The sequence below is a fragment of the Virgisporangium aurantiacum genome, from assembly GCF_016863635.1.
Lineage (GTDB): Bacteria > Actinomycetota > Actinomycetes > Mycobacteriales > Micromonosporaceae > Virgisporangium > Virgisporangium aurantiacum.
In genome coordinates this window covers 57,672-173,014 of sequence record NZ_BOPG01000048.1, presented here as the reverse complement: position 1 = coordinate 173,014, position 115,343 = coordinate 57,672, and the positions used below count along the sequence as shown (strand labels likewise).

The 115,343-nt window shown below is 70.7% G+C and carries 99 protein-coding genes and 3 pseudogenes (1 of these 102 only partly in view); 44 read left to right on the top strand and 58 right to left on the bottom strand.

Annotated elements, in window-relative coordinates:
• Window positions 1-272: 272 nt before the first annotated feature.
• From Vau01_RS36260 to Vau01_RS36245, 4 genes are all read left to right on the top strand, one after another.
• Window positions 273-788 (top strand): peptidylprolyl isomerase, encoded by a 516-nt coding sequence (locus Vau01_RS36260; protein WP_239152128.1) that lies wholly within the window; start codon window positions 273-275, stop codon window positions 786-788.
• A gap of 74 nt (window positions 789-862) precedes the next feature.
• A complete protein-coding gene (locus tag Vau01_RS36255; RefSeq protein WP_204002799.1) occupies window positions 863-1,774 on the top strand; it encodes a rhomboid family intramembrane serine protease in 912 nt (303 codons plus the stop codon).
• A gap of 20 nt (window positions 1,775-1,794) precedes the next feature.
• Window positions 1,795-2,250, top strand: a complete 456-nt coding sequence (locus Vau01_RS36250) for an SCP2 sterol-binding domain-containing protein (protein WP_204002785.1) — start codon at window positions 1,795-1,797, stop codon at window positions 2,248-2,250.
• A gap of 2 nt (window positions 2,251-2,252) precedes the next feature.
• Complete coding sequence (locus Vau01_RS36245) at window positions 2,253-3,461, top strand: acyl-CoA dehydrogenase family protein (protein ID WP_204002782.1); 1,209 nt, start codon at window positions 2,253-2,255, stop codon at window positions 3,459-3,461.
• A 110-nt stretch (window positions 3,462-3,571) separates the two neighbouring features.
• Here the strand turns inward: Vau01_RS36245 and Vau01_RS36240 are convergent, their stop codons facing one another.
• Window positions 3,572-3,985: a DUF6232 family protein gene (locus Vau01_RS36240; RefSeq protein ID WP_204002768.1), complete on the bottom strand. Its 414-nt coding sequence runs from the start codon at window positions 3,983-3,985 to the stop codon at window positions 3,572-3,574.
• 239 nt (window positions 3,986-4,224) lie between these two features.
• Here Vau01_RS36240 and Vau01_RS36235 point away from each other — a divergent pair, with 239 nt between their 5' ends.
• From Vau01_RS36235 to Vau01_RS36215, 6 genes and pseudogenes are all read left to right on the top strand, one after another.
• The gene (locus tag Vau01_RS36235) at window positions 4,225-5,586 is read left to right on the top strand and encodes a helix-turn-helix domain-containing protein (RefSeq protein WP_239152146.1); all 1,362 of its coding nucleotides are present in this window, start codon (window positions 4,225-4,227) and stop codon (window positions 5,584-5,586) included.
• Between the two features lie 39 nt (window positions 5,587-5,625).
• Window positions 5,626-6,213, top strand: a complete 588-nt coding sequence (locus Vau01_RS36230) for a class I SAM-dependent methyltransferase (RefSeq protein ID WP_239152145.1) — start codon at window positions 5,626-5,628, stop codon at window positions 6,211-6,213.
• Between the two features lie 46 nt (window positions 6,214-6,259).
• Window positions 6,260-7,204: a DUF8189 domain-containing protein gene (locus Vau01_RS36225; protein ID WP_204002762.1), complete on the top strand. Its 945-nt coding sequence runs from the start codon at window positions 6,260-6,262 to the stop codon at window positions 7,202-7,204.
• Window positions 7,205-7,305: 101 nt separating this feature from the next.
• A pseudogene (locus tag Vau01_RS65390) lies at window positions 7,306-7,452 on the top strand (type IV toxin-antitoxin system AbiEi family antitoxin domain-containing protein); the annotation flags it as partial.
• A gap of 27 nt (window positions 7,453-7,479) precedes the next feature.
• Window positions 7,480-8,103: a hypothetical protein gene (locus tag Vau01_RS36220; protein WP_239152127.1), complete on the top strand. Its 624-nt coding sequence runs from the start codon at window positions 7,480-7,482 to the stop codon at window positions 8,101-8,103.
• On the top strand, window positions 8,096-8,713 hold the full coding sequence (locus tag Vau01_RS36215; RefSeq protein ID WP_204002757.1) for a nucleotidyl transferase AbiEii/AbiGii toxin family protein: 618 nt from the start codon (window positions 8,096-8,098) through the stop codon (window positions 8,711-8,713). Before Vau01_RS36220 ends, Vau01_RS36215 begins: the two co-directional genes overlap by 8 nt.
• 327 nt (window positions 8,714-9,040) lie before the next feature.
• On the opposite strand, the gene purD is transcribed toward Vau01_RS36215, so the two are convergent.
• Window positions 9,041-10,306 carry a phosphoribosylamine--glycine ligase gene (purD, locus tag Vau01_RS36210; protein WP_204002754.1) on the bottom strand — a complete coding sequence of 422 codons (1,266 nt, stop codon included), beginning with the start codon at window positions 10,304-10,306 and terminating at the stop codon, window positions 9,041-9,043.
• Window positions 10,307-10,328: 22 nt separating this feature from the next.
• On the bottom strand, window positions 10,329-11,618 hold the full coding sequence (locus Vau01_RS36205; protein ID WP_204002751.1) for an adenylosuccinate synthase: 1,290 nt from the start codon (window positions 11,616-11,618) through the stop codon (window positions 10,329-10,331).
• Between the two features lie 107 nt (window positions 11,619-11,725).
• Here Vau01_RS36205 and Vau01_RS36200 point away from each other — a divergent pair, with 107 nt between their 5' ends.
• Window positions 11,726-12,571, top strand: coding sequence for a diacylglycerol kinase family protein (locus tag Vau01_RS36200; RefSeq protein WP_204002748.1), 846 nt, complete (start codon window positions 11,726-11,728; stop codon window positions 12,569-12,571).
• 1,002 nt (window positions 12,572-13,573) lie between these two features.
• Window positions 13,574-15,466: a MinD/ParA family ATP-binding protein gene (locus tag Vau01_RS65385; RefSeq protein ID WP_444546049.1), complete on the top strand. Its 1,893-nt coding sequence runs from the start codon at window positions 13,574-13,576 to the stop codon at window positions 15,464-15,466.
• Here Vau01_RS65385 and Vau01_RS36190 read toward each other — a convergent pair whose 3' ends face one another.
• Window positions 15,467-15,895 carry a DUF3151 domain-containing protein gene (locus Vau01_RS36190; RefSeq protein ID WP_204002746.1) on the bottom strand — a complete coding sequence of 143 codons (429 nt, stop codon included), beginning with the start codon at window positions 15,893-15,895 and terminating at the stop codon, window positions 15,467-15,469.
• A gap of 184 nt (window positions 15,896-16,079) precedes the next feature.
• Between Vau01_RS36190 and Vau01_RS36185 the strand changes: the two genes are divergently transcribed.
• Window positions 16,080-17,294, top strand: coding sequence for an LOG family protein (locus Vau01_RS36185; protein ID WP_204002744.1), 1,215 nt, complete (start codon window positions 16,080-16,082; stop codon window positions 17,292-17,294).
• Between the two features lie 6 nt (window positions 17,295-17,300).
• Here Vau01_RS36185 and fbaA read toward each other — a convergent pair whose 3' ends face one another.
• On the bottom strand, window positions 17,301-18,326 hold the full coding sequence (fbaA, locus tag Vau01_RS36180; protein ID WP_204002729.1) for a class II fructose-bisphosphate aldolase: 1,026 nt from the start codon (window positions 18,324-18,326) through the stop codon (window positions 17,301-17,303).
• Window positions 18,327-18,375: 49 nt separating this feature from the next.
• Here fbaA and Vau01_RS36175 point away from each other — a divergent pair, with 49 nt between their 5' ends.
• The gene (locus tag Vau01_RS36175) at window positions 18,376-18,522 is read left to right on the top strand and encodes a hypothetical protein (RefSeq protein ID WP_204002726.1); all 147 of its coding nucleotides are present in this window, start codon (window positions 18,376-18,378) and stop codon (window positions 18,520-18,522) included.
• On the opposite strand, the gene Vau01_RS36170 is transcribed toward Vau01_RS36175, so the two are convergent.
• The 3 genes from Vau01_RS36170 to Vau01_RS36160 are packed head-to-tail and all read right to left on the bottom strand — an operon-like array spanning window position 18,513 to window position 21,392.
• Complete coding sequence (locus Vau01_RS36170) at window positions 18,513-19,499, bottom strand: LCP family protein (protein WP_204002723.1); 987 nt, start codon at window positions 19,497-19,499, stop codon at window positions 18,513-18,515. The genes Vau01_RS36175 and Vau01_RS36170 overlap by 10 nt on opposite strands.
• Window positions 19,496-19,993: a SigE family RNA polymerase sigma factor gene (locus Vau01_RS36165; protein WP_204002721.1), complete on the bottom strand. Its 498-nt coding sequence runs from the start codon at window positions 19,991-19,993 to the stop codon at window positions 19,496-19,498. The genes Vau01_RS36170 and Vau01_RS36165 overlap by 4 nt, the downstream gene beginning before the upstream one ends.
• Before the next feature lie 28 nt (window positions 19,994-20,021).
• Entirely contained in the window at window positions 20,022-21,392 is a 1,371-nt protein-coding gene (locus Vau01_RS36160) for an FAD-dependent oxidoreductase (protein WP_204002719.1), read from the bottom strand.
• A gap of 124 nt (window positions 21,393-21,516) precedes the next feature.
• On the opposite strand from Vau01_RS36160, the gene Vau01_RS36155 reads away from it, so the two are divergent.
• Window positions 21,517-22,524 (top strand): TAXI family TRAP transporter solute-binding subunit, encoded by a 1,008-nt coding sequence (locus tag Vau01_RS36155; protein WP_239152126.1) that lies wholly within the window; start codon window positions 21,517-21,519, stop codon window positions 22,522-22,524.
• A 34-nt stretch (window positions 22,525-22,558) separates the two neighbouring features.
• Here Vau01_RS36155 and amrB read toward each other — a convergent pair whose 3' ends face one another.
• Together amrB and amrS are read right to left on the bottom strand one after the other, a co-directional pair.
• On the bottom strand, window positions 22,559-23,332 hold the full coding sequence (gene amrB / locus Vau01_RS36150) for an AmmeMemoRadiSam system protein B (RefSeq protein ID WP_204002717.1): 774 nt from the start codon (window positions 23,330-23,332) through the stop codon (window positions 22,559-22,561).
• Window positions 23,329-24,432 carry an AmmeMemoRadiSam system radical SAM enzyme gene (gene amrS, locus Vau01_RS36145; RefSeq protein ID WP_204002715.1) on the bottom strand — a complete coding sequence of 368 codons (1,104 nt, stop codon included), beginning with the start codon at window positions 24,430-24,432 and terminating at the stop codon, window positions 23,329-23,331. The genes amrB and amrS overlap by 4 nt, the downstream gene beginning before the upstream one ends.
• Window positions 24,433-24,466: 34 nt before the next feature.
• Between amrS and Vau01_RS36140 the strand changes: the two genes are divergently transcribed.
• Both Vau01_RS36140 and Vau01_RS36135 read left to right on the top strand, forming a co-directional pair.
• Complete coding sequence (locus Vau01_RS36140) at window positions 24,467-25,837, top strand: 3' terminal RNA ribose 2'-O-methyltransferase Hen1 (RefSeq protein WP_204002713.1); 1,371 nt, start codon at window positions 24,467-24,469, stop codon at window positions 25,835-25,837.
• Complete coding sequence (locus tag Vau01_RS36135; RefSeq protein WP_204002711.1) at window positions 25,834-28,344, top strand: polynucleotide kinase-phosphatase; 2,511 nt, start codon at window positions 25,834-25,836, stop codon at window positions 28,342-28,344. Before Vau01_RS36140 ends, Vau01_RS36135 begins: the two co-directional genes overlap by 4 nt.
• Here Vau01_RS36135 and Vau01_RS36130 read toward each other — a convergent pair whose 3' ends face one another.
• The 8 genes from Vau01_RS36130 to Vau01_RS36095 form a co-directional block, all read right to left on the bottom strand.
• Complete coding sequence (locus Vau01_RS36130; RefSeq protein WP_204002700.1) at window positions 28,345-29,109, bottom strand: DedA family protein; 765 nt, start codon at window positions 29,107-29,109, stop codon at window positions 28,345-28,347.
• Window positions 29,106-29,798 carry a class II aldolase/adducin family protein gene (locus Vau01_RS36125; RefSeq protein ID WP_204002697.1) on the bottom strand — a complete coding sequence of 231 codons (693 nt, stop codon included), beginning with the start codon at window positions 29,796-29,798 and terminating at the stop codon, window positions 29,106-29,108. Before Vau01_RS36125 ends, Vau01_RS36130 begins: the two co-directional genes overlap by 4 nt.
• A 3-nt stretch (window positions 29,799-29,801) precedes the next feature.
• On the bottom strand, window positions 29,802-30,146 hold the full coding sequence (locus Vau01_RS36120) for an ArsR/SmtB family transcription factor (protein WP_203926179.1): 345 nt from the start codon (window positions 30,144-30,146) through the stop codon (window positions 29,802-29,804).
• A gap of 94 nt (window positions 30,147-30,240) precedes the next feature.
• Window positions 30,241-30,780 carry an orotate phosphoribosyltransferase gene (pyrE, locus tag Vau01_RS36115; RefSeq protein ID WP_204002694.1) on the bottom strand — a complete coding sequence of 180 codons (540 nt, stop codon included), beginning with the start codon at window positions 30,778-30,780 and terminating at the stop codon, window positions 30,241-30,243.
• Window positions 30,781-30,962: 182 nt separating this feature from the next.
• On the bottom strand, window positions 30,963-31,817 hold the full coding sequence (locus tag Vau01_RS36110) for an SDR family NAD(P)-dependent oxidoreductase (protein WP_204002691.1): 855 nt from the start codon (window positions 31,815-31,817) through the stop codon (window positions 30,963-30,965).
• A 37-nt stretch (window positions 31,818-31,854) separates the two neighbouring features.
• Window positions 31,855-32,586, bottom strand: coding sequence for a hypothetical protein (locus Vau01_RS36105; protein ID WP_204002686.1), 732 nt, complete (start codon window positions 32,584-32,586; stop codon window positions 31,855-31,857).
• A 181-nt stretch (window positions 32,587-32,767) separates the two neighbouring features.
• A complete protein-coding gene (gene clpB / locus Vau01_RS36100; RefSeq protein WP_204002683.1) occupies window positions 32,768-35,359 on the bottom strand; it encodes an ATP-dependent chaperone ClpB in 2,592 nt (863 codons plus the stop codon).
• Window positions 35,360-35,410: 51 nt separating this feature from the next.
• Window positions 35,411-36,535 (bottom strand): WD40/YVTN/BNR-like repeat-containing protein, encoded by a 1,125-nt coding sequence (locus tag Vau01_RS36095; protein ID WP_204002658.1) that lies wholly within the window; start codon window positions 36,533-36,535, stop codon window positions 35,411-35,413.
• A gap of 159 nt (window positions 36,536-36,694) precedes the next feature.
• Here Vau01_RS36095 and Vau01_RS36090 point away from each other — a divergent pair, with 159 nt between their 5' ends.
• Complete coding sequence (locus Vau01_RS36090; RefSeq protein WP_204002655.1) at window positions 36,695-37,129, top strand: hypothetical protein; 435 nt, start codon at window positions 36,695-36,697, stop codon at window positions 37,127-37,129.
• On the opposite strand, the gene Vau01_RS36085 is transcribed toward Vau01_RS36090, so the two are convergent.
• From Vau01_RS36085 to dnaK, 4 genes are read right to left on the bottom strand one after another with little or no spacing between them, the layout of a single operon-like run.
• Complete coding sequence (locus Vau01_RS36085) at window positions 37,122-37,523, bottom strand: heat shock protein transcriptional repressor HspR (protein ID WP_275423991.1); 402 nt, start codon at window positions 37,521-37,523, stop codon at window positions 37,122-37,124. The two genes, Vau01_RS36090 and Vau01_RS36085, sit on opposite strands and share 8 nt — an antisense overlap.
• Entirely contained in the window at window positions 37,520-38,722 is a 1,203-nt protein-coding gene (gene dnaJ, locus Vau01_RS36080; protein WP_204002653.1) for a molecular chaperone DnaJ, read from the bottom strand. The genes Vau01_RS36085 and dnaJ overlap by 4 nt, the downstream gene beginning before the upstream one ends.
• 24 nt (window positions 38,723-38,746) lie before the next feature.
• Complete coding sequence (locus Vau01_RS36075; RefSeq protein WP_204002651.1) at window positions 38,747-39,466, bottom strand: nucleotide exchange factor GrpE; 720 nt, start codon at window positions 39,464-39,466, stop codon at window positions 38,747-38,749.
• Window positions 39,463-41,379 carry a molecular chaperone DnaK gene (dnaK, locus tag Vau01_RS36070; protein ID WP_204002648.1) on the bottom strand — a complete coding sequence of 639 codons (1,917 nt, stop codon included), beginning with the start codon at window positions 41,377-41,379 and terminating at the stop codon, window positions 39,463-39,465. Before dnaK ends, Vau01_RS36075 begins: the two co-directional genes overlap by 4 nt.
• A gap of 1,018 nt (window positions 41,380-42,397) precedes the next feature.
• Between dnaK and Vau01_RS36065 the strand changes: the two genes are divergently transcribed.
• The 6 genes from Vau01_RS36065 to Vau01_RS36040 are packed head-to-tail and all read left to right on the top strand — an operon-like array spanning window position 42,398 to window position 49,321.
• Window positions 42,398-44,176, top strand: coding sequence for a GTPase family protein (locus Vau01_RS36065; RefSeq protein WP_204003060.1), 1,779 nt, complete (start codon window positions 42,398-42,400; stop codon window positions 44,174-44,176).
• Window positions 44,173-45,885, top strand: a complete 1,713-nt coding sequence (locus tag Vau01_RS36060; protein ID WP_204002645.1) for a GTPase — start codon at window positions 44,173-44,175, stop codon at window positions 45,883-45,885. Before Vau01_RS36065 ends, Vau01_RS36060 begins: the two co-directional genes overlap by 4 nt.
• Complete coding sequence (locus tag Vau01_RS36055) at window positions 45,885-46,724, top strand: fructosamine kinase family protein (protein ID WP_204002638.1); 840 nt, start codon at window positions 45,885-45,887, stop codon at window positions 46,722-46,724. Before Vau01_RS36060 ends, Vau01_RS36055 begins: the two co-directional genes overlap by 1 nt.
• 20 nt (window positions 46,725-46,744) lie before the next feature.
• Window positions 46,745-47,743, top strand: coding sequence for a GTP 3',8-cyclase MoaA (moaA, locus tag Vau01_RS36050; RefSeq protein WP_204002635.1), 999 nt, complete (start codon window positions 46,745-46,747; stop codon window positions 47,741-47,743).
• On the top strand, window positions 47,740-47,985 hold the full coding sequence (locus Vau01_RS36045) for a MoaD/ThiS family protein (protein WP_204003058.1): 246 nt from the start codon (window positions 47,740-47,742) through the stop codon (window positions 47,983-47,985). The genes moaA and Vau01_RS36045 overlap by 4 nt, the downstream gene beginning before the upstream one ends.
• Before the next feature lie 4 nt (window positions 47,986-47,989).
• On the top strand, window positions 47,990-49,321 hold the full coding sequence (locus tag Vau01_RS36040) for a metallophosphoesterase (RefSeq protein ID WP_239152124.1): 1,332 nt from the start codon (window positions 47,990-47,992) through the stop codon (window positions 49,319-49,321).
• Here the strand turns inward: Vau01_RS36040 and Vau01_RS36035 are convergent.
• Window positions 49,315-49,857 (bottom strand): hypothetical protein, encoded by a 543-nt coding sequence (locus Vau01_RS36035; RefSeq protein ID WP_204002632.1) that lies wholly within the window; start codon window positions 49,855-49,857, stop codon window positions 49,315-49,317. The two genes, Vau01_RS36040 and Vau01_RS36035, sit on opposite strands and share 7 nt — an antisense overlap.
• 244 nt (window positions 49,858-50,101) lie before the next feature.
• Here Vau01_RS36035 and Vau01_RS36030 point away from each other — a divergent pair, with 244 nt between their 5' ends.
• Window positions 50,102-51,301, top strand: a complete 1,200-nt coding sequence (locus tag Vau01_RS36030) for an ATP-binding protein (RefSeq protein ID WP_204002628.1) — start codon at window positions 50,102-50,104, stop codon at window positions 51,299-51,301.
• Here Vau01_RS36030 and Vau01_RS36025 read toward each other — a convergent pair.
• A complete protein-coding gene (locus Vau01_RS36025) occupies window positions 51,298-51,927 on the bottom strand; it encodes an LppU/SCO3897 family protein (protein WP_204002624.1) in 630 nt (209 codons plus the stop codon). The two genes, Vau01_RS36030 and Vau01_RS36025, sit on opposite strands and share 4 nt — an antisense overlap.
• A 164-nt stretch (window positions 51,928-52,091) precedes the next feature.
• Between Vau01_RS36025 and Vau01_RS36020 the strand changes: the two genes are divergently transcribed.
• Window positions 52,092-52,730, top strand: a complete 639-nt coding sequence (locus Vau01_RS36020; RefSeq protein WP_204002621.1) for an A24 family peptidase — start codon at window positions 52,092-52,094, stop codon at window positions 52,728-52,730.
• Here Vau01_RS36020 and Vau01_RS36015 read toward each other — a convergent pair.
• On the bottom strand, window positions 52,674-53,813 hold the full coding sequence (locus tag Vau01_RS36015) for an aminotransferase class V-fold PLP-dependent enzyme (RefSeq protein WP_204002616.1): 1,140 nt from the start codon (window positions 53,811-53,813) through the stop codon (window positions 52,674-52,676). The two genes, Vau01_RS36020 and Vau01_RS36015, sit on opposite strands and share 57 nt — an antisense overlap.
• Window positions 53,813-56,992: a UvrD-helicase domain-containing protein gene (locus tag Vau01_RS36010; RefSeq protein ID WP_204003054.1), complete on the bottom strand. Its 3,180-nt coding sequence runs from the start codon at window positions 56,990-56,992 to the stop codon at window positions 53,813-53,815. Before Vau01_RS36010 ends, Vau01_RS36015 begins: the two co-directional genes overlap by 1 nt.
• A 71-nt stretch (window positions 56,993-57,063) precedes the next feature.
• On the opposite strand from Vau01_RS36010, the gene Vau01_RS36005 reads away from it, so the two are divergent.
• Window positions 57,064-57,750 (top strand): DUF1775 domain-containing protein, encoded by a 687-nt coding sequence (locus tag Vau01_RS36005; protein ID WP_239152123.1) that lies wholly within the window; start codon window positions 57,064-57,066, stop codon window positions 57,748-57,750.
• On the opposite strand, the gene Vau01_RS36000 is transcribed toward Vau01_RS36005, so the two are convergent.
• The 5 genes from Vau01_RS36000 to Vau01_RS35980 are packed head-to-tail and all read right to left on the bottom strand — an operon-like array spanning window position 57,747 to window position 64,991.
• Window positions 57,747-58,913 (bottom strand): VWA domain-containing protein, encoded by a 1,167-nt coding sequence (locus tag Vau01_RS36000; RefSeq protein ID WP_204002610.1) that lies wholly within the window; start codon window positions 58,911-58,913, stop codon window positions 57,747-57,749. The two genes, Vau01_RS36005 and Vau01_RS36000, sit on opposite strands and share 4 nt — an antisense overlap.
• Window positions 58,903-61,134: a DUF5682 family protein gene (locus tag Vau01_RS35995; RefSeq protein ID WP_204002607.1), complete on the bottom strand. Its 2,232-nt coding sequence runs from the start codon at window positions 61,132-61,134 to the stop codon at window positions 58,903-58,905. Before Vau01_RS35995 ends, Vau01_RS36000 begins: the two co-directional genes overlap by 11 nt.
• Window positions 61,127-62,185, bottom strand: coding sequence for an ATP-binding protein (locus tag Vau01_RS35990; RefSeq protein ID WP_204002604.1), 1,059 nt, complete (start codon window positions 62,183-62,185; stop codon window positions 61,127-61,129). The genes Vau01_RS35995 and Vau01_RS35990 overlap by 8 nt, the downstream gene beginning before the upstream one ends.
• A complete protein-coding gene (locus tag Vau01_RS35985) occupies window positions 62,182-63,705 on the bottom strand; it encodes a DUF5691 domain-containing protein (RefSeq protein ID WP_204002591.1) in 1,524 nt (507 codons plus the stop codon). The genes Vau01_RS35990 and Vau01_RS35985 overlap by 4 nt, the downstream gene beginning before the upstream one ends.
• Window positions 63,702-64,991: an SWIM zinc finger family protein gene (locus Vau01_RS35980; protein ID WP_204002588.1), complete on the bottom strand. Its 1,290-nt coding sequence runs from the start codon at window positions 64,989-64,991 to the stop codon at window positions 63,702-63,704. The genes Vau01_RS35985 and Vau01_RS35980 overlap by 4 nt, the downstream gene beginning before the upstream one ends.
• 68 nt (window positions 64,992-65,059) lie before the next feature.
• On the opposite strand from Vau01_RS35980, the gene Vau01_RS35975 reads away from it, so the two are divergent.
• The gene (locus Vau01_RS35975; protein WP_204002585.1) at window positions 65,060-65,785 is read left to right on the top strand and encodes a DoxX family membrane protein; all 726 of its coding nucleotides are present in this window, start codon (window positions 65,060-65,062) and stop codon (window positions 65,783-65,785) included.
• A gap of 66 nt (window positions 65,786-65,851) precedes the next feature.
• Here Vau01_RS35975 and Vau01_RS35970 read toward each other — a convergent pair whose 3' ends face one another.
• The 4 genes from Vau01_RS35970 to moaC are packed head-to-tail and all read right to left on the bottom strand — an operon-like array spanning window position 65,852 to window position 68,432.
• The gene (locus Vau01_RS35970; protein ID WP_204002583.1) at window positions 65,852-66,280 is read right to left on the bottom strand and encodes a molybdenum cofactor biosynthesis protein MoaE; all 429 of its coding nucleotides are present in this window, start codon (window positions 66,278-66,280) and stop codon (window positions 65,852-65,854) included.
• The gene (locus Vau01_RS35965; protein ID WP_275423989.1) at window positions 66,277-67,467 is read right to left on the bottom strand and encodes a molybdopterin molybdotransferase MoeA; all 1,191 of its coding nucleotides are present in this window, start codon (window positions 67,465-67,467) and stop codon (window positions 66,277-66,279) included. Before Vau01_RS35965 ends, Vau01_RS35970 begins: the two co-directional genes overlap by 4 nt.
• 9 nt (window positions 67,468-67,476) lie before the next feature.
• On the bottom strand, window positions 67,477-67,959 hold the full coding sequence (locus tag Vau01_RS35960) for a MogA/MoaB family molybdenum cofactor biosynthesis protein (RefSeq protein ID WP_204003050.1): 483 nt from the start codon (window positions 67,957-67,959) through the stop codon (window positions 67,477-67,479).
• The gene (gene moaC, locus Vau01_RS35955) at window positions 67,956-68,432 is read right to left on the bottom strand and encodes a cyclic pyranopterin monophosphate synthase MoaC (protein ID WP_275423988.1); all 477 of its coding nucleotides are present in this window, start codon (window positions 68,430-68,432) and stop codon (window positions 67,956-67,958) included. Before moaC ends, Vau01_RS35960 begins: the two co-directional genes overlap by 4 nt.
• A gap of 896 nt (window positions 68,433-69,328) precedes the next feature.
• On the opposite strand from moaC, the gene Vau01_RS35950 reads away from it, so the two are divergent.
• Window positions 69,329-71,488 (top strand): putative bifunctional diguanylate cyclase/phosphodiesterase, encoded by a 2,160-nt coding sequence (locus Vau01_RS35950; RefSeq protein WP_204002580.1) that lies wholly within the window; start codon window positions 69,329-69,331, stop codon window positions 71,486-71,488.
• A 21-nt stretch (window positions 71,489-71,509) separates the two neighbouring features.
• Here Vau01_RS35950 and Vau01_RS35945 read toward each other — a convergent pair whose 3' ends face one another.
• The gene (locus tag Vau01_RS35945) at window positions 71,510-74,284 is read right to left on the bottom strand and encodes a replicative DNA helicase (RefSeq protein ID WP_308440501.1); all 2,775 of its coding nucleotides are present in this window, start codon (window positions 74,282-74,284) and stop codon (window positions 71,510-71,512) included.
• Between the two features lie 632 nt (window positions 74,285-74,916).
• On the opposite strand from Vau01_RS35945, the gene Vau01_RS35940 reads away from it, so the two are divergent.
• The gene (locus Vau01_RS35940; RefSeq protein WP_204002578.1) at window positions 74,917-76,401 is read left to right on the top strand and encodes a polyadenylate binding domain-containing protein; all 1,485 of its coding nucleotides are present in this window, start codon (window positions 74,917-74,919) and stop codon (window positions 76,399-76,401) included.
• A 67-nt stretch (window positions 76,402-76,468) separates the two neighbouring features.
• Here the strand turns inward: Vau01_RS35940 and rplI are convergent, their stop codons facing one another.
• From rplI to Vau01_RS35915, 5 genes are all read right to left on the bottom strand, one after another.
• Window positions 76,469-76,918, bottom strand: coding sequence for a 50S ribosomal protein L9 (rplI, locus tag Vau01_RS35935; RefSeq protein WP_204002575.1), 450 nt, complete (start codon window positions 76,916-76,918; stop codon window positions 76,469-76,471).
• A gap of 17 nt (window positions 76,919-76,935) precedes the next feature.
• Complete coding sequence (gene rpsR, locus Vau01_RS35930; RefSeq protein ID WP_204002572.1) at window positions 76,936-77,175, bottom strand: 30S ribosomal protein S18; 240 nt, start codon at window positions 77,173-77,175, stop codon at window positions 76,936-76,938.
• A 25-nt stretch (window positions 77,176-77,200) separates the two neighbouring features.
• A complete protein-coding gene (locus Vau01_RS35925; RefSeq protein ID WP_204002567.1) occupies window positions 77,201-77,821 on the bottom strand; it encodes a single-stranded DNA-binding protein in 621 nt (206 codons plus the stop codon).
• Between the two features lie 76 nt (window positions 77,822-77,897).
• Complete coding sequence (rpsF, locus tag Vau01_RS35920) at window positions 77,898-78,191, bottom strand: 30S ribosomal protein S6 (RefSeq protein WP_204002564.1); 294 nt, start codon at window positions 78,189-78,191, stop codon at window positions 77,898-77,900.
• Between the two features lie 206 nt (window positions 78,192-78,397).
• Complete coding sequence (locus tag Vau01_RS35915) at window positions 78,398-79,162, bottom strand: RodZ family helix-turn-helix domain-containing protein (protein ID WP_204002561.1); 765 nt, start codon at window positions 79,160-79,162, stop codon at window positions 78,398-78,400.
• A gap of 176 nt (window positions 79,163-79,338) precedes the next feature.
• Between Vau01_RS35915 and Vau01_RS35910 the strand changes: the two genes are divergently transcribed.
• Both Vau01_RS35910 and Vau01_RS35905 read left to right on the top strand, forming a co-directional pair.
• Window positions 79,339-80,112 carry a deoxyribonuclease IV gene (locus tag Vau01_RS35910; protein WP_204002558.1) on the top strand — a complete coding sequence of 258 codons (774 nt, stop codon included), beginning with the start codon at window positions 79,339-79,341 and terminating at the stop codon, window positions 80,110-80,112.
• A 197-nt stretch (window positions 80,113-80,309) separates the two neighbouring features.
• Window positions 80,310-82,556: a hypothetical protein gene (locus tag Vau01_RS35905; RefSeq protein ID WP_204002556.1), complete on the top strand. Its 2,247-nt coding sequence runs from the start codon at window positions 80,310-80,312 to the stop codon at window positions 82,554-82,556.
• Between the two features lie 75 nt (window positions 82,557-82,631).
• On the opposite strand, the gene Vau01_RS35900 is transcribed toward Vau01_RS35905, so the two are convergent.
• The 3 genes from Vau01_RS35900 to Vau01_RS35890 all read right to left on the bottom strand — a co-directional run bounded on the left by Vau01_RS35900 (window position 82,632) and on the right by Vau01_RS35890 (window position 87,453).
• Window positions 82,632-84,164: a glycosyltransferase family 87 protein gene (locus tag Vau01_RS35900; protein ID WP_204002553.1), complete on the bottom strand. Its 1,533-nt coding sequence runs from the start codon at window positions 84,162-84,164 to the stop codon at window positions 82,632-82,634.
• Window positions 84,165-84,209: 45 nt separating this feature from the next.
• Window positions 84,210-86,891, bottom strand: a complete 2,682-nt coding sequence (locus Vau01_RS35895) for a transglycosylase domain-containing protein (protein WP_204002548.1) — start codon at window positions 86,889-86,891, stop codon at window positions 84,210-84,212.
• A gap of 121 nt (window positions 86,892-87,012) precedes the next feature.
• On the bottom strand, window positions 87,013-87,453 hold the full coding sequence (locus Vau01_RS35890) for a DUF5318 family protein (RefSeq protein WP_204002547.1): 441 nt from the start codon (window positions 87,451-87,453) through the stop codon (window positions 87,013-87,015).
• A gap of 154 nt (window positions 87,454-87,607) precedes the next feature.
• On the opposite strand from Vau01_RS35890, the gene Vau01_RS35885 reads away from it, so the two are divergent.
• Both Vau01_RS35885 and Vau01_RS35880 read left to right on the top strand, forming a co-directional pair.
• The gene (locus Vau01_RS35885) at window positions 87,608-88,195 is read left to right on the top strand and encodes a PadR family transcriptional regulator (protein WP_204002545.1); all 588 of its coding nucleotides are present in this window, start codon (window positions 87,608-87,610) and stop codon (window positions 88,193-88,195) included.
• A gap of 52 nt (window positions 88,196-88,247) precedes the next feature.
• On the top strand, window positions 88,248-89,327 hold the full coding sequence (locus tag Vau01_RS35880) for an inositol-3-phosphate synthase (protein ID WP_204002543.1): 1,080 nt from the start codon (window positions 88,248-88,250) through the stop codon (window positions 89,325-89,327).
• 93 nt (window positions 89,328-89,420) lie between these two features.
• Here the strand turns inward: Vau01_RS35880 and Vau01_RS35875 are convergent, their stop codons facing one another.
• Window positions 89,421-89,900, bottom strand: a complete 480-nt coding sequence (locus Vau01_RS35875; RefSeq protein WP_204002525.1) for a methylated-DNA--[protein]-cysteine S-methyltransferase — start codon at window positions 89,898-89,900, stop codon at window positions 89,421-89,423.
• 148 nt (window positions 89,901-90,048) lie between these two features.
• On the opposite strand from Vau01_RS35875, the gene Vau01_RS35870 reads away from it, so the two are divergent.
• Window positions 90,049-91,407, top strand: coding sequence for an MFS transporter (locus Vau01_RS35870; RefSeq protein WP_204002523.1), 1,359 nt, complete (start codon window positions 90,049-90,051; stop codon window positions 91,405-91,407).
• A gap of 23 nt (window positions 91,408-91,430) precedes the next feature.
• On the opposite strand, the gene Vau01_RS35865 is transcribed toward Vau01_RS35870, so the two are convergent.
• The gene (locus Vau01_RS35865; protein WP_204002521.1) at window positions 91,431-92,237 is read right to left on the bottom strand and encodes a lipocalin-like domain-containing protein; all 807 of its coding nucleotides are present in this window, start codon (window positions 92,235-92,237) and stop codon (window positions 91,431-91,433) included.
• Window positions 92,238-92,402: 165 nt separating this feature from the next.
• Here Vau01_RS35865 and Vau01_RS64770 point away from each other — a divergent pair, with 165 nt between their 5' ends.
• Window positions 92,403-93,764 (top strand): peptidylprolyl isomerase, encoded by a 1,362-nt coding sequence (locus Vau01_RS64770; protein WP_204002519.1) that lies wholly within the window; start codon window positions 92,403-92,405, stop codon window positions 93,762-93,764.
• Here the strand turns inward: Vau01_RS64770 and Vau01_RS35855 are convergent.
• Window positions 93,761-95,221, bottom strand: coding sequence for a CCA tRNA nucleotidyltransferase (locus Vau01_RS35855; protein ID WP_204002517.1), 1,461 nt, complete (start codon window positions 95,219-95,221; stop codon window positions 93,761-93,763). The genes Vau01_RS64770 and Vau01_RS35855 overlap by 4 nt on opposite strands.
• Window positions 95,222-95,341: 120 nt before the next feature.
• On the opposite strand from Vau01_RS35855, the gene murJ reads away from it, so the two are divergent.
• The 7 genes and pseudogenes from murJ (at window position 95,342) to Vau01_RS35820 (ending at window position 103,632) form a co-directional block, all read left to right on the top strand.
• Complete coding sequence (gene murJ / locus Vau01_RS35850; protein WP_204002515.1) at window positions 95,342-97,738, top strand: murein biosynthesis integral membrane protein MurJ; 2,397 nt, start codon at window positions 95,342-95,344, stop codon at window positions 97,736-97,738.
• Between the two features lie 127 nt (window positions 97,739-97,865).
• Window positions 97,866-99,392: a protein kinase domain-containing protein gene (locus Vau01_RS35845; protein ID WP_204003048.1), complete on the top strand. Its 1,527-nt coding sequence runs from the start codon at window positions 97,866-97,868 to the stop codon at window positions 99,390-99,392.
• A gap of 29 nt (window positions 99,393-99,421) precedes the next feature.
• Window positions 99,422-99,985: pseudogene (gene sigM / locus Vau01_RS35840) on the top strand (RNA polymerase sigma factor SigM); the annotation flags it as partial.
• Between the two features lie 20 nt (window positions 99,986-100,005).
• Window positions 100,006-100,941, top strand: coding sequence for an RsmA family anti-sigma factor (locus Vau01_RS35835; protein WP_204002512.1), 936 nt, complete (start codon window positions 100,006-100,008; stop codon window positions 100,939-100,941).
• 86 nt (window positions 100,942-101,027) lie between these two features.
• Complete coding sequence (trxB, locus tag Vau01_RS35830) at window positions 101,028-101,960, top strand: thioredoxin-disulfide reductase (RefSeq protein WP_204002510.1); 933 nt, start codon at window positions 101,028-101,030, stop codon at window positions 101,958-101,960.
• 9 nt (window positions 101,961-101,969) lie between these two features.
• Window positions 101,970-102,284 (top strand): thioredoxin, encoded by a 315-nt coding sequence (gene trxA, locus Vau01_RS35825; RefSeq protein ID WP_204002508.1) that lies wholly within the window; start codon window positions 101,970-101,972, stop codon window positions 102,282-102,284.
• Window positions 102,285-102,501: 217 nt separating this feature from the next.
• Window positions 102,502-103,632, top strand: a complete 1,131-nt coding sequence (locus Vau01_RS35820; RefSeq protein WP_204002506.1) for an N-acetylmuramoyl-L-alanine amidase — start codon at window positions 102,502-102,504, stop codon at window positions 103,630-103,632.
• 13 nt (window positions 103,633-103,645) lie between these two features.
• Here Vau01_RS35820 and Vau01_RS35815 read toward each other — a convergent pair whose 3' ends face one another.
• From Vau01_RS35815 to rpmH, 11 genes and pseudogenes are all read right to left on the bottom strand, one after another.
• The gene (locus Vau01_RS35815) at window positions 103,646-104,317 is read right to left on the bottom strand and encodes a GNAT family N-acetyltransferase (protein WP_204002503.1); all 672 of its coding nucleotides are present in this window, start codon (window positions 104,315-104,317) and stop codon (window positions 103,646-103,648) included.
• 128 nt (window positions 104,318-104,445) lie between these two features.
• A complete protein-coding gene (locus Vau01_RS63790; RefSeq protein ID WP_239152141.1) occupies window positions 104,446-105,459 on the bottom strand; it encodes a hypothetical protein in 1,014 nt (337 codons plus the stop codon).
• A gap of 444 nt (window positions 105,460-105,903) precedes the next feature.
• Window positions 105,904-106,995, bottom strand: a complete 1,092-nt coding sequence (locus tag Vau01_RS35805; protein ID WP_204002500.1) for a ParB/RepB/Spo0J family partition protein — start codon at window positions 106,993-106,995, stop codon at window positions 105,904-105,906.
• Window positions 106,992-108,263, bottom strand: a complete 1,272-nt coding sequence (locus tag Vau01_RS35800) for an AAA family ATPase (RefSeq protein WP_373320352.1) — start codon at window positions 108,261-108,263, stop codon at window positions 106,992-106,994. The genes Vau01_RS35805 and Vau01_RS35800 overlap by 4 nt, the downstream gene beginning before the upstream one ends.
• Window positions 108,264-109,397: 1,134 nt before the next feature.
• Window positions 109,398-109,736 carry a hypothetical protein gene (locus Vau01_RS63785; protein ID WP_239152150.1) on the bottom strand — a complete coding sequence of 113 codons (339 nt, stop codon included), beginning with the start codon at window positions 109,734-109,736 and terminating at the stop codon, window positions 109,398-109,400.
• Window positions 109,631-110,335, bottom strand: a pseudogene (gene rsmG, locus Vau01_RS63780) (16S rRNA (guanine(527)-N(7))-methyltransferase RsmG); the annotation flags it as partial. The pseudogene rsmG and the gene Vau01_RS63785, both read right to left, overlap by 106 nt.
• Before the next feature lie 170 nt (window positions 110,336-110,505).
• Window positions 110,506-111,174: a Jag family protein gene (locus Vau01_RS35790; protein ID WP_239152121.1), complete on the bottom strand. Its 669-nt coding sequence runs from the start codon at window positions 111,172-111,174 to the stop codon at window positions 110,506-110,508.
• Between the two features lie 137 nt (window positions 111,175-111,311).
• Window positions 111,312-112,394: a membrane protein insertase YidC gene (yidC, locus tag Vau01_RS35785; protein ID WP_204002495.1), complete on the bottom strand. Its 1,083-nt coding sequence runs from the start codon at window positions 112,392-112,394 to the stop codon at window positions 111,312-111,314.
• Window positions 112,391-112,648 carry a membrane protein insertion efficiency factor YidD gene (gene yidD / locus Vau01_RS35780; protein ID WP_204003031.1) on the bottom strand — a complete coding sequence of 86 codons (258 nt, stop codon included), beginning with the start codon at window positions 112,646-112,648 and terminating at the stop codon, window positions 112,391-112,393. The genes yidC and yidD overlap by 4 nt, the downstream gene beginning before the upstream one ends.
• Window positions 112,649-112,680: 32 nt before the next feature.
• Entirely contained in the window at window positions 112,681-113,097 is a 417-nt protein-coding gene (gene rnpA, locus Vau01_RS35775; RefSeq protein ID WP_204002493.1) for a ribonuclease P protein component, read from the bottom strand.
• Between the two features lie 18 nt (window positions 113,098-113,115).
• A complete protein-coding gene (gene rpmH / locus Vau01_RS35770) occupies window positions 113,116-113,253 on the bottom strand; it encodes a 50S ribosomal protein L34 (protein ID WP_204002491.1) in 138 nt (45 codons plus the stop codon).
• A 456-nt stretch (window positions 113,254-113,709) separates the two neighbouring features.
• On the opposite strand from rpmH, the gene dnaA reads away from it, so the two are divergent.
• Window positions 113,710-115,343 carry the 5' portion of a chromosomal replication initiator protein DnaA gene (dnaA, locus tag Vau01_RS35765; protein ID WP_204002480.1) on the top strand. It continues 340 nt past the right edge of the window, so only the first 1,634 of its 1,974 coding nucleotides appear in the window; it begins with the start codon at window positions 113,710-113,712; the stop codon falls past the right edge of the window.

Genomic DNA, 115,343 nt, shown 5'->3' with positions numbered 1-115,343 from the left:
TCTGGATGCGGTGCGTCTTTGCCTGACGCCGTCGAAACATCTGATCCACCTCCGTTGAACGGCGGCCTCTGGTTGGACGCCACTCCTGCTCATACCCCGGTAGCGGGCCTGCGTACCGTGCTGTCCGCTACGCGTCATATTGCCCCTTCATCCGGTTGGTCGTCGGCCAAACGGCGGATCACATGAAACCCGCTCACCCGCCCGGCGGCCGGGACGCCGAACGCGTTCGGTTACGGTGGTCTGCGGAAGACGAGAAGGAGAGGGAACCCTCGGTGACTTTCGCGACCCTGCACACGACGCTCGGACCGATCCGGGTTGAACTGTTCGACAACCACGCGCCGAAGACGGTCCGGAACTTCATCGGGCTGGCCGAAGGCACCCAGGAGTACACCGACCCGCGCACCGACACGAAGGGCTCCGGGCCGTACTACAACGGGGTGACCTTCCACCGGGTGATCGAGGGCTTCATGGCCCAGACCGGCGACCCGACCGGCACCGGCCGCGGCGGCCCCGGCTACACGTTCGCCGACGAGATCCACCCCGACCTGCAGTTCGACCGGCCGTACCTGCTCGGCATGGCCAACACCGGCCGCCCGGTCACCAACGGCGGGCAGTGGTTCATCACGTTCGGGCCGACCACCTGGCTGAACGGCAAGCACACGATCTTCGGCACGGTCGTCGACGCCGACTCCAAGCGGGTCGTCGACGCGATCGGCCAGGCCAAGACCGGCCCCGGCGACAAGCCGATCGAAGACATCGTGATCGAGCGCGTCGACATCGAGCGCTAGCAAGATCGGCGCCGACCGAAAGGTCGGCGAAAGGGCAATCCGCGAACGGCGGGCAGGTCGGTACGCTTCAGTGCATGACCGCGCCCGCCGTTCCGGTTTGCTACCGCCACCCCGGCCGCGAGACCTACGTCAGCTGCACCCGGTGTGGACGGCCGATCTGCCCCGACTGCATGACCGAGGCCGCCGTCGGCTTCCAGTGTCCCGAGTGCGTCAGCGCCGGCCGGCGCACGCAGCGCCAGCCGCGCACCGCGTTCGGCGCCACCCGGGCCGGCTACGCCGGGTACGCCACCATCACCCTCATCGCCCTGAACGTGCTGGGCCTGGTGGTCGGTGCCGTGATCGTCGGTGCGCCGGCCGTGGTCGGCAGCGGCCTGTTCACCGGCGTCACCAAGCTGCAGATGATGTTCGGCAGTTTCGCGCCGACGTACGACATCGTCGCGGGCTCCGTGCCGGCCGGTACACAGGTGGGGGAGACGTACACGGGCATCGACGACGGCGCGGTGTACCGGCTGGTCACGTCGATGTTCGTCCACTACGGCATCCTGCACCTGCTGCTGAACATGTGGGCGTTGTGGATGCTCGGCCGCAACCTCGAGGCCGCCCTCGGCCCGGTGCGGTTCGTCGCGCTCTACATGCTCTCCGGGCTCGGCGGCTCGATCGCCGGCTACCTGTTCTCGCCCGAATCGATCAGCGCCGGCGCGTCCGGTGCCATCTTCGGGCTGTTCGCGGCGCTGTTCGTGATCCTGAAGAAACTGCGGCGGGACACGTCGAGCGTCGTGCCCATCCTCGTGATCAACCTCGTGCTCACGTTCACGATTCCGAACATCTCGATCGCCGGGCACCTGGGTGGTCTCGTCACGGGCGCGATCGTGGCCGCCGGCCTCGCCTACGCGCCGCAGCAGGGCCGCACGGCGGTGCAGACCGCCACCGTCGTCGGCGTCGGGCTGATCCTCGCCATGCTGGTGGTCGTGGGCATGGTCGCCTGAGCAGCGAATACAGTTCCGGCGTGAGGGATTTCTCGAACATCGACGACTACGCCGACATCTCGCCGACGGAGTTCGCCCGCCTCGTGAAGGCGACCCCCGAGTCCGAGATCCGCGCGCTCCTCGCCGGCCACCAGCGCACGGCGATCCTCGACGGGATCTTCGCGCGGATGCCCGAGTCGTTCCGGCCGGCCCGGGCCGACGGCCTCGACGCCGTGATCCAGTGGACGATCACCGGCGGCCCGAACGGGTCCGACACGTACGAGATCCGCATCGCCGACGGCGTGTGCTCGACGTCGTCGGCGCCGAGCACCGATCATCCGAGACTGGGGATCACCGTGGGGCCGCTGGATTTCGTGAAGGTGGTCTCGGGTAACGCCAACCCCGTACTGATGTTCATGACCGGCAAGTTGAAGGCCAAGGGCGACATGGGGCTGGCCGTGAACATCCCCAACCTGTTCGAAGTACCGAAGGCGTAGGCATGTTCTCGATCGATCTGACCCCCGACCAGACCGAACTGCGCGACTGGGTGCACGGTTTCGCCGCCAACACCGTCCGGCCGGCCGCGTCCGAATGGGACGAGCGCGAGGAGACGCCGTGGCCGGTGATCCAGGAGGCGGCCAAGATCGGCCTCTACGGGTTCGACTTCCTGGCCAACTGCTATGCCGACCCCACCGGGCTCTCCCTGTGCATCGCCACCGAGGAGCTGTTCTGGGGCGACTGCGGCATCGGATTGTCGATCATGGGCACCTCGCTCGCGGTCGCCGCGATCTTCTCGGCCGGCACGCCGGAACAGCTCACCGAGTGGGTGCCGCAGTGCTTCGGTGACCCGGCCGATCCGACGGTGGCGGCGTTCTGCTCCACCGAGCCCGAGGCCGGCTCCGACGTCGCGGCGATGAAGACCCGCGCCCGCTACGACGAGGCCACCGACGAGTGGGTCATCAGCGGCCAGAAGGCGTACGCCACGAACGGCGGCATCGCGGGCGTCCACGTGGTCACGGCGTCGGTCGAGCCCGACCTCGGCTCGCGTGGCCAGGCCGCGTTCGTGGTCCCGCCCGGCACGGCCGGCCTGTCGGCGGCGCGCAAGCTGCGCAAGCTCGGCCTCCGCGCGTCGCACACGGCCGACGTCTTCCTCGACGACGTGCGCGTGCCCGGTGCGTGCCTGCTCGGCGGCAAGGAGAAACTGGACGAGCGGCTGGCGCGGGCGCGGGAAGGCACCCGGTCGACGGGCCAGGCCGCGATGCGCACGTTCGAGCTGACCCGGCCGGCGGTCGGTGCACAGGCGATCGGGCTGGCCCGGGCGGCGTACGAGTACGCGCTGGAGTACGCGAAGCAGCGGGTGCAGTTCGGTCGCCCGATCATCGAGAACCAGGCCGTCGCGTTCACGCTCGCCGACATGCGGATGGAGATCGACGCCGCGCGGCTCCTGGTCTGGCGGGCCGCCTGGATGGGCCGCAACGAGCGGAAGTTCGAGGCCGGCGAGGGCTCGATGAGCAAACTCAAGGCCGGCGAGGTCGCGGTGATGGTGACCGAACGGGCGGTGCAGCTGCTCGGCGGAGCCGGCTTCCTGCGGGAGCACCCGGTGGAACGGTGGTACCGCGACGCGAAGATCTACACGATCTTCGAGGGGACGAGCGAGATCCAGCGGCTGGTGGTGTCGCGCGCGATCTCGGGAGTTCAGGTGCGCTAGAAGCCTTGTCGGGAGCCTCACTCGTGCCCGGGCGTCGTTGCCCGGACACGAGTACCCCCGATCGGGTTCCTCTCGCGAGGCCGGTGCGCCCGGCCTGCGGGGAGACCGGGCTAGTAGCTCAGCGCCGAATAGCGCGCGTCTCGCTCGAGCGCCCGCCGCAGCGCTCGGGTGAGCTTTCCAACTTCGATCGAGTCGCGGGTCTTGATGAGCATCAGCTCCATGCCGCGGAAGTTCGCCCACAGCATCAACTCGCGCGGGTGCGTACGGCTGAGCACGAATGCCGAGCCGACCGCCAGCAGGCCGGCGAGCCCGAACGCGGCGGTCATCGCCACCGGCATGACCGCACCCATCAGGATGGCCATCGCGATCAGGGAGACTCCGCCTCCCAGCGCGCGCACCACCATCCGGTTGAACGGCCCGCGAGTTGTGCGGACCCCTTGCAGATCGCGGACCGAGTAACGGCGCCCGTCAACGCTGACGTACGAATCGGTGATCCGCACTCCACGGTGGTTGTAGAAGGTCAACATTCTTCTCACCGCCCTTCGCCAGCTACCTGGCGGATGGAACGTTCGCTGTTTGCGATGTCCCGTCAGTAGTATGACCCGGCTCACTATCCACGCGCAACACTTTTCAGTGATCACATGAGATTCTCAGTTGGGTACCTGGGAGCGGCGCGCGGAACTTCAAGTTTTTGTAAAGTTCGTCTACGCTGCAGCGACAACACGGGGGAAACACAGGACAGCGCAACAGGTCGGGCCTGGTGATGACGAACGACGACGCCCAGTCGAAGCGTCCGGGTGAAGAGTCACGCGGCGCCGCACACGAGGCTCGCCAACGGTGGGCCCATGAGGTGATCCAGGCGCTCGCCGAACGTCGGCTGTCGATCAACGCCGCGGCCCGCGAGATCGGTATCTCGCCGGGCCGCCTCCAGGCCTGGTTGCACCAGGACGTCGAGCCGTCCCCGCGGGTCATGCGCGACCTCGCCCGGGTGATCGGCCGCAGCCACACCCACCTGCTCTCGCTGCTGGAGTGGCTGCCGCCGGAGATGTCCGGCGCGCCGATGCGGCTGGAGGCCACCGAGAAGCTGAACGAGGCGATCGGCGAGGCCCGGCGCTGGCTGCGCGGCGCCACCAAGGCCGTCGGCATCCGGGGCGGCACCATGGTCGCCGGCGCGCTGCTGGAGAACAGCCGCGAGTGGGGCGCCACGGTGCGGAACAGCATGCGCGGCCAGAAGTACCCCACCCGGTACGCGGTGCGGGTCGGTGCGCATCCGGTCGACGCCGTCTCCGGCTCCCGCGGCATGCCCGACGACCCGACGGTCACCCAGGCGGACCGGCGTCGCATCGAACTCGCCGTCTTCGACACCATGCTGCGCACATCCGCTCATTGGCTCGAACCCGGGCCCGCGACCGGCGCGCACTGGGCCCGCCGGCCCGACCTGGTGATGAGCGTGCCCTCGCTGTGCGCGAGCCGGCCACGCGGCCTGCGCCCGAACCTGCTGGTGCCGCCGAGCATCGTGGTGGTCGGCATCCCGCACGCCGGCAGCCAGGAGGTCGGTGCGCTGCTCGCCGACCTGCTCGACTGGGCCTACCAGGACGTGAAGGCGCTGGCCGCCGAGCAGTTCGAGCTGGCGCCCGACACGTCGACCGAGGTGGTGGAGCGCGCCGAGGTGGCCGCCGCCCGCCGGCTCATGGAGGACCCGCTCGGCATCGCCCGCCAGACGGTGTGGTCCTACCTCGACCCGAAGCCGATCCTCCAGACGTTCCGCCAACTCGGGCCGGAGCTGCCCCTCGTGGTGCTGCTGCGGGCGCCCGACAGCCTGATCGAGCACGTCACGGGCGAGTTCGCGGAGCGCGGCGATCCCGACGTCGACCTGGTGGAGGCCGCGCAGAACCTGGTGCGCAGAACCGTGGAACCGAACCGCTCCGCCGGTAGCTATCTCATCGTCGACGTTCCGGACCTTCCGATCGGCTCCGGCAAGCCGGACGAGATCGACCTGATCTTCGACGCGTACGTCGAGATCGCGTTCAAGGCCGCCGAGTGGCTGCACGTCACCCACGACGGCCCCGCCCTGGCCACCAGCGACGGAATCCTCGGCCGCCTCTGGCGGACCGCCAACACCTGATCACGACACTTCCAACCAAGGAATCGGGGCACCACGGTGATGCACGCCGACTTCTACGACCGCGCCTATTTCGACGGGACGGGCAAGAGCAACTACTGCTCGTACAACGGCGAGTCGTCGCCGTTCGAGGCCCACGCCGACGCCGTCGCGGCGCTGCTGCGGGAGTACTCGCTCGACGGCCCGGTGCTCGACATCGGTTGTGCCAAGGGCTATCTGGTCACCGAACTGCGCCGCCGCGGCATCGACGCGCACGGCGCCGACTGGTCGCCCTACGCGATCGCCGAGGCGCCCGCCGACGTGCGGCCGTTCCTGCACCGGGCCGGCGCGCACGACCTGCCGTTCACCGACGGGCAGTTCGCGCTCGCCGTGTCGTTCGACGTCCTCGAACACATGGATCTCGGCTACGCGCGACGGGCGCTCCCCGAGATCGCGCGGGTGTCGCGGTGGCAGCTGCACCAGGCCAACACCGGGCGGCTGGACGTCTGGCGGTACGACGGTGACGCGAGTCACTGCACGCGGATGTCGCTCGAAGAATGGCAGGCCCTCGCCTCGACGCTCGAGTTGCCGCACACGATCGTCTGCGAGCCCGACCGCCGGCTGCCGTTTCTCAGCGAGGTCCAGCTTTAGATAGGCAACTAAGCTTGCCGATGGAACATGCACGAGAGGGGACATCGTGTGGAGTTCGCTCGGCGGCACGTGGATCACCGCGCCGCACGCCGTACAGGTCGGAGCCGACAAGATAGCCCTGTTCACCGTCGGCACCGACCACGTCATCCGGGTGCGCTGGCGCATCGACGGCGAGTGGGGCGGCTGGACGGTGATCCCCGGTGAGGTGATCCAGGTCCCGCACGCCGTCGCCGGCACCGGCGACTGCCTCGACATGTTCGCGATCGACCACAAGTACTCCATCCAGCACCGGCAGTGGCTCGCCGGCGAGTGGAGCGACTGGAAGTCGATGACCGGTGAGGCCGGCGGCCCCACGCTCACCGCGCCGCGGGCCGTGTGGTCCACCCCCGACCGGCTCGACATCTTCGTCCTCGGCACCAACCTCGGCATCTGGCACAAGTGGCGCGACGGCGACGACTGGACCGACGAGTGGTCGTCGCTCGGGTCGCTCTGGCTCACCCCGCCGCACGTGCTGTCGCGCGGGCCGGGCCGCATCGACGCGGTGGCGATCAACTCGGAGAGCGGCCTCGCCCACGCCCGGTACCAGGACGGCGAGTGGGGCACCTGGCAGACCGACGACGCCATCGCGATCTCGCGGCCGTTCGCCGTCGAGTCCGAGGATCTGCTGCACGTGTTCGTGCTGGGCGAGAACCGCGGCGTCTACCACTACACGTGGGACAAGGAGTGGAGCGAGCCGACGTCGCTGCAGGGCACCGTGATCTCGCCACCGCGGGCGGTCGCCCGGCCCGACGGCGGCATCGACGTGTTCGTGGTGGGCGTCGACAGTTCGATGTTCAGCCGCTCCTACCGCAACGGCGAATGGCACGACTGGAAACCGATCGGCGGCCGGGCGTTCTCGCCGCCCAGCATCCTCGCCCACGACCGCACGGTGGAACTCTTCGTGCTCGGTGCCGACAGCGCCATCTGGCACACCCAGGTCGACGTTGCATGAAGCCGGTGCTGCGAAAGTAGCAGCGGGCGCTGCAAAGTTATCGCTAGGCGCTAGTATTGCAGTCAAAGGATGACTTTCTCAGCACGCGCTTAGGCACTTAAATGGCAAACGCCCAGAAACTGGCTGAAATAGGGACGGATCAGTGGGGACTGGTCACGGCCGCCCAGGCCCGCCGGGTTGGGGTCACCCCTCAGGTGATGGCCAGGATGGCCAAAACGGGGAGCCTGGTTCGACTAGCCCACGGAGTCTATCGGCTCGCCGGTAGCCCCATCGATATGCATGAAGATCTCCGGGTCACCTGGCTCACGCTCGAGCCTGGCATGACGGCCGAGGAACGGCTTACCAACGAGGGCGTCGACATCGTCTCCCACCGGTCGGCCGCGCGTTTGCTCGACCTCGGCGATGTCGACGCCGACGTCATGGAGTTCACCGTGCCACGTCGGAAGCAAACCCGACGAACCGATGTCCGATTGCACCGGTCCAGCATCAGCACCGACGACTGGGCGCTGGTCGCCGGCCTGCCAACGGCGAAGCCTCATCGGGTCATCGCTGATCTTGCCGCAATCCGTATCGATCGAGGCCATCTGGCTACCGTGGTGCGCGATGCCGTGCTCAAGCACGATCTGGCCGTAAGTACCGCCGCTGCGATTTTGGCCCCACATGCGTGGGGCTACGGCGCCATGACCGGTGACGGGCAGGGGCTGGTGACGCTGCTGCTGCGCGAGGCCGGCATTCCCCGCAACACGGTCGACATCGTGGCTCGTGACGCTGCGATGACCATAGATCTCGTTGAAGCCGTACGCCGCGCACTGGCCGCAGACCCAACGGAAGCCGTACGGCACGCGATCCAGAATCTCACTCCGCCCGGCCCTCCCAGCACACGGAGCGACGATGGGTGAGCACTCGCTGCCCCGCAGCCCTGCCGCGTTCCGGCAAGCGGTCGACAGCCGTCTCAAGGCGCAGGTGAAGGACCTGGGCGTGCCCACGACGCTGAACCACCTGCGTCGCCGCTTCCTACACGAGCGGTTCCTTGCCCGGGTGTTCCTGGCCCCAGGCGAGCAGTGGGCGCTCAAAGGTGGCGTAGGGATGCTGGTGCGCACGCCCCCACGGGCCCGATTCAGCCAAGACATCGACCTGCTACACGTGCCCGCCGACGTCGATGCGGCGGTTGCCGAGTTGCGCCTGCTCACCCGGCAGGACACCGGCGACTTCCTTCGGTTCCAGCTTGGCGAGCCGCAGCAGGTGAGCACCGGCGACGGGTTCCGGATCAAGGTGGAGGCGTACGTTGGCACCGGCAAGTGGGACACGTTTCCGGTCGATGTGTCATGCGAGTCGCACTACATCGGCGAACTGGAACACCGTCACCACACACCAGTTCTGCCCGTCGACAAGCTGGGTTTGGCGTTGCCCGAGTTTGTTCTCTACCCGGGCGTCGACCAGGTGGCCGACAAGGTGGCCGCGATGTACGAACGGCACGGCCCGAACCAGCAGACCGCATCGAATCGCTGACGTGACCTTGCGGATCTGGTACTTCTGACGGAAATCGAGCCGCTGGACGCCGCCGTCCTGACCCGAGCCCTCGCGGTACGCGTCACGCAAGCACGTAACCCGGTGCAGTTGCCGGACCGGATGCGATCACCGGGGCCGGAATGGGAGACCGGCTACCCGGCGTTCGCCGCAAGGGAGACGCTGATCGCCGAGCGATATCACCACCTGTTTGAGGCGCTCCGATACGTCGGGGAATGTCTGGACCCCGTCCTTGGCCAGAGTGTCACCGCTGGCCGATGGACTCCGCCCGACCGGCGATGGGCATGAATCGTCGCGGTCGAGAGCGCGCTAGACGGTGATCTCGCCGCGGGCCGCGCGCAGCGCGATGTCGGGACGGACCTGCGCACCGGGCATGGTGACGCCGTCGACCAGGGCGTAGGCGGCGTGCCGGGCCGAGGCGAGGTCGGGGCCGGTCGCGGTGCAGCAGAGCACCCGGCCACCCGCCGACACCAGCGACCCGTCGGGCCGGCGTGCGGTGCCCGAGTGCAGCACGCCCGGCACCCGGTCGGCGCCGAGGATCGGGTCACCCTTCCGGGCCGAGGCCGGGTAGCCGGCAGAGGCGACCACGACCGTCACCGCCGACTCCGCCCGCCACCGCAGCGCGGGGTGCGCGGCGAGAGTGGTGGTCGCGGCGGCGTGCAGCAGGCCGGCCAGCGGCGTCTCCAGCAGAGCGAGAACGACCTGGGTCTCCGGATCGCCGAACCGGCAGTTGAACTCGATGACCCGCGGGCCAGACGGGGTCAGCGCCAGCCCGACGTACAGGAGACCGCTGAACGGGGTGCCGCGTTCGCGCATTTCCGCGAGCGTCGGCGTCACCACGGACGCGAGCACGTCGTCGACCAGGCCGGCCGGTGCCCAGGGGAGCGGCGCGTAGGCGCCCATGCCGCCGGTGTTCGGGCCGGCGTCGTCGGCGCCGATGCGCTTGAAGTCCTGCGCCGGAACCAGCGGCCGGACGGCGGTGCCGTCGGTCACCACGAACAGCGAGACCTCGGGGCCGCTCAGGTACTCCTCGACCACCACCCGCTCGCAGGACGCGGCGTGGGCCAGCGCCTCCGCGCGGTCGTCGGTGACGACCACGCCCTTGCCGGCCGCGAGACCGTCGTCCTTGACGACGTACGGGGCGCCGAACTCGTCGAGCGCGGCCGCCGCCTCGGCGGGGGTGGTACAGGTACGGGCGCACGCCGTCGGCACCCCGGCCGCGCTCATGACGTCCTTCGCGAAGGTCTTCGAACCCTCGATGGCGGCCGCGGCCATGGATGGGCCGAAACACGCGATGCCCTTGGCCCGGACCAGGTCGGCGACCCCGGCCACGAGCGGCACCTCCGGACCGACCACGACGAGGTCGGCCCGGCTCTCGACGGCGAGCCCGGCGGCGGCCTCGATGTCGGTGACGTCGAGCGGGGCCAGCACCACCGGGGCACCGCCGGCGAGGCTGACGCTCGCGATGCCGGGGTTGCCGGGGGCGCAGACCAGCGCGGTGACGGCGGGGTCGGCGGCGAGGCTGCGGGCGAGGGCGTGCTCGCGCCCGCCGGATCCGATCAGAAGTACGCGCACGGGAGCCGATCGTACGTGGCGTTTACGGCAGCAGTGCGTGCCTGATGACGTTTTCCTCCCTACCGGGACCGACGCCGACCACGCTGACCCGGGAACCGCACAGTTCCTCGATGCGCTCGATGTAGCGGCGGGCGGCGGCCGGCAGGTCGGCCTCGGTGCGCGCCTTCGAGATGTCCTCCCACCAGCCCGGCAGCTCCTCGTAGACGGGGCGGGCGTGGTGGAACGCGGTCTGCGTCATCGGCATGTCGTCGACGCGCTCGCCGTCGATCTCGTAGCCGACGCAGATCGGCACCGGGTCGAGGCCGCTGAGGACGTCGAGCTTGGTGACCACCAGGTCGGTGATGCCGTTGACGCGCACCGCGTACCGGCCGACCACCGCGTCGAACCAGCCGCAGCGCCGCTCGCGCCCGGTGGTGGTGCCGTACTCGACGCCCACCTTGCGCAGGTGCGCGCCGTTGTCGTCGAACAACTCGGTCGGGAACGGGCCGGCGCCGACCCGGGTGGTGTACGCCTTGATCACGCCGATGACCTGGTTGATGCGGGTCGGCGGCACGCCGGAGCCCACGCACGCGCCGCCCGCGGTGGGGTTCGAGCTGGTGACGAACGGATAGGTGCCGTGGTCGACGTCGAGCAGCGTCGCCTGGGCGCCCTCCAGCAGCACCGTCTCGTCGCGCTCCAGCGCCTCGGCGAGGATCCGCCGCGTGTCGGCGATGTACGGGCGCAGCCGGGTCGCATAGCCGAGGTACTCCTCGACCACGGCGTCGGCGTCGATGCCCTTGCGGTTGTAGACCTTGACCAGAATCTGGTTCTTCTCCCGCAGCACCATTTCCAGCTTCTTGCGCAGGATTCCGGTGTCGAGCAGGTCCTGCGCGCGGATGCCCGTGCGGCCGACCTTGTCGCCGTACGCCGGCCCGATGCCCCGCCCGGTGGTGCCGATGCGGGCCGAGCCGAGGTACCGCTCGACCACCCGGTCGAGCGCCCGGTGGTGCGGCATGATCAGGTGCGCGTCGGCGCTCAAGAGCAGCTTGGACGTGTCGATGCCGCGCTCGGCCAGTCCTTCGATCTCGGTGAGCAGCACCTTCGGGTCGACCACGACGCCGTTGCCGATCACCGGGACGCAGCCCGGCGTCAGCACCCCCGACGGCATGAGGTGCAGCGCGAACTTCTCGCCGTCTGGGGTGATCACGGTGTGGCCGGCGTTGTTGCCGCCCTGGTACCGAACGACGTACTGGACGCGTTCGCCCAGCAGGTCGGTAACCTTGCCCTTGCCCTCGTCGCCCCACTGAGCGCCGATGAGCACAATCGCTGGCATGTCCTTCGCCTCCCGGCCAGGGCCACCGTGGCGCCCACCTGGTGCCCGACCGGCTCCGGCCCCGGGGTGACAGGCTACAACCCACGTGATCGGGGAGGACGACAACGGTGCTTCGCGTCGTGATCCTGTCGCTTTCGGACGACGGCTGTTCGACACCGCGTGTGCCCGTCCTGGCCTGCCAGGACGCGCTACGTGCGGCCGGCGCCGAGATCGAACTGGTCAACGCCGGATCAGACGCGGAGATCGACGCGGCGCTCGCGTCCGCCTCCGGCGGGTCCCGGCTCGTCGTCGCCACGGCGGCCGACGGCCAGGTGCGCGCTGTCGTGCGTCGCCTCGTCCGGAAAAACACCCCCGCGGCCAGCAAGCGGCCGGCGGACCTGCCGGCCGACCGCACCGTGCCCGACCTCCCACCGATCGGGATCCTGCCGCTCGACCCGACCGGCCCCGACCTGGCCTCGCGCCTCGGCCTGCCGCGCGACCCGGCGCTCGTGGCGCAGGCGGTCCTCGACGGCAACGTCCGCCGCTTCGACCTGCTCCGCAACGACGGCAGCTCGCTCACGCTCGACGGTGCGCTGCTCGGCGGCGCCGACGACGAGGGCCGCGCGGTACCGTTCAAGGCACACGTGAACGTCGACGATGCCGTGCTCTCGAACGGCCGGGAACCGCTGATCGCCGCGGTGGTGGCCAACGCCGGCGGCTACTCGGCATTCGACGGCCTCCCACTCGTAATCGATCCGAAGCCTTCAGACGGGATTCTGGATGTCGCGGTGGCGCTGGCTGTCCGCCGGCGCGGCCGGGTCGAGATCGAGGTTCGTCGTGGACGCGGCCGGGCTGTGGCCGTCACACCCCGCGCCGACCTGCCGTTTCTCGACGACGGGGTGGCCGGTTCGCTGACCCGCAAGCGCACGTGGTGGATGGAGCGGGCCGCCTGGGGCGCATACGCACCGGCGTGAAGATCGAGCGTGGGTGTGCAAGGCTCTTGCCGGGGCACCGCGTGGGGGCACGGGCAGGGAGGTTTCACGGTGGAAGATCCGATCTGGCCGCCGGAAGAGCGGGCCGGCGACACGGATAGCGACCGCACCGCGCGGGTGCGACCCGGTGGGGTGGCGGAAGCCATACCCGGGCCCTTTCCGTCGACCCAGCCGCCTCCGCCCGGGCCACCCCAGGGTGGACCGCCGCCGGTACCGGCACCGCCGCCACCCGGCCAGTTCCCCGCCGAGCGGGCAACCGGCTTCCCGACCGCCGAGTACCAGCTGGCCGCGCCGGCCACGCCGGAGGGGCAACCAGTGACGCCGCCAGCACCACCTCCCGCGCCGGGACAGGCGCCGTGGGCGGCGTACGGCCAGCCGGGCGGCCAGCCACCGGCACCTCCCGCCGGCCCGCCGGGCACCGAGTACGGCCCGCCGGGCCATCCCGGCAGCCAGCCACCGGCGCCTCCCGCCGGCCCGCCGGGCACCGAGTACGGCTCGCCGCTGGGCCAGCCGGGCGGCCAACCACCGGGCCATCCTGGCGGCCAGCCGCCGGCCGGATTCCCGCCCACCGGGCCGCCGCGTGCCGAGTACGGCTCGCCGCTGGGCCAGCCGGGCGGCCAACCACCGGGCCATCCTGGCGGCCAGCCGCCGGGGCCTCCGCCCGGCCTGCCCGGGTACAACCCGCCGCCCGGGTTCGGGCCGCACGAGCACAACCAGCCGCCGGCGGCCGCGGTCTACGGACAGCCGCCGCCCGGATTCCCGCCCGCCGGGCCGCCGGGTGCCGAGTACGGCCCGCCGTTGGGCCAGCCGGCCCCGGAATCGCCGTTCGGCCAACCGCCGGGCGCTGTCCAGGGCCAGCCACCCGGCGCGCCCCCCGGACAGCCACCGGCGGAGGCCCTGTACGGCCAGCCGCCCGGCCCGCCCCCCGGACAGCCACCGGCGGAAGCGCTGTACGGCCAACCCCCCGGCGCGGCCCCCGGCCAACTGCCGGGCGGACCTCACGGCCAACTGCCGGGCGGACCTCACGGCCAGCCGCCGGAAGCTCCCTACGGCCAGCCGTCGGGCGGGCCCTTTGGGCCGCCGCCGCAGCCGGGTGGGGCCTACGGTCCGCCGGCTGGGATTTACGGTCAGCCGCCGCAACCGGGTCCGCCGCCGGCTGGGCAGTATGGTCCGCCGCCGGTGCCGGCTCCGGGTCCGGGTGCGTTCGGCCCGCCCGGTGTTCCCGGTGCGGGCGGGTATCCGCCGCCGCCGGCCATGTATGACCAGATGCCGGTGCCCGACCCTGCGCCCGCGCCCCGGTCGGGGCCGCCCGCTCCGGTTTCGGCGGCGCCGGCGTCCGGGCCGCCGCTGCCGTGGAACGCCGAGGTGGCGGCCGCAGCGCCGGTCACGGGAGCGCCCGTCACGGGAGCGCCGGTCGCCGAGTCCCTGGAGGACGACAGCCCCACGCCCTCGTCGCCGTGGGCGCAGCCGATCTACCGGCCCAACGCTGCCACCGGGCCGAACGGTGGCGGTCATCCCCATCCCGAAGCGCCGCAGGACCCCACTGCGGAGCCCTCAGCACCGGAGGCAGTGCTGATCGAGAACCAGCCGATCGAGGGCGGTGCGCCACCCGGAAACGCGCCGACCAGCCCGGGCGGGCCGGCGGACCAGCCGGTGTACTTCCCGGCCGAACAGCCGCCGGTCGAGCAGCCGCCACAGCAGCAGCCGCCACAGCAGCCGCCGCAGCAACTGGCGCCGTGGCAGTCGACCGGCGGGCCGCACGTGCCGTCCCACCCTGACCCGCAGGGGCACCAGCACCCGTTCGTGCAGGCGCCGTACCAGCAGCCGCCCTCGGCGGCGTTCCAGACGCACCCGCCGCCGCAGGCCCACCCGCACCCGGCGGCGCCGCAGCCGTCGGTGCCACCGGAGCAGCAGGCGACGCCGCGGGTCGACGAGCACGGGCAGTACATCCCCACGGCGGAGGAGTTCGCCCGGCGGCGGGAGGTGCGGCCCAGCAACCCGGTGGCGACGATGGGCATGCGGGGTGTGCTGCGCCGGTCGACCTTCGGCCTGGTGCGGCCCGGACCGGGCCGGCGGGAGCAGGAGCACCGGCATCTGATCGAGACGATCCGGCGCAACTTCGGTGGCCTCCGCCAGGTGACGGTCGTCAACCCGAAGGGCGGCGCCGGCAAGACCGTCGCCGTGCTGCTGCTCTCGATGACGTTCGGGCAGAGCCGCGGCGGCTACATCCTGGCCTGGGACAACAACGAGACCCAGGGCACGCTCGGCATGCGGGCGACGCAGGACTTCCACTCCCGCACCGTGCGCGACCTCATGCGCGACCTCGACCACTTCCAGGGCGCGCACGGCCGGGTCGGTGACCTGTCGCAGTATGTCCGCTCGCAGGGCGAGGGCATGTTCGACGTGCTCGCGTCCGACGAGTCGGCGACGGCGGGGGAGATGCTCACCGCGATGTCGTTCGGTGACCTGCGCGAGGTGGTCAGCCGGTTCTACAAGTTGATCTTCGTCGACACCGGCAACAACGTGCGGGCGGAGAACTGGCAGGCCGCGATCGACGCGACCGACCAGCTCGTCGTCACGATGTCGGCCCGCAACGACTCGGCCGAGACCGCCGCGCGGATGCTTGACCACCTCGAACAGAACGGTCGAAACCGCCTGGTGCGCCAGGCGGTGACCGTGGTGTCGATGCCCCCCAGCCGCCGCGACCTCGACATCCCCTCGATCACGAGGCACTTCTCGGCCCGGACCCGCACCGTGATGCTGGCACCGTACGAGAAGCTGATCGACTCCGGCGAACCGATCCGCTATGCCCAGCTCAGCGCCCCGACGAGGCTGGCCTGGCTACGGATCGGCGCAGCGGTGGCCGAAGGCCTCTAGCTAGCCGGTGAGGGCGTCCGCGGCGGCCGGATCCGAGTCACGAAGGAACTGGGCGCAGCGGGCGGCCTCGTCGGCCTCGCCGATGGCGGCGGCGGTGAGGGCCAGCACGTTCAGGCAACGGAGGAAGCCCTGGTTGGCGGCGTGGGCCCAGGGGACCGGCCCGTGGCCGCGCCAGCCGTTGCGACGCAGCTGGTCGAGGCCGCGGTGGTAACCGGTGCGGGCGAACGCGTAGGCGGTGACCTGGTCACCCTCGGCCAGGGCCCGCTCCGCCAGCCGACCCCACGCGGCGCTGTAGGTGGGGTGGTCGGCCGCGACGGCCTTCAACGCGGCGACGTCGTCGGGGGAGGCCAGGGCCTTCTCGAGGGCGGTTGCCGCGGCGACGTTCTCCGGCAGCAGGGTGGGCGGCCCGTCCGGAAGCAGGTTCTGCATGCCGCCATCTAACCCCGGTGTTACCGACGGGGATGGCTGAACGGCTGAGGCGTTCGTCACGCGTAGGGAGGGTGCGCCAAACCCGCTCCAAGGGCTACAAAGGAGGTCCGGAGCCTCCCCAGGACCCGGTAACGCGATGGCCCGTCACTTCGGTGGCGGGCCATCGTCTGTGAAAGGGTGATCCATGCACCATCATGACCACAGCCCCGACGAGATAGAGTCGCGCGAGGAGCTGCAGCTCCACCTCGCCGGCGACACCCTGCACGGGCTCACCGTCCAGGGACTGCACCTCGCCGAGGACCCGCCCGACTGGGCCACGGTCGACGTCACCGGCACGCTGTTCATCGCGTGCCAATTCGACTCGCTCGACACCGAACTCGAACTGATCCGCCGGGGCGCCCAGGTCATCCCGCCGCTTCCCGGCGTGCCCTATCCGACCCACCCGTCGCACCTGTACCTGCCGAGCGAGCTCAGCGCCGGGTTCGCCGAGCACGGCTTCGCCGGGATGTACGACACGGTCGTCTACCGGCACTTCGTCGAGCACGGTGGCGCGCTGCCCGGGGTCCGCGAGGCGCTGAGCCAGCGCATGCACGATCACGGCGTCGACGATGCGCTGGCCGACGCGATCGACGGCTGGGCGGCAGAAAGTAACGGGCCAGTGGTGGGGATCATGGGCGGCCACGCCGAGCCGCGCGGGTCGGCCGGGTACCGGGCGGCGGCGGCGATCGGGCGCGGCCTGGCCGAGGCCGGCTGCCTGGTGGTCACCGGCGGCGGCCCGGGGGTCATGGAGGCCGCGAACCTGGGCGCTTTTCTGGCGACGGCCACCGCAGACGATCTCAGCGACGCGATCGACGACCTGGCGAAAGACCCCGACTTCCACGATCACGACCCGTTCACCGACCGGGCGTTGCAGGTCCGCCGCGAATACTCACGCAACGAGCGCGACGGCGACCGCCGGGACTTCGCCGGCTGGGCCCGGCACGGCGGCCTGTCCGTGCCCACCTGGCTGTACGGGCACGAGCCGGCCAACCTGTTCGCGGCCCGGATCGCCAAGTACTTCTCCAACGCGATCCGCGAAGACACGATCCTGCGGCTCACCCGCGGCGGCATCGTCTTCGCACAGGGCCGCGCGGGCACCGTCCAGGAGATCTTCCAGGCCGCGACGAAGACCTTCTACGCCACCGACGGCGCGAGCGGACCCTTCGTGTTCCTGGGCAAGGATTTCTGGACGCACGAACTGCCGGTCGCCACGCTGCTGCGGCCTCTGTTTGCAGCAAGCCCACACGGCGACCTGACCCACCTGATCGAGATCACCGACGACCCGGCCGAGGCGGTGCAGATGATCCTCACCTACGCCACCCCGGCCGATGCCAAGGAGGAACAACACCTCACGCCGTGACCGGCGTTACTTCGACAGCGACGTACCCACGGAGCGCAGGTCTTCGCAGGCCTGGACGATGCGCTTGGCCATCGCGCCCTCGGCCGCCTTGCCCCAGGCCCGCGGGTCGTAGGCCTTCTTGTTGCCGACCTCGCCGTCGACCTTGAGGACGCCGTCGTAGTTGGTGAACATGTGCGCGGCCACCGGACGGGTGAACGCGTACTGCGTGTCGGTGTCGACGTTCATCTTGACCACGCCGAAGTCGAGCGCCGACCGGATCTCCTCCAGCAGCGAGCCCGACCCGCCGTGGAACACCAGCGACAGCGGCTTCTCCTGGCCGAACTTCTCGCCGACCGCCTTCTGCGCCTCGCGCAGGATCTCCGGCCGCAGCTTCACGTTGCCCGGCTTGTAGACGCCGTGCACGTTGCCGAACGTCAGGGCGGCCATGTACCGGCCCTTCTCGCCCAGCCCGAGCGCGTCGACCATCGCGAGCGCGTCGCCCGGCGTGGTGTACAGCTTCTCGTCGATGGCGCCGACGATGCCGTCCTCCTCGCCGCCCACGACGCCGACCTCGATCTCGAGCACGACGTTCGCAGCGGCCGAGAGAGCAAGCAGTTCCTCGGCGATCTGGAGGTTCTCGTCGAGCGGCACGGCGGAACCGTCCCACATGTGGGACTGGAACAGCGGCAGGCCACCGCCGGCCACCCGCTCCTTCGAGAGCGCGAGCAGCGGCCGCACGAACCCGTCGAGCTTGTTCTTGGGGCAGTGGTCGGTGTGCAGCGCGATGTTCACCGGGTACTTCTTCGCGACCTCCTGCGCGAACGCGGCGAACGCCACCGAGCCCGTCACCATGTCCTTGACGGTGGGGCCGCTGAGGTATTCGGCACCACCCGTGGACACCTGGACGATGCCGTCACTCTCCGCCTCGGCGAACCCCTGGAGGGCCGCGTTCAGCGTCTGCGAGGAGGTGACGTTGATCGCCGGGTAGGCGAACGCGCCGGCCTTGGCACGGTCGAGCATCTCGGCGTATACCTCTGGCGTGGCGATAGGCATGGTTGGGCTCCTTGCAATAACTCGGTGTCGTCAGTCGTACCGTATAGGCATGACCCAGCCCGGCGAAGACCTGCACGAGCTCGACAGCCCGGAGGTCCCCGACGACCCGGCCAGCCTGCGGCTCCCGCCCGAGGTCAACGAGGCCGACGCCTACGAGCAGAGCCAGGTGGTCGAGATCGACGACGACTACCGCTGATCGACCCGGTCGGGGTTCGCCGCCACCCACGCCGGTAGCGTCCCGTCGCGAACCGCCGTCCACAGTTCCGCGGCCGCCGGCAGCAGCTGCCCGTCCGGGGTGGCCGGTGGCGCGATCCCCGCCAACGTGTCGGGTTTCACGTCCTTCACCACGGCGAACACCCCGGCGAGCCCGGCCGGCCCGAGGTCCACGCGGATGGCCTGGCGGGCGGCGTCCAGGACGCGCACGAACCGCGACAGGTCGGCGCCGGTGAGCCTGGCGAGCAGCGCCTTCACGTACGCGCGGCCGTGCTGCTGCCGCACCGAATCGGTCGTGTGTCCCTGGCGCAGGTAGTCCATGGCCTCGTCGCCGGAGAAGCGGCGGCAGCCGGGATCGAAGATCCGTTGTGTGTGCCTGCTCACCACCCGCTTCTCCACGCACAGGTCCACGCCGCCGACGGCGTCGGTCACCGCGATCAGCCCGGCGAAGTCGACCTCGACGACACCGTCGACGGTGACGCCCGTCAGCGCCTGCACCGCGTCTCGCAACGCCGCCGCCCCACCGATCGCGAAGACGCCGTTGAGCTTGTCGGTCCGTCCCTGGAACGGGACGAAATGGTCGCGGGCGAGCGAGATCACGTACGGCGCCGAGCGGTCGGCCGGCAGGTGCGCCAGCATGATCGAGTCGGACCTGAGCAGCTCGCTGCGGTTGGTGTCCCAGGGCCGCCGGTCGGTGCCGACGAGCAGGATAGTCATCGGTTTCCCCGCGAAGGTGGAGACGGCGGAGGCGCCGAGCTGCGGAGCCGTGCGCACCGCGTCCACCCGCATGAAAGTCGCGGCGACCAGCGCGATCACCGCGACCACCGTGCACCCGACGGCGCCGCGCCGCAGCCGGCGCCGCTTCGTGGCGACGGTGTCGATCCGCCGGCGCACCGGCTCGGGCGCGGGGGCGAGGTCCTCGTGCCGCGCGAACGTCTCCCGCATCAGTTCCTCGATCATCGGCAGGCCTCTTCGTTCAGCAGGTCCGGCAGTTGGAGACGCAGGGTGGCCAGGGCCCGCGAGACGTAGCCGCGCACGGTGCCGACCGAACACCGCATGACGTCGGCGATCTCCTGGTCGCGCAGGCCCTCGTAGTAGCGCAGCACCAGGGCCGCGCGCTGCTGGCGCGGCAGCGTCGCGAGCACGGCCCAGAGCAGGTCGCGGTCCGCGGTGGTTTCGGCATGATCGGGGACGGGCGTGGGCTCGGCCGGTTCGGCGCGCAGCACGACGCGCTTCCACCAGGCGAGTCGACGCTGGTCGATATAGGTGTTCGTGATCAGACGCCGTACGTACCGGTCGGGCTGGTCGACCGCGTTGATCCGGCGCCAGCTCAACTGCACCTTGACCATCGAGTCCTGCACCAGGTCGGCGGCGCTGTCCCGGTCGCCGGTGAGCATCACGGCGAATCGCAGCAGCCCCGGCAGCCGGGCCGTCACGAACTCTTCGTAGGTCACGCCTCTATTGACGTGTGCCGGCCGCGTTTCATTGTGCGAGTTTCTCGGTGGCCTTCCGGGCGGCGATCAGGATCGGGTCCCAGACCGGCGCGTACGGCGGCGCGTAGCCGAGATCGAGGCCGGTCATCTCCTCGACGGTCATGCCGTTCCACAGCGCGATCGCCAGGCCGTCGATGCGCTTGGCCGCCTCGGTGGTGCCGACGATCTGCGCGCCGAGCAGGCGTCCGCTGATCTTCTCGGCGATCAGCTTCACGGTCATCGGCCGGGCGCCCGGCATGTAGCCGGCCCGGTTGGTCGACTCGACGCTCGCGGTGATGTAGGCGAATCCGGCTTTCTCGGCGTCGACCTCGCGCAACCCGGTGCGGGCGACCTCGAGCTCGCAGACCTTCGTGACCGCGGTGCCGATGACGCCGGGGAACGTGGCGTAGCCGCCGCCGATGTTGACGCCGGCCACCCGGCCCTGCTTGTTGGCGTGGGTACCGAGCGGGATGTGCACGGGCTCGTGCGTGAGGCGGTGGATGCTCTGCACGCAGTCGCCGGCGGCCCAGATGCCGTCGTGGCCGACCACCCGCATGCGCTGATCGGTGACGACCGCGTTGGTGGTCGCGCCGAGCGGCAGGCCGGCGTCCTTCGCGAGGGCCGTGTTCGGCCTGACGCCGAGCCCCAGCACGACGATGTCGGCCGGGTAGGTGGTGTTGTCGGTCTCGACCGCGGCGACCTTCCCGTCCTTGGTTTTCAGGGCCGTCACGGTCTCACCCGTGTGCACGACGATCCCGAGCTTCTCCATCGACGTGCGCACCAGCGCGCCCATGTCCGGGTCCACTGTGGACATCGGCTGGTCCGACTTTTCCAGCACCACCACGCCGAGCCCGTGGTTCTGCAGCGCCTCGGCCATCTCGATGCCGATGTAGCCGGCGCCGACCACCACGGCGGTCCGCGGCTTCTCCGCCTCGATGTACTCGCGGACGGCGGCGCCGTCGTCGAGCGTCTGCACGCCGAACACGCCCCGGGCGTCGACGCCCGGCCAGCCGGGCCGCACCGGCACCGCGCCGATGGCGTAGACGAGCTGGTCGAAGCCGGTGCGGGTCTCCTTGTTCCGGTCCAGGTCTCGGGCGACCACCTCGCGCTTGTCGAGGTCGATAGCGACCACCTCGTGCCGGGTGCGCACGTCGATCGCGTGCTTCTCGCGGAACGTCTGCGGGTCGCGGGCCACGAGCGCGTCGGGGCCGTCGACCACGCCGCCGATCCAGTACGGGATCCCGCAGGCCGAGTACGACGTGAAGTGACCCCGCTCGAACGCGATGATCTCCAGGTCGTCTCTGTTCCGGCGCCGCCGGGCCTGCGACGCGGCCGACATCCCCGCGGCGTCGCCGCCGATCACCACCAGCCGTTCTGCCATACCCCGAAACTACCGGCCAATTTCCCGTTTGATCGTCAGGACGCGGGAACCCGACTTCGTTGAACCCATTGGTGATCGTCGTTGGCTGGGGTTAATCTGCGCCCAACGCTCGCTAGGAGGACACGTGAGACCCCACCTGACCATCGTCGGACTACTCATCGTCGCCGTCGCGGGCTCCGCAGCCTGTGGCGGGCAACGGAACAACAACCGCCGTGACACCGGATCGGGTGACATCACCTGCGAGATCACGAACGACAGCCGGATCGGCCTCGCCACGGGTAACACCACCGGCGTCTACTACGCGATCGGGAACGCGCTGGCCGAGCAGGTCGCGTCGAAGACGGGCGGCAAGCTCCGGGTCACCGCCGCCGAGACCGGCGCGTCGGTGCAGAACATCGAACAACTCGTCGCCGACCGTTACCAGGTGGCGTTCTCGTTGTTCGACACCGCCACCGACGCGGTGAACGGCAAGGGTTCGTTCACCTCGCCGCAGAAGGTGCAGGCACTCGCCCGCATCTACGACAACTACACGCACGTCGTGGTGCGGGCCGACGCCGGGATCAACTCGGTCGCCGACATGAAGGGCAAGCGGGTCTCCACCGGCTCGCCGAAGTCGGGCACCGAGGTCATCGCGCAGCGCGTGCTGCAGGCGGCCGGCCTGAACCCGGACTCCGACGTGCAGCCGCAGCGGCTCGACCTCACCAAGACCGTCGACGGCATGAAGGCCGGCACGATCGACGCGATGTTCTTCTCCGGCGGGCTGCCGACACCGGGCATCACCGACCTGTTCACCACGTCGGCCGGCAAGGTGAAGTTCATCGACATCACCCCGCAGCAGCCGAAGATGGCCGAGGGCAACCCGGCCTACCAACGCGCGGAGATCCCTGCCACCACGTACAAGACCGCTGCCGCGGTGCCGACGATCGTGGTGCCGAACGTGCTCCTCGTCCGGGACGATCTGGACGCCAACATCGCCTGCACCCTGACAAAGGTCCTCTTCGACACCAAGTCGGAGTTGGCCAAGGCCAACGCCGCCGCCAACGGCATCTCCCTCGACACCGCCCGCAAGACCGACCCGGTAACGATCCACCGAGGCGCAAAGAAGGCGCTGGACGACCTCGGCGCGAAGTAGCCCCGCGCTGGGCTGGCGGTTGATCCGGTGACCGCTAGCCCAGCGCGAACGCGGGGTAGCCGACCACCCGGGACCGGTCGCCGCCCGCGTCGGCGGAGGTGGTGAGGGCGAGGCGGGTGGGCTTCAGTGCGTTGCGGCGGGCCCATTCCACGGTGCCACGCAGGGCGAACACGCCACAGGCGTCGCGGACGCCAATCAGGTCGGGCCGGTGGGCCTCGACGGCCCTGGCGGTGCGTTCGTCCTGGATCCGGGCCGCCTCGTCGGTCTCGTAGTGGGAGAAGTCCGTGCTGCACAGCACGATCGCGTCGGCGGCGGTTGCGGCGATGGCGTCGGCCACCTCCTCCACTGTGGACATTCCGGCGACGAACGGCAGCACCGGCACTCCCGGAACGGCGCGCTGCAGGAACGGCAACTGCACCTCCAGCGAGTGTTCCGGCGCGTGCGGTGCGTCGTCGTGCGGGAGGTCGGCGGCTCCCGGCGCGTCGAGGTCGATGGTGACGTTGCCGAGCGGCGTCGCCCACTGCGGCTTCGTGGGCACGGCGACACCCGTTACGCGGACGCGGTGCGCGGGGCCGAGCAGCACGATCCGTCCAATGTGGACGGAGTGCCGCCGGAGCCGGGCGTACACGTGTGCCGCCGTGGCGCCGGAGTACCGGTAGCCGGCGTGCGGCACCACGTAGCCGCGCGCGAGCACGTCGTCGTCGGGCACGTCGACGGCGTCGAGCAACTTGTCCACTGTGGACGCCAGTTCGGCCGGATCGGCCGGATAGAAGGCGCCCGCCACCGCGGGTGGCCGGGTCGCGGTCATCGCGCCGGTACCGCCGGAATGCGGACCGGCAGGCGGCGCGCGCCCCACGTGCCGACCGGACCGTCGAACCGGCCCGGAACCGTTGTGCCGCACCGCGTGCACGCACCCGCATCGGTGAGTTCGTACTTGTTGATGACGTACCAGTCGCGCACCACCACCGGCTCGCCGCAGCCGCCGCACGTGGTGGTCTGCCCGTTCGGATCGTGCACGTTCCCGGTATACACGTACTTCAATCCGTGGTCGAGCGCGATCCGGCGGGCCCTGGCCAGCGTCTGCGGCGGGGTGCGCGGGATGTCGCGCATCTTGAAGTCGGGGTGGAACGCCGAGAAGTGCAGCGGCACGTCGGGCCCGAGGTGCTCGGCGAACCACGTGCACTCGGCGGCCAGTTCGCTGTCGGAGTCGTTCTGGCCGGGGATCAGCAACGTGGTCACCTCGAACCACACGTCGGTGGTCTTCAGGTACTCCAACGTTTCCAGCACCATCGGGAGCTTCGCGAACGTCACCTTCTCGTAGAACGTGTCGCTGAACGCCTTCAGGTCGATGTTGGCCGCGTCGATGTGCCGGTAGAACTCCTCGCGGGGCGCGGCGTTCATGTAACCGGCGCTCACCGCCACCGCCTTGATGCCGCGCTCCCGGCAGGCGTCCGCGACGTCCATCGCGTACTCCATGAAGATCACCGGATCGTTGTAGGTGAACGCGACGCTGCGGCAGCCCAGCCGCTGAGCCTCCGCAGCGAGCGCCTCCGGCGACGCCTCGGAGGACAGCGTGTCGATCTCGCGCGACTTGGAGATGTCCCAGTTCTGGCAGAACCGGCAGGCGAGGTTGCAGCCGGCCGTGCCGAACGACAGCACCGACGAGCCGGGCAGGAAGTGGTTCAGCGGCTTCTTCTCGATCGGGTCGACGCAGAACCCGGACGACCGGCCGTAGCTGGCGAGCACGATCTGGTCGGCCGTGCGCCCGCGCACGAAGCACAGACCGCGCTGGCCCTCACGCAACCGGCAGTTCCGCGGGCACACGTCGCACTGGATCCGGCCGTCGTCGAGGGCGTGCCAGTGCTTCGTCGGCACGGTGTAAGGGTCGTCGAGATTCAAATCTGACATGACGTCCACCTCCCGTCGCTCTAACGTTACGCGCGTGCTGCTCACGATCTCGACGACTCTGAAGCCCGCGACCGATCTCGGCTTCCTGCTGGTCAAGCACCCCGACCGGGTGCACGAGTTCACCGTGAGCACCGGCCGGGCGTACGTCTGCTACCCCGAAGCCGACGAGAACCGCTGCACGGCCGCCCTGGTGCTCGACATCGACCCGGCCGCGCTGCGCACCCGGGGCCGCGAGCGCCCCGACGACTTCACGCTGGGCCGGTTCGTCAACGACCGCCCGTACGCCGCCTCCAGCCTGCTCTCGGCCGCCATCGCGCAGGTGTTCCGCAGCGCGCTGCGCGGCACCTCGAAGGATCGCCCCGACCTCGCCGCCACACCGGTGCCCCTCGAGTTGCGCCTGCCGGCGCTCCGCTGCCGCGGCGGAACCGAACTGGCGGAGGAACTCTTCGCGCCCCTGGGCTGGGCCGTCACCGCACAGCAGCTCGGCGACACCCGGTACGTCGACCTCACGCTGGCGGGCACCCAGCGGATGGCCGATGCGCTGAACCAGATCTACGTCCTCTTGCCCGTTCTCGACGACGCCAAGCACTACTGGGTCGCCCCCGACGAGGTCGACAAGCTGCTGCGGGCCGGCACCGGGTGGCTCGCCGGGCACCCGAAGCGCGCGCTGATCGCCCGGCGCTACCTCGCGCACCGGCGGTCGCTCGCAACCGAAGCTCTCGCCCGCCTCACGGATGAGGCCGACGACTCGGTCGAAGCGGTGCCCGCCGAAACGGACGAAGACGCCGAACTCCCCGAGACCGCCAAGAAGGAGCCGCTGGCCCTGCAGCGCCGCCGCGCGGTCATCCAGGCACTGGTCGACGCTGGCGCACAGCGCGTGCTCGACCTCGGCTGCGGCGGGGGAGCGCTGCTCGTCGACCTCGTCGGCGACCGCCGCTACACCGAGATCGTCGGCGTCGACGTCTCGACGGTCGCGCTGGCCATGGCCGGCCGGCGGCTGCGCCTCGACCGGCTGCCCGAGCGTCAGCAGGGCCGCATCAAGCTGCTCCAGGGTGCCCTGACCTACCGCGACGACCGCCTCAAGGGCTACGACGCCGCGGTGCTGATGGAGGTCATCGAGCACCTCGACGAACCGCGGCTCCCCGCGCTGGCCGACGCGGTGTTCGGGCACGCCGTACCGGACACCGTCATCGTCACCACACCGAACGTGGAGTACAACGTGCGTTACGAGGGGCTGACCGGCCTGCGCCACCACGACCACCGCTTCGAATGGAATCGCGCCGCGTTCGCCGCCTGGTGCGCCGGCGTCGCGGCCGACCACGGCTACTCCGTCGAGGTCACCGGCGTCGGCGACGCCGACCCGGAGGTTGGCGCACCGACCCAGATGGCGGTATTCACCCGATGAACATCACCCTGCCCGACCTCTGCCTGGTCGTCCTCGTCGGGCCCTCCGGGTCCGGCAAGAGCACGTTCGCGCGGCAGCACTTCCTGCCCACGCAGGTGCTCTCGTCCGACACGTTCCGCGCCATGCTCGCCGACGACGAGAACGACCAGTCGGTCACCGCCGAGGCGTTCGAGCTGCTGCACGACGTCGCCGGTCGCCGCCTGCGTGCCGGCCGGCTCACCGTGGTCGACGCCACCAACGTGCAGGACCACGCCCGCGCCCAGCTGGTCGCCGTGGCCAAGGCGCACGACGTGCTCCCGGTCGCGATCGTGCTGAACACGCCGGAAGGCGTGTGCTGGGAACGCACCGAGGCGCGGCCCGACCGCGACTTCGGCCGCAACGTGGTCACCCGGCAGAGCCGCGACCTCCGCCGGTCGATCGGCCGGCTGCAGCGCGAGGGCTTCCGGTCGGTCCATGTCATCAACCATGGAGACGTCGTGGAGCGCATCGGCTACGAGCGCCTCTACAACGACCGGCGCGACCTCACCGGCCCGTTCGACATCATCGGCGACGTGCACGGTTGCCACACCGAGCTGGTCACGCTGCTGCGGAACCTCGGCTACGCGGTGCGCGCCGACGGCGCCGAGCACCCCGACGGGCGCACGGCGGTGTTCGTCGGCGACCTGGTCGACCGCGGCCCCGACACCCCGGGCGTGCTGCGGCTGGTGATGGGCATGGTCGCCGCCGGCACTGCCCTGTGCGTGGCCGGCAACCACGAGGAGAAGCTGCTGCGCAAGCTGCGCGGCCGCACGGTACGGGTGTCGCACGGCCTGGCCGAGACGCTGGAGCAGCTGGCGGCGTCGCCCGTCGACGACCTGGAGCCGTTCCTGTCCAACCTCATCAGCCACTACGTGCTCGACGGCGGGAAGCTCGTCGTGGCGCACGCCGGATGCAAGGAGGCGTACCAGGGCCGCGCGTCGGGTCGGGTGCGGGCGTTCTGCCTGTACGGCGACACCACGGGGGAGACCGACGAGTACGGCCTGCCGGTGCGCTACCCGTGGGCGCAGGACTACCGGGGCCGCGCCGCGGTGGTCTACGGCCACACACCGACCCCTCGGGCGGAATGGATCAACAACACGATCTGCCTCGACACCGGCGCCGTGTTCGGCGGCGCGCTCACCGCGCTGCGGTACCCGGAACGGCAGCTCGTCAGCGTCCCCGCCGAGCGCGAGTACTACGCTCCCGCACGTCCCCTGAAAGAAGCCGGACCGGCCACGAACCTGGATGCGCTGTCCTTGGCCGACCTGACCGGGCGCCGCGTGCTCGACACCGGATACGGCCGGGTGACGGTCGCGGCCGAGAACGCGGCCGCGGCGCTGGAGGTGATGAGCCGGTTCGCGATCGACCCGCGCTGGCTGCGGTGGCTGCCGCCGACGATGGCGCCGTCGTCGACCTCCGACGTCGACGGGTACCTGGAGCACCCGGCCCGCGCGCTGGCCGACTACGCGAAGGTGGGCGTCACCGACGTCGTGTGCCAGGAGAAGCACATGGGGTCGCGCGCCGTCGTGCTGGTGGCCCGCACGTCGGCGGCGGCATCGGCGGCGTTCGGCATCGAGGGTGACGGCGCCGTCTGGACGCGCACCGGCCGCCCGTTCTTCGCCGACGCGGCACCGCTGCTCGCCCGCGTCCGCGCGGCCGTCGACGCGGCGGGGCTGTGGGAGGAACTCGGCACCGACTGGCTGATGCTCGACACCGAGATCATGCCGTGGTCGGCGAAGGCGCAGGGCCTGATCCGCGACCAGTACGCGCCCGTGGGTGCCGCCGCCGGTGCGGCGCTGCCCGCCGCGCTGAACGTGCTCGACGCCACGCTCGCCCGCGACCTGGCCGACCCGGGCGCCGCACCGGTGCTGCGCGCACTGCGCGCCAAGGTCGCCGAGCGCGACGCCAACGCGGCCGGCTTCCGCGCGGTGATCGACCGCTACTGCTGGCCGGTCGACGGGCTGAGCGGCCTGCGCGTGGCGCCGTTCGCGGTGCTCGCCGGCGCCGGCTTCAGCGGCGTCACCCGCGACAACGGCTGGCACCTCGCGCTGGCCGACCGGCTCGTAGCCGCCGACCCCACGCTGTTCGCCACCACCCGTCGCCTCGTGACCACCGTGTCCGATGTGGACACCGTCACCGACTGGTGGCTCGCGCTGACCGGAGAGGGTGGCGAGGGCATGGTGGTCAAGCCGCTCGCGGGCACGGTCCCGGCCCGGCCGGGCACCGGCAAGTCGATCCAGCCCGGCCTGAAATGTCGGGGACGCGAGTACCTGCGCATCATCTACGGCCCCGACTACACCAGCCCCGACCAGCTGTCGAAGCTCCGCCAGCGCGGTCTGGGCCGGAAGTGGGGCCTGGCGCTGCGCGAGTACGGGCTGGGCGTGGCAGCGCTGGAACGCCTCGCGGCCGGCGAGCCGCTGTGGCGCTGCCACGAGCTGGTCTTCGCGATCCTCGCGTGCGAGTCGGAGCCGGTCGACCCCCGGCTCTGACTACTGGGGGCGGCGGGCCTCGTCGAAGTCGGCGCGGTCGATCGACGCCTGGTCGAGTTCCGCCGCGACCCGGGCCTGGCGCTTCTTGTTCCGCCGCTCGCGGATGACCTCGATCAGGATCGGCAGCACCGAGATGAAGACGATCAGCGCCACGGCCGGGAGGATGTACTTGTCGATCTGCCCGTCCGGGATCACGTCGCGGATCTGCTTGGCCAGCGCCCAGCCCGCGATGATGATGCCGTCGGTCCAGAGGACGGCGCCGACGACGTTCCACACGAAGAACTTCTTGGCCGGCATGCCGAGCACGCCCGCCACCGGGTTGAGGAACGTCCGCACGATCGGGATGAAGCGGGCCAGCACCACGGCCTTGGCCGGGCCGAACTTCTGGAAGTAGTACTCGGCCTTGGCCACGTACTCGAGCTTGAAGAACCGCGAGTCCGGACGGGCGAACATCCTCCGTCCGTACTTCGCACCGAGGAAGTGGCCGACCTGCGCACCGGCGATCGCGCAGAGCGGCGCACCGATCAGCAGCCCCACCAGTGACAGCTGCGTGCCGACGAGTTCGTCGGCGACGGGAGAGGCGGCGACCCCGGCCAGGAACAGCAACGAGTCGCCCGGAAGGAAGAATCCGATCAGCAGACCGGTCTCGGCGAACAGGATCACCCAGACGCCGATGAGCCCGAACGTCTTCAGCAGGCCCTTGACGTCGAGCGGGTTGAGGGCGAGTCCGTCGAGGAGGGCGCGGGTCTTCTCGGCGCTATTCACGCTTCAAGACTGTACTTGCCGTGTGCCGGGTCGAAGTCCGGCGGGCAGGACCGCAACTCGGCCCCCCGGCCCAGCGCGAGCGCCGAGTAGGTGAGGCGGGCCGCCTCTTCCAGGCAGAAGACGCGCTTGTGGGCCAGCTCTACGGAGCCGGCCAGAACACAGATGCCATGGTTGGCGAGCACCACACAGTTGGCGCCGTCGCGCACGGCTTCGGCGGCCAGCGCGCCGACCCGTTCGGTGCCGGGCACGGCGAATGGCGTGCGGACCACCTGGCGCACGTAGGCGACATGATCGGTCGTGACCAACCGGACCGGCTCGTCGAGCGCGTCGAGCAACAGCACCGTCTGCGGGTGCAGGTGCACGACGACGTTCGCGTCGGGCCGGGCCCGGTAGGTCGCCAGATGCAGACCGATCTCCGATGACGGCGACGGAGCGGTATGAGCTGCTCCGTCGCCGTTTGCCGTCTCGTCCCACTTATCGAGAACGGCTCCGTCGGAGACGCGGACCCGGGCGAAGGCTGAGGGGTGCAACCTGTCCAGCCACGTGCCCGCACCTGTAATCCAGATTTCGTCGGCGCCGCTGACCCGGGCGGACAGGTTGCCGCCCGAACCAACCACGAGACCGGCCGCTACCGCGGACCGACCCAGAAACGCCAACCGATCACGAAGATCACCGACCGGATAACCCACGCGTCAGCGCGGCGCCTTGCGGGTGGCGCGCTTACGCGGCGGGGTCAGCAGATCGGCAATGGTGCCGATCGCGGTCGGGACCAGGCGGTAGAACGCCCAGACCCCACGCTTCTCCCGCTCAAGCAGCCCGGCCTCCGTAAGAATCCGGAGGTGGTGGCTCACAGTGGGCTGAGAGAGCCCCAGCGGCGCGGTGAGGTCACACACGCACGCCTCGCCATCAGGCGAGGACTGGATCAGGCTCAACAGCCGAAGGCGCGCCGGGTCGGCGAGAGCCTTCAAGACGCCGGCTAGACGCTCGGCATCGGCACGGTCGATCGGTTCGCCGGCAAGCGGCGAAATTTGCGGCATGGTCATTTCGGCCAACGCAGTTCCCACAACCCCTATCCTTCCACCAACCAGCATCGACTCGTCTGCATATCTGCAGGTCCGAATCGACATTTCTTCAAGACTTTAGGCCGAGGTCGGCCAACGAGAACGCGGAGCGGTAGATCATCCCCGCGGCGCGAACGGCATGTTCTGCACCGCGATCGACGATAACCGCTACCCCGGTCACTTCGGCGCTATTCCGTCGTAATGCCTCCACAGCGGTGAGAACACTCCCCCCTGTGGTCGACGTGTCCTCAACGGCCAGGACCCTTCGACCCGTGACATCCGGGCCTTCGATCTGGCGCTGCAGGCCGTGCGTCTTCTCACTTTTACGAACGACAAACGAGTCGAGCTTGCGCCCCTGCGCGGCGGCGGCGTGCATCATCGCGGTCGCCACCGGATCGGCACCCAGGGTGAGCCCGCCCACTGCGTCGTACCCCAGATCCTCGGTGAGCTGAAGCATCACGCGCCCCACGAGGGGCCCACCCGCGTGGTGGAGCGTCACCCGGCGTAGGTCGATGTACCAATCGGCTTCACGACCCGAGGACAGGGTGACCCGGCCATGCACAACTGCGAGTTCCTGAATGAGCCCACGCAGTTCATCGAGGTCGGACATGGTTCGAAGGGTATCTTGATCACCTGTCAGTTAGCTGGCAGATCCGCGCTACCTAACCTGTTCGCGCACCTGGTCCGCCGCTTCGGGCAGTGACGATGACCGTTCGGCGCTCCCGGAGCGGGTGCCGCGCGGGCGCGCACGTCGGGCTCACAGTGGGTGACGCCGGGCGCGGGCACACCGCGTCAGCGCTTGCCCTGCCCGTCCCGACGGCGGGTGGTCTCTTCGCGGTCGAACTGGTCGCGGCCCACGCGCCCACGCACGTCGCGGCCGGCCCTGCGGAGCACCGCACGGGGCAGGTGCCGCATGCCGAACACGACCACCTTGTACTTCCAGTCGGGGACGCTGACCACCTTGCCGCGCCGCAGATCCCGCAGCCCGTCGGCGACCACCCGGTCGGCCGTCAGCCACATCCACTCGGGAGCGCGAGACATGTCGATGCCGGCTCGGGCGTGGAACTCCGTCTTCGTGGTGCCCGGGCACAACGCCGTCACCCGGACCCCGCGCGAACGCACCGACTCCGCCACCGACTCGCTGAAATTGGTGACCCACGCCTTCGACGCCGAGTAGGTGGACCCCGGTACCGGAACACCGAAACCGGCCACCGACGACACGTTGATGATGCCGCCGCGCCCGCGTTCCACCATCCCCGGCAGGGCCGCGAGCGTGAGTCGCATCACTGATGTGACGTTCAACGCCAACAGCCGTTCCTCGTCCTCCACCGTGGACTCGACGAACTGCCGGTTGATACCGATGCCCGCGTTGTTGATGAGCAGGTCGACCGGGCGCTCCCGCAGCTGCTTCTCCACGGCCGCCAGCCCGTCGGCCGTCGTGAGGTCGGCCGGCACGGTTTCCACCGCACCGCCGGAGCCACCCGACCCGGAGCCATCGAGCTCGGCGGCCATCGCGGCAAGCCGCTCGGCGTCGCGCGCGACGAGAACCAGCGCGTACCCCTCCGCCCGCAACGTGCGGGCGAACGCCGCACCGATGCCCGCCGTGGCACCGGTGACAACCGCGAGACCGCGCAAGTGCTCGCTCACGCGCTCGCTCCGCTGGCTCGCTCGCTCACGCGCTCGCTCACAGCGCGGGCGGCGGGTTACCGGTGCCCGGCTGACCCTGCCTGGTATCGGGCTCACCGGATTCGGTGGATGGTGTCGATTCGACGGGTGGCTTGGTGATGTCCACCGATGCCTCCGCCGTGGATCCTTCGGCAGGCGCGGCTTCGGCCGGTGCGGTCTCGGCGCCCGGCGCCGGGTAGTGGGCGCCGGGTACCGGTGGCTCCCAGATCTGCTGCGGACGGCGGAAGTACTCGTTGGCCTTGGGCAGCGCCAGCAGGATGATGCCGGCCGTCGACGCCACGATGCCGACGAACAGCAGCACGTAGTTGACCGGCGTGGTCCAGCCCGGAACGGCGTCTTCGATGCGCCGGGCCAGCTCCTCCTGGTCGACTCCGCCGGTGTTGCCGGCGCCGCCGAACAGGCCGCCCGCCGCGGTGCCGACGAGGCCGATGCCGTTGCAGCACAACAGGAGACCGAGCACGACCCAGGAGATGATGCGGGCCGGCTGGTTGCCCCGGTTGACGAACGCGGCCAGCACCGCGAGCCCGGCCGCGAACAACAGGCCGAGCCCCAGCGAGAAGTAGCTGCCGATCTGGACGCTCGCGATGATCGTGTCGCCGTCGCGCGTGCCCTCGACGTAGTCGCGGGTGGCGTCGAGCGTGGGGCCCATCGTGGCGATCACCACGACGGCACTGAGAATCTGCGTGGCGGCGAGGGCGAACAGGCACCACACGGCCGCGGTGACCTGCACCGGCCGAACAGGGGCTGGCGGGGCTGGCGACTCAGCCGGGAAGGCCATTCGGAATCTCCTCCTCGTGAATATGCCAGCACACGCTATCGACGTCCGCCCCAACGCGCGACCGCCCTGAGAAGGACCCTGTCCTCACCACCAGGTGGGAGGACAGGCAGTCCCAGGACCAGCGGGCCGACGATTACCGGGGATGCGTCACGAGGCCCTTCTTGTCCTCGGCCAGGTCGACGACCACCCGGTCACCGTCCCGCACGACGCCCGCCAGCAGCGCCTTCGCCAACTGGTCACCGATCGCCGTCTGCACGAGGCGGCGCAGCGGGCGGGCCCCGTACACCGGGTCGTATCCGTGACTGGCCAGCCAGTCGCGGGCGGCGTCGCCGACGTCGAGCGTCAGGCGCCGGTCGGCCAAGCGCTTGCCCAATCGAGCAAGCTGGATGTCGACGATCGCGCGGAGGCCGTCGGAGGTCAGGCCCTCGAACACCACGATGTCGTCGAGACGGTTCAGGAACTCGGGCTTGAAATGCGAGCGGACCGTCGACAGCACCGCGTCGCGCACCTGTTCCCCGGTGAGCGTGGGGTCGGCGATGACCGCCGAACCCAGGTTCGACGTGAGAACCAGAATCGCGTTCCGGAAGTCGACCGTGCGGCCCTGCCCGTCGGTGAGCCGTCCGTCGTCGAGCACCTGCAGGAGCACGTCGAACACGTCGGGGTGGGCCTTCTCCACCTCGTCGAGCAGCACCACCGAGTACGGACGCCGGCGCACTGCCTCGGTGAGCTGCCCGCCCTCCTCGTACCCGACGTACCCGGGCGGCGCGCCGAGCAGCCGCGCCACCGAGTGCTTCTCGCCGTACTCGCTCATGTCGATGCGCACCATCGCGCGCTCGTCGTCGAAGAGGAACTCGGCGAGCGCCTTGGCCAACTCGGTCTTGCCGACACCCGTGGGCCCGAGGAACAGGAAGCTGCCGGTCGGCCGGTCGGGGTCGGAGATACCGGCCCGGGCCCGGCGCACGGCGTCGGACACCGCCGACACCGCCTGCGTCTGACCGATGACGCGCGCCTGGAGCGACGACTCCATCCGCAGCAACTTGGCGGTTTCGCCCTCCAGCAGCCGGCCGGCCGGAATGCCGGTCCACGCCGCCACCACCGCGGCGACGTCGTCGGCGCTGACCTCTTCCTTCAACATGGCGCCGCCGGCCTGCAGGGCGGCCAGTTCCTCCTGTGCCGCGGCGACCTCCCGCTCCAGTTGGGGAATCTGGCCGTACTGCAGCTCCGACACCCGCGCCAGGTCGAGATCGCGCTCGGCCCGCTCGGCCTCGCCGCGCAGCTTTTCCAACCCCTCCTTGGCGGAGGAGATCTTCGCGATGTGCTCCTTCTCGGTGCGCCACCGCTCGGTGAGCGCCGCCAACTGCTCGCGCCGCTCGGCCAGTTCGCCGCGCAGACGCTCCAACCGGTGCGCCGACGCCTCGTCGGGCTCCTTGGTGAGCGCCATCTCCTCGATCTCGAGCCGACGCACGACGCGCTCGATCTCGTCGACCTCGGTGGGGCGCGAGTCGATCTCCATGCGCAGCCGCGAGGCCGCCTCGTCGACCAGGTCGATCGCCTTGTCGGGGAGGAACCGGTCGGAGATGTACCGGTCGGACAGCGCGGCCGCCGCCACCAGCGCCGCGTCGGTGATGCGGACGCCGTGGTGCACCTCGTAGCGCTCCTTCAGCCCGCGCAGGATGCCGATGGTGTCCTCGACGCTCGGCTCGCCCACGAAGACCGGCTGGAACCGGCGCTCCAGCGCGGGGTCCTTCTCGATGTGCTCGCGGTACTCGTCGAGCGTGGTGGCGCCCACCATGCGCAACTCGCCCCGGGCGAGCATCGGCTTGAGCATGTTGCCGGCGTCCATCGAGCCCTCGCCCTTGCCTGCGCCGACCACCGTGTGCAGTTCGTCGATGAACGTGATGACGTGGCCGTCGGAGTTCTTGATCTCCTCCAGGACGGACTTCAGGCGCTCCTCGAACTGCCCGCGGTACTGGGCACCGGCGACCATCGCGCTGAGATCGAGGCTCACGAGACGCTTGTCGCGCAGCGACTCCGGCACGTCGCCGGCCACGATGCGCTGGGCCAGCCCTTCGACGATCGCGGTCTTGCCGACGCCGGGCTCGCCGATCAGTACCGGGTTGTTCTTCGTACGGCGGCTCAGCACCTGGATGACGCGGCGGATCTCGGAGTCACGACCGATCACCGGGTCGACCTTGCCGTCGCGGGCCCGCGCGGTGAGATCGAGGCCGTACTTCTCCAGCGCCTGGTAGGTGGCCTCGGGATCCTGGTTGGTGACCCGCCGCTCGCCGCCCCGCACCAGCGGGAACGCGGCAACCAGCGCCTCCTCGGTGGCACCGGCCTGCTTCAGCGTTTCGGCCACCGGGCCGCCGACGCGGGCGAGGCCGGCCAGCAGGTGCTCGGTGGACGTGTACTCGTCGCCCATCGGCCGCGCGATCTGCTCGGCGGCACCGATCGCGTTGGCGAACTCGCGGGCGAGGGTGGGCTCCGTGACGCTGGAACCCTTGACCGTGGGCAACCGGTCGATCGCCTTGACCGCGGCCCGCCGCACGTCGGCGGCGTTGGCACCGGCGGCCCGCAGCAACGCCGACGCGGTGGATCCGCCGGTGTCGAGCAGCGCCAGAAGCAGGTGCCAGGCCTCGACCGTGGCGTGACCCCGCTGGGTTGCCGTGGCGACAGCCGCGGAGATCACCTCGCGGCTCTTGGTGGTGAGACGTTCGGCGTTCATGGGCTCCCCGGAAGAATTTCGAGTGAATGGTTGAGCGTACCTCGCTCAACTTTACCACTGCGGGTCGACCGTGATCCGGCTCCAGAGGCGCGCCGCCGCGTCTCCCGTTCCCAACCAGACATCCGACGGCGCCGTCGACGTCATCAGCGTCCCGTCGCCGAGCAGACGCACGGAGAGCGCGTTCGACGGCCGGTCGGCGTTGCGGAACTCCCCGTCGGCGTACAGGTAGCTGAACCGGGTGCTCGCCACCGCCAGCACCCGCTGGCCCACCGCGACCTCGCCGAGTTGACGCGCGTTGACGGCGATGCCGCGCTTCACCTCCCGCCACCCGGCCGGCTCCCACAGGTAGACGGTGAGCGACTCGGCGGTGTTGGCGAGCAGCCAGACATCCTTGCCATCCGGGGACACCGACAGCGAAACGGACAGCGACGTCGCGTTGGCGGGCGGCCCAGGAGCCGGCACGGTGACCGGGCCGCCGAGCGGCGTCCAGGTGTGTCCGCCGTCGGCGCTGGTGGCGGTCGTGACCACCGCTCCCGCGGCGGACGCGGCGAAGAGCCTGCCGTCGGACCCACGCGAGACGCCGCGCAGCTCACCGGGCAGCGGCGGCTGGACCGGCGCCGGCACACCGTCCAGCAGCAGGACGCGCGGGCACTCCTGCTTCCGCTCGACGCAGCCGACGCTCGGGCCGCGGGCGTAATCGGCCGGCCCCGGCTCGTCACCGGCTCCACCGCGGACGAACGTGCGCCCGCTGTCGGTCGACCGGAACCAGCCCCCCGGTCGCGCCGAGACGATGATCGTTCCCGCGTCGACGAGCCAGAAGTTCACCGAGTCCGCCCGCTCGAACGGCAGGGTCCGCTCCAGCCAACTCTGGCCGCCGTCGAACGTGACGAAGAGGGCGCCGCCGCACACCTGGGCGCAACCGGTGAACAACACGTAACCGGTGTACGCGGTCGCGAACTCCATGACCTGCGGACGCAGCCCTTCGGCGACCGCCAGTTCACTGTGCCGCTCGAACGACGCCCGCAGCACCGGGCCCGTCGGCGCCGACGGAGCGCGCCGGCTGGCGTCCACCGTGGGCTTTTCCTCGGGATCGCACGACCCCGCGCCCCCGACGGCCAGCACCACGACGGCGGCCAGGACGGCCGCCGGTCGGCGCAGACCAGGACGAGCCGGCACGGTTCCCATTGTGCGGGACTTTGCTGAATGCGCCCGCGTCGCTCGCGCGGACCCCGGGCCTGGGCCTTCCGCCGACGCGGCGGTTCGGGCTACGGTTGGCCAGGCCCGAATACCGCGTAGATCAGGCAGATTAGGGCAAACCTGCGCCGAGGAGTACCGGTGAGTACGCAGCAGCAAGCGTTCCGGGGTTTCGCGAATCCCGTCGACCCGCAGCCGGCCGAGTTGAGAGCCTGGGCGTACCACCCCGACTCGGTGCGACTCGACACGATGCCCCGGGAATGGGACATCCTGGTCGCGTCCAACGACAAGCTCACCGAGACGCTGTTCGCGCTGGCCTCCGACGTCTCCTGCCCGGCCCGCCGGTTCGCGCTGCACTGCCTGTACATCTTCGCCGCCGACGCGATCCGCACCGGCTTCCGCGCGCACAAGAAGTCGAAGGTGCGCAAGTACGTCGAACAGGCCGAGGAGCGGGGCGACGCCCCACTCGCCGGCTGGGCGCACAACGTACGGGTGCTGCAACGGCGTCCCGACCTGTTCGACTACTACGACTGGAACGAGGGCGGCCTGGTGCGCAACCCCCGCCGCATCACGTAGAGCGCCAGATCACGACCGAGCGCTGGGCGTTGCGCCGCACCAGGTCGCGGCTCGGGAAGCCGGCCGAACCGGCCTCCGCCAGCATCCGGTGGGCGTCTTCGAGGGCCTGCTCCAACTGGGCGACCCGCTGCTGCAGTTGCTCGGCCCACTGCTCCAGCTCGATGACCCGCTTGATGCCGGCGAGGTTGACGCCCTCCTCCTGGGAGAGCCGCTGCACCTCGCGCAGCAGAGCGACGTCGCGGGCGCTGTAACGGCGCCCGCCACCCGCGGTGCGCTGCGGCTGGACGAGGCCGAGCCGGTCGTACTGCCGCAGCGTCTGCGGGTGCATGCCGGCCATCCGGGCCGCCACCGAGATGATGAGGACCTTCGCCTCGGGTTCGAACTGCGGCGTCACGACGTCCTCCGTCCCTTCGACAACTCCGCCTCGATCCGCTCCCGGGCCGCCGGAGCGGTGTGGGTGGCGAACTCCTCCATCGCCTTGCGCGCCTCGGGGGACAGCTCCTTGGGAACCTGTACATCGATGGTGACCAGCAGGTCGCCCGGCGTCGAGCTCTTCCGGGGAACGCCACGGCCGCGAACCCGGAGCACCCGGCCACTCGGGGTACCCGGAGGCACCCGCACGGTCACCTGACCGTCGAGCGTGGGTACCACGAGGTCGACACCGAGCGTCGCCTCGGCGACGGTGACCGGCACGGTGATGCCGAGGTTCTGCCCGGACCGCGTGAACAACGCGTGCGGCTTGACGCGCACCAGCACGTACAGGTCGCCCGCGATGCCACCCCGTTCGCCCGGTTCGCCCCGACCGCTGAGGCGGATGCGCTGGCCGTCGTCGACGCCCGGCGGGATCCGCACGGTGAGCGTGCGGGGCTTGGTGACGACGCCGGTTCCCCGGCAGTCGCCGCACTTCTCGTCGACGACGGTGCCGACGCCCTGGCACTCCCGGCACGGCTCGGAGAACTGGAACGCGCCCTGGTTCGTGGAGACCAGGCCCACCCCGTTGCACTTCGGGCAGGTGCGCGGCTCGGTGCCCGGCTTGGCACCGCTGCCGTGGCAGTTCTCGCACGGGCCGGGCGCCCGCAGCGTCAACGGCAGGGTCGCCCCCTGGACCGCCTCCTCGAACCCGAGCGCCAACTCGGCCTCGACGTCGCGGCCGCGGGCCGGGCCGCCGCGCCGGGCGGCGCTGTTGCCCTGGAAGAGCGAACCGAACAGGTCACCGAAGCCGCCGCCGAACCGGCCCCGATCGCCGGAACCGGCGCCGGCGGTGCCGGTTCCCTGGTTCCCGAACAGGTCACCGAGGTCGAACGGCACGCTGCTGGTGCCGCCGCCGGACCGGGCGTTGCGCCGCATCGCGCCGCCGCCGAACAGCGAGCGCGTGTCGTCGTACTCCTTGCGCTTCGCCGGATCGGAGAGCACCGCGTTCGCTTCCGAGACGTCCTTGAACTTCGTCTCGGCGGCCTTGTCGCCCGGGTTCCGGTCGGGGTGCAGCTCACGCGCGAGCTTGCGGTAGGCCTTCTTGATGTCGTCGGCGGAGGCGGACCGGGTGACCCCGAGCACCTTGTAGTAGTCCTTTTCCAGCCAGTCCTTGGAACTCACCCGATCGCACCTCCTTCAGCCTTTTTATTCGGGGTCGGCAACTTCGACCATCGCCGGCCGCAACAGCCGCTCACCCAGCAGGTAACCGCGCCGCATCACGGACACGCACGACGGCTCGGTGACCTCGGCCGACGTGCGGTGCGCGACCGCCTCGTGCCGGGTCGGGTCGAACGCGTCACCCTTCGATCCGAACGGGGTCAGACCGAACTTGCTCAACCCCGCCGTCAACTGGTCGGCGACCGCACCGAACGGCCCGGTCAGGTCACCGTGCTCCCGGGCCCGATCAAGATCATCGAGGACCGGGAGCAGCACTCCGAGTACCTCCGCGATCCCGTCGTTGCGGGCATTGGCGTTGTCGCGGGCGACCCGCTTGCGGTAGTTGGCGTACTCGGCCGTGATCCGCTGCAGGTCACGGATCCGCTCGTCGATCTCGGTACGCAGCGCACCGATCTCGGCCGCGGCCGAAGCCTGGGCGTTGCCGCCGGCGACCTCGTTGTCGTCGGCGGCCCCGCTGCCTTTGACCGCCTCGGCGAGCTTGTCGCCGTGCGGCTTCTCCGGGCTGCCCGGCCCGTCCGGGGCGGCGTGCTTGCCCGCCCCGGGCCGGGCGTGCTTTCCGGCGTCGTCACCGGCAGCCGCCGACTCCGACGGCTCAGGCCTTTCGTCGGCGGCCGGGTCGACAGTGGCCTCCGGATCGCCGGCGGCCTCGGTCGGCGGTGCTTCCGAAGAACGTCGGCTGTGGGTCACTTCTTGTCGTCCTCGTCGATGATCTCGGCGTCGACCACGTCGTCGGCGGCATCCGACTTCGTGAACGACGGGCCGCCGGTGCTCTCACCCGCGCCGGGCGTGCCACCGAAACCGGCGTCACCGAACGGGGTGTCGCCCGTGGCGCCGCCACCACCGGCCGCGGCCTGCTGCGCCGCCTGGGCCTGCTGGTAGATCGCGGTGCCGGCCTTCTGCGAGGCCTCCGACAGCTTCTCGTGCGCCGCCTTGATCTTGTCAGTGTCCTGGCCGCCGAGGGCCGCCCGCAGATCGCCGAGCGCCTCGTTGATCTCCGTCTTGCTGTCTTCGGGGATCTTGTCGCCGTTCTCGGCCAGGAACTTCTCGGTCTGCCACTGCAGGGCCTCGGCGACGTTGCGGGTCTCCGCCTCCTCGCGGCGGCGCTTGTCGTCGTCGGCGTGGTCCTGCGCGTCGCGCATCATGCGCTCGATGTCGTCCTTCGGCAGCGACGAGCCGCCGGTGATCGTCATCGACTGCTCCTTGCCGGTGCCGAGGTCCTTCGCACCCACGTGCACGATGCCGTTGGCGTCGATGTCGAACGTGACCTCGATCTGCGGGACGCCGCGCGGCGCCGGCGCGATGCCGGTGAGCTCGAACGTTCCGAGCTTCTTGTTGTACGCGGCCATCTCGCGCTCGCCCTGGTACACCTGGATCAGCACGGACGGCTGGTTGTCGTCGGCCGTCGTGTAGACCTCGGAGCGCTTGGTCGGGATCGTGGTGTTGCGCTCGACCAGCTTGTGCATGATGCCGCCCTTGGTCTCGATACCGAGCGACAGCGGCGTGACGTCGAGCAGCAGGACGTCCTTGACCTCACCCTTGAGCACACCGGCCTGCAGGGTCGCGCCGAGCGCGACGACCTCGTCCGGGTTCACGCCCTTGTTCGGCTCCTTGCCGGTGAGCTCCTTGACCAGGTCGCTCACCGCGGGCATCCGGGTGGACCCGCCGACCAGGATCACGTGGTCGATGGCGGAGACGCTCACCCCGGCGTCCTTGATCGCCTGGTGGAACGGGTTCTTGCACCGGTCGAGCAGGTCCTGCGTCATGCGCTGGAACTCCGAGCGCGACAGGTTGACGTCGAGGTGCAGCGGGCCGGACTGGCTCGCCGTGATGTACGGCAGGTTCACCGTGGTGGTGGTGGCCGCCGACAGCTCGATCTTGGCCTTCTCGGCCGCTTCACGGAGCCGCTGGAGGGCCATCTTGTCCTGCGACAGGTCGATGCCGTGCTGGCCGCGGAACGTCTTGACCAGGTGGTCGATGATCCGCTGGTCCCAGTCGTCACCACCGAGGTGGTTGTCGCCGCTGGTGCTCTTCACCTCGATGACGCCCTCGCCCAGTTCGAGCAGCGAGACGTCGAAGGTGCCGCCACCGAGGTCGAAGACCAGAACGGTCTCCTCCTTGGAGCCCTTGTCGAGCCCGTAGGCGAGTGCCGCCGCCGTCGGCTCGTTGACGATGCGCGAGACCGTGAAGCCCGCGATCTCGCCGGCCTCCTTGGTGGCCTGCCGCTGGGCGTCGTTGAAGTACGCGGGGACGGTGATCACCGCGTCGCTGATCGTCTCACCGAGGTAGGCCTCGGCGTCGCGCTTGAGCTTCATGAGGACCCGCGCGGAGATCTCCTGCGGGGTGTACTTCTTGCTGTCGATGTCGATGGACCACTTCGTGCCCATCTCGCGCTTGACCGACCTGATGGTCCGGTCCGGGTTGGTGACCGCTTGGCGCTTGGCGACCTCGCCGACCAGCACCTCGCCGTTGCGAGCGAACGCGACGATGGACGGCGTCGTCCGCGACCCTTCGGCGTTGGCGATGACGGTGGGCTCGCCACCTTCCAGGACGGCCACCACCGAGTTGGTGGTACCTAGGTCGATGCCGACCGCACGTGCCATGGTGGTTGATCCCCCAAGAGAGAATTCGGATGAAGTTGAGCGTGCTGGACTCAAGATTAGGAGTTGAGTCCGACAGGCGCAAGTATGCCCCCTCCTCACAACCTGTGAGTCCCGGTACATCCGGTCGGTGCCCATGAGACGCCCGTCTACCAGGGAATATGGCGGGGATGTTGCGCCTAGTCGTTGACCGTGTCCGGATCGTATTGACTAACGGTGCGGGTTGGACTGTTGCGGATGACCCTGATCGGGCAACCTGTACACCGTGACGTCGCCGAACGATCCCGCACCGCTGGCCGAACCGGCCCGCCCGCGTTCGGTGACGCCGGTCCCGTTGGCCCGGCGCACCACCAAACCCGCACCACCCCCGGCCGGTCTGCCACCCTCGGGGCCGCCGTCACCGGCCGGACCCCCACCGAACGAATCGACCGGGCCGGATACCGAGGCCCGCCCGACCGAGGCACCGCTCAAGCCGGCCAGGACCGCACCCCCGGAGCGCACGGCCCCGAAGCCCGGGGAACCGAAGCCCGGGGAACCGGAGCCCGAGGCATCTGAACCCGAGGCAACGGCAACGGGGTCGCCGGCAGGCGGGGCGGCAGAGCCCGAGGCGCCGGCGGACGAGGTTGCGCCGGAGGCGGGATCACCCGCCACGGCTCCGGCGCCCACGGCGCTGCGGGCCGCCCGGTCGACCGCCGCGGCCACGCCGCCGCTCGTGCCGGCACCGGCCGTCCGGCCGACCGTGCCGCCCCAGGTTCCGGCTCCCGGCGCGACGCCTCCGCCGTGGCCCCTCACGACCAGGACGGCACCGGCCACTCCGGTCGAAACGACACCGGCCACCCCTGCCGAGGCGGCGCCGGAAGCCACGACCGAGCGCGCTGCGGGCGTCACCGAAAAGACCGTCGCTGAAAAGGCCGTCACCGAAAAGGCCGAAACCACCGAAAAGGCCGAAACCACCGAAAAGGCCGAAACCACCGAGAAAGCCGCGCCGCCCGCGCCGCCTCCTCCGGCCGAGCCGGCCGCGATCGCGTCCAACGGGGCCTTCACCAAGAACCCCGAGGTCGGAAAGCTCGCGGCCGCGCTGATCGGGCTCCGGCACACGCTCGCCACCACCCGGTACACGCTGAAACTTCCCGGTGCCGAGGAGGCGGAGGCCAGCCGCGCCGCCACCGTCGCCCAACTCGACGACTATCTGCTGCCGCGCATCCGGCGGCTCGACGCGCCGCTGCTGGTGGTCGTCGGCGGGTCTACCGGGGCGGGCAAGTCGACGCTGGTCAACAGCCTGGTGCGGGCACCGGTCAGCCCCGCCGGGGTGCTGCGGCCGACCACCCGGGCGCCGGTCCTGGTCTGTCATCCGGCCGACCTGCCCTGGTTCGCCGGAAATCACCTGCTTCCTGGGCTGGCCCGCACCTCCGGGCCGAGCACCGATCAGAACTCGTTGCAGGTGGTCAACGCCGCGCACCTCAGCCCCGGCCTGGCGTTCCTCGACGCGCCCGACATCGACTCGGTCGTCGACAGCAACCGGGCCCTGGCCACGCAACTACTGGCCGCCGCCGACCTGTGGCTGTTCGTCACCACGGCGGCCCGGTACGCCGACGCGGTGCCGTGGGCGCTGCTGCGCACCGCGCGGGAACGCGGCACAGTGGTGGCGCTGGTGCTCGACCGGGTCCCACCGGGCGCCGCCGACGAGATCGGGCCGCACCTCCTGGGAATGCTCCGCGACAAGGGGCTCGGCAGCGCACCGCTGTTCGTGCTGCCCGAAGCCTCCCTCGACGGACAGGGCCTGCTCGCCGAACGGGTCATCACCCCGCTGCGGGCCTGGTTCGACGAACTGGCCAACTCCACACAGGCCCGGACCGCGGTCGTGCGGCGCACCGTCGGTGGTGGGATCGACGCGCTCGGTCCGATCGTGGCGCACCTCGCCGACGCGGCCGACGAGCAGGTGGCGGCCGACAAGACGCTGGCGGAGGCGGTCACGACGGCGTACGCCGACGCTCAGCTCGCGATCGAGAACGGCATGCACGACGGCATCCTGCTCCGCGGCGAGGTGCTGTCGCGCTGGCAGGAGCTCGTCGGCACCGGCGACCTGATGCGCGCGCTGCAGGCGCGGATCGGCCGGGCCCGCGACCGCGTGGTCGCCTCGGTCACCGGCCGGCCGGCACCCGGCAAGCAGTTCCAGGCCGCCCTGGAGTCGGGCGTGGTGACGCTGATCCGCGGCGCCGCCGCCGACGCGGCCGAGAAGGCGTCCACCGCGTGGCAGCAGCACGCGGCCGGCCGGAACCTGCTCACCCCGGAACTCCGCAAGCCCTCGCCCGACCTGCAGGCGAACGCCGAACGGCTGGTGCGGGACTGGCAGCGCGCCGTGCTCGACCTGGTGCGCCAGGAGGCCGAGGGCAAGCTCAAGATCGCGAAGGTGAGCGCGTACGCGGTCAACGCGACCGGCCTGCTGGTGATGGTCAGCGTGTTCGCGGCGACGGCGTTCATCCCGACCGGGCTGGAGGTCGCCACCGCGGCCGGCACCACGGTTGCCGCGCAGAAGGTGCTCGAGGCCATCTTCGGCGATCAGGCCGTGCGCACGCTCGCGGAACAGGCGCGGGCCGACCTGCTCACGCGCGTCCAATCGCTGTTGCACGCGGAGGCCGCGCGGTTCGACGGACCGCGCGCCATGACGATGGTTGATCCCCGGACGGCCTGGCGCCTGCGCGACTCCGCGAGCGACGTGGTGGAGGCGCGGCAGGTCGTCGACCTGCCGGCGGGTGAGGTGCCCCGGCCGGGCCTGATCAAGACGGCGGGAGACAGATGACGGTAGCGACGAGGATCCGGCCGGTCGACGGGGAACGGCTGGTGTCGCGGGTCACCGCGCTGGGCAGATTCGTGGAACTGACCGACGGCAACGTGCCCGCCGAAAAGCTGGACGGCGCGAAAGCCGTGCTCGGACGCTCGGGCATGCGCCTGTCGCTGAGCGGCGACCACACGGTGGTGGCCCTGGCCGGCGCGACCGGCAGCGGAAAGTCCAGCCTCTTCAACAAGATCGCCGGACTGCCGCTGTCGCCGGTCGGCCTGCGCCGGCCGACCACCGCCGTCGCGCACGCCTGCACGTGGGGACCGTCGGCGCCGGCCCGCTCGCTGCTCGACTGGCTGGGCGTGCCGACCGGCAGCCGGTTCACCCGGGAGAGCGCGCTCGACGGCGACGACGAGGCCGGCCTGCGCGGCCTGGTGCTCCTCGACCTGCCCGACTTCGACTCGGTCGAGAAGGAGCACCAGCGCGAGGTCGACCGGCTGCTCGAACTCGTCGACCTCGTCGTGTGGGTGCTCGACCCGCAGAAGTACGCCGACAAGATGGTCCACGACCGGTACCTGTCCCAGTTCCGCAACCACACCGACGTCACCGTGGTGCTGCTGAACCAGAGCGACCGGCTCGCGGTCACCGACGTCGAGCGGGTCACCACCGACCTGCGGAACCTGCTCGGCACCCGCGGCCTGGGCACGGTGCCCGTGCTGCCGACGTCGGCGATCGGCCTCCCCGGCACCGGCGACCTGCGGGCCCTGCTGGAGCGCACCGTCTCGGCCCGGCAGGCGGCGCTGCAGCGGATCGCGGCCGACGTGTCGGTGGCCGCCGACGAACTGGCGCCGCTGGTCGCCGCGCCCGCGTCGGAAGCCGACATCGACCGCGACTCGATCCGGCGGCTCAGCGACTCGCTCGCCGACGCCGCCGGGGTGCCGGCCGTGGTCGAGGCGACCGAGCAGGCCTACCTGCACCGCGCGGCCGCCGCCACCAGCTGGCCGGTGATCCAGTGGGTACGGCGGGTGCGGCCGGATCCGCTGCGCCGCCTGCACCTCGGCGGGCCGGTCACGTCCGCCGACCCGGTCGCGTCGGGCGGCGTGCTGCCCCGGCGGCGGCGGTCGCCGGAGGACGACGAACCGGTCGCCGCGACGTCACTGCCCGGCTCGACCGCCGCGGAGAAGGCTGCGGTGGCGCTGGCCGGCCGGGCGATCGCCGAGCGGGCCGCCGCGGCGGGAACACCGGCGCAACTGCCCGACCCGTGGCCGGCCACGCTGCTCGACGCCGCCCGCTCGCGGCTCGACGACGTCCCCGATGCTCTCGACGTCGCCATCGCCCGCACCGACCTCGGCCTGGCCGAGCAGCGCCGCTGGTGGCGGATGATCGGGGTGGCCCAGTGGGCCGGCGCGCTGGTCGCGCTGACCGGGCTGGTGTGGCTCGCCGTCCGGCTGGTGATGTTCCTGCTCGACCTGCCGGAACTGCCGACACCGCACGCCGGCGTGCTGCCGCTGCCCACCGCGCTCCTGTTCGGCGGCCTGCTGTTCGGGCTGCTGCTGTCGATCGTGGTGCGACCGTTCGTGCATCAGGGCGCGAAACGGGCGCGGCGCAGCGCCGAGAAGAAGCTCCGCAACGCCGCGGCGAACGTCGCGATGGAGATGATCGTCGCGCCGGTGCGGTCGAAGCTGAAGACGTACGCGTTCGCCCGGGACGCGCTCGCCGCCGCCCGGTAATGGATCTGGCGTACCTGCGGGCGCACCCGACGCACCTGCCCGCGTTCCTCACCCACCAGCGCATCCGGGAGACCCCGGTATCGGGCGGGTCGATCTGCGTCGCCCAACGGTTGACGCTCGACGACGGCGCGTCGGTGTTCGCGAAGTCGCTGCCCGATCCGCCGGCCGGGTTCTTCGCCGCGGAGGCGGCCGGCCTGCGCTGGCTCCGCGAGACGCACACGGTGGCCGTGCCCGAGGTGCTCGCCGGGCTCCCGTCGATGCTGGCGCTGGAGTGGATCGATCCGGCGCCGCCGAGTGTCGCCACCGCCGAGCGGTTCGGCCGCGAACTGGCCGCCATGCACGGGTTCGAGCCGCCGTCGGTCTTCGGCGCGGAGTGGACCGGCTACATCGGGCGGCTCCCGCTCGACAACACGCCGACGCGGGCCACCTGGGGGGAGTGGTTCGCCGAGTACCGGCTCCGGCCCTACATCGACGACCAGCTGGTGGAGCGGGCCGCCGACCGCATCGCGGCGGGCGTTTTCGGCGGCGATGAGCCGCCCGCCCGGATCCACGGCGACCTGTGGCCGGGGAACCTGGTCTGGGCGGCCGACCGGGCCTGGCTGGTCGACCCGGCCGCGCACGGCGGCCACCGGGAGACCGACCTGGCGTTCCTCGCCCTGTTCGGTGGCGCGCCCCACCTCGACCGGATCCTGGCCGCGTACCGGGAGACCCGCCCGCTCGCCGACGGCTGGCGCGAGCGCGTGGCGGCCCACCAGTTGCACCTGATGCTGGTGCACGTGAGGTTGTTCGGCGCCGCGTACCGGGGAGAGGTCGGCTCGCTCGCGCGGAAATTGTCGTAGGCGCGGGTAGGGTTTTCCTCATGACTCAGCAGGCGTTGGTCGACCGGTACGGTCGGGTGGCCACCGATCTGCGCGTGTCGCTCACCGACCGGTGCAATCTGCGCTGCACCTACTGCATGCCCGCCGAGGGCCTGGCCTGGCTGCCGAAGCCAAGCCTGCTCACCGACGCCGAGGTGGTCCGGCTGGTCCGCATCGCGGTCGAGCTGCTGGGCGTCACCGAGGTGCGGTTCACCGGCGGCGAGCCGCTGCTGCGTCCGGGCCTGGTGGGCATCGTCGCGGCCGCCGCCGAGCTCCGGCCGCGGCCGCAACTGTCGCTCACCACCAACGGCATCGGCCTCGCCCGGGCCGCGCGCCAACTGCGCGCCGCCGGGCTCGACCGGGTCAATGTTTCATTGGACGCGCTGAGCGCCGACACCTTCGCCGACCTCACGCGTCGGCGGCGGCTGAGCGACGTCCTCGACGGGCTGGCCGCGGCCGATGCCGCCGGCCTGCGTCCGGTGAAGATCAACTCGGTGCTGATGCGCGGCGTCAACGAGGCCGAGGCGGTGCCGCTGCTGCGGTTCGCCCTCGCCCACGGCTACGAGCTGCGGTTCATCGAGCAGATGCCGCTCGATGCCGGCCACACCTGGAGCCGGGCCGAGATGATCACCGCGGAGGAGATCCTCGCGCTGTTGCGCGCCGAGGTCGACCTCGGGCCCGACCCGGCCCACCGGGGCGCCGCACCGGCCGAGACCTGGCTGGTCGACGGCGGGCCGGCGAAGGTCGGCGTGATCGCCAGCGTGTCGCGGCCGTTCTGCGGTGCCTGCGACCGCACCCGGCTCACCGCCGACGGCACGATCCGGTCATGCCTGTTCAGCACCACCGAAACCGACCTGCGCACGATGCTTCGCGACGGTGCCGACGACGCGCACCTCGCCGCCGCGTGGGCCGGTGCGATGTGGGCCAAGAAGCCCGGCCACGACATCAACGACGTCTCGTTCCTGCAGCCGGCCCGCCCGATGTCGGCGATCGGCGGCTGACGGTGATCCTCGTCCGGTACTTCGCCGCCGCGCGCGCCGCGGCGGGCGTCAACGAGGAGAAGGTGGCGGCGCCCGACCTGGCGACGCTGCTCTCAGTGATCTCTCAGGCACATGGCCCCACGCTGGCCACCGTGCTCGACCGCTGCTCGTTCCTGGTCGACGGGCTGGCCTGCCACGACCGCTCCGTGCCGCTCCCCGCCGACACGGTGGTCGACGTCCTACCGCCGTTCGCCGGAGGCTGAACTTTTGATCGCGGTGTTCCTCGTCGTCGTCTTCGGCGTGCTCTTCGGCATTCATTTCTACCTGTGGAAACGGCTGGTCAAGGACACCACCACGCGCGGTCGGGCGCGACTTCTCGGCACGCTCGGGATGGTGGCGATGGTGCTGCTCATCGTGAGCGGCCTGACCTTCGGACGGCTCGCGCGTCCCGACGCCGCACGCTGGATCGCCTGGCCGGCGTACCTCTGGCTGGCCACGATGTTCTACCTGCTGGTGATCCTGGCGGTGCTCGAGATCCCGCGGCTGGTGCTGCGGTTCACCTGGGTCCGCCGCGCGCAGGTGGCCGAGGAGCCCGTTCCGGTCGAAGAGCCCGCCCTCGTACCGGCCACCGAATCCGCCGCGTCCGCCCCACCGGCCGGCGCCTCGACCGCGCCCCCGACCGAGCCCTCCACCGGGCCTCCGGCCGCTGGGTCTCCGGCCGCTGGGTCTCCGGCCGCTGGGTCTCCGGCTGCCGGGCGGCCGGCGCGGGCCGCCGATCCCGGTCGCCGGCTGCTGCTGGCCCGGGGGATGGCGATCGCCGCCGGGGCCACCTCGGTGGCGACGGTCGGGTACGGCGTCAGCCAGGCGATGGGTGGCCCGCGCCTCGACCGGGTGACGATCCCGCTGGCCAAGCTGCCGCGTCAGCTCGACGGGCTGCGCATCGCGCTGGTGTCCGACATCCACCTCGGCCCGCTGCTCGGGCGGTCGCACACCCGCCGCATCGTCGACATGATCAACGGAGTCGGTGCCGACCTGGTGGCCGTGGTCGGCGACCTGGTCGACGGCTCCGTCGCGGAGCTCGGGCCGGCCGCCGAGCCGCTCGCCGACCTGGAGTCGAAGCACGGCAGCTTCTTCGTCACCGGCAACCACGAGTACTTCTCCGGGTACGCGGAGTGGATCGACGAGGTCGACAGCCTCGGCCTGCGGGTGCTGCAGAACGAGCGGGTCGAGATCGAGGGCCTCGACCTGGCCGGCGTCAACGACGTCACCGGCGGCAGCTACCGGCACGCGCCCGACTTCGACAAGGCCCTGGGCGACCGTGACCCCGCCCGCCCGGTGGTGCTGCTGGCACATCAGCCGATCCAGGTCACCGAGGCCGCCAAGCACGGGGTCGACCTGCAGCTCAGCGGCCACACCCACGGCGGCCAGATCCAGCCGTTCGGTGCGCTGGTCCGGCTGGAGCAGCCGGTGGTGTCGGGCCTCGACACCGTCGACGGCACGAAGATCTACGTGACCAACGGCGCCGGGTTCTGGGGCCCACCCGTGCGGGTGGGCGCCCCTCCGCAGGTCTCGGTGGTCGAGCTTCGCGCGATTCAGTAACTGCAGACCCGGAGGTTCCGCCGGACGTCGGCCGGCACGTCGGCGCGGCAGATGTCGCTCGTTCCCGCTGACGCGTAGACCCACCGGCCCGCCTTCCGGTCGTACCGGAAGACGAACGCCATCGGCTGCGCCTGGCCGTGCGCCGCGGTCCACTCCTTGGAGATTTCCTGTTTGCCGCTCGCCCAGCCGTTGTAGCACTGGCGGTCGTGCAACGCGACCGTGGTCGCGAAGTCCTCGGTGGTGTTGATGATCTTGAGCAGGGTGTCCTCGGAGACCGGGCAGCCGCCGTCGCCCGTGCCGACATCGGCCGGCTTCCCGTTCGGATCGGCGGTCGGAGGGGTCGCGGTCGAAGCGGTGGGGGTCGGTTCGGTGGCGGACGGGGTAGCGGTGGTCGGCTCGGTGGCCTGGGTCACCGGTGCGTCCGGGCCGCCCGGTGCGGCGGCCTGGTCGGCGCCCGACCCGCACGCGCTCAGCGCGCCGGCGAGGCCCAGGATCGTGGTGGCAAGGAACAGCTTGGCGTAAACGCTCTTGGTCATGCCAACCTCACCATTTGCCGATCACTCTGGTTTTGTCGGCTGCGCGACACAAGAATTCCCGTAACGAGTTGCGCCCGCCCGCTGGACACGTGTTCGAAAATCGCTAGACTCTCGTCTCGGGTGCGCGAAGTTATACGTGACATTTCAGGCGAACCGGCGTGGGTCGAATCAGGCGACCGACACGCCGATAGGTTCGTATAGCCGTATCTACCGCTGAGGCTAGATAGGCAGATAAAGTCCTCGCGTGGACCCGGTACGCAATCCCTATGCGCCCGGTGCTGGGCAGCGGCCGCCGGAACTTGCCGGGCGCGATCGCGAGTTGCAGGCCTTCGAGGTGGTCCTCGAGCGGGTGGCCCGGGGCCGCCCCGAGCGGTCGCTCGTGCTCACCGGTCTGCGCGGGGTCGGCAAGACCGTGCTCCTCAACTCGCTGCGGTCGCAGGCGATCTCGCGGCTCTGGGGGAGCGGCAAGATCGAGGCGCGGCCCGACCAGTCGTTGCGGCGGCCGGTCGCGGCGGCTCTGCACATGGCGGTCCGGGAGCTGGCCCCCCGGCACCGGGCGCCCGACCGGATCGACGAGTTCCTCGGCGTCCTCAAGGCCTTTGCCCTGCGCGGAGCCCCGGCGAACGCCAAGCTGAAGGACCGCTGGCAGCCGGGCATCGACGTGCCGGCCACGAGCGGCCGGGCCGACTCCGGCGACATCGAGATCGACCTCACCGAGCTGTTCACCGACGCCGCGAGCATCGCCACCGACGTCGGCACCGGTATCGCCCTGTTCATCGACGAGATGCAGGACATCCAGGCCGACGACGTGTCGGCCATGTGCGCCGCCTGCCACGAGCTGTCCCAGCTCGGCGCGCCGCTGATCGTCGTCGGCGCCGGGCTGCCGCACCTGCCGGCGGTGCTGTCGGCGTCGAAGTCGTACTCCGAGCGGCTGTTCCGTTACCAGCGCATCGACCGGCTCGACCGGCTCGCCGCCGACCAGGCCCTCACCGCACCCGCGGAACGGGAAGGGGTCGACTACGACCCGAAGGCGCTCGACGCGATGTACGACGCGTCCGGCGGCTACCCGTACTTCGTGCAGGCGTACGGCAAGGCCACCTGGGACCACGCACCCCGGTCACCGATCACCGCCGACGACGTGCGCGTCGCCGCGCCCGAAGCGGAGGCCGAGCTCGGGGTGGGGTTCTTCGGCTCGCGGTACGAGCGGGCCACCCCGGCCGAGCGCGAGTACCTGCGGAGCATGGCCAAGCTCGCACCGAGCGACGACATGCAGGGCGCGGTGCCCACCGCCGACATCGCCAAGGACCTCGGCCGCCGGCCCGCCAGCCTGTCGCCGGCCCGCGACGCCCTGATCAAGAAGGGGCTGATCTACTCCGGCGAGCGGGGGACGGTGGCGTTCACCGTCCCCCACTTCGGCCGCTATCTCAGAAGCCAGCCCAGCTAACGCTTGCGCAGGCAGAGGACGAAGTCGTTCGCGTCGGCCGAGTCGTCGTAGAAGTACCAGTCGGTAAGGGTCGGCGTGCCCTCGCACTTCTTGTAGTCCGAGGTGCCGTTGATGCGCTTGAGCACCTGGTAGGTGTTCGCCGCGCAGGTGACCTTCTGCATGTCGGGCTTGTCGGCGCTGCCCTTGTTGAGGAGACAGTCGCCCTCCTTGGCCACCCGCGCGTCGGCGTTCACCGTCGAGGTCGGGCTCGCCGAGGCGGGCTTCGACGCCGCGGTGGGCGTCGTGGACTTGTCGGGCCCGGGCCCGGCGCCGTTGTCGTCACCGCTGGTCAGGAACACCGCGGCCGCGGCCGCCCCGCCGATCGCCAGCAGCACCACGACGATGATCACGCCGATCGCGGTGGCCGAGCGACCCTGCCGGACGGGTGCCTGCGGCGGCCCCCAGACCTCGCCGGACACCGAGTTCGGCGTGTGGTCGGGACGCGCGTAAGCGGGCCCGCCGGGGTGCGCCTCGGTGAGCGGATCCGGGTAGCCGGTGCGGTACGGGTCATCACCTGCCGACCCGTCCTGCCACGGATCCTGCGGCTGGCCCGGGTACGGCCCGCCCTGCGGTCCGTACGATGACATGGGATGCCTCCCCCGATTAGTAGTGGTCCCGGCCACGGTAGCGTGAGCCCCCGGTGGGTCCGCCTCCCGAAAGAACGCCAACCCCTGTTCGAGGCGGGTATCGCGACGCGAAGCGGTGTGAATTCGTTATCGCCCGGATGCGCCCGCCGGTAGCGTCCCGGCCCGTGTCAGCCACGCTTCCCATGATGATCGTCGGTGCGATCGCCGGTGCGGCAACGCCCGCGATCGCGGCCCGGTTCGGTGTCGCCGCGCGGGCGCGGCCGTGGATCGTCGTAGGCGCGTCGGCCGGTGCCGTCCTGAGTTCGGCGATCCCGCCCGCGGCCGCGGCGGTGTGGGCGCTGGCGCTCGCGGTGGGCGTCCCGTTGGCGGCGATCGACCTCGGCGCGCACCGCCTGCCCGACGCGCTGGTGCTGCCGGCCGCGGCGGCCGCCGCCGGGGTCGCGCTGGTCGGCGGGGCACCGGCCGCCGTCGCCGGTGGCGGCCTATTGGTGACGGCGTACGCACTGCTCGCCGTGCTGCCGCGCAGCGGGCTCGGCTTCGGCGACGTCAAGCTGGCCGGGTTGCTCGGCACCGCGCTCGCGCTCCTGGGCTGGGGTGCGCTCGCCTGGGGCACGGCGCTGGCGTTCCTGTCGGGCGGCCTGATGGCGGCGGCGCTGCTGGTCACCGGTCGCGCGACGCGGACAACACCGCTGCCGTTCGGCCCGCACATGCTGGCCGGCGCGCTGGCGGCGGCGGTGCTGTTCGGGTCAGAGGGCACCCAGCAGGCGGTCGACGTCGGCGCCGTCGTTGTACAGGTGGGGTGAGGCGCGTAGCTTCCCGGCCCGGAACGCGACGTCGACACCGGCGTCGGCGAGGCGCGTGTGCAGGTCCTGGTTCCGCGCCGGGTCCTCGTGGGTGAAGTAGACGAGCGTCGAGCGCTCAGCCGGCGAGCGCGGGCTGAGAACCTTCAGGCCGGCCCCGTCCAGGCCGGCGATGAGCCGTTCGACGAGGGCCTGGTCGTACGCCCCGATCCGGTCGACGCCGAGGTCGAGCACGTGCTCCAGCGACACCGTCCACGGAACGAAGTTGTTGAAGTTCGCGGTCCCGAAGATGTCGAGGTCGTGCCGGTCGCCAGCGATCTCAGCAGAGACGATCTCGGGGGAGAGGTCGTCGCGGGCCAGATCGCGCTGGCTGAGGTGGGCGAGCCAGTACGCCTTGGTCGGCACCAGGCGCTCCCGCAGGTGCGGCGCCAGCCACGTGAACCCCGTGCCGTACGGGCCGCACAGCCATTTGAACCCGACGCCGACCAGCGCGTCGACCGGCAGCGCCGCCGCGTCGAACGGCCGCACGCCGATCGCCTGCGACCCGTTCACCACGAACACCACACCGTGCGACCGGCAGACGGCGCCGAGCGCGGCCAGGTCGACGGCGCCGCCGGTGAACGAGTTCACCCACGTGGTGCAGAACAGCTTCGTGCGCGGCGTGATCGCGGCGGCCACCTCGTCGGCGGTGACCATCGCCGACGCGGGCCGCAGCCGTCGCACGACCACGCCGAACCGCTGCTCCAGCGTCAGCCACGGGAAGATGTCGGACGGGAAGTCGTTCGCGATCACCAGCACCTCGTCGCCCGGTTCCCAGGGCAGGCCGTTGGCGACCAGGTGCAGCCCGTACGAGGCGCTGTTGGCGAGCACGATCTGCTCGGCCGGCGCGTTCACCAGCCGCCCGAGGGCGGCGCGCAACCGCTGCGGTACGGCCTCGAACCGTTCGGTGGTCAACTCGTGCGGCGAGACCTTCCAGCTGACCGCCTCCGCGGTGGCGGCAGCCGCCGTGAGCGGCACCGCGCCCTGGTGCGCCGTGTTGAGCCAGGTACGTCCGCCGAAATCACCGAAGACCGAGGAGAGGCTCACTAGATCAACCTTAGTTGGCGATCCTTCGGTCGACGAGGTGCTTCGGGGCCCTTGCGTTCGAACAGACCGGGATCGATGACCGAGAGGAACGGCGTCACCGCCATCTCCCGCTCGGCCCCGTGCCGGAACCGCTTGCGCGCGTGCGACACGTACAGCCGGTCCTGCGCCCGGGTGAGCCCGACGAAGAACAGCCGCCGCTCCTCGGCCTCCTCGTCGGCGGTCAACGGCGATCCGGGACGCCGTAACGGCAGCAGCCCGTCTTCGCAGCCGATCAGGAACACGATCGGGAACTCCAGGCCCTTCGCGGCGTGCAGCGTCAGCAGCGTCACCCGGTCGGCCCGCGGGTCCCAGGCGTCGACCTCGGCGCCGGTCTCCAGCGCCGTCAGGAACGTGCCGAGGTCGTCACCGCAGCGCAGCGCGAGCGGGCCGAGCAGGTCGACGGCCGACCACAGGTCCTCCGGCGACACCACCACGTCGAGCGCCGGACGCTCCGTCAGCACCTGCGCGGTGAGCTTGATCCGGGCGGCGAGCGACCCGCCGAGTCCCGACGCGAACCGCAGTTCCCGCGCGATCGCCGCCACCCCGGGCCGGTCGAGCAACCGGTCGTGCGACCGCTTCTGCACCGGGACGCCGTGCCGCGACAGCGCGTCGACGACGAACGACGCCTGCGCGTCGGTGCGGTACAGCACCGCGATGTCGGCGAACGACACCGCGTCCGGGGTCACCGCCCGCGAGTCGACCGTGCGGTGGGTGACACCGCCGACCAGTTCGTCGATCGTCTTCGAGACGAACACCGCCTCGTCCTCGGCCGACGCCGCCTCGTACAGGCCGACCTGCGGCGCCTCCGGGTCCAGTTTCGCCGGATCCAGCCGCCGGCCGGGAACCAGCGACGACGGCGCGATCGCCTGCACCGCCGCGGCGAGGATCGGCGCCGCCGACCGGTAGTTGCGGGTCAGCCGCACCTGGCGGGCGTCGGTGAAGTCGGTGGTGAACCGCAGGAAGAAGCCGACGTCGGCGCCGCGGAACGAGTAGATGGCCTGGTCCGGGTCGCCGATCGCGGTGAGGTTCCCGTCGGGCGGGCAGAGCAGGCGGAGCAGTTCGTACTGCACCGGGTCGACGTCCTGGTACTCGTCGACGAAGATCCACCGGTACTCCGCGCGGTACTCGTCCACCAGGTCGGGCGACTCGGTCAGCAACTCGACCGGCAGCGTGATCAGCTCGTCGAGGTCCACCATGTCGCGCGACCGCAGCGCCTTGCGGTACGCGTCCCGGAACTCCCGGGGAACGCCGGCGGTGAGCTGCCGGCGGGCCTCGCGCTCCGTGGGCGCTGTATTTGAAAAGCAGCCACTTTCGATGATCGCCGCCAGCCGGTCGGTCTCCTCCGCGATGCGGAAGTCGGGCGAGAGGTTGAACGACGGCGCGTGCTCGCGGACGATCGACAGGCCGAGGCCGTGGAACGTGGCCACGGTGACGTCGCCGGCGACCTCGCCGAGCAGATCGTCGAGCCGGTGCCGCAACTCCTCGGCCGCCCGCCGGGTGAACGTGATCGCCAGACACTGCTCCGGGTAGACGCCGAGTTCGGCGCACAGGTACGCGATGCGGTGGGTGAGCGAGCGGGTCTTGCCCGTGCCGGGGCCGGCCACGATCAGCAGCGGCCCGCCGGGGGCCGACGCGGCGACCCGCTGCATCGCGTCGAGGCGGTCGAGCAGGCCGGTGCCGACCTCTTCCATGCCGGCGAGCATCGGTTCGAGCGGCTCGTGCGGGGAGATCACCGCCGCCAACGGCGGCGGCTTCTCCACGGTCCTGATCGGCCGGGCGCGGCGCGGCTCCTCCTTGCGCTGTTTAGGAACCACGGGGACGTCGAAGAGCGTGGCTTCCGTCTCCAACTCCGACGGCTCGAAGATCCGGATGACGCCGTACTCGCCGTCGTAGCCGGGGATGCGTCGCACGTCCTTCCGCCGCAGCCGCGTGATCGCCTCGCCCAGCAGCTCGCCGCCCGCCTTGGCGATGTCGTCGACCGGCACGTCGCGCAGGATCGACAGCTCCGACCCGAGCTCGTTGACCAGCCCGCGCAGCTGGGTCTCAACCGTCTTCGACTTGGCGCCGACCCGGTTCACCTCGCCCAGCACCTCGTGCAGTTGCAGCAGGTGGGTGACCTCGGGCGCGTTGTCGGGCGCGTACCCGTCGGGCCGGTCGGCGAGTTCCTCCACCCGGTGCAGCACGCCGATGGTCAACGGCTTGCCGCACTCGGGGCACTTACCCGCGTTCTCCCGCGTCTGTGCCGGCTGCCAGTTCACGTTGCAGGCACGGTGGCCGTCGGCGTGGTACTTGCCCTCTTCGGGGAAGAACTCGAGCGTCCCCTTGAGGCCCTCGCCGGTGCGCATGGCCTCCTTGACCGCGTGGTAGTTCAGCTCGGTCTCGAAGATGGTGGCCTCGCGGGCCAGGGCCTGCGGTGAGTGCGCGTCGGAGTTACTCACCAGGCGGTAGTTGTCGAGGCTCGACACGCGCCAGTTCATCTCCGGGTCGGACGACAGACCGGTCTCAACCGCGAAGATGTGGTGGGCGAGGTCGGCGTAGCAGTGCGCGATCGCGTCGAACCCCGATTTGGACCCGAGCGCTGAGAACCACGGTGTCCAGATGTGCGCGGGCACCAGGTATCCGTCGGGGCTGGCCGCCAGGGTGATCTCCAGCAGGTCGCGGGAGTCGAGGCCGAGGATGGGACGCCCGTCGGAGCCGAGGTTGCCGATCCGCCCGAGGGCGGTGTTGAACCGCTCGACGGATTCGAAGTCGGGCAGGTAGACGAGGTGGTGGACCTTGCGGGTCCGATCGTCGCCGTTGGGCGCCGCGCGCTTGTAAATCGTGGAGATCTCGACCGAGAGCTGGAACCGGACGGGCTCGTCCCCGGCCTGCAGCCGCTTCGGCAGCTTCCGGGCGACCTCGGCCGCTTTTTCGCTTTTCAGCGTGAAGAGGCCTGGTTCGGCGGGTTCCAGCGAGTCCTTCAGGTGGGCAAACCACGCGGGATGGGTGAAATCGCCGGTGCCGAGTAGCGTGATTCCCTTACGCCGAGCCCACCACGTGAGATTGTCGAGTTCCAGGTCGCGGCTGCAGGCACGGGAGTACTTCGAGTGGATGTGCAGATCCGCGACGAAGCTCTTCACTGGCACGCCGCAGTGTGTCACGCCGTCCCACGGCACGTGTGGGTGACACCCCGGGCGGAACCATTCGGGGGACCCGTACGACCATTCATGTTGTGACCCGATATCTGCAGGCGCTGGTTGCCGGTGTGGTGGTCGGTGCCCTCTTCCTGGTGGCACCCGCTTTCGCCCACACCGGTGTCACCGTGGAGCCCGCGGTGGCCGGCGCGGCGAACGCCGTCGTCTCGTTCAACGCGGCGGCCGAGTCGACCACGGCCGGCATCACGTCGCTGAAGATCGTGCTGCCGTCGGGCATCGCGCCGGGCGACGTCACGTACGTCGACGGCCCGGCCGGCTGGGCACTGCAGCCCGACGCCGACGGCTACGTGGTGGCCGGGCCGGCGGTGCCGGTCGGGCGGGACGTGCAGCACCGGGTGCGGGTCAAGCAGTTGCCCGTGGTTCCCGCGCTGGTGTTCAAGGTGCTCCAGACGTACACCGACGGCCGCGTCGACCGGTGGATCGAGGTCCCCAGCGCCGCCAACGCCAACCCGGAGAACCCCGCGCCGGTGGTCCAACTGGCCGCCCCACCCGGCGGCTTCCCGAACGGCGTCGCCTCGAACGTCCCCAGCCCGGCGTCCACCGACCACAGCACCGGCGAAACCACCCCGTCCCCGACGAACGCCGCGTCCACCCCGACCGACGACGACGGCGGCAGCCCGCTCCCGTGGATCCTGGCCGTCATCGCCGTACTGGCGGTGCTGGCCGCCGGCGCCTACGCCCTCAACCGACGGCGGAGCGCCTAGGCTCTTTCGGCGGCGAGGCGTTCGATCAGGCCCTTGACGTCGCGGCGTTCGATGGCCGCCGCCATGATCTCGGGGAAGGCGTCGGGGGTGCAGGCGAACGCGGGTATGCCCAGCGCCGCCAGCGATGCCGCGTGTTCGCGGTCGTAGTCGGGGGCGCCGTCGTCGTTCAGGGACAGCAGCACGATCACCTGTACGCCGCCGGCCACCAGCGACGCCACCCGGCGCAGCATCTGCTCGGCCGAGCCGCCCTCGTACAGGTCGGAGATCAGCACGAGGATGGTGTCGCGGGGTTTCGTGACGAGGCTCTGGCAGTAGGCGATCGCCCGGTTGATGTCGGTGCCGCCGCCCAACTGGGTGCCGAACAGCACCTCGACCGGATCGCCCAGCTTCTCGGTCAGGTCGACCACCGCCGTGTCGAAGACGACCAGCGACGTGCGCAGCGACTTCAGCGACGCCAGCACCGAGGCGAAGATCCCCGCGTACACCACCGACGTGGCCATCGACCCGGACTGGTCGACGCACAGCACCACCTCGCGGTGCACCGCGTTCGACCGCCGGCCGTACCCGACCAGCCGCTCGGGCACCACCGTCCGGAGGGCCGGCTGGTAGTGCTTCAGGTTCAGCCGGATCGTGCGGCCCCAGTCGATGTCGTTGTGGCGTGGACGGCTGATCCGCACCGCCCGGTTCAAAGCGCCGTTCACCGCTGCCCGCGTGCGCTGGGTGACCCGCTGCTGCAGGTCCTCCACGACCTTGCGCACCACGGCGCGGGCCGACCGCCGGCTGGCCTCCGGCATCACCCGGCCCAGGGCGAGCAGCGTGCCCACCAGGTGCACGTCGGGCTCGACCGCGTCGAGCATCTCCGGTTCGAGCAGCAGCCGTTGCAGACCGAGGCGCTCTATCGCGTCCGATTGCATGACCTGCACGACCGTGGAGGGGAAGTAGCGGCGGATGTCGCCGAGCCAGCGCGCCACGCGGGGCGCCGACGCACCGAGGTCGCCGCCCCGGCCGCCGGAGGTCTCACCGCCCGCGTCACCGGATCCGTACAGCGCCGCCAGCGCCTGGTCCATGCCGGCGTCGCCGGGCGACAACTGCTCGCCGGTGCCGTCGGCGTCGCCGCCGCCGAGCACCAGCCGCCAGCGCCGCATGCGGTCGTCATCGGTCATCGACAGGACCCCCCAGCAGGAGACGAACCGTCGGCAGCACCGCGTCACCGCGCGGATGCGGCCCCGCCGCGACCGGCAGCGACCCGGCCCGGCCCAACTGCCGCACCCGCTCGCCGATCGCCCGCCGCTGCGGCGCGGGGAACGCCCCGAACGTCCGGCGCAGCAGCGGCAGCACCGTGGGGAAGTCGTCGATCCCGGCCAGCCACTCGTCCACCAGCCGCAGCAGCGGTTCGTCGTGCACCAGCACCAGCCCGCCGCCGGCGACGAACCCCTCGATCCAGCCGGCGCCCCGGGCCGGCGGCACGCCGACGGTCAGCACCACGCCGAGCCGCCGGGCCGCCTCGGCGTGGTCGATGCGACCGGCGTCGACCAGCAACCGCGCGATCCGGCCGGCCAGCAGGCCCGGGAGGTCGTCCCGGCCGGCCACCTTCGCCAGCGCGTCGTACCACCCGTCGGAGGAGGCCTCCAGCAACGGAATGGCCGCGTGCACCCCGTCGAGGCGGGCCCGCATGGCGCGGGTGGCGTCGTCGTCGAGGTTCGTGAGCGCCTTCTGCAGCCCGATCCGGATCCGCGTCAGCATCGTGGTGGTGACCACGCGCAGCGAGCCGACGTCGGTGCCGCGCACGTCGCCGTAGCGCAGGGTGCGGGCGAGCGCCGGCAGCGCGTCCATCAGATGCGCGACGTCGGTGTCGAGCGCCATCCGCTCGTCGAGCGCGGCCAGCACGGGTGGCAACGCGGTCGGCAGGTCGGCCAGCAGGCAGCGTTCGACCAGCGCCGTGACGTCGCCCAGCGTCTTCGCGGCACCGGCCCGCTCGACCACCACCGCCGTCGCGGCCGCCGGAACGGTGGCGCCGTATCCGCTGGCGGCGATGACGTCGACCGCGTACTCCGGTTCCCACACCAGCCGCCACGACTCCCAGAACGTGCCCCTGCCCCGGCGCTGCTCCAACGGCTCGCCCCACGGCACGTCGAGCAGCCGCAACCGGTGCAGCAGCCGGCTGCGGTCGGCGTCGATCGGGCGGCGCAGGTCGAGGTCGAGGTCGCGGGCCAGCGCAGACGGCTGGAGCCGCAGCGACCGCTGCGACGCGGCCAGGTCCTGCGCCAGCGGCACCCCGGGCATGTCCGCCGGGATCTCACCCAGCCGCTCACCGACCACCAGCTTGCGGTTCACCAGTTGCACGCGCAGTTCGTCGCCGTCGCACAGCACGGCCCGGGTCGCCTCGGTGACCTCGGCCAGGCCCGCCAGCGGACGCGCGCGCAGCGTCGCCAGCGCCTCCGCCAGCCGCACCGCCTCGATGATGTGCGCGCTGGAGATCGGCAGCCCTTCCGCTCGCAGGACACCGGCGACCGCGGTCAGCCACCGTTCCACCACCCGGTCCGGGGCGGTGAACAGGTGGTGGTACCAGCCGGGGGAGGAGACGCCGGCGCCGTAGCCCTGCCACGAGGCGAGCCGCCCGTGCGTCCACGGCACCCAGGTCATGCCGATGCGGCTCTTGGTGAGGCCCTTCAGCGTCCGCGCGTCGGCGGCGGCCGTCGGCAACGGATCGGTGAGTGCGGGCACGTGCCAGGCGCCGCACACCACGGCGATCCGCTCGTGCGTCTTGCGCGCCGACCGGAGCACCTGCCGCATGTGCGCTTCCCGCCGGTCCTCGTAAAGCTTTTCCCGGGCCGGCGGGTCGGGCGCGGCCTGGCGCACGACGCCCATCGCGCTCGCGATCGCGTCGAACGGTGCCATCGGGTCGTGGTCGTGATCGGCGATCTGGTGCTCGACCACGTCCTCCCACCAGCGCTCGGGATCGTCGTAACCGGCGGCGAAGGCGAGTGCGCCGATGGGGTCGCGCCGGGCGAGAGCGTCGGTTTCGGCTTCGGCGTCGGAGGCTTCAGAAACGGTGACGGACGCGAAGCGCACGCCCGCCGGCAGATCGCAGAACCGCACCGGTACCTGCGCCCGCAGCGCCCAGCGGATCGCCTGCCACTCCGGGGAGAAGTCGCCGAACGGCCAGAACGCCGCGCGCGCCGACGGGTCGCCCTGGTTCGGATACGCGAGCAGCGCGACCGGCGGCCGCAGTTCCTCGTGCGCCGCCCAGGTCACCAGCTTGTCGGCCTCTGGCGGACCCTCGATCAGCACGATGTCCGGTTCGTAGTCCGAAAGCGCACGCCACACCGCCCGGGCCGATCCCGGCCCGTGGTGGCGCACTCCAAGAAGCTTCGTTTCAGGCACGCGCGGCCCGGTAGAAGTCGCGCCAGCCGTCGCGCTCGCGCACCACCGTCTCCAGGTACTCCTGCCACACGACCGCGTCGGACACCGGATCCTTGACCACCGCGCCGACGATGCCGGCCGCCACGTCCTGTGCCCGCAGCACGCCGTCGCCGAAGTGCGTCGCCAGCGCGATCCCGTTGACCAGCACCGAGATCGCCTCGGCCGTCGACATCGTGCCGCTGGGCGACTTGAGCTTGGTGCGCCCGTCTTCGGTGCTGCCGGCGCGCAGTTCCCGGAACACGGTGACCACGCGGCGGATCTCCTCGTACGCCGGCGGCAACTCCGGCAGTTCCAGCGATCGGCCCAGGGCGGCGACCCGCCGGGACACGATGTCGACCTCCTGCTCGGCGTCGGCCGGCACGGGCAGCACCACGGTGTTGAACCGCCGCCGCAGGGCACTGGAAAGATCGTTGACGCCGCGGTCACGGTCGTTCGCCGTCGCGATCACGTTGAACCCCTTGCGGGCCGCGACCTCCGTGCCCAGTTCCGGAATCGGCAGCACCTTCTCCGACAGCACGGTGATCAGCGAGTCCTGCACGTCGGACGGCATCCGCGTCAGCTCCTCGATGCGCGCGATCGCGCCGCCCGCCATCGCCTTGAGCACCGGGCTCTCCACCAACGCCGCCCGTGACGGCCCCTCGGCCAGCAGCCGCGCGTAGTTCCAGCCGTACCGGATCGACTCCTCCGGCGTGCCCGCCGTGCCCTGCACCATGAGCGACGAGTCGCCGCTGATCGCGGCCGTGAGGTGCTCCGACACCCAGGTCTTCGCGGTGCCGGGTACGCCGAGCAGCAGCAGCGCGCGGTCGGTGGCCAGGGTGGCGACGGCCACCTCCATGAGCCGCCGCGGACCGATGTACTTCGGTGTGATCTCACCGTCGCCCATGAGGTACGTGACCACCGCCTGCGGCGACAGCTTCCAGCCGGGCGGCTTGGGGCGGTCGTCGGTCTTGGCCAGCAGATCCAGTTCGCCGGCGAACTCGTCTTCGGCGTGCCGCCGCACAACATCGGTCACTGGTTGAGCTCCTCGTTCATCTCGTGGCGGAAGCGCAGCACGTCCAACAACTGGTCGATGGTGCCCAGGCGCGGGTCGGTGGGCCGGTCCTCGGCGAACGCGGCCCGCAGCAGTTCGACGGCGACGGCCGTAGGCGTGACCCCTATCGCCAGCGGCAGTCGGGTGCCGGCGAGCGTCACGAGGCCGGCCAGCCGCCAGGTCGACGCGCCGCCGCGCACCAGCACCGCGATCGCGCCGAGCGCGGCGTCGGCGAGTTGCGGCGGCCACGGACGCGGGCAGAGTTCGAGCAGCCGCTCGACGCCGGCGGCGGTGGCCCGGCCGGGGTCGTTGCGGAGGACGTGTGCGGCGCGCTCGGCCCGCTGCTCGGTGGGCAGCGCCTCGTAGAGCGCTTCGAGCAGGAGCCGGTCGTCGGGCCGCTGGGCGGCGGTCGCCTCCGGCCACAACCGGTCGACCAGCATGGCCGCCCACTCGCCGGAACTCTGTGCCGCGGCGGCCCGGCCGAGCCCGCGCCGGATGACGCCGGCCCACTCCTCGGGAATCTGCCGCTGGAGAAGCTCGTCGGGCGGCCCCCAGGTGGCGAGCGGCGTGCGGGCCAGCACCTCCTCCAGCCACCAGGCGCGCTGCCCGGTGCCGGCCGGTGCCTTCGCCGCGACGCCGTCACGCTGCATCGACGGGTCACACCGGTTCGGCGGCCGAACGTCGACCCGGTCGCCTCCCTCGGCGACAGACCTGCCGCCGTGCGTGCCGAGCCGCAGGCAGGCCCGGCCCCGTTCGGCCATCCGCGCGCCGTACCGGCTGTCGGGCAGCCGGGCGAGCAGGTCGAGCGCCATTCCGCGCACCTCGCGGCGGCGGTCGTCGAGGGCGACGTCGAGCAGTTCCTCGTCGTCGGTGGTCAGTCCGACGTCGAGGGTGCCGAGCAGGGCCGCGCGGTCGTCGGCGTTCTCGGTGTCCCAGCTGGCCATCAGCAGTTGGCGGCCGGCTGCCGGGTCGCGCCGGCGCAGCGCGGTGAGGTGGCCGATCCGCCGCCCGATCGGCGCGAGGTCCCACGGCTCGGTGAGTTCCCGTTCGTCGGCCTCGCCGAGCAGGTAACGCCAGTCGGGTCGCTGGGCGGCCAGCCACCGCCCGCGTTCGCCACCGGCGGCGAGCAGCGCCGGCCGCAGCCGCCGGTGCCGCCGGCCGAGATCGAGCAGCGCGGGGAGCAGGTCGCCGGCGGCGAGCCGGCCCTTCTCCAGCCACTCGTCGACCAGCTCCAGACGGGTCTCGGCGCCGCGCCCGTCGATGCTGGTGAAGGGGTCGAGGAGGCCGGCGAGGCGCGTGGTTGCGGCCCGCGACGCCGGTTGCGCTTCATCGGTGGGCGCGGCTTCAGGCAACGGGACGCCGTGAGCGGCGTCGACCCCCGCCCGCTTGCGGAGGCCGAGTTCGGCGGCGGTGTCGAGGAGTGCGCCGGCGCCACCGTCGACCGGCCGCCGGTCGGTGCCGACGAGCGCGGCGGCGACCACCTCGGGCCAGGTCTGGTTCACAGGTCCACCATCCGGTCGCCCATCCAGGCCGATACCGGACGCAGGCCGCCAGGACCGTACTCGCCCATCACCCGGCACGCGCGCCCACCGGCGGCACCGACCAGCGGCCAGTGCTCGCCGCGCAGGGGAAGCGCGGTGCCGTCGGCCTCGACCAGATGGGTCAGCGTCGGGTGCACGCCGGCGACCAGCACCGGCCACCGGTCGAGCCACGGGTCGCCGGCGAGGGCCGCGGCCCAGGAGTCGAGCGCGCCGACGACGCTGTCGGCCGGCGGGTCGGGCGGGTCCTTGACGACGCCCGCGCGGCCGGCGACCAGCGCGCGCAGCGGCGTGGCCCCCGGGTAGAAGCACAGGTCGGCCTCGACCACGGTGCCCGGGGTGAAGTCGTTGGCGAGCGACTGGCCCGGGCCGGCGAACGACAGCACCATCGCCATCCGCCCGGTGCCGCACCCGCGCAGCCAGGTGCGGCGGCTGCTCAACTGGTCGTCGATCTCGTCGCGGATGCCGAGCACCGCCCACAGGTCGGCGACCGGGGGAGTCGACAGCACCTCCTCGCGGCTCACCGGCAGGCCGACCCGGCTGGCGACGGTGGCGGCCAGCGGCGCCGGCAGTTCGTCGATGCGGGCGTACCCGGCGGCCAGTAACCGCAGCAGCCCCAGCTCGGTGACCAGGCGCTCCGGGTCACCGCTGACCGCCGCGCCGGCGAGCCGCCGCACCAGGCCGGCGGCGCCGCGGGCCTGCGCGTCGACCAGCCGGGCGGCCAGCGTGTCGAACGGCTCGTAGCCCACCGTGGTGAGGTTGGCGACCCCGCCGGCGACCTGGTCGACCAGCCACCGGTCGAGCTCGGCCATGCCGGCCGCCACCCGGTCGGCGCGCCGGGCGACGGTCTTCGGGTTCACCTCGCGCGGCTTCGCCGCAGCACCCTCGCGACGGGCGTTGCGGGCCGCCTGCCGCATCGACCAGTCGTGCACCCAGCCCGGCTCGTCGGCGGTCGCGACCTTGCGGTTCGCCCAGCGCAGCAGCAGGGCGAGGACGTGTTTGCAGGGCACCTTGCGGCTCGGGCAGGAACAGTGGAACGCCGGCCGCTCACCCAGCTCGGCGATCGTCTGGTACTCGGAGGTGCCCCGGATCCGGCCCCACACCAGCTCGCCCGCGCTACCGGAATCGGACCACCGGGAGTCGCCGACGAGCAGTTGTGCGGCCCGCTGGGCGGGTACGTCCGGGGCGAGCGCGAGGACCTGTTCCGCGCTCCATGGGGTGATTGTGCCGGCGACCTCGGTCTCGGTCATCACACCGAAGCCTAATGAACAGGTACGACAGTTGCGTAAAGCGGTCGTACGCGGGGTAAGGACCGGTCATGACGCCCATTCGTACAGCAGCCCGTACGCTGCTCGGCGCGCTGTTCGTCGGCAGCGGGTACCTCGTCCTCAAGCATCCGGAGCGGCACGTCGCGGACGCCAAACCGGTCACCGACTACCTGGAGCCTGCGCTGGAGGCCGCCAACCTCCCTACCGATACCGAGACCCTGGTCAAGGCGACCGGCATTGCGCAGGTGGCCGGTGGGCTCCTGCTCGCGACCGGCCACTTCACCCGGCCGGCAGCGGCCGTTCTGGCCGCGACGGTGGTGCCGTCGACGATCGCCACCCACCCGTTCTGGGCCGAGAGCGATCCGCAGCGCAAGGCCGAGCAGCGGGCACAGTTCGCCAAGAACCTGGGCCTGCTCGGCGGCCTGCTGTACGCGATGGTCGACCGCGGTGGCCGCCCGAGCCTGGCCTACCAGACCCGGTACGCCGCCCGGGAGGCCGGTCGCCGCGGCCGCTATGCCGCGCGCGACGCCCGCCGGGCCGCCAAGGTGGCCGGCGCCACCGCCGGACTGACCGGTGTGGCGGCCGCCAAGCGCGCCGGCCATGTCGTCGGCCGCGCGGGTGACGCGATCACCGACACGGTTGGCAACGCCGCCTGGCGGGCCAGCACCGCCGCGTCACAGGCCGGCAAGTCGGTCCGCCGGAGCGCCCGCACCGCGCGGCGCGAGGCCAGGCTGGCCACGCGGGCGCTGCAGGCCGGCCGCCGCCTGCCGTTCTGAGTTCCTTCGCGAGGGCCGGCCTGTCCGGGCCGGCCCTTCGCCGATGATTCACGTGAAACCGCGCGACTACGCGCAGTTGACCCATTCATCGGTGCCGTCGGCGAAGACCTGGTGCTTCCAGACCGGCAGGCGCGCCTTGACCTCGTCGACCAGCCGCGCACAGGCGGCGAACGCCGCCGCGCGGTGCGCCGTGGCGACGGCGGCGGCCAGCGCGACGTCGCCGATCTCCAGCGCGCCGAGCCGGTGCGACACGGCGACGGCGTACACGTCGGGGTCGGCGGCGATCTCCTCGGCGACCTTTTGCAGCACCTCGGCGGCGCTCGGGTGCCCCTCGTACTCGAGCAGCGTCACCGGGCGTCCATGATCATGATCGCGCACGACGCCACTGAACGACACGACGGCCCCGGCGGCCGCCGACGCGACCGCGCGCTCGTGCGCGGCGACCTCGAGTTCGTCGGTGGTCACCGCGGTCGTGACCGCCGCGGTGGTGGTCATGGCAGGGCCACCAACGGGACGCTCGCGCCGGGCGTCCCGGTCGTGTCCGGTGCGACGACCGCGAACCCGATGGCCCGCGCCAGCCCGCGCAGCATGGCCGAGTTCGCGTGCGGCAGGGGATAGGCGAGCCCGTCGGCCGGGTCGCGCCGCACCAGGGCCAGGTGGGTGTGCCCGCCCCGGCCGGGCACCTCGGCGCCGAGCGTCACGGTGCCGAGCGGCGGCACCGGCGCGCCGACGAGACCGGCCAGGAGCGGCATCACCAGGGTCACCAGGGCGACCACGGCCGACTGCGGGTTGCCCGGCAGGCCGCAGACGAACCGCCCGCCGGGCAGCGCCGCTACCAGCATCGGGAAGCCCGGCCGCACCTCGACGGTGTTCACCACGTACTCGGCGCCGAGCTCCTTCAGGGCCGGGTGGAGGTGGTCGACCGGGCCGTGCATGGTGCCGCCGGTGGTGCAGATCAGGTCGGCGCCGCCGTCGAGCGCTTTCTTCAGGGCATCGACGTGCGCGTCGAGCGTGTCGGGCACCGGTACGACCGGCGGCAGGGCCTCGGCGCCGAGGCGGCGCAGCCAGGCCGGCACCTGCGGGCCGAGGGCGTCGCGTACGCGGCCGTCGCCGGCCACGCCCTCCACCAGCAGCTCGTCGCCGAACACCAGCGTGGCGACCTTCGGCGCCTTGTGGACTCTCAGGACGTCATGTCCGGCCGACGCCGCGAGACCGAGCACCGCCGGATTGATCCGGGTACCGGCCGGCATGAGTTCCTCGCCGCCGGCCGCCTCCTCGCCGATGTCGCGCCACTCGTGCGGGGCGCGCGCCTCGCCGGTCACCTCGTCGCCGCTCACCGTGGAGTCCTCGACCCGCACGATCACCGACGCACCGGTCGGGACCATGGCGCCGGTCGCGATCTCGACACAGGTGCCGTCGGTGGTCAGGGCGGGCGCGGGTGAACCGGCCAGTACCTGGCCGGTGATCCGCCACGGACCGGCACCGCGGACCGCCCAGCCGTCGACGCTCGAGGTCGGGAACGCCGGCATGGGTGCCCGGGCGGTGAGCGGTTCGGCGAGCGTGAGCCCTTCCGCCTCGACGAGCGGAACGGTCACCGGCGCGCGCATCGCCGCGGCGCCGGCCGCGTGGACCGCACGGCGCGCGTCGGGCCACGGCAGGGAGGTTGTCGGGTGGCTTGCCACCGGATCAGCCTATGCGCTTCGGGGATGGTCTCCGCCGCGGAGTTGGTCGACGGCGTGGGCCAGGATCGGGCCGAGAACGGCCAGTCCGTCCTTGGCTCCGCCTCGCGATCCGGGCAAATTGACCACGAAAGTTCGTCCGGCGACGCCCGCCAACCCTCTTGACAAGATTGACGTGGGGACTTTGTCCCGACTTACTGACCGGAGCGCTTCGGCTACGCCAGGTACCTCGTAATCCAGCACCTCGCGCGTCATCTGCGGTGTTGCGTCGGTCGGGCTGATTCCCGTCCCCCCGCTTGTGACCACGACATCGAAGCCCGCAACGACCGCATCACGCAGCGCAGTGCGGACCGGCGGTCCGTCAGGAACAACGAGCGGATCACTAACTTCGCAGCCGAGTACGCGGAGGCCTTCCACCAGGAGCGGGCCGCTGGTGTCTTCGTAGACACCGGCCGCGGCACGGTTGGAGGCGACGATGACCAGGGCCCTGATCACGAGCGGGTCCATGTTCCGGTCTTGCCGCCTTCCTTCCGCAGTACCCGGACAGAAGTGAGGGAGGCGGCCGGGTCGACGGCCTTGATCATGTCAATCAACGCGAGACCGGCAGTGGCGACGGCGGTGAGCGCTTCCATTTCCACACCCGTGCGATCAGCGGTACGAACGACGACCTCGATGTCGACCGCGTCTTCCCGGAGCGTCAATTCAACGGTGACTCCGTGCAGCGCGATCGGGTGGCACAACGGCAGCAGATCGGGCGTGCGCTTGGCGCCCATGATGCCGGCTATACGGGCGGTTGCCAGGGCGTCACCTTTCGGCAATGAATCGCGCCGAAGCAAATCGATGACGCTTGTGGTCGTTGTCACGGTTCCGGCCGCTACCGCGCGCCGAATCGTGATGTCTTTTCCGGACACATCCACCATGCGCGCAGCGCCTTTGGCGTCTACGTGGGTGAGCTGCGGATCGTCCACCCTGACGAGCCTACGCATGCCGCCGATCAGTGGGTGTTCGGCACACCGATCTTCGGGAAGAATCCCTGATTGACCATGCTCACTGTCTGTTTGACACATGTCGTTGTTGCATTCCGCGCACAGTCGAACACGGGGCGTTAAACACAGAGCTCGGCCGTGCAATTGCTTCGTCATTTGCACGTGCAAGCAATGTGACAATTCTCGGCCCGCAGTGGATCAAAGTCGAAAATCCGGTAACATTAAGTAACCACAGTAACACGCTTTTCGTGACCAGAACTATCCAAGTTCGCAAATCACGAATCGAGGGACAAATAGACTGGACAGCCAGGTGTCAAACAGCCTAGTGTCCTTACCGACAAGCCGATGACCTCTGCAAATACGTGGAGTCACCGCGAATATCGGTCCTTGTAATGGAGGGGGTTTCCCATGCGTGACATCAGCTGGCACTAACTCTCTGTAGTTGCCCCGCCACCAGGGCTCCAGCGCCGTATTGACAGCGCCATACCGTCCCGGGTCACGATGGTTATGTGACTGCGGGGTCGGCGGTGAATCGGACACGGTGGCTGAAGCCTCTCGTGTACTCGATGGCGCTGCCCGCGTTGGCGGTCTTCGGCCTCGCCGTTTGGCAGGCGGTGCCCGGATGGCAGCCGGGATGGCAGCCGGCGCTACTCGTAATCTTCGTTGCCGCTCTGCAATCCGTACAAATTCCGAGTCGCGTGCGATCCACTGTTGTTTCTTTGGTTCCCGCGTCGGTTGCGACCGTTGTTTGCGTGGTTTATGCACGCCCGTCGGCCGCAGTTGTCTACGTATGTGTCGGTACAGCAGCCGCAAAGTGGCTGATCCTACGTTTGCCGGCAATCAAGGCGGTATTCAATACCGCCAAAGAAACCCTAGCCGTGGCCGCTGCAGTGGCGGCGGCGCACGGCTTGGGGTTTGTTCCGATCAGCGTCGGTCCAGACAGTCGGGCCGTCACCACCGCCGACATCGTCGCGATCTGCGCCGCTTTCGGTGCCTACGCGGTGGCCGACGAGGTGCTCTCCAGCCCGGTCCTGTCGCTCGCGAGCGGGTCCAGCGTCCGCCAGATCTTCATGACCAACGTCGACGTGCGGTTCGCCATCAAGATGGGCGGCCTGGTCGTCACCATCGCGATGTACTTCGTTCTGATCGAAAGCGACGCGCTGCTGCTGGTCATGCCGATCCTCGTGTACGGCCTCCATCTGGCGACCGCGATCCGGGTCCGTACCCGCAGTGAACGCGATACGTGGCAACGCCTTTCCCGCGCCACCGACGAGTTCAACTCGGTCGACTTCGACGGCGTGCTGCGTACGGCTGTCCTCCGGGCGGCCGAGCTGTTCTCCGTGCACGAGGTCGAGGTCGAGATCCTCGATCCGCCTCGGCTGGTGCGCGGCGACGCCAACGACGTCCTCTACGACGGCCCACCGGCCGGCGCTCCCGCGTCCAGCGGCCAGGCGATCGGGATCGACCTGACCACCTCCGCCGACGTCGCGTCGCTGGGCGAACTGCGCCTGCTGATCCGGGGCGGCCAGATCACCCTCTCCGAGCGCGAGACCTACACGCTCGCCACGTTCGCCGCCGCGCTGCGTACCGCGATCCGCAACGCCACCACGTTCACCGAGACCAAACGGCTGGCCGAGAGCCACGCCCGGGCCGCGGCGATCGACCCGCTCACCGAGCTGGCGAACCGCCGCCGGCTCACCGAATACGGCGAGCAGGTGCTGGCGGCCCGGCCGCCGAACGGCGTCACCGCGCTTCTGCTCATCGATCTGAACCACTTCAAGGAGATCAACGACACGCTCGGCCACTCGGCCGGCGACCAGGTGCTCGTGGAGGCCGGCCTCCGGCTGAAGGCCACCGCGCAGCCCGACGACCTGGTCGCCCGCCTCGGCGGCGACGAGTTCGCGATCCTGCTGGTCGGCCTGCCCGCGCCGGCCCTGGCCCTGTCCCGGGCGCACGCGCTGCTCGCCTGCCTGAACCCGCCGATGGTGGTCGACGGGGTGCGCGTCTCGGTCGAGGCGAGCGGGGGAGTCGCGGTCGCGACCAGCGACCGCCCGGGCAAGCGGACGGTGGAGGAGCTGCTGCGGCGCGCCGATGTCGCCATGTACCAGGCCAAGCGCAACGGCCAGCGGGTGGTGACGTTCGACCAGTCCCGCGACACGGCCGACGTCGACATGCTCTCCCTCGGCGGCGAGATCGCGCGCGGGATCGCCGAGAAGGAATTCATCGTCAACTTCCAGCCGATCGTCGACCTCGGTACCGGCGACTGCGTGGGCGCCGAGGCGTTGACCCGCTGGGCGCACCCGAAGCACGGCAACCTCGCGCCGAACCGGTTCCTCGACTCGGTGGAGCGCTCGGGCCAGCTCGCCGCGTTCACCGAAGAGGTGCTCGACCAGGCGCTGTGCGCCGCCACCCTGTGGGCCGAGTCCGGCTTCGGGATGCCGGTATCGGTCAACGTCACCCCGCGCAGCCTGCTCGACACCACGTTCCCCGACATGGTGGAGCGGCAGTTGAGCGGCCGGGAGGAGCTGGCGGCCAACCTGGTCATCGAGCTCACCGAGAGCGTGACCCTGAGCCAGCTCGAGGTCGTCGACGACGTTCTCGGCCGGCTGCGCGGCCTGGGTCTGCAACTCGCCCTCGACGACTTCGGCACCGGCTACTCGTCGCTGGCCACGCTCGCCCGCGTCCCGGTGCAGGAGCTGAAGATCGACCGTAGTTTCGTCGCCGCGATGGACGCCCCGATCGAAGCCGCCGTGGTCAGGTCGACGATCGAGCTGGGCCGCAGCCTGGGCCTGTCGGTGGTGGCCGAGGGCGTCGAGAGCGAGCGGCAGCGGGCAAAGTTGTGGGAGTACGGCTGCCCGCTGGCACAGGGTCACCTGTTCGCGAAGCCGATGCCGCTGGCGAAGCTGATGACGCTGCTGCAGGCCGGGCCCGGCGGCAAGCCGGGACGGCTGGCCGAGCCGCTGCACGAGACCGGCTCGGTGATCCGGATCCCCCCGAGCAGGCGGGCCCGCGGCCAGCAGGCCGCCGACGGTTCGTAGATTTCCAGGACCGCTGCCCGGCTACGTGATCGCCATGTCGACGAACCGCGACAGGTGAAGCTGCGCCGCCACCGTAATCGTGTCGGTGGGCCCATTCCGGTGCTTGGCGACGATGAAGTCCGCCTCCCCCGCCCGCGGCGACTCCTTGTCGTAGTAGTCGTCACGGTGCAAAAGAATCACAACGTCGGCATCTTGCTCGATCGAGTTGTGCACCGCGATGCCGTTGGCGATGAAGTTGTGCAGCCCGAGCACCGTCGCGTCGTAAACGTCCTGCTCACCGATCGGCTCGATCGAGATGACCTCGTCCCACAGCACGTCGTTCGTAGCGACGAGTTCGAGGTCGGCGTTGCCGAGCACCGCCGCCACCCGCGACAACCGCTCCCGGCCCGGCGCCCGTTTCCACATCGCGGAGCCGCAGAACTGGGTGCCCATGGCGGCGGCGAACTCGCGGTGGGTCATCTGTTGTTCGGTGAGCGCATGGCGAACCCGGTCCCAGATCTCCCGCGGCACCGTGTCGATGTTCGGGTTGCTCCGCACCTTCTCCAGCAGTGCCAGCAGTTGAAGACACGACCCGGCTCGCCCACCGTGGACGGAGATCTCCCGCAGGAACCGGAGCTGGTCATCACGCCCCGAGATGTCCAGCGTGAACTGCGGCCGGTGCAGGGCCGGCCTGGTCTCCCTGATCCGGCCGGTGATACCGAACCGCAGAAGCAGTGCCGCGACGCCATCGATGAGGCGCCGGCTCGTGGATGCGAAGTACACGCGGCCACCGTTGCCCCGAACGGTGACCGACCCATCCGTTGCCCAGAGGTGGTGCAGGAACAGCGTCACCTGGCGCTTGGACAGGCCGAAGATCTCGTCGGGAACGAACTTCTCGTGTGATCGGAGCCCGAACAGGCCCATTCCGTCGAGCCACGCGGCGATCGGATTGCGTCGTCCCCTGGCCAGCGGGAACGGCGCCGGTAGGCGAAGGGTCCTGACCCGGGCGGCCGGGTAGTCGTCAAGAACCGCGGAGATCCCGAAGTGACGGGCTGCGGCTCTCACCACCGCGAGGTTCTCTTCGTCGACGCTCGCATACCGGATCGGTTGACGACGGACGAAAGAACCGTCACCGAGCAGGTGTGCGAGCAGCACGACCTCGTCGTCGGCCCATTCCGACGGTTCGAGCGGACCGGGAACATGGCGGGGAACGGCCAACCGGCTTCCCACCGCCAGCGTTTCGAGCGCACGCCAACCATCGACCGTCAGGAACGGATGGTTACCGGTGGCCTCGATCTCCCTACCGGACCGCAGCCGCATCCGATGCACCGGCTTGCGCCCGTTCGGGAACACGTGGGTCATCGTTCGCGGCACGTATTTGAGCCGCTCGTCGAGCGCCCAGATCGGCACGTCACGCTCTCCGGACGCGAGCAGGTCGCCAAGTGTCACTTCGGCGTTGGTGTCGGCCCGCACCACCCGGGTGCTCGCGGTCAGGCAGCCCGACTCACGAAGGTCGGACAATTGGGGGCGCTTGTCGGTTCGTTGCTCCGGCCCACGGTTCAGCTGGCTGACCGCCACGACCGGACACTCGACCTCCTTGGCCAGCAACTTGAGGCCCCGGGAAAGCTCGGCCACCTCCTGCTGCCGGCTCTCGGTGCGCTTCGGCGACGTCATGAGCTGGAGATAGTCGACCACGATCAGCTTGAGGTCGTTCCGCTGCTTGAGGCGGCGGGCCTTGGCCCGGATCTCCATCAGCGTCATGCTCGGCGTGTCGTCGACGAACAGCGGTGCCTCGCTGATCTCGCCCATGCGCCGGGCCAGCTTCGTCCAGTCGTCGTCGGACAGCTGCCCCGACCGCAGGACGTGGAGCGGCACCCGCGCCTCCGCCGACAGGAGCCGCATCACGATCTCGACCTTGCTCATTTCCAGGGAGAAGATCGCGCTAGCCAGATTGTTTTTGACTGACGCAGATCGGACGAAATCCATACCCGCTGTCGATTTGCCCAGACCGGGCCGGCCCGCCACGATGATCAACTGGCCGCCGTGCAGGCCGTTCAGCAGCCGATCGAGGTCGGTGAAGCCCGTCGGCACCCCCGTCATCACCCCGCCGTGCGCCCCGACCGCCTCGATCTCGTCGAGGGTGGGCTGCAGCAGGTCGGAGAGGATCGCGAAGTCGTCGCCGCCCCGGCGTTCGGTGACGTTGTAGATCTCCTGCTGGGCGAGGTCGACCGTGTCGTCGACATCGCGCCCACCGGACGCGGAGGCGCCGTACCCCAGTTGGACGATGCGGGTGCCGGCCTCGACCAGCCGGCGCAGCACCGCGCGCTCGGCGACGATGCGGCCGTAGTAGGACGCGTTCGCCGCCGTGGGCACGATCGCCAGCAGGTCGTGGACGTACGGCACGCCACCGACGCGGGCGAGGTCACCCGAGTCAGCGAGGGCGGCGACCACCGTGATCGCGTCGGCCGGTTCGCCGCGCCCGTACAGGTCGAGGACCGCGTCGAAAATGGTGGCGTGGGCGGGCCGGTAGAAGTCGGCGGTGCGCACGATCTCGACGACGTCGGCGATCGCGTCTTTGCTCAGCATCATGGCGCCGAGCACGCACTGCTCGGCCGCGATGTCCTGCGGGGGAGTGCGGTCGTACCCGCCCCCGCCGCCACCACCGTTGCCGCCCGGGGGTCCGCCGGGCCCACCCGGCCCGCCCGGCCCCGACCGACCGGGCCCCCGGGCCGGACGCTCGCCGCCGCCCCGATCGCCGTCGCCCCACTCGTCGTCGGGAGGAGGCTGCATGGCGCGTACCTCGTCGGTGACCGACACCGGTGCCTCCCCTCGCCACGCCGACCCTGTGATCAGGTTAGTACGTGCGTACGACAATTCTCGGTTCAGCGCCCAGAATCGCGCCAGTGTGCTGGCCCACGCTAGGAAACCGGAGGCCCAGGATCAAACACCCCGGTGGATGCACCTCGGGACAAGCTGTGGATACCGCGCCCAACCCGGTGGTTAGTCATGTGCGCAACCTGTGGACAGCCCTGTTGATACTGCTTTCACATTCATGTTGAGCAGCGAAAACGTTGTCCCCAGCTTGTGGATAAAAGAAAACAGGCCGCCTCGGAGCCGGCTGCGGTATCTTGGCGAGAATGGCTGACGGGCGGATGGCACGCCGGCCGCCGCGCGATGACGCCGCGGACGATCCGTACCGAGGTGCCGATCCCCGCTGGAGTGAAAGCCGCGACGGCGGTTCCGCGCGCACCTCCAGCGCCCATCGACGCCAACCCATCCCGCGCACTGCCCCCGCACCGTACGCCACGCCCGACGGTCCTCACGACCCGACACGCGAGTTGGATTGGCCGCCGCAGCAGCGTCCCATCGATCCGCGCGAGGCCGGGGCCGCGCGGCCCGGTCCGCGCGGCGCGGCGTCCGTACCACCCGGGCCAATGCGGGGTGACGCGGTGAGCACCGACGCCCATGGCATGCCCCCGGTGGGCCGGACCAGGCAACCCCGCACCCGCCGCCGCGACCCCGACCAGACCGACCGGCCGACCACCGACTTCTCGAGGCAGTACCCGGGCCGGATACCTGGCGACCGCCCGACGATCGACGGCCTGCCCCGCGTACCCGGGCGGGCCACCCCCGCCGACGATCCGGGGGCCATGGCCCCCGGCGGCTACCGCGCCGACCAGACCAACCCCCGCGGCTTCCGCCCGTATCCCGGCGACCAGACCAACCCCAACGGCTTCCGCCCAGCCCCGGACCAGACCAACCCCCGCGGTTTCAGCCCGTACCCCGGCGACCAGCCCAACCCCAACGGCTACGGCCCGGCCCCGGACCAGACCAACCCACACGGCTTCCGCCCGACCCCGGATCAAACGAACCCCCGCGGCTTCCGCCCGTACCCCGGCGACCAGACCAACCCCAACGGCTTCCGCCCAGCCCCGGACCAGACCAACCCCAACGGCTACCGCCCGGCCCCGGACCAGACCAACCCCCGCGGCTTCCGCCCCTACCCCGGCGACCAGACCAACCCCAACGGCTACCGCCCCGCGACCGCCGACCCCTCCATGCCGAACGGCTATCCGCCGCCCCGTCCACCGAACTTCAGCGGCCCCGACTACGGAATGCCGCCACCGTCCGGCATCCCCTACGGCGCTCCGTACGGCGCCCCACCCGGCCGCGGCCCGCAGGGCTACCGTGCCCCGCCGCCCGAACCCCGGGAAGGCCCACGGCCCAACCCCCGGCCCGAGGCACCCACCGAGCCGCAACCCCGGGTCGCCCGTGGCCGGATCCCCGACGACCGCGCCCCCACCCCCCACGAAACCGGACGCTGGAGCAGCAGCCGCGGCCAGTGGGTGCCGGCCGATCCCCGCGACGAGCGGTCCGACTTCGCCATCGAGCGGTTCGAGGAGACCACCGACCTGCGCCGCACCCCCGAGCGCGACCGCCCGGCCAACGTCATCGACGGCGCCGGCTGGACCGAACGGCACGACCAGCGCCCCGAGTGGCACCCGCACACGTGGGACGACGCGCCGACGAGCCGCTCGACCGACTGGAGCGAATCGCCGCTGCCGCAGCCACCCAACCGCCGCGTGATGGATCCCGAGCCCGAGCGCGACCCGGTCGCGAGCGAACTGATGGGCGAGCGGGTGCCGGCCGGCACGGTGACCGCGGCGCTCGCCCCGCTGATCTGGTTCGGGCTGGCGATCGTCGCCTACGTGGTGGCCCTGTTCGTGTTCAACGACAGCGCCGAACGGGCCGAGGCGATCGACGCGGGCATCAGGGCCCTCCCGTGGCTGGGCGTCGCGTCGACGATGAGCGTCGGCCTGGCGCTGGCGTTCCGCTGGATCGGCGCCGGCTGGAAGGCGGGCGGGCTGGGCTTCGCGGCCGCGGTGGTCAGTGGCACGCTCACGACCGTGCTGAACTCACTGATCTTCGGCTGAGCCCGGGCACGGCCGAGACACAACGACGCCCCGGCCCACCAGGGACCGGGGCGTCGCCGCAAACCGCTTACTTGGCCGCCGTGACCGCGAGGGTGAACGTCGCCGTCACGTCGGGGTGCAGCTTGACCTGCACCTTGTAGTCGCCGACCGACTTGACCGCGCCGGGCAGCTGCACCCGCCGCCGGTCGAGGGCGGGACCACCGGCGCTGCGGACAGCGTCGACGATCTCGGCCGCCGTGACCGAGCCGTACAGCCGGCCGGTGTCGCCCGCGCGAACCGCGAGCTTGACCGACAGCGCCTCGATCTGGCCCTTGACCTCGTTGGCGTGCCCGAGGTCGCGGATCTCCCGGGCCCCACGGGCCCGCTTGATGACATCGACCTGCTTCTCCGCACCGCGGGTCCACTTGATCGCAAAGCCCTGCGGGAGCAGGTAGTTGCGCCCGTAGCCGTCTTTGACCTCGACGATGTCGCCGGGGGCACCGAGGCCGTTGACCTCCTGGGTCAGGATGATCTTCATTTCTCAGCCCTCCCCGGTCAGCGCGCCGTGGTCGTGTACGCCAGCAGCGCCATCTCGCGGGCGTTCTTGACCGCGCGGGCAATCTGACGCTGCTGCTGGGCGCTCACCCCGGTGACCCGGCGGGCACGGATCTTGCCCCGGTCGGAGATGAACTTCCGCAGCAGAGCGGTGTCTTTGTAATCGATGTACTCAATGCCCTCTTTGTCGAGAGGGTTGACCTTCTTCTTCGGCTTGCGAAGAACCGCAGCCTTGGCCATTCGTGTACTCCTCATTCGCCCTTGCTTAGAAGGGTGGCTCGTCGTCGAAGGATGAGCCCGATCCACCGCCACTGCCGCCAGCGCTACGGCCGGCCGGCGCCGCGTTGGCCCAGGGGTCGTCGGCGTAGCTGCCGCCGCCACCCTGGTTGCCGCCACCGCCGCCGCCCTGGTTGCCGCCGCGGTAGCCACCGCCACCGCCGCCGCCACCACCGCTGTAGCCGCCTCCGCCGCCGCCACCGCCACCGCCACCACTGTCGCCGCCGAAGCCGCCGCCGCCGGAGCGCTGCATCTTCTGCACCTTGGCGGTGGCGTACCGCAGGGACGGGCCGATCTCGTCGACCTCGAGCTCGATGGACGAGCGCTTCTCGCCCTGCGCGGTCTCGTAGTTGTTCTGGCGCAGCCGACCGACGACCACGACCCGGGCGCCGCGTTGCAGCGACTCGGCTACGTGCTCGGCGGCCTGACGCCAAACGGTGCACCGCAGGAACAGCGCATCGCCGTCTTTCCACTCGCCGGACGCGCGGTCCATGAACCGCGGCGTCGACGCGACCCGGAATTTGGCCACAGCCACACCGGACGACGTGAACTTCAGCTCCGGATCATCGGTCAGGTTGCCGACGACCGTGATGGTGGTATCTCCTGCCATGGCCCTACTCCTCGCGGGAAACAGTGTCGCGGTGAGGCTGTCACAGAGGTGTGACAAGAATCGGGAAGTGGAAGACCTAGCGGACTTCCGGCCGGATGACCTTGGTACGCAGCACCGACTCGTTGAGCCGGAGCTGACGGTCCAGCTCGGCCACGGCCGCCGGAGTGGCGTGCAGGTCGATGACCGCGTAGATGCCCTCGGTCCGCTTGTTGATCTCGTACGCGAGGCGGCGGCGCCCCCACACGTCGAGCTTTTCCACTGAGCCACCCGCGGCACGTATCACGTTGTTGAGATACGAGTCGAGCGACGGAGCAATGGCGCGCTCCTCGAGACTGCCGTCGAGGATCACCATGATTTCGTAATGACGCAAGACGTTTCTCACCTCCTACGGGCTAGGCGGCCACGGTCTCTCCGTGGCAGGAGGTCATGCGTCGTCCACTACCAGGAGGTCGGGGACCGCACAAGGATAGCGGAACGACCGCGGGGCGTCTCATCCGGCAGCTGGGGTGGGACCTGGGGAGGAACGACCACACCGACAGAGGATGAAACGCCCCGCGGAGATTTATAAATTGTACCTTATGCGAACCTTGCGCCGCCGAGACGACGCGCCATGATGGCCCGCACCGCCGCCACCCCGACGCCGACCGTCAGCACCGCGGCGATCATCGCCAGCAGCCCGGACGGCCCGTGCACCGGTTCACCGGCGGCCGCCACCACGTCGCCGACATCGGTCGCGCCCGGCGGCAGGCCACCACCCTCGCCAGTACCCTGATCCGGCGCCGACACACCTGGCGCCGCGGCGTCCGCCGAGGTCGACGCCCACGGATCCGCGGCCGGGCTCGAGCCGGTCGCCGTCGGCGTGGGCGAAGCCGACTTGTTGTAGCCGTTGGCCCGTGCCGTACCGGTCGGAGCGGGTGCGCGGTTCGCCGGCGCCGTGGTCGGTGCGGCCGCCGGCGGAACGGCCGCCGGTCGCGGCGTCACTCCCACCGTCACCGCACGGAACTCCTCGACCACGCCCGCGCTGCAGGAGATCGTCATCGAGACGTCGACCGGGCCCTGGTGGAACACCACCGGAACCGCCTGGTTGGCGCCGACCGACGTCACCGTCTTCCCACCGACCCGCAAGGTGGCGTTCTGGCCGAGCCGGTTGACGAACGTCACCTTGCTCTCCGCCTGCACCGTCAGCCGGCCCGTGCTCGGCTGCGACTTGCAGACCAGCATGTTGAGCACGCTGCCACCGCTGAACTCCACCGCCGGCGCGGCTTCCGGCTCCGCGCTGGCCGCCCCGGCGATCAACGCCGGACCGGCGCCGAGCGCGGCCGCAGCGAGGATCCGGGCCATCCTCGGAACTACAGCTGAGTACATAACCATCCAGCGTCTCGGTCGGGAACATGAGCAGGCCGGCGCCGCCAAATTGTCGTGCTGTGCAAAAGGCGGTACCGGGCCATTCGGGACAACGACCACCGGCACCGACCGGTGACGCGCGGATTGTCAGACTGTCGTCGTAGGCTCGCCGCATGCGCATCGGTGCTCACGTCGACCGTCAAGATCCGTTGGCAGCCGCCGCCGAACGCAAGGCGGAGGTGGTCCAGTTCTTCCTCAGCGATCCACAGGCGTGGGTCGATCCCGAGGAGAGATCCGACGCGGCTGCCCTCAAGGCGTCCGACGTCGATGTTTTCGTCCATGCGCCGTACCGCATCAACGTCGCCACCACGAACAACCGCATCCGCATCCCGAGCCGCAAGCTGCTGTTCACCTACGCCACCGGCGCGGCCACCGTCGGCGCGAAGGGCCTCATCGTGCACGGCGGCCACGTCGACAAACCCGACGACATCGGCAAGGGCATCGACAACTGGCGCAAGACGTTCGTCTACGCGCAGGAGAACGGCGGTTTCGCCACGCCCGTCCTCATCGAGAACACCGCCGGTGGCGACAATGCCTGCGCCCGCCGCTTCGACAACCTGGCCCGCCTCTGGGACGCCATCGGCGAGTACAACCCGGGCTTCTGCCTCGACACCTGCCACGCCCACGCCGGCGGCGAGAATCTCCTCGGCATCGTCGACCGGGTCAAGGCGATCACCGGCCGCATCGATCTGATCCATGCCAACGACTCGCGCGATGCCTTCGACTCGCACCGCGACCGGCATGACAACATTGGCAACGGTCAGATCGATCCTGATCTCATCGTCGCGGTCATTCAGGCAGCCGGCGCGCCGGTCGTGGTCGAAACGCCCGGCGGTGCGGAAGGTCAGGGTGGCGACATCGCGTTCCTGCGCGACCGGGTGGGGTGAGAAGGATCAAGGACGAGGGCACGCGCCGCGCGCCGGTCACCGTTGATCGCTGGTCCGGGCCGATCGAAGGAAAATATGAGGACGAGCACCGGGCGGCTGCCGGGCGACCACCCGATCCGGCACCGGGGTCCGCGGCTCCCGAAAAAGCATTAAGCAAGGCACCGGCTCCCGCTACGAACGGCTCCGGTGTCCGTCTCGTGCGCGCCTCCACCCTGCCCCACCGGCGCCACATCGTGGCACGGCGCGCGCCCAGCGCCGTCCCCCGGCGCATCCGCACCGTGCGAACGAAGCCACCGACCGAACCCCCCGCCACCAAGCCCACCGGAAAGCCCATCGAGAAGGGCGCCGGGAAGGCCGCCGAAAAGGCCGGGAGCCGGCCGAAGGTCAGCCTCGTCCGCCGGGTGAACCTGCTCCGGCGCACCCCGAAGAAGCGGCGGGTCAGCCTGCGCAAGCCGGCCGCCCAGCAACCCGGCAAGTGGAAGGCGTTCGCGCCGAGCACCGGTCCCCGCCCCGGCCCCGTCACCCGGGTCGTCCGGGCGATCGGGCACGCGGTCTTCCACGAGTACACGCTGGCCACGCTCGGTTCCCTGGTCCTCGCGATCATCATGACCTGGCCGACCATGCGTCACCCCACCCGCACGATCCCGCAGGACCTGGGCGACCCGTTGCTGCAGGCCTGGCAACTGGCGTGGTCCGGGCACGCGCTCGACACCAAGCCCGGCACGATCTGGGACTCGAACACGTTCTTCCCCGAGCACACCACCTTCGCCTACTCCGACACGCTGCTCGGGTTCGCCCCGCTGGGGCTCGTCGGCTCCGGGATCAGTGCGGCAATCCTGCGCTACAACATCGTCTTCACGCTGGCGTTCGCGCTCGCGTTCCTCGGTGCCTACGCCCTGGCCCGCCAGCTGGGCGCGTACCGGTCCGGCGCGGTGGTGGCCGCCGCCGCGTTCGCCTACGCGCCGTGGCGGTGGGGTCAGGCGGGCCACCTGCACGTCCTGTCCAGCGGCGGCATCGTGCTGGCACTGGCCATGCTCGCCCGCGGCCACGGTTTCACGTTGCGCCACGGCTACCGCCCGAACGACGTCAGGCCGGGCTGGGCACTGGCCGGCTGGCTGGTGGCCGCGTGGCAGATCAGCCTGGGGTTCGGTATCGGCCTGCCGTTCGCCTACGTGCTGGCGCTGCTCGTGGTCGCAGCCATGATCGCCTGGCTGGCGACCCCCCGCCGCCTCGTGCTCCCGACACCGCCCGCTCAGCCCGACCCGATCCCCGACTCCGGTACCCGCCCTGGCGTGACCGAGAGTGAGCCGCAGGTCGACGTCATCGAGTTCGGCGTGATGCGGCCCGAGCCCGCTGATCCGGTCCAGCCGACCCAGCCGCCGCAGCCGCCGCGGCCGCCGCGGGAGCCCGGCCCGATCGGGCGGTGGCTGAGCCGCCGCCCGCCGGTCCCGAAGCGGCTGCTCGGCGCCGACGTCCTCGGTGGCCTCGTCTTCGCCGCCGTCGGTGTCTTCATGGCGATCCCGTACCTGAAGGTCGTCGACGAGCACCCGTACGCCCGCCGCGGCGTCGACGAACTCGACATCTACTCGCCGCCGGCGTACGGATTCCTCACCGCGCCGGCGGAGTCGTGGCTGTGGGGGCATGAGCACTCCGGGCTGCGCGCCACGATGACCGCGCCGAACGAGAGCGCGCTGCTGATCGGGTTCGTGCTGATCGGGCTGGCGCTGGCCGGCCTGGTGTACTCGGCGTGGCCGTACTACGTCCGATTCGTCCTGCTCGTCGGAATGATCGTCAGTGTGCTGCTGGCCATGGGCACCGCCGCCCCGTTCGGTGGTGCGGTCACCTACCTGCCGCTGCACCAGTGGCTGCCCGGCTGGGACGGCATCCGCACACCGGGCCGGCTGGTCCTCTGGACCACGCTCATCGCGGGACTCCTCGCCGCCGGAGCGGTGAGCGCGTTCGTCGAGCGGGCCCGCGACTTCACCATCGAGCGGGGTTTCGGCCCGTACCCCGGCCCGCTCCTGCGCCTCGCGCTGCTGCTGCCGCTGGCACTGGTACTGGTCGAGGGCGTGTCGGCGAGCGGGCACCCCGAGGTACCCCGCCCGCCCGCCGGGCTGGCCGAGGCCGCGGCGCCGTTACTGATCCTCCCGTCCGACCAGGCCAGCGACGAGATGTACATGCTCTGGAGCACCCAGGGCTTCCCGCCGATGGTCAACGGTGGCAGCGGTTTCACGCCCGCCGGCCAGAGCGAGGTACGCGAGGTCGCCGCCGGCTTCCCCGACGCGGCAAGCATCCGCCTGCTCCGCGACCTCGGCGTGCGCACCGTGGTCGTGGTCAAGAGCATGGTGGCCGGCACCGCCTACGAGGCCGCCGCCAACCCCGAAACCTTCGGCGAGGACATCGAGGTCGAGGAAACCCCCGAACTGGTCATCTACCACCTCTGACCAGACGTCGGCGCCGATCTTGCAGGGACGCTGCGACGTCTCAGGATCACGGCCGGCCGCGGGCAGGCGCGCCGGTTACGGCTTGTCCGGCTCGGGCGGCTCGGCCGCCGACACCGCGACCGGCATCGGATCGTCGTCGGATTCGGACTCCGGTGGCCAGGCGCCCGGCCAGTCGTCGCGGTCGGGGGCGCCGTCGAGAACGCCGCCGTCGGGGTCGTCGTCGTAGGTCTGGCGGACGACGTCCAATTCGGGGTGGAACATTTCGCGGATGACGAGCCACATCAGCACGCCCAGCGTGATCAGGCGGAGCTCGGCCGCCCACACGAACACCCACTCGGGAAAGACGACCTTCCCCGCCTCGCCCATCAGGCGGCCGTAGAACGCGGCGAAGTACGCGATCTCCGCCATCTGCCAGGCCAGGAACGCCCCCCACCGGGGACGGGCGAGCACCGCCAGCGGGATCAGCCACAGCACGAACTGCTGCGACCACACCTTGTTGAGGACCAGGAACACCGCCACGACCAGGAACGCCACCTGGGCCAGCCGGGGCCGGCGGGGTGCCCGCACGGCCAGCAGCAGCACGCCACCGATCGCCAACAGGATCAGGACCCACGACACCGCGTTCTGCAACGGCAGGTTGTCGCCCAGCGACTGGAACGGCCCGATGCCGTACCGGTCGTTGCCCAGCGGGAAATGGCTCCCGATGTACCAGATCGTGCCCCAGTCGACGGGGCGCTCGCTGTTCAGTTCGAAGAAGCGCGCCCAACTGCTCGGCCACAGCACGAGCACGGGGATGTTCACCAGCCCGAGCGTGAACAGGCCGGCCCACGCCGCCGTTCCGAACTCGCGCATCCGGCGGGCCCGCCAGCACAGGACCAGCAACGGCAACGCCAGCAGCGCCGGCCACAGTTTCGCCGACGCCGCCAGCGCCACGAAGACGCCGGCCGCCACCGGTCGGCGACGGGCCCAGAAGTACCAGCCGGCCGCGGTGAGCACGATCGCCAGCAGGTCCCAGTTGATCGTCGCCGACAGGAACAGGCCGGGGGAGAGCGCGAACATCGCGATGTCCCACGGCCGTCGGCGCCGGACGGCGACCATCAGCGCCGCGGTGGCGATCGCGGCCGCACCGAGCGCGAGCACGTTCAGGTTGTAGAACAGCTGACCCTCGTTGAGCGCGCCGGCCCGCTCGCCGAGCGCGTGGACGGGCAGACCGATCAGCCCCATGAACGCGCCGGTGACCACCGGGTACTCGACCGGAAAGTCCTTGTACGGCACCGCGCCCGCGGACAGTTCCTCGCCGTAGTACAGCGCCAGCACGTCGGTGTAGCACATGTACTTGTACTGCTCGAGGCCGCTCCACGCGCCGTCGTTGCACGGGAACTTCTGCACCCAGTGCAGCGACATCGTGAGGCACACCATCGCGAGGACCACGCGGGCGGCGGTCCAGAACTGACGGCCGTAGGCGCCGCCCCGCTTCGGGCGCACCGCGTGCTCGCCCAGCGGCCCGCCGACGGCTTCGGCGAGTCCTCGTACGAACCCGTCGGAGTGGGCCGGCTCGTCGGGCACGAAGGCCGGTTCCTGGGCGCTTTCGAGCGGTGTGGCCGTCATGGGTCGATCCTGCCCTACGACCACACCGTCCGATTCGCGCCCTGCCTAGTCGCGACCACCGCCGCCGCCACCGCCACCGCCGCCACCGCCGCGACCGGGGCCGGTCGAGTTGGTGTTGCCGGGGCCGGGGTTGTTGTTACCCGGCCCGGGGTTGCCCTGGCCCGGTGACTGGCTGTTGCTGGGATCGGCGGACTTGCCGTCACCGGCGTCCTCGTCACCGACGAACTTCGGGTCGGGGAACTTGCCGACGCTCTTGCCTTCGGTGGCCTTCTTGATGAAGGCCTTGAAGATCTCGCCGGCACCGGCCGCACCGCTCATCTTGGCGCCGTTCTTCAACTTGATCGGCAACTCGTCGCCCTTGTTGCCGACCCATACGGCCACCGCCAGCCCGTTGTACCCCTTCGACCTGTTCGGGGCCGTGTACCCGACCGTCCAGGAGTGGGCGTTCGCGCCCTTCACGTTGCCGTTCTCCCAGGTACCGGTCTTCGCGGCGACCTGGGTGTTCTTCGGAGCCCACTTGTAGGTCGCCGACACCTTCTGCAGCACCCACGCCTCGTCGGCGGCCATGCTCGGGTTGTAGCCGGGCATCGCGGTGAGCCTCTTGGGCTCCGTGTAGATCTTGGCGTCGCCGTCCCAGACCTCGGCGATGAAATGTGCCTTGGCCGCCTGGCCCTGTGCGGCCAGGGTCGCCACGCCGTTGGCGTGGTCGATCACCGTGATGGCGTACTGGCCGAACCCGATCCGGTAGTCGAACACCGAGGTGGTGTTCTGGCCGGTGTTCCCAAGTTCGGTGGCCTTGGACGCGTTGAGGTCATGGACTGTGCCTTTGTCGTCACGCATGTACCGGATGCCCGCCGCCCGCGCGGTCTCGAGCACGGACGCGGCCCGCTGCTTCAACTCGAGCGTCAACGCGTAGAACGGGACGTTCAGCGACTGGGCGGTCATGTCGGCCAACGTGCAGCCGGGACTGGTGGCGCAGTCGCCCTCGGGGTTGGCGTTCCGGATCTTGTTCGCCTCGGTGGTGCCCTCCATCTGCCGGGGGCGGCCGTCCCAGTAGGACTTGACCGAGATGCCCTGCGAGAGTGCCGCCGCCAGCGTGTAGACCTTGAACGACGACGCCGGCGGGTGGAGCCCGCCCTCCATCCGTTTGCCGCTGGTGAGGATCGGGTCGGTCCACAAGCCGGCGTAGTCGATGCCGTCGCCCTTCGGCCCGCCGTAGTACGCCACCACCCGCCCGGTGTACGGCTCCACCGCCACCAGGGCGCCGGTCTGTGTGTCCGGCACGCCCTTGAGCGGCGAAGCCGGGTTGGCGAGGTCGGCGTACGCCTGCGCGGCCTGCTGCGCGGCCACGTCGATCGTCGTGACGATCTTGTAGCCGGCGGTCTTCAGGTCCTGCTTCGCACCGATGTTCCGGTCGGTCTCCTTGAGCTTGGTCAGCTCGTCCATGACGTTGTGGACGATGAGACCGCTCGGCAGGTCGAGCCCGAACTGTGCCTGGAAGGCCTGGTCGTTCGGGTTGTACTTCGGCACCGGCGGCATCTGCATCTGGTTGTTGACCTGGTACGTGCCGCCGCCGTACTTGGCGAGCTTCGGTTGGGTCAGCACCAGCGCGTCGCGGTTGCCCTCGAAGCGGGCCTTCGCCTGCTCGGGGTTGACGTTCGGGTCGAAGGCGCTGCTGCCGCTGCCGGAGTCGGGGTTCTTGATGAAGCCCGCCAGCATGATCGACTCTTCGACCGTGAGTTCCATGGCGGTCGACTTCTTGAAGTAGGCCCGCGCCGCGGCCTCCACGCCGTACGCGCCCCGGCCGAAGTACACCGTGTTCAGGTAGAACCCGAGGATCTGGTCCTTGGTGTACTTGTCGTTCAGCTTCATCGCGATGGCCGCTTCCTCGGCCTTCCGCTTGTACGACGCCTCGGTGGTGAGCTCGGCGATCTTCCGCGCGTACTGCTGGGTGATCGTCGACGCGCCCTGCGTCTCGCCGCCGGTGACGTTGTTCCACGCCGCCCGCACCATGCCGGCCATGTCGACGCCGTCGTTGTCGTAGAACGACCGGTCTTCGGTGGCGATCACCGCGTGCTGCAGGTGCTTCGGGATCTTGTCGAGGGTGACGATCGTGCGGTTCTCCTGGCCGAACTTCGCCATCTCGGTCTTGCCGTCGGCGTAGTAGACGCGCGTCGACTGGCCGGCCGGAAGGGCCTCGGGCGCCGGAATCTTGGCGAAGACGTAGGTGCCGCCGACCAACGTGCCGCCGGCGACCATGATCAGCACGGCGATGCTGGCGACGATCCAGTTGCGCCGGCGCGCCTTCTTCGACCGGGGCGGACGCGGCCCGCGCGCGGCGCGGCCACCCTGCCCGGCCGCCGCGGGCCCACCCGGCCCGCCCGGTCCACCGGGCCTGCCGGGACCGCTGGGGCCACCGGGCCCACCGCGCCCGGGGCCACCGACAGCGGCGGCGCCGACAGCGGCGCGGCCAACCGTGGCCCGACCGACGGTCGCCCGGCCGGCGGGTGCGGCACCGGAGACCGGCACGCTCGCCGCGCCGACGGTCGCCCGTCCCGCCGTCCGCTCGGATGGACCACCGGAAACCGGGACCGACGCGCGGCCACCGACCCCGGCGGAGCCGTTAGCGGGAACGCCGCCGGAACCGGCGCCAGGAGCAGGAACGCTCGCCCGGCCGACGGTCGCGCGGCCGACAGAACCGGCCGCGTTCGGATCGCCGTAACTCATTCATCCCACCTTGCCGGTAGCGATGATATTTCGTCCACCATCGCCCAGTTGTCGTGAGGAGTATGGCCGGCATGCCACCAGTGCAGCCGGCCGGAGGAAGTCTCGGCCACTTCGATGCTGGTCACTTGACGGATCCTCCTCGACCGCCACCGCCGACTGCGGTGGCCGCCTCGGCGGGAGCCGGTACCGACTCCGCCAACCCGTCACGCCCGAGCGTGAACTGCTCGATGAGGTGGTTCCAGCCGCAGCCGCGGCACACCTCGACCACGTACACCCGGAACTCGCGGAACGTCATCGCCAGGACGGGTAGCTCCACCGCCCGCCTGGCCTGTCCGGACGATGCCTTCAATTCGTCGCCGTAGATGTAGTGCACGTTCGTGAGGTAGTCCCGCCGGCACACCGGACAACGCTCGTCTCTGGGGTCTCCGTGGAACCTGGCGGCGTTGCGCAGGTAGGGAGACGCGTCACAGACCTCGTAGGTTCCGACCCGCCCGGAATACACCTCACGCAGCAGCGACCGACGCCTCAAGGCGTAGTCGACGATCTGCCGTTGGGTGCGCACGGACCGAGGGTACGCGGTCCCGGCTCACGAGGCGACAACGGTTACTTTCCGTAGTCACACAGGTAACAGTGGTCGATGGTCTTGCGAACGGCAGATGAACCGAGCTACCGTCCCGATGTATCGGCGCGATACATCGGAGGGAGGCCGGAACACGATGCTCGAGCTCGCGATCCTCGGTCTCCTGATGGAGACCCCCATGCACGGTTACGAGCTGCGCAAACAGCTTGCCACCAAGCTGGGGGCGTTCCGGGCGGCGATCAGCTACGGGTCGCTCTATCCCACGCTGCGTCGCATGAAGCTCGCCGGCTGGATCACCGAGGAGTCGGCGGCGGCCGACAAGGATGCTCCGCCATTGGCGTCCAAGCGGGGCAAAGTCGTGTACAAGATCACAGCCGAGGGCAAAGAGCGGTTCCAGGATCTGCTCGGCAGTACGGGGCCGGAAACGTTCGACGATCCCGGTTTCGGGGTGCACTTCGCGTTCTTCTCACGTACCGATCAGGCCACCCGATTGCGCATCCTCGAGGGCCGACGTCGGCGCGTCGAGGAGCGGCGCGAGGGCCTGCGCACCACGTTGGGCCGCGCTGCGGAGCGGCTCGACGCCTACACGCTCGAACTCCAGCGGCACGGTCTCGACGCATGCGAGCGCGAGGTCCGCTGGCTGGAGGAACTCATCGCACACGAACGCTCCGGCCGCCCGCCGGAGGTCACCCCAGATCCAGATGCACGGCCCGAAAGCAAGTAGCCAACCCCTCGCCGGCTTTCCCAGGCGAAAGATCTCAAAGGAGGCACCCGACATGGGCTCCGTCCGCGTGGCCATCGTCGGTGTCGGCAACTGTGCCTCGTCCCTCATTCAGGGGGTCGAGTACTACCGCAACGCCGACCCGGCAACCCGCGTCCCCGGCCTCATGCACGTGAAGTTCGGCGAATATCACGTGGGTGACGTCGAGTTCGTCGCCGCCTTCGACGTCGACGCCAAGAAGGTCGGTCGTGACCTCGCCGAGGCCATCGTGGCCAGCGAGAACAACACGATCAAGATCTGCGACGTACCACCGACCGGCATCACGGTGCAGCGTGGCCCGACCTACGACGGCCTGGGCAAGTACTACCGCGAGATGGTCGAGGAGAGCGACGAGCCCTCCGTCGACGTGGTCGCGGCGCTGCGCGAGGCGCGGGTCGACGTGCTCGTCTCCTACCTACCGGTGGGCTCCGAGCAGGCCGACAAGTTCTACGCCCAGTGCGCGATCGACGCGAAGGTCGCGTTCGTCAACGCGCTGCCGGTCTTCATCGCCTCCGACCCGGAGTGGGCGCAGAAGTTCACCGACGCCGGTGTGCCGATCGTCGGCGACGACATCAAGAGCCAGGTGGGTGCCACCATCGTGCACCGCCAGCTGGCGCGCCTCTTCGAGGAGCGCGGGGTCGAGCTGCTGCGCACGTACCAGCTCAACTTCGGCGGCAACATGGACTTCATGAACATGCTGGAGCGCGACCGCCTCCAGTCGAAGAAGATCTCGAAGACGCAGTCGGTCACGAGCCAGATCCCGCACGAGATGAACGCGGGCGCCGTCCACATCGGCCCGTCCGACCACGTGCCGTGGCTCGACGACCGCAAGTGGGCCTACATCCGGCTCGAGGGCAGGTCGTTCGGCGACACGCCGCTGAACGCCGAGCTCAAGCTGGAGGTCTGGGACTCGCCCAACTCGGCGGGCATCATCATCGACGCGGTGCGGGCGGCCAAGATCGCGCTCGACCGCGGCATCGGCGGCCCGATCCTCTCGGCGTCGTCGTACTTCATGAAGTCGCCGCCCGAGCAGTACCACGATTTCGACGCCCGCGAGTCGGTCGAGAACTTCATCGCCGGCACGATCGAGCGCTAGGCAGAATTTCGGAAGAGCCGGGCTTCGGCCCGGCTCTTTTATTTATGACGCGCGCAGTCCCCTCCGGCTACGGAAATCCGAGCCGCGGGTGGTTCACCGGAACGCCGCCTCGATGGTCACGCGCGCCTCCAGTTCGAGCAGGTGCACCTTGCGGGGGAGACCACCCCCGAACCCGACCAGTTTCCCGCCCGCACCGACCACCCGGTGGCACGGGATGACCAGCGGCAGCGGGTTGCGGTTGCACGCGACGCCGACGGCCCGGGCGGCACCGGGGTCACCGAGTTCCGTGGCGATTGAGCCGTACGTGGTGGTTTCCCCGTACTCAATGGCAGCGATCCGGTCCCAGACCCTGCGCTCGAACTCCGTTCCGCTGCGTACCACCAGGGGGAGGTCGAACTCCGTGCGCACACCCTCGAAGTACTCCGTCAGTTGGACCGCGGCGGTGGCCAGCAGGCCGTCGGGCTCCTCGGCGCGCCCTGGTGGCGCCCCCTGGAACTGCACGCTGCAGAGCCCGTCCGTGTCGATCGCGACACCGAGTTCACCGATCGGAGAGGAGACCGCCGCCCACCGCATGGCACCCATCCTGCCTCGGTCGAATGCTCAGGCGGTCGTCCGTACGGCCGACCGGCTAGACATGACCCACTCGGCCGTTCTCCCCAATTCGGGCTCCGAACCGTACGTTCGAGGTGCGGGAGCGGCTGGCGTGGCTACTCTCGAAGCCGTGCCCTCCCCAGGCTCCACCCGTTCCCACAACCTGCGCGCCGTGCTCCGGCACCGCGGGTTCCGCCGTCTGCTCGGTGTGCGGATGCTCAGCCATGTCGGCGACGGGTGGTTCCAGGCGGGCCTCGCGGGCAGCGTGTTGTTCAACCCGGAGAAGGCCACGAACCCGCTGGCCATCGCGGTCGGGTTCGCGCTGCTCCTGCTGCCGTACTCGCTCGTCGGGCCGTACGTCGGCGGCTTCCTCGACCGGTGGAGCCGTCGCTCGATCCTGTTCGTGGCGAACCTGCTCCGCGCGTTGCTGGTGATCCCCGCCGCCCTTCTGATCTTCAATGCCGACGAGGGGCTCGGGTTCCTCACCCTCTCGTTCCTGATCATCGGGTTCAACCGCTTCTTCGTCGCCGGCGTCTCGGCGGCGATTCCGCACGTGGTTGAGGACCGGCGCCTGGTCACGGCGAACTCGCTGGCCACCACGATGGGTTCGGTCTGCTTCGCGCTCGGCCTGTGCACCGCGTTCGCCGCGCTCACCGCGTTCGACCTGGCCAGCTACCACGGCTACGGGGTGATCGCGTCGGTGGCCGTGGTCGGCTACACCGCGTCGGCGCTGCTGGCCCGGTGGTCGTTCGGCAAGGACGACCTCGGCCCCGACCACCCGCCGTCCGCCAGCCTCCGCAACGTGCTCGCCTCCTCGGGCCGGGAGATGGTCGACGGGGTACGCCACCTCGCCGCCCAGCGGGGTGCGGCGTACGCGCTGCTCGCGCAGAGCGGCCAGCGGGTGCTGTTCGGCGTCCTGACGCTGTCGGCGCTGCTCATGTTCCGCAGCCCGGTGGCCGAAGACGGTGACGTGTCGGGTGCCGTGCCGGGTCTCGCCGCGGTGTTCATCGGTGGCGGGGTGGGCAATCTGGCCGCCTCGGTGCTGACCCCGCCGCTGGCCCGCCGGGTCGCCGGCTGGCGCTGGCTGACCCTGCTGCTGGCCCTGGAGGGCCTCGCCATCGCCGTGTTCGGCCCGTCGTTCTCGCCGTACCTGCTGGCGATCGCGGTGTTCTTCGTCAACCTGGCCGGCCAGGGCGCCAAGATCATCGTCGACACCGACTTGCAGCACGAGTGCGCCGACGACTATCGCGGCCGGGTCTTCAGCCTCAGCGACACGATGTTCAACGTCAGCTTCGTCGTCGGCCTGTTCCTCGGCGCCCTGGTGCTGCCGACCGACGGGCGCTCGGTCGAGGTGCTGTTCTCCGTGTCGCTCGGCTTCGTCGTGGTGGCGATCTGGTACGCGTTCACCGGTGGCCGCTGGGCCATGCGCGTCGGCGACGACATCCGCCAGCCCGAGCCGGAACCCGAGACGGTGGCCGCCCGGGTCTGACCGGCCCGTTTCACGTGAATCCTTTACTTGCTCATCTCGGTGGTGGCCAGGTCGGTCGACTGCGTCAGCGAGTTGCCGCTGCACGTGTACTTGGCCGGCTTGGTGTCCATGTCCAGCGGGATCGACGTCGTGGTGGTGCCGTTGACCTTGACCGTCGCGGTGCCGTTCGGTGACACGTTGCTGAACGTGAACGAGCCGTCGACCGTCTTGAACGAGAACGTCACCGAGCCGGTGAACGTGATCGTGACGTTCTGGCCGGAGACCTTGCCCGTGTACGTGACGCCCGAGCCATAGTCGATCTTGCCGGAACCGTCGTCCTTCAGATCGACGTTTCCACCGCGGGCGGTGAACTCGATGAGCGTCCCGTCCTGGTCGACCTTCTCCTTGGCGCTGGTGATCCGCCACGATCCGACCACGCACTTGTCGATGCCGCTGGCGGTGGTGCCGTTGCCACCGTTGCCGCCGCCGCCCGGGTCTTCGTCGTCGGCCGCGCGCACGAGCACCACGCCCACGATGCCGATCACCAGGATCACCGCGATCACCGACAGCACGATCAGCGGCACGGTCGACGGCCGCCGCGCCGGCGGGGCGGGCTGCGGCGCCTGGTAGCCGGCGCCGTACTGCGGCTGCGCCCCGTAGGGCTGCTGGTACTGGTACCCCGGCTGCGCCTGGTACTGGCCGGCCGGGTACTGGGCGGGCGCGTACTGACCCGGCGCGTGACCCTGGCCGTAACCCTGGCCGTAGCCCTCGTTGCCCCGGAACAACCCGCAGTTCTGGCAGTTGCCGGCCGGACTGAGCTCCGTGCGGCCGCAGTTGGGACACGGCTGCATTGGTGTCTCCTCCAGTGGGTTCCAAGGTCGGCTAGGAAAGCGACGGTAAACCACGGTGTCGAGAGGCGGCATCACCTGCTCCGGCAGGTCAAGCCCACAATCCGGGCAATGTAGTTGTTACGATCAGTATCGTCACAGTTGCTTTGAGTTACAGGGGAGTGGACCATGGCCGGTGTCGAGCAGGCAACCGCACCCGGCGAGGCAACCCCCGGCGACACCCCGAAGACCGAACCCCGGGCCGGCCGGAGGCGCGCGTCGCAGAAGGCCGGTCGCCAATCGGACACGCCCGGGCCCGACCGCACTCCGGCCCAACACGCCGCCGACACCGAGCCCGACGACGCCCGCCCCGCGAACCCTGTTGAGGAGCCGGCCGAAGAGCCCACCACCAAGCCCACCGCCGACGTGCCCACCACCAAGTCCACCGCCGACGTGCCCACCACCAAGTCCACCGCCAAGCCCACCGGCCAGCACGCCGACGACTCGGCCGACGACGACCCCGCTGCCGGGCTCGCCGCCAAGCCCGCCGCCAAGCCCACCGCCGGGCCCACCGCCGGGCCTTCCGCCAAGCCCACCGGCCAGCACGCTGCCGACCCCGACGACCCCGCTGCCGAAGATCGCGCCGCCGAGAACCCGGCGGCCCCGGAGAACGAATCCGGCCGCACGGTCCGGGCCGCCGGACCGGCCAACGCCGACGCCCCGATCTACCGGCCCCGGCACGCCAAGCCACGCCGGCGCCGTTGGCCGATCCTCGTCGCGGCCGGTGTGGTGCTCGTCGCCCTCACCGGGGCCGGCGCCGCCGCCCTGATCGACCGCCAGAACGACGCCCTCGACGACATCACCGCACCGGTGGCGACCCGCGTCGCCCCCGCCCCGGCCAACCTCCCGGCCGGCGACGCGTCGGGCGTCCCGTCGGACGCCACGTCGGTGCCGCCACCGGCCGCCGCACCGGGTGCGGGCGCGCCGAATGCCGCACCGGGCTCAGCCAACTGCCGGTTCAACGTGGCGTCGGACAAGACCCCGCGCGTCGTCCCGCCCAGCAAGGCGACCCGGTCGGGGCTGGTCAAGGTCACGATCGGCACCAACCGCGGGCCGATCACCATGGAGCTTGACGCCACCAACGCGCCGTGCACCGTGGAGTCGTTCATGACGCTCGCGTCGAGCGGCTACTTCACCGACACCGCCTGCCACCGGCTCACGACCATGCTGATCTTCGTGCTCCAGTGCGGCGACCCGACGGCCACCGGCTCCGGCGACCCCGGCTACTCGTTCGACGACGAGAACCTGCCGGCACCGGGCGGCACGCCGTACCCGCGCGGCACGCTGGCGATGGCGAACGCCGGCCCGGACACGAACGGCAGCCAGTTTTTCATGGTCTACAAGGACAGCCCGATCGACCCGAACTACCCGGTGTTCGGCAAGGTCACCGGCGGGCTGGAGATCGTCGACCAGGTGGCGGCCGGTGGCGCGCCGGGCAACGACGGCCAGCCGAACCAGTCGCTGGTGATCCAGGCGGTACAGGTCTCCTAGACGCCCTGCTCGGCGGCCCACCGGCGCAGTTCGGCCTCGGCCTCCTCGTGGGTGAGCGGACCCCGGTCGAGGCGTAGTTCCTTCAGGTGACGCCACGCCTTGCCAACGAGTGGGCCGGGCGGGATGCCGAGCAGCTTCATGATCTCGTTGCCGTCGAGGTCGGGCCGCACCCGGGCGAGGTCCTCCTCGGCGGCGATCCGGGAGATCCGCTCCTCCAGCGCCGTGTAGTCGGCGGCCAGCGCGGCCGCCTTGCGCCGGTTGCGGGTGGTGACGTCGCTGCGGGTGAGCTTGTGCAGACGATCGAGCAGGTCGCCGGCGTCGGTGACATAGCGGCGCACCGCCGAGTCGGTCCACTCGCCCCGGCCGTAGCCGTAGAAGCGCAGGTGGAGCGCGACCAGCCCGGACACCGCGGAGATCACGTCCTTGGGGAACTTCAGCGCCTGCATGCGCTGCTTCGTGAGGCGCGCGCCGACCACCTCGTGGTGGTGGAAGCTGACCCGGCCACCCGTGCCGACCGCCTTGGTGGCCGGCTTGCCGACGTCGTGCATGAGCGCCGCCAGGCGCAACACGAAGTCGGGACCGTCGGTCTCCAACGCGATCGCGTTCCGCACCACGGTGAGGGTGTGCTCGTAGACGTCCTTGTGCTGGGCGTGCTCGTCGATCTCCAGGCGCAGCCCGGCGAGCTCCGGGAGGAACTGGTCGGCGAGGCCGGTGTCGACGAGCAGCCGCAGGCCCGTCACCGGGTCGGCGCTGGACATCAACTTCACCAGCTCGTCACGGATCCGCTCGGCGGTGATGCGGCCCAGGTCGGCCGACATCGCCTCCATCGCCGCTCGCACCGGCGGCACCACCTCGAACCGCAACTGCGCGGCGAACCGGGCGGCCCGCAGCATGCGCAGCGGGTCGTCGGCGAACGACTCCTGCGGCGTGCCCGGCGTGCGGAGCTTGCGCGCGGCCAGGTCGGCCAGGCCACCGTGCGGGTCGGCGAACACGTGCCCCGGCACCGACACGGCCATCGCGTTGACGGTGAAGTCGCGCCGGCGCAGGTCGTCGTCGAGCGAGGTGCCGTACTTCACGATCGGGTTGCGGCTGACCCGGTCGTACGCCTCGGCCCGGAACGTGGTGACCTCGAGCCGCAGGCCGCCCCGCTGCAGCCCGATCGTGCCGAACTCCTGCCCGGTGGTCCAGATCGCTTCGGCCCAGCCCTTGATGATCGCGAGCGTCTGCTCCGGCTTGGCGTCGGTGCAGAAGTCGAGGTCGTCGCCGAGCCGGCCGAGCAGCGCATCACGCACCGAACCGCCGACCAGGTGCAGCTCGTGCCCGGCGGCGGCGAACCGCCGGCCGAGCTCGTCAGCGACGGGGGAGACGCGCATGAGCTCGGCCACGGCCCGGCGCTGGGCGGTGGTCAACTCGCGGTTCGTCGGTGGCGTACTCACCGTGTTTGCCGTCTCGGACATCGGACGAACCTTAACCGCAGCGCCGAAACCTCCGCGCCCGGGTTTCCACTCCGCGCGCCCGTCACCTGCGGCGCGGGCGTGTCGCGTGCGGCTCGCCGCGTCCGCGTAACCTCCTATTCCATGAGCCGGCCCGGGGATCCCGACGAGACCGTCGCCGTACCGGCCGGTGACGAGCCGGAACGCACCGTGGTGGTGCCCGTCGGTCCACCCGCCGGCGACTTCGACCAGACGGTGGTGATGCCGGCCTCCCCGCTGACGGCCGTCGACGCCCCGCCGCCGGTGCCCCTGGTCGCGATGGCACCCGACGACACGATCGTGATGTCGGCGATCCCGGACGGGCCGCCGCACCCTCAGGTGCAGACCCACCGCCCGCGTCACGCCGCACCGCCGACCGCGGTGGGCGCCGCCCCCGTGCCGCCCCCGCCGGCCCGGCCGCCCCTTCCGCCGCACGTGCCGACCGCCGCCACCGGACACGCGTCGGTGCCCGAGCACTCCCTGAACGCCGAGCCCACCGCATACCTCGACGCATCGGGCCGGCCGCGGAACTACCCGCCGCAGGCCGGCCACATGCCGCAAGCCGGCTACCCGCCCCAGGCCAGCCACGCGCCGCAAGCCGGCTACCCGCCCCAGGCCAGCCACGCGCCCCAGGCCGGCTACGCGCCCAGCTACCCGACGCAGGCGGTGGTCGGTACCGCGCGGGTGCCGGAGGCCCCAGCCGTCCCACCGACCACCGACGGCACCACCGGCCCCGACTCCACGGTCACGCCGCCGGTCGCCCCGCCCGCGGTCGCCACAGCCACAGCCGCGGCCACAGGAGCCATAGCCACCGGAGCCACAGCCACCGGAGCCGCAGCAACTACGGCCACGGCCACGGCTCCAGCCCGAGCCAGCGCCCCGGCGACCGAGAGCCGCAGCGTCGCGCGGAACAGCGCGGTGATGGCCGCCGGGAGCGTCGTCAGCCGGCTCACCGGTTTCCTACGGGCGGCCGCGATCAGCGCCGCCCTCGGTGCCGGCCTGGTCGCCGACGACTACCAGCTCGCGATCACCCTGCCGAACATGGTGTTCGAACTGCTCGTCGGCGGTGTGCTGTCGAGCGTGATCGTGCCGGTGCTGGTGCGCACCCGGAAGGCCGACCCGGACGGCGGCCAGGCCTACGCCCAGCGCCTGATGACGCTCGCCGTGATCGCCCTCGGCGTGGCGACGACCCTCGCGGTGCTGGCCGCGCCGCTGTTCACCACGCTGCTCACGCCGTCGAAGGTCACCTCGGACGACAAGGAACTCGTCACCCACCTGGCCTACCTGATCCTGCCGGCGATCTTCTGCTACGGCATGGCGGCCCTGATGGGTGCGCTGCTCAACTCCCGCGGGCACTTCGCCGCACCGATGTGGACGCCGATCCTCAACAACGTCGTGGTGATCGGCACCGCGGTGCTGTTCATCGTGGTCACCAGCGGCGACGTGGTCGCGCCGGACACGATCTCCACGGCGCAGATCCTGGTGCTCGGGCTCGGCACGATGAGCGGCATCATCGTGCAGGCCGCGGGCCTGCTACCGGCGCTGCACAAGGTGGGGTTCCGGTGGAAGCCGCGGTTCGACTTCCGCTCGCTGGGCCTCGGCGAACTGGGCCGGCTCGCCAGCTGGATGCTGCTGTACGTCGTGGTGAACCAGATCGGCCTGTTCGTCGTGCTGCGGATCGCCAAGGACGTCGGCACCCAGGGCGAGGCCGGCGTCATCGTCTTCCAGAATGCCTTTCTGATCTTCATGATGGCGCACGGCATCGTGGCTGTGTCCGTTCTCACTGCGCTCATGCCACGGCTGTCGGCCGCCGCCGCCGACGGCCGGCATCAGGACCTCATCGATCAGCTCAACAACGGGCTACGGCTGGTATCGGTGGTGCTGGTACCGATCACTGCCGCCTACATCGTGCTCGGCCGCCCGATGGCCGTGACGCTGTTCGAGTGGGGCAACTACAAGCACGAGAACGCGCTGGCCACCGCCCCCGTGATCGCCGCCGCCGGCCTCGGCCTGGTGCCCTACGCGATCATGCAGTTGCAGCAGTTCGCGTTCTACGCCCTGCGCGACACCCGCACGCCGTCGCTGATCAACATCCCCGTGGTCGGGTTCCGCATCGTCACCAACCTGATCGTCGCGGTGGTCCTGCCGACGGTCGCGGTGACGGCCGCGATGATGGGCGGCAGCGCGCTGTCGTTCACCCTCGGCGCGGCGATAAGCATTCACTTGCTCCGCCGCAGGCTGGGGTTCCTCGGGCTACGGCGGGTGGCGTCGGCGCTGGTCAAGCTGGTCGGCGCGGCCGCGGTCGCCGCCGTTCCCACGATCCTGCTCGTGTACGGGCTCAGCAGTGTCAGCGGCACGGGCAAGGTCGCCAGCATCGTTCAACTGCTGCTTGGTAGCGCGCTGCTGTTCGGCCTCTACTATGTGCTTGCACTGGTATTCCGGGTAGCCGAGGTACGAGACCTCACCCGGATGGTCCGGGGCCGGCTCGGCAGATCCGGTTAGCCACAGTACAAACCGGGCGCGCTGCATCAGGTGGATTGGCACAAGGCGGGTAGGGTCGCTCTTGACCGTCGTGCTCACCGCATAGGCTGAGGGGCAGGTCCGGCGGAAGGGAGGACGGGTGACGCCGATGGACGACGACCCGCTGGCGCGTACCCCCGCTTCCCAGGTTCTTGATCATGGATCACCGCAGGTAGGCGAGGTTCTGGCCCAGCGGTACCGGCTCGAGGAGCATATCGGCAACGACATGCTCGGTCGTCAGCTGTGGCGCGGGTCCGACGTGATTCTCCAGCGGCCGGTAACGGTTGTGTTGCGGTATCCCGGTGGGGATTCGGCCGCCGAGATGCTGTCGGCCGCCGTCACCGCGAGTCGCATCGTCCACCCCCACCTCATCGGCGTCTACGACGCGATCGACGAGGGCGACCGGGCCTACGTGGTCCGGGAGTGGGTCGAGGGCACCTCGCTGCGCAAGGTCGTCGCGAGCTACGGGCCGTTGGAGGCCGACAAGGCCGTCGCGATCGCCCACGCCGTCGCCGCCGCCGTCTCGGCGCTGCACGACACCGGCATGGCGCACGGCAACGTGCAGCCGGGCACGGTGCTCATCGGAGACGACGGCCGCGTGGTGCTCGGCGACGCCCGGGCCGACGAGGCCGCCACCGTCGAATCCGACATCCGCGCGATCGGCGCGGTGCTGTACTGCGCGCTCACCGGGAACTGGCCGCACGTCGAGGCCGGCGTCGCCAACGAGCTCGACGCGAGCCGCAACGCCGCCGGCGCGATCCTGGCTCCGCACCAGATCCGGGCCGGCATCCCGAACCAGGTCGACCAGCTCACGGTCGACCTGCTGAACCCGAACCTCGACCTCCCGACGGCCGAAGTGCTGGCCAATGAGCTGAGCCACCTCGACAACGCCGAGGGCGCACTGTTCGCCGACGAGCCGCTCGACCTCGACGCGTTCGACTCCGCCGCGCTGGCGCCCGAGTCGTCGACGCCCACCGGCCGCAAGATGGCCATCGTGATCGCGGCACTGCTGGTGATCGCGATCGCCGGCACGATCGCGGCGGTGAACACGCTCGGCGGCAGCAAGAACTCGCCGACGACGCCGCAGGTGGGCGCGGTCGGCACGGCGGCGCCGGGCAAGTCGCCCACCACGGGCACCGGTGCGGCCGCGCCCATCACCATCGCGCCGACGGCGCTGCGCATCGTGGCACCGGTCAACGACCGTGACAACGCGCAGAACGCCAGCAAGATGGTCGACGGGAACCCCGGCACCACCTGGCGCACCAACCAGTACTTCGACTACCCGAACTTCGGCAACATCAAGCCGGGCATCGGCGTGCTGATCGATCTGGGCAAGGAGACCGCGGTCTCGGCCGTGCAGATCGACATGGCGGCGTCCGGAGCCACGGTCGTGTTGAAGGGCAGCAACACCGCGGTCCCCGATTCGCGGGAGGGTGACGCCGCGGCGGTCGGGTGGGCCGACATCGGCGAACCGAAGGTCGACGCCACCACCCGCCTGCTGCTGTCCGGCCAGGAGCAGAAGGTCCGGTACCTGCTGGTCTGGTTCACGAAGATCCCGCCGTCGCCCGCCGACGGGGCGAACAAGTTCCGCCTCGAAGTGATGGAGATCGCGGTCCGCGGTCAGCAGTCACCGTAGGTCAACGCGGTTAGCGCGATCCGGATAGATTGCACGCCGTGCCCACCGACAGCCGAGACGACGGCGCGCTGCTGCGCGCGCATCTCGCTGGCGACCGCGACGCGTTCGGCGCCCTGATCGAACGCCACCGCGACCGGCTGTGGGCGGTGGCGCTGCGCACCATGGGCGACCGGGAAGATGCGGCCGACGCGCTCCAGGACGCGCTGCTCTCGGCGTACCGGGCGGCCGCCCGGTTCCGGGGCGACAGCGCGGTGACGACGTGGCTGCACCGCATCGTGGTGAACGCCTGTCTCGACCGCATCCGGCGACAGAAGGTGCGCCCCACCGTGCCGCTGCCCGAGGTCGACACCACGGTGGCGCCGGCACCCGACCGGGAGATCCGCCTCGACGTGCAGGCCGCCCTCGCCCAGTTGCCGGTCGACCAGCGGGCCGCCCTGGTACTGGTTGATGTGTACGGGTACGCGGTGGCCGAGGCGGCGGAGATCCTCGAGGTCGCCGAGGGCACCATCAAGAGCCGGTGCGCGCGCGGGCGGGCCCGGCTCGCCGGGCTCCTCGGCTACCTACGGAACCCACCGCCCGCGGCCAGCGTCGGATCTGAGCGGGAGGAGGGTGCATGACTGAGCGCGTCGATCTGGATCGGCTCGCCGACTACGTCGGTGGGGCGCTCGACGGCACCCCCGACGCCGCCGAGGTTCGCGGGCTCGTCGACACCGACCCGGAGTGGGCGGCCGCGCACGACGACCTGGCCGCGGCGATGTCGTCGGTCAGCGCCGACCTTCGTGCGGTCGGCGAGGTCGTCGACGCCGTACCCGAGGATGTGGTCGCCCGGCTGGACGACGTCCTGCGTAATCTCGGATCTTCCCCCGAAGCCGCAACCGTGAGCCGCGCCGAGGCCCGGCCCACCCGCGGCCCGGGCGCTGTCGGCCCCGGCGCGACCGGGCCCGGCGCAACCGGGCCGGGACGCGCCCGGAAGCGGCGGACGGCGCGGTGGGCGGCGGGCCTGTCGGCGGCGGCGGCCGTGATCGCGTTCGGCGTGGGGGTCGTGGCGACGTTCCCGACCGCCTCGCGGGACTCGGCCGACACCTCCGCCGGTGCCCCGGCCGTGAACGAGGCCGCGCCGGTCGCCGGGGCCGCGGGCGGAATCGTGATCAGCGGGCGCGACTATCAGTCCGGGTCGTTCGGCGGCCTGTCCCAACTGACGTCGGGGGGCGCGGCGCCGTACGCGACCAGCGAGCGGAATGCCGCCGACTCGAACGCCAAGGCGGACAGCTTGGAGGGCACGCTGCCGCCCGGGAGCGAGCCGCCGGAGCTCACCAGATTCCGGACGGTGCCGGCGGTCCTGAGGGACTGCCTGGACGCCGTTCAGGCGGTGTTCGGGGGTCAGGTACGGGTCGTCGACCTGGCGCGGTTCGAGGGCAAACCGGCGGTCGTCGTGCTGCTCGACGGCGCGCGGGCGGGCGACGGGCGGCCGCTGGTGGTGGCGGCCGGGCAGAACTGCGGGCAGCCCGCCGGAACGACCGACGAATTGTTCCACGGCCCCCTAACGTGACCTGACACACGGACCACGCACCATCGGGAATCACCACTTCGTACGATGGCGTTCTGCTGGTGACGTTTCGTAGAAGGAGCAATCTCGTGGACGAGGTCCGCAACCTCATCATCGTGGGGTCTGGCCCGGCCGGATACACCGCCGCCGTGTACGCCGCGCGAGCCAACCTGAAGCCGTTGGTGATTGAAGGTGTGACCTCGGGTGGGGCACTCATGACCACCACCGAGGTCGAGAACTTCCCGGGATTCCCCGACGGGATCCTGGGCCCCGAACTCATGGACAACATGCGCAAGCAGGCCGAGCGCTTCGGTGCCGAGTTCATCACCGACGACGCCACCCGGGTCGAGCTCGACGGCCCGGTGAAGACCGTCTGGATCAACGAGACGGCGTACAAGGGGCGGGCGGTCATCCTGTCCACCGGTTCGGCCTGGCGACCGCTGGGCGTGCCGGGGGAGCAGGAGCTGCTCGGGCACGGCGTCTCGTCGTGTGCGACCTGTGACGGGTTCTTCTTCCGTGGCCAGCAGATCGCGGTCGTCGGTGGTGGTGACTCGGCGATGGAGGAGGCGACGTTCCTCACCAAGTTCGCCGAGAAGGTCACGATCATCCACCGGCGTGACTCGTTCCGGGCCAGCAAGATCATGGCCGAGCGGGCGCTGTCGAACCCGAAGATCTCGGTGGTCTGGAACTCCGTTGTTTCCGAGATTGTCGACGGCGGGGGCAAGGTCGCCGGGGTACGCCTGACCGACACGGTTACCGGCGAATCGCGTGAATTGCCCGTCACCGGCGTGTTCGTGGCGATCGGCCACGATCCGCGGAGTGAGCTTTTCCGTGGACAGATTCCGCTGGACGAGAACGGGTACGTACTCGTCGAGGCGCCCAGCACCCGAACCCCGGTTCCGGGCGTGTTCGCCGCCGGCGACCTGGTCGACCACACCTACCGGCAGGCGATCACGGCTGCGGGCACGGGTTGTGCGGCCGCGCTGGACGCCGAGCGGTTCCTTGCTGAACTTGGGAGTTGAGAGAACCTGATGAAGGTCGTCACCGATACGTCGTTCACCAGCGACGTGTTGCAGTCTGACAAGCCAGTGCTGGTCGATTTCTGGGCGTCGTGGTGCTCGCCCTGTCGCAAGGTCCAGCCGTTGCTCGAGGAGATCGCCACGGAACTCGGCGACCGGGTCGAGATCGTCAAGCTCGACATCGACGCCAACCCCGAGGTCACCCGGGCATACCAGGTGATGTCGGTACCGACGCTGACGGTGTTCCGCGCCGGCCGCCCGGTCAACACGCTCATCGGCGCACGACCCAAGGGCGACCTCCTGAAGCTGATCGAGTCGGCGTTGTAGTTATTGTCAGGCGTTTGACGGGCGCCCCGGCGGGATGGGTGATTGTCCCTGGCCGGGGCGCCTGCTTATGGTTGGCCGCTTGATCGTTTCCACATCCCTGCCGGGCTGCGGCGTTCGGGCGTTGGTTGTACGCTCCGGCCGGGTATCAGGCGTTTTAGCCCCGAAGCTGGCTGTGTGGTGAATCGTGTTATACGTGACACATCTAGGAGGCTTGTGGATGCGTCCGATCCGGCCCGGCGAGCGCGGCCCAGCAGTCGCGGAGATTCGTAACGTACTCATTACTGTGGGTGCCCTCGTTGATGGCTCCGCGCATGACTTCTACGACGAGTCCACCGAGCAGGCGGTCCGGGCGTTCCAGCAGAGCCGGGGCCTGTCCACCGATGGCGTGGTCGACGAAGAGACCTGGCTTGCCCTCGACAGCGCCCGCTGGCGGCTCGGGCAGCGCGCCCTGTACTACGGCGTGTCCGACCCGTTCACCGGTGACGACGTCCTGCAGTTGCAGGAGCGCCTCCTGGAGATGGGCTACGACCCGGGCCGCACCGACGGCATCTACGGGCAGCGCACCGCGCGGGCGGTGGCCCAGTTCCAGCGCGAGGTCGGCCTCGACCCCGACGGCTCGTGCGGCCCGCAGACCCTGAACGCGCTGCGGCGACTCGGCCGCAAGGTGGTCGGTGGTCGTCCGCAGTGGCTCCGCGAGACGGTCGCGTTCGGCTCGTCCGGCCCGGCGCTGCTGGGCAAGCGCATCGTGATCGACCCGGGCCACGGCGGACCGGACCGAGGCGTGGTCGTCGACTCCTACGCCGAGGCCGACCTGGCGTTCGACCTCGCCGCCCGGCTGGAGGGCCGGCTGGCCGCGGCCGGGATGCGGGTCTTCCTGACGCGCGGCCCGGCGTCGGGCCGGGTGTCCGACCGCGAGCGCGTGACCCTGGCGAACGAGGTGGGCGCCGACCTGTTCATCTCGCTGCACATCGACGGCCACCCGAACCCGCTCGCGTCGGGGGTGGCGACGTACCACTTCGGCACGACGTCCGGCGTCTCGTCGACGGTGGGGGAGCGGCTGGCCGGGTTGGTGCAGCGCGAGATCGTGGCGCGCACCGGCATGCTCGACTGCAAGACGCACGGCAAGGTCTGGGACCTGCTGCGGTTGACCCGCATGCCCGCGGTGCGCGTGGAGGTCGGTTACCTGACCTCGCCCGACGACCGCGCCCGGCTGATCGATCCCCGGTTCCGTGAGCTGGTGATCGAGAGCATCATGGCGGCGGTGCAGCGGATGTACTTCCCGGTGGACTCGGACGTTCCCACCGGGTCCATCGACGTGAGCGCGCTGCGGGCGTTGGCGTCCCGCTAGTTCTTTGTCGCTCTCATGAGGAGCTGCGCGTCGCCGGCGCCGGACGCACCGGGCGGAGGAGTGCGTCGGGCGTCATCGAGCCGAGGAGCTTCTCCAGCGCGTACTCGACGTCGGACTTCCACGACAGGGCGGTACGCAGTTCCAGCCGCAGGCGCGGGTAGCGCGGGTGCGGCCGGACGGTCTTGAACCCCACGCTGAGGAAGAAGTCGGCGGGGGCGAGGCAGCCGGTGCGGTTGTGGTCGCGCTCGTCGGCCTCGCCGAACTTCGCGTCGCCGAAAGCCTCGATCGCCTTCACGCCGCGCTTGGTGAGATCACGGGCGACGCCCTGCACGAGCATGCGGCCCAACCCACCACCGGCGAACGGCCCGACCACCTGTGCGGTGGTGAGGAGTACCGCGTCGGGTGAGACCGGCGACGTGGGGAACGCCATGGAGCGGGGGACGTAGGCCGGTGGCGCGAACATCACGTAGCCGGCGGGCATGCCGTCGACGTAGATGAGCTTGCCGCAGGATCCCCATTCGAGGAGCGTCTGCGAGACCCAGGCTTCCTTCTCGAGTGCTGGGTCGCCGGAGGCGCAGGCCCGCTCGGCCGACACCGGGTCGAGCTCCCAGAAGACACACTGCCGGCACGAGCGCGGCACGTCTTCGAGCGTGTCCAGCGTCAGATTGACCAGGCGTCGCGACATACACCGATCCAGACGATCCGAGTTGGATGGCTGAGGGGCCTCAGCCGCCCAAGCAACAGATCGTACGCGCGTATCGCGCTCAGGGGGAGGTGACGGACATATTCGTCCCGTTATGCGGTCTGTCCGGTTTACGGGCCGTGATCGGCTTTGGCCGGCGGGGTTGTCGCTGCGGCGGCCATGGCGTCGCCCGTGGGGAAGACCATGGTCTGGGTCCCGCTGCCGGAGACTCCGCTCGTGTTGAAGCGCATCGTGGGGGAGGTCTCGGCGTCTGTGCTCCCGCCGTTCCCGCCGTTTCCGGCGTTCGCGGCTTCCCTGGATTCCTCGGCGTTCGCGGCTTCTCGGGAGTTCGCGGCTTCTCCGGCGTCGGCGGCTTCTCGGGAGTTCGCGGCTTCTCCGGCGCCGGCGGCTTCTCCGGCGTTCGCGGCTTCTCTCGCTCCTCCGGCTTCTCCGGTGGGGAAGCGGATCGTCTCGCCGCTCGTGACGTCGGCGAGGTTCACGGTCTCTCCGCCGGTCGTGCGGGCGATGGGGATGCGCATCGTCTCCCCGCCGCCGACGTCGGCGAGATTCACCGTGCTCTCGGTTTCACGTGAAACAGCGACGGTCGTCACGCCCTCGCGGACCGGGGCGTCGGGGATGTGGAGCTCGCGGGTCAGCTCGGCGGTCTCCGCCGCCACGACGCTGGAGCCCATTCCGACGGGGTCCGGTGCATCGTCGGCGTCACCGGTCTGGACGGCCGGTTCGTCGGCGCTCACCTCGGCCCCGCTCGGAATGTTCAGCTCCGCGGGGGACTGCCAGTCGATGTGGGGCGGCTCGGCGAGCGCCTCGCCCCCGAAGTCGGCGAGCCATGCGGCGACGTGGGCCAGGTTCTCGCGCCACTGCGTCTCCGGAATGCGGGGGAGGATGTCGTCCCACAACGAGAGGAACGTCCCCCGGAGCTGAAGTCGGCCCACCGGACGCGCGAGGAACCAGACGTGCAGGTGCGCCGACCCGTCGCCCCACCGATTCACGTGAACCCGGGCGACGCCGTCGAGCGATCGGATCGCGCGCTCCAGCCGGACCGTGAGCACCCCGAGTTCGGCCGCGAGGAGGTTGGTCAGGTCGCCCATGTCGAGGTGCGACCGGGACTCCAGAATCAGGACCATCGGGAGACCGGTGGGACGGTCGAGAGAACGCACCCGCCACCGCTCGCTGATCCAGATATACGCCGAGTCGGGCGCCCGGCAGGCGCTGCACTCGGCGGGGTCCTCGCCGTGGCGGGGCGGCTCCTCGTCGACGGGGTCTGCGAGGTTTTTGACCCGCAGATCGCCCTCGAATGGGAACGTCGGCCATGCGGTAAAGGCCGGGAGGGGAAGGGGTGCGTCCGACACGTGCCGACCCTATCGGACGCCCGGGGGGCCTGTCGTTCCCCTGGTTGGCGCTCATTTGGTCGACGACCCGGCGTTTCATCCACAGGCCCATAACGCTGTGACCGGTGGTTTCACGTGAAACTGGGGTTGCCTGTGGAAATCGCCTGTGGAAAAGCAGAACGGCCAGCGTCTCCGCTGGCCGTCCGGGTCTTCTCTCTCCGCTTCACGTGAAACGGTGCCCTACTCGCGGGCCTCCATTCCGATGATCCCCACGATCCGCTCCAGGTCGTCGACCGTGGCGAACTCGATCGTGATCTTGCCCTTGCGGCGGCCGATGTCGACCTTCACCCGGGTGTCGAAGCGATCCGAGAGCTTGTCAGCGAGGTCGTTGAGTGCGGGAGCGTGCGGCTTCGCCCGACGCTGGGGCGGTGCCGGCTTGTGACCGTCTTCGCCGTCGGCCAGGGCGAGCTTCACCAGTTCCTCGGTCGCCCGCACGGAGAGCCCCTCGGCGACGATGCGACGCGCCAGTTGCTCCTGGTGCTCCCCGTCGGTGATGGCGAGCAGCGCCCGGGCGTGCCCCGCCATGAGGACGCCCGCGGCGACCCGACGCTGCACCGCCGCCGGCAGGTTCAGCAGGCGGATGGTGTTGGAGATCTGGGGACGGCTCCGGCCGATGCGGCGCGCGAGCTCCTCGTGGGTCGCCCCGAACTCCTCCAGCAGTTGCTGGTACGCGGCCGCCTCTTCCAGCGGATTGAGGTTCGCCCGGTGGATGTTCTCCAGCAGCGCGTCCCGAAGCATGGCGTCGTCGCGGGTCTCCCGCACGATCGCCGGGATGGACTCGCGCCCGAGCGCCGTCGCCGCGCGCAGACGACGCTCACCCATGACGAGTTCGAAGCGGTCGGGCCCGAGCTCCCGCACGACGATCGGCTGAAGGAAGCCGACCTCCTCGATCGAGGCCTTCAGCTCGTCGAGCGCGTCGTCGTCGAAGACCTGCCGCGGCTGCTTCGGGTTCGGCGTGATCGAGGCGAGCGGGATCTCCGCGAAGCGCGCTCCGGGCACCGGAGCAAGTTCATCCGGGACGGCCGCCGGGGCCGCCTCGGTGGTCGTCTCCTGCGCCGCCTCAGCGGCCTCAGTAGCGGGCCTCGTCGCGGACGGTGGCTCCACCGGCGCCGCCTGCCCGGGAACCGTATCCACCGCCGGCATCACTGCGGGCGTCGGAGCCAAGGGCGCCTCGGCGACCGCCGTCGCGGTGCCGCCGGAACCCGGCGGGGGAGCGGTCGGGATCAACGCGCCGAGACCCCGGCCGAGACCGCCGCGTCGTGTGGACTTCATCCGTTGCCTCCGGACTGGGTGCGCTGAGCACCGGGCTGGGTGCGCTGAGCACCGCGCAGAGCGATTTCCTGTGCGGCCTCAAAATAGCTGACCGCGCCCCGCGAACCGGGGTCATACGTCATGACCGACTGGCTGTAACTTGGCGCCTCGGACACCCGGACGTTCCGGGGGATGACGGCGTTGAGGCACTTGGCGCCGAAGTGGGCGCGCACGTCCTGCTCGACGAGGTCGGCGAGCCGGGTACGCCGGTCGTACATCGTCAGCAGGACGGTCGAGACCTCCAGCACCGGGTTCAGGTGCGACCGGATCATCTCGATGTTCTCGGTCAGGGCCCGCACACCCTCCAGCGCGTAGTACTCGCACTGGATCGGAATCAGTACCTCGTCCGTCGCCACGAGAGCGTTGACGGTCAGCAGGCCGAGTGAGGGCGGGCAGTCGATGAAGATGTAGTCGTACTCGCCCTCGGAGGCCCGGATCGCGCGCTGGAGGCGCGATTCACGTGCAACCACGGAGACGAGTTCGATCTCCGCACCGGCGAGGTCGATGGTCGCCGGGACGGCCCACAGCGTGGGGATGCCTTCGACCGCCTGGGTCACGGAGTCCAGCGGGACGCCGTCGATCAGGCACTGGTAGATGTCCGGGACGCCGGAGTGGTGCGGCACGTTCAGACCCGTGGACGCGTTGCCCTGCGGGTCGAGATCGATGACGAGCACCCGGTTGCCGTGGAGAGCGAGCGCGACGGCCAGGTTCACCGCGGTGGTCGTCTTCCCCACGCCACCCTTCTGGTTCGCGACGCAGAGGATCCGCCGCTTGGGCGGTCTCGGCATGGTTATCTCGCCGCTGGGATTCAGAATTTCGACCGCTCGCTTCGCTTCCTGTGCCAGCGGCGGATCCTCCGTTTCACGTGAAACGTAGGCGTCGGTCATATCGTTCTCCGCAAGATCAGACTCGGGCATCGAGCGCGGGGCGGTCCGGAACGGCGGTTCTCCCGATCCTCCCCCGGGGGACGCCTCACCAACCTGACCGACACGGCCGTCGGCGACAACATCGGGGGGAGGGGTCGCGGGACGCGCGCCCGGCGGACGAAAGACAGGTGCTGCGGCCCGGCGGTCAGGCGGGCCGCCCGGACCCGACGGGCCACTCGCCGCGGGAAACCCGGTGGAGCCGGCCGATACCGGGCCGTCGGACGATGGCCTTGCGTGGGGCGGGCCGCCGAAGGTCGCCCGCGGGGGAGCGTCGGCGATCGCCCGTGACGGCGGCCCACCGATACCCGGGCCGGGACCACCGAGACCGGGGCCCGACCCAGCGGCGCCCGACGCAGGCCTCGCGACAGGCGCGCCCGGCCCACCCGAACCCATACCCGGCCCACCGGAACCCGCACCCGACGCAGCCGCGCCCGACGCAGCCGCGCCCGACGCAGGTCGCGCGACAGTCGCGCCCGGCTCACCGGAACCCGCGCTCGGCACGCCGGCGCCAAGCCGCGGCTCCGCGCCGCCCATCCCCGGCCCGCCGGCGCCAAGCCGCGGCTCTGCGCCGTGACCCGGCTCGGACGGCTGGGACGGCTCGGCGAAGATCGCCTGAGTCGACCCGCCAGGATCAGCCACGGACAGCACCCCGGACGGCGAACCCAACGAGGCCGCATCCGAGCTCCCACCACTCCCAGCCATCTCAGGAGTCACACCGGCGCCGCCATCCGACGCCCGTTCCGACGGCCCGTTGAGAAGACCCGACGAGACGGTCACCGGAGGCGCCGAGATCGGCGTCCCGCCCCGGCCGTAGATCGTGCCGGTCCGCTGAATCGGTGCGGGCAGATGATCGGCTTCGGCGGTCGCAACCCGCGACGGGGCTGCCGCGCGCCCCATGAAACGGCCCATGTCGAGAGTGGACGTCGCCTCCTCGTCTAGTGGACGTGTTTCACGTGAAACAGGCGGCTCGTCTAAGCCGCCCGCGTTCCGTTCCGGAACGAAGCCGTTGTCGCGCACCGTGTCCGATCCATTCGATCCCGATGATGGGGCGCCGCGAATGTCCGCCGACTGCGGCGCCAAGCCCGATTTCGACACCTCGGTGTCCGTATCGTTTGCGCGCGCCAAGCCTACGGTCGACGGCTCAGCCGTGCTACGCCCGTCCGACTCAGAACTTGGCTCAGAGTGCTTTCTTCGACCCCGAAAGGTCGGAAACAGGGTCCGAACCCGCCGTTTCAGCCCCGTCCACCCACCCCGCCGATCCACTTCTCCATGAGGTGATCCGACGTCCCCCAACGTCAATCGCCGCATTCAGGAATCCCCCGCTTCTAGTTTTTCGGGTGATCGCCCCCGTCACCCGATCGCGCGCCGCCACCGCTCCCTCGCGTGCCACCGGCCGCGCCACGGGCACCACCGGCCGCCCCGCGAGCACCACTGGACCTACCAGTCCCAGAAGACCTCCGACCCCCACCACGGGAGCCCTCCCGAGCGCCGCCGGAAGAAGCACCCCGAGAACCGCCCCGAGAACCGCCCCGAGAACCGCCGGAAGTGGCCGCACCAGACCCGCCGGAAGAGGCCCCACCAGACCCGCCGGAAGAGGCCCCACCAGACCCGCCGGAAGACGCCCCACCAGAACCGCCGGAAGAGGCACCTCCAGAACCGCCCGAAGACGCGCCACGAGAGCCGCCGGAAGAGGCGCGTCCAGAACCGCCGGAAGACGCCCCGCGGGAGCGAACCGTGCGCAAGACCTCCACCACCGTCGTCGGCTCCGCGAGCCATCGCGCTCCGGCCTGCACCAGGCTCGGCGTCCCCCCGCCAAGCCGCCGCACCGCCGCCGCGTGCTCCTCGATCTCCGCAGCCGCCGACGATCCCTTGATCGCGAGCATCACCCCGCCGGGACGCGCGAGCGGGAGGCACCAGGCGGCAAGCCGGTCCAGCGGAGCCACCGCGCGGGCGGTGACCACGTCCGCCGGCGGAAGCGCGTTGACGCACTCCTCGGCCCGGGCCCGCACCACGTCCACCGACGAGAGGCCCAGTGTCTCCACGACCTCGTTCAGAAACGCGGTCCGACGCGCCAGCGACTCCACAAGGGAGATCCGGAGGTCAGGGCGCGCCACCGCTAAGACGATACCGGGCAAACCAGCACCAGAACCGACGTCTACGACATAGACCCCAGACGGTATCAACTCGCCCAACGCAGCACAGTTCAGCAAATGCCGGTCCCAGATGCGTGGCGCCTCACGGGGGCCGATCAGCCCCCGCTCCACACCGGCGGTCGCCAGCGCTTCCGCATACCGCTCCGCCAACGGCAACCGGTCACCGAACAACGCCAACGCCGCGTCACGCAACGCCGCCGGCACGGAAACGGCAGCGGGCAAAGGAGCGGAAACGGCAGCCGGCACAGGAACGGGCGCCGGCAAAGACGCGGGCGCCGGCAAAGAACCGGGTGCAGGCACAGGAACGGCCGCCGACACAGACATAGGCGCCGGCAAAGAAACGGGCGCCGACGCAGGCCGCGTCGACGCCCGATCGGGCTCAGCCACCGATGTCAGGGGGTCGGACGCACGACGATGCGCCGGCTCGGCTCGACACCCTCCGACTCGCTCTCCACCCCGGCGAGCGCGTTGATGACGTCGTGAACGCACTTCCGCTCGAAGGCGCTCATCGGCTCCAGCCGCACGGCCTCGCCGAACTCCTTGACCTTCTCGGCCGCGTTCTTCGCGATCGCGCCCAGCTCCTTGCGCCGGGTGGCCCGGTAGCCGCCGACGTCGAGCAGCAGCCGGCTGGGCGACCCGGTCTGCCGGAACACGGCCAGCCGGGCCAGCTCCTGCAGTGCCTCGAGCGTCGCGCCGCGCGTGCCGACGAGCGCGTTCAGCCGCCCGCCGACGACCTCGACCATCGGCCGCCCGGCCGACACCAGTTCGTCGATGTCGCCGTCGTAGTCGAGGATGTCGAGCAGCCCCTCGACGTAGTCGGCCGCGATCTCGCTCTCGCGGAACAGGTCGGTCTTGCCCGACCCGCTCGGGGCCGAGTCGGAAGCATCGTCCGAGTCGTCAGCATCATCGGAATCGTCGGCCTCGGAATCGGCCTCGTCGACATCCTCGGAATCGGCCTCGTCGACATCCTCGATATCGTCGACGTCGGCAGCGGCGACGGGCGCGTCGTCGTCCTCGATCGCCTGGGTCGACCGGGTCTCGATGCCGCTAGCTTCGTTCACGTGTTACTCCGCACTGTTCGGGGCGCCCGGAGGCACCTGACGTCCGTCTAACGGGCGGCGAGCCGGTGGGGGAGCGCCACACCGCCCGGCCGCGGACCCGGCGAACGCCAGGTGCCCGAAGCCGGACGGTGGTCGCGTCAACCCGACGATTGCCGGCGGGCCGGACCGCCCTTCTTGTTCCGCGCGGGTTTGGCCCCGGGACGGGGCGCCCGCGTTTCGGTGCTCGGCGGTGCGCCTTCTTCGGCCTTCTTGCCCTTGTTGAGGTTCGGCTTGCCGTTCGGCGAGGTCTTGTTCTCGTTGCGGCTACGACTGCCCGAGCCCAGCCCGAACGGGTTCTTCGGCCCCGGCTTGGCCGCCGCGTTGCGGCTGGCCGCCGAACCGGACCGCTCGCTCATCTCCTTGTACGAGGTACCGGTGGCGGCGGCCATCTTCGGCGGCGGGTACTTGCGCAGCACCCAGAACTGCTGGCCGAGCGAGAACAGGTTCGTGGTGACCCAGTAGATGACCACGCCGATCGGGAACAGACCACCGGAGATCAGCAGCGAGAACGGGATGCCGTAGAGCATCAGCTTCTGGATCATCCGCTGCTGCGGGTCTTCCGACCACCCGGTCTTGAGGATCATCTGCCGGCTGGTCATGAACGTCGTGGCGATCATGATTGCGACCAGGACGCCCGCGACGATCTTCACCGTGACGCCGCTGCCGCCCAGGTCGGCCAGCTGGTCGGCCTTCGACGTGAAGTGGGCCGGCAGCGGCGCGTTGAACAGCTTCGCGTGGGCGGCGCTGTCGAACTGGTCGGCCGTCCAGCCGTAGAGGGTCTTCGCCTCTTCGGTACGGCCGGGCCGCACCCGCTTGAGCACGTGGAACAGGCTCAGGAACACCGGAATCTGCAGGAACATCGGAAGGCAGCCCATGAGCGGGTTGGCCTTCTCGCTGCGGTAGAGCTCCATGAGCTCTTTCTGCATCGACTCCCGGTCGCCCTTGTGCTTGGCCTGGAGCTCCTTGATCTTCGGTTGCAGCGCCTGCATCGCGCGCTGCGACTTGATCTGCTTCACGAAAATCGGGAACAGGATCACGCGGACCGTGATCACCAGGAAGACGACCGCGAGGATCCACGACCAGTCGGTTCCCAGAACGCGGCCGTCGGGCAGCACCGCGTCCCAGACGCTGTGCCATCGCAGCAGCATCCAGGAGATCGCGGTGTAGATATAGTCCATCACTTCGCGGCTCCAGAACCTTCGGTGTCAGCCAGTTCAGAACGGGCGGAACGGGCAGGCGGCACCGGGTCGTAACCGCCGGGGTGGAACGGGTGGCAGCGCAATATCCGCCAGATGGTCAGGAGCGGGCCGCGCACGGGACCGTGCACCGCGACCGCCTCCAACCCGTACGCGCTGCACGAGGGGTAGAAACGGCAGCGCGCCGGAATCACCGGGCTGATCCATCGACGGTACCCGCGGATCGGCGCCGCGATGATCCGGCCGCCGAGCGTCTTGGGCTCGGGAATGCTCACCGTCTCCTCCCGGAAGTCGCTCGGGCGAGCGCGCCATCGAGATCGGCACCGAGTTCGGTGTAGGTCCGCCCGGCCGCGGCCGGCAGCGCGCGTACCACAAGCATGGCACCGGCGGGTAACGCTCCGATGCGCGCCCTCATGAGATGCCGCAACCGGCGCTTCACCAGATTGCGGATCACCGCCCCACCAACAGCCTTGGAAACCACAAATCCGGCCCGCGGCGGAGGCAGGGCCTCCGCCGGAGCCGGAGAGGATTCCGGCAGATCCGCCGGTTCCGCATCATCGGGGACCGGCGGCGCCGCGGTCGCAAGACCATAGTGGACGACCAGAGCACCGCGCGCCGCACGCCGACCGCCCCGGATGGTGGCCGCGAAGTCAACCCGCCGACGGAGCCGATGGGTTGACGCGAGCACCAGAGGGTCCGTGGAAGGTCAGGCGGAGAGGCGGGAGCGGCCCTTGGACCGGCGGCCGTTCAGGATGGCGCGACCCGCCCGGGTGCGCATACGCAACCGGAAGCCGTGGGTCTTGGCCCGGCGACGGTTGTTGGGCTGGAAGGTGCGCTTGCTCACGTGAGGCTCCGATGACGCTCGGTGGTACGGGCATGTTTAGCGGGCACGAAAAGTCGCCGCGCTGACCCAGCACAGCTGTTCCAGGGTACGCACCCGACCGGGGAAGGGTCAAAACGAGTGCCGGGGGATCCTCCGGTCACCCTCAACCTGTGCACAACTGTTGAGGCCTGTGGACAACGCTGTTAGCGTCGCCGGTTGCGCGGAACGCTCAGACGGGCTGCGTGGCACTTCTGGGGGGTGGCCGGCCGGCACCGCGAACGAACTCGGCCGGTTACGCGTAGTGGTGTTTGTGCACCATAACGGCGTCTCGTCGGGTTCGGAGTCCGATCCGGGCCAGTTTGTCCAGGCGGGGACAGACCGTTGGCGGCGGGTCACTCGTTGATACACAGGTTGTGGATAACTTGTGGACAGCGGCTCCGCTCGGTCGCTGCCGCGAACAGCGAGGGGGAACCGCGCGTGAGCGACGCGATTGATTTGGCGGCCGTCTGGGACGCCGCCACAGACGAGCTGGCTGACGGCATCGTCTCCGCGCAGCAACGCGCATACCTCCGGCTGACCCGGCTGCGGGCGATCGTCGACGACACCGCTCTTCTCTCGGTGCCCGACGCGTTCACCCGAGACCAGATCGAGTCCCGGCTGCGCCCTGCGATCACCGACGCCCTCTCCCGCCGGCTGGGCCGGCCGATACAGGTGGCCGTCACGGTCCGCCCGGCGAAGGAGGTGCCGGCCGGCGCCCAGCCCGTGCCGGCGGCCCGCACCGGCGACCATCTGTTCGACGATCCGGCCGCCCCGCTGGGCCAGGGTCCCGCCGGGCCGTTCGATCCCGCCGGCGCGCCGGTGGGCCACGGAGCGGCGCTGGGCCAGGGAGCACCGTTCGGCGTGGCCGCACCGCTCGACCCGGCCGGCGCTCCGCTCCCACAGGGAGCGCCGCTCGGACAAGGGTCGGCCGGACCGGGCGCGCCGCTCGGCGCGGTCGCCGCCTACCACCCGGCACCCGCCGGCCCGGTCGCGCAGTACGACCCGGTCGGCCAGACCAATCCGGGCGCGGCCGCACCCGGCAACCACGCGGCGTCCGGCGAGCCCGCCACCCCGCGCGAGCAGGTGGCATCCGTCGGAGCCGGCTACGGCCCGGCGCCGACGCACGACCCGGCCGCACCGGCGGGTTCCGCGCCGGCCGGCTCGGCGTTCGCCGGCGCACAGGAGCACGGACGCCACAACGGCGGCGGCGCCGACGACCGCGCGTACGAGAACAACACGTACGAGCCGAACTACCGGAGCGGCTACGAAGCCCGGGAGAACTGGAACCAGGCCCGCCCGCCGGTCGACGACGTTCCGCCGCCACCACCGCCGCGCCAGGGCACCGGACGCGAGGACCGCCGCGCCACCGGCAACGACACCAGCGGCAACCGGCTCAACCCGAAGTACACGTTCGAGACGTTCGTCATCGGGTCCTCGAACCGGTTCGCCCACGCCGCGTCGGTGGCGGTGGCCGAGTCGCCGGCGAAGGCCTACAACCCGCTGTTCATCTACGGCGACTCCGGGCTGGGCAAGACACATCTGCTCCACGCGATCGGCCAGTACGCCACCCAGTTAGGGCACGTCCGGCTGGTGCGGTACGTGTCCACCGAGGAGTTCACGAACGACTTCATCAACTCCCTGCGCGACGACAAGACCAGCGCGTTCCAGCGCCGCTACCGCGACGTCGACATCCTCCTGATCGACGACATCCAGTTCCTGGAGAACCGCGAGCGGACGCAGGAGGAGTTCTTCCACACGTTCAACACGCTCCACAACGCGAACAAGCAGATCGTGGTCAGCTCCGACCGCAAGCCGAAGGATCTGGCGACGCTGGAGGACCGGATGCGCACCCGGTTCGAATGGGGCCTGCTGGCCGACATCCAGCCGCCCGATCTGGAGACCCGGATCGCGATCCTGCAGAAGAAGGCCGCGCAGGAACGGCTGTTCGCGCCGGCCGACGTGCTGGAGTTCATCGCGTCGCGGGTCTCGAACTCCATTCGCGAACTGGAGGGCGCCCTGATCCGGGTGACGGCGTTCGCCAACCTCACCCGCTCGCCGGTGCAGTTGGCACT

Excerpts from the sequence above, each read along its gene's own strand:
- Vau01_RS36255 (WP_204002799.1), top strand. The coding sequence starts at position 863 with ATGACCGCGCCCGCCGTTCCGGTTTGCTACCGCCACCCCGGCCGCGAG.
- Vau01_RS36245 (WP_204002782.1), top strand. The coding sequence starts at position 2,253 with ATGTTCTCGATCGATCTGACCCCCGACCAGACCGAACTGCGCGACTGG.
- Vau01_RS36235 (WP_239152146.1), top strand. The coding sequence starts at position 4,225 with ATGACGAACGACGACGCCCAGTCGAAGCGTCCGGGTGAAGAGTCACGC.
- Vau01_RS36230 (WP_239152145.1), top strand. The coding sequence starts at position 5,626 with ATGCACGCCGACTTCTACGACCGCGCCTATTTCGACGGGACGGGCAAG.
- Vau01_RS36220 (WP_239152127.1), top strand. The coding sequence starts at position 7,480 with ATGCATGAAGATCTCCGGGTCACCTGGCTCACGCTCGAGCCTGGCATG.
- Vau01_RS36215 (WP_204002757.1), top strand. The coding sequence starts at position 8,096 with ATGGGTGAGCACTCGCTGCCCCGCAGCCCTGCCGCGTTCCGGCAAGCG.
- Vau01_RS36205 (WP_204002751.1), bottom strand. The coding sequence starts at position 11,618 with ATGCCAGCGATTGTGCTCATCGGCGCTCAGTGGGGCGACGAGGGCAAG.
- Vau01_RS36190 (WP_204002746.1), bottom strand. The coding sequence starts at position 15,895 with ATGCAGAACCTGCTTCCGGACGGGCCGCCCACCCTGCTGCCGGAGAAC.
- Vau01_RS36185 (WP_204002744.1), top strand. The coding sequence starts at position 16,080 with ATGCACCATCATGACCACAGCCCCGACGAGATAGAGTCGCGCGAGGAG.
- fbaA (WP_204002729.1), bottom strand. The coding sequence starts at position 18,326 with ATGCCTATCGCCACGCCAGAGGTATACGCCGAGATGCTCGACCGTGCC.
- Vau01_RS36175 (WP_204002726.1), top strand. The coding sequence starts at position 18,376 with ATGACCCAGCCCGGCGAAGACCTGCACGAGCTCGACAGCCCGGAGGTC.
- Vau01_RS36170 (WP_204002723.1), bottom strand. The coding sequence starts at position 19,499 with ATGATCGAGGAACTGATGCGGGAGACGTTCGCGCGGCACGAGGACCTC.
- Vau01_RS36160 (WP_204002719.1), bottom strand. The coding sequence starts at position 21,392 with ATGGCAGAACGGCTGGTGGTGATCGGCGGCGACGCCGCGGGGATGTCG.
- amrB (WP_204002717.1), bottom strand. The coding sequence starts at position 23,332 with ATGACCGCGACCCGGCCACCCGCGGTGGCGGGCGCCTTCTATCCGGCC.
- amrS (WP_204002715.1), bottom strand. The coding sequence starts at position 24,432 with ATGTCAGATTTGAATCTCGACGACCCTTACACCGTGCCGACGAAGCAC.
- Vau01_RS36135 (WP_204002711.1), top strand. The coding sequence starts at position 25,834 with ATGAACATCACCCTGCCCGACCTCTGCCTGGTCGTCCTCGTCGGGCCC.
- Vau01_RS36120 (WP_203926179.1), bottom strand. The coding sequence starts at position 30,146 with ATGCCGCAAATTTCGCCGCTTGCCGGCGAACCGATCGACCGTGCCGAT.
- pyrE (WP_204002694.1), bottom strand. The coding sequence starts at position 30,780 with ATGTCCGACCTCGATGAACTGCGTGGGCTCATTCAGGAACTCGCAGTT.
- clpB (WP_204002683.1), bottom strand. The coding sequence starts at position 35,359 with ATGAACGCCGAACGTCTCACCACCAAGAGCCGCGAGGTGATCTCCGCG.
- dnaK (WP_204002648.1), bottom strand. The coding sequence starts at position 41,379 with ATGGCACGTGCGGTCGGCATCGACCTAGGTACCACCAACTCGGTGGTG.
- Vau01_RS36060 (WP_204002645.1), top strand. The coding sequence starts at position 44,173 with ATGACGGTAGCGACGAGGATCCGGCCGGTCGACGGGGAACGGCTGGTG.
- Vau01_RS36055 (WP_204002638.1), top strand. The coding sequence starts at position 45,885 with ATGGATCTGGCGTACCTGCGGGCGCACCCGACGCACCTGCCCGCGTTC.
- moaA (WP_204002635.1), top strand. The coding sequence starts at position 46,745 with ATGACTCAGCAGGCGTTGGTCGACCGGTACGGTCGGGTGGCCACCGAT.
- Vau01_RS36035 (WP_204002632.1), bottom strand. The coding sequence starts at position 49,857 with ATGACCAAGAGCGTTTACGCCAAGCTGTTCCTTGCCACCACGATCCTG.
- Vau01_RS36025 (WP_204002624.1), bottom strand. The coding sequence starts at position 51,927 with ATGTCATCGTACGGACCGCAGGGCGGGCCGTACCCGGGCCAGCCGCAG.
- Vau01_RS36000 (WP_204002610.1), bottom strand. The coding sequence starts at position 58,913 with ATGACCGATGACGACCGCATGCGGCGCTGGCGGCTGGTGCTCGGCGGC.
- Vau01_RS35980 (WP_204002588.1), bottom strand. The coding sequence starts at position 64,991 with ATGACCGAGACCGAGGTCGCCGGCACAATCACCCCATGGAGCGCGGAA.
- Vau01_RS35975 (WP_204002585.1), top strand. The coding sequence starts at position 65,060 with ATGACGCCCATTCGTACAGCAGCCCGTACGCTGCTCGGCGCGCTGTTC.
- Vau01_RS35970 (WP_204002583.1), bottom strand. The coding sequence starts at position 66,280 with ATGACCACCACCGCGGCGGTCACGACCGCGGTGACCACCGACGAACTC.
- rplI (WP_204002575.1), bottom strand. The coding sequence starts at position 76,918 with ATGAAGATCATCCTGACCCAGGAGGTCAACGGCCTCGGTGCCCCCGGC.
- rpsR (WP_204002572.1), bottom strand. The coding sequence starts at position 77,175 with ATGGCCAAGGCTGCGGTTCTTCGCAAGCCGAAGAAGAAGGTCAACCCT.
- Vau01_RS35925 (WP_204002567.1), bottom strand. The coding sequence starts at position 77,821 with ATGGCAGGAGATACCACCATCACGGTCGTCGGCAACCTGACCGATGAT.
- Vau01_RS35915 (WP_204002561.1), bottom strand. The coding sequence starts at position 79,162 with ATGGCCCGGATCCTCGCTGCGGCCGCGCTCGGCGCCGGTCCGGCGTTG.
- Vau01_RS35910 (WP_204002558.1), top strand. The coding sequence starts at position 79,339 with ATGCGCATCGGTGCTCACGTCGACCGTCAAGATCCGTTGGCAGCCGCC.
- Vau01_RS35900 (WP_204002553.1), bottom strand. The coding sequence starts at position 84,164 with ATGACGGCCACACCGCTCGAAAGCGCCCAGGAACCGGCCTTCGTGCCC.
- Vau01_RS35895 (WP_204002548.1), bottom strand. The coding sequence starts at position 86,891 with ATGAGTTACGGCGATCCGAACGCGGCCGGTTCTGTCGGCCGCGCGACC.
- Vau01_RS35885 (WP_204002545.1), top strand. The coding sequence starts at position 87,608 with ATGCTCGAGCTCGCGATCCTCGGTCTCCTGATGGAGACCCCCATGCAC.
- Vau01_RS35880 (WP_204002543.1), top strand. The coding sequence starts at position 88,248 with ATGGGCTCCGTCCGCGTGGCCATCGTCGGTGTCGGCAACTGTGCCTCG.
- Vau01_RS35875 (WP_204002525.1), bottom strand. The coding sequence starts at position 89,900 with ATGCGGTGGGCGGCGGTCTCCTCTCCGATCGGTGAACTCGGTGTCGCG.
- Vau01_RS35865 (WP_204002521.1), bottom strand. The coding sequence starts at position 92,237 with ATGCAGCCGTGTCCCAACTGCGGCCGCACGGAGCTCAGTCCGGCCGGC.
- Vau01_RS64770 (WP_204002519.1), top strand. The coding sequence starts at position 92,403 with ATGGCCGGTGTCGAGCAGGCAACCGCACCCGGCGAGGCAACCCCCGGC.
- Vau01_RS35855 (WP_204002517.1), bottom strand. The coding sequence starts at position 95,221 with ATGTCCGAGACGGCAAACACGGTGAGTACGCCACCGACGAACCGCGAG.
- murJ (WP_204002515.1), top strand. The coding sequence starts at position 95,342 with ATGAGCCGGCCCGGGGATCCCGACGAGACCGTCGCCGTACCGGCCGGT.
- Vau01_RS35845 (WP_204003048.1), top strand. The coding sequence starts at position 97,866 with ATGGACGACGACCCGCTGGCGCGTACCCCCGCTTCCCAGGTTCTTGAT.
- Vau01_RS35835 (WP_204002512.1), top strand. The coding sequence starts at position 100,006 with ATGACTGAGCGCGTCGATCTGGATCGGCTCGCCGACTACGTCGGTGGG.
- trxA (WP_204002508.1), top strand. The coding sequence starts at position 101,970 with ATGAAGGTCGTCACCGATACGTCGTTCACCAGCGACGTGTTGCAGTCT.
- Vau01_RS35820 (WP_204002506.1), top strand. The coding sequence starts at position 102,502 with ATGCGTCCGATCCGGCCCGGCGAGCGCGGCCCAGCAGTCGCGGAGATT.
- Vau01_RS35815 (WP_204002503.1), bottom strand. The coding sequence starts at position 104,317 with ATGTCGCGACGCCTGGTCAATCTGACGCTGGACACGCTCGAAGACGTG.
- Vau01_RS63790 (WP_239152141.1), bottom strand. The coding sequence starts at position 105,459 with ATGGTCCTGATTCTGGAGTCCCGGTCGCACCTCGACATGGGCGACCTG.
- Vau01_RS35805 (WP_204002500.1), bottom strand. The coding sequence starts at position 106,995 with ATGAAGTCCACACGACGCGGCGGTCTCGGCCGGGGTCTCGGCGCGTTG.
- Vau01_RS63785 (WP_239152150.1), bottom strand. The coding sequence starts at position 109,736 with ATGGCTCGCGGAGCCGACGACGGTGGTGGAGGTCTTGCGCACGGTTCG.